We start from the raw sequence: 111,994 nt of genomic DNA, 5'->3' as shown, positions 1-111,994 counted from the left end.
GATCGTGTGGCCCTCATTCGCATCGAGGGCGTGATCCTTGATGCACAAGCGACCATCAGCGAGTTGAAGCAATACAGCGAGAACCCGCTGGTCAAGGCGATCGTGCTGCGCATAGACAGTCCCGGCGGCGGCGTCGTGCCGTCTCAGGAAATTCACGATGCGGTGAAGCGGGTAAAAAACAAGAGCAATAAGGCGGTGATCGCCTCTATGGGGACGGTTGCTGCTTCCGGAGGTTATTACATCGCCGCGGCCACGGACCGTATCATTGCCAATCCCGGCACGTTGACCGGGAGTATCGGCGTGATCATGGAAATGGCCAACTTCGAAGGCCTGATGAAAAAGGTCGGGGTCGAAGGGGTGGTCATCAAGAGCGGGCGATTCAAAGACGTCGGGTCCCCGTTGCGGAAGATGAGCGATGAGGAGCGCAAGCTCCTGCAGTCGGTGATGGACGATGTCCACCACCAGTTCATTCAAGCGGTGGCCGACGGGCGGTCGTTAGAGGTGTCGGATGTGGAGCCGCTGGCGGATGGACGGATTTACACCGGACGCCAGGCCAAAGAGGCGAGGCTGGTCGACGAATTGGGCGATCTGGACGATGCCATCCACATCGCGGCGGACATTGCCGGTATGGAAGGTGAACCGAAAGTGGTCGAGCCTCGCAAGCGGTTTTCATTTCGGGATATCATCGAGTCACGTTGGGCGTCGGTGTTTCCGAAGCTGGAGTTGAATACCGGCGTCAAACTGAAATACCTGATGGCGTTCTGAACGGCCGGAGCGCATCGGTAAGGCAACGCAGCAATTCATCCGTGCGTAAGCCCCACCCACGAGGAGAGGGACGATGACCAAAGCGCAGATTATCGAGCGGGTATCGGAGCAGGTCACGACATTGACGAAGCGGCAGGCGGAGATCGTGGTGAACACGATATTCGATTGTATTCGCGACTCGCTGCGGAACGGGAATAAGACGGAGATCCGAGGGTTCGGGAGTTTTCGTCTCCGCGCCCGGCGGATGAAGGAAGGTCGTAATCCGAAAACCGGTGCGACCGTTGCGGTGCCGGCCAAGCGTGTGCCATTCTTCAAGGCAGGCAAGGAACTGAAGGAATTACTCAATAAGTAACAGGAGTGATACCGTGGCAGAGTCCTCAAATATAACAGCCCCAGAGGTTCGGTGGAGTGACGGCGCGCTCAAGCGAATGGAGCGCGCTCCCATGTTTTTGCGAGGAATGGTCCGCCGCCTGGCTGAGAAAAAGGCGCGAGAGTTGGGCTATCCCGAAATCACCGAAGAAATCCTCGATCAGTTCAAAGGTCAGATGATGGGGACCATGGGCGGTGAGGGCGGCATGGCTGAGGCTGCCGATCAAATGGCCAAGGGACAGCTGCCTTGGACCGCGGCCGCGAAGGAACGACTGGCGGCCGTGCCGGAGTTCATGCGCGGGATGATCAAGCAAATCGCCGACGAGATCGCCCGCAAAGGCGGCCATATGGAGGTCAATGTCGATCTCTTTGAGAAGGTCGAGGCTTTGGGAGAGATTCGAGAGCGGGAGGCGGCTCCACTGGAATGGTCAGAGGGCGCGTTGGCGCTCTTGCAGCAGAAGATCAAGGAGTCTCCGCCGATTGCCATGGATTTTGTGAGCGACATGATCCGGCATGATACCGAAGAGTTGGCGCGAGAGAAGGGCTTCACTAGGATCGATGAGCAGATCGCGGTGCAGTTGTGGGAGGCGCCGCAGGAACGTGTCGCCTGGAGCGACGAAGCGTGGAAGCGGTTGCAAACCTCACCGGATTTTGTGCGCAGCGGGATCCGCAAGGCAGCTGAACGTCGAGCCCGCAAGTTGGGTCTGAAAGAGGTCGACTCCGAGCACCTCACGACATTTCGCAATCAAGCGATGATGAAGGCGGTGAAGCGCATCCGGTCGTTCGGCTATAACGAACTCACGTTCGATGCCTTCGACACCGCGCTTCAGAAAACCAAGCGATTGCAGGGAAATGACCAGGCGGAGAAACGCCTGCAGGAAATCCGTTCGCACTTCAGTGATCCCGAGGTTAAAAAGCCGGAAGGCGGGACCCTGGGTGCCGACCTCATGGGGCGTTTCCGGAAGTTTCTCAAAGGCGAGGGATCTCTGTAGCGCAGAAACGCTACCCCCTGTCCCCCCTGACGACCTGAGCCCGTTCCGTCCCATCGAGCGGCGGAACGGGCCATTGCCTGACTAGAATCAACTCAAGATGCCTGGGGATAGTGTCGATTGGGGCGATGACTCGCCCCGATTCGTCCGGAGGGAAGGCTGCGAACGGGCGTTGAGATGGGTGCGTGCAATCCCAGCACAACCCACAGAACATGAAGATCTGTGGGTTGTCGGAAGATTGTGTTCGATTGCGGAAGTCGGGGCTTAGTGAGCTCCGACGGCGTCAGGCCAGAATTTGTGCCGAATCTGGGGGAGCGGTTCGTTATCGAAGTTCGGGATGTCGTACAAGCAACGGTCGATGGTCGACACCTCTTCTTCCGTGAGTTCCAGCACGACTTGCTTCTTCCAGAATTGGTCCAGCGCTAAATAATCATTCGACGTCGGCTTCTCCGCCAGGAGCGCCTGCATTTTCTTGAATCCATCCGTATCGACACCGCCGACGCGGCCGTTATTGCGATCGATACACCACTTCAACACTTCCGCGACACCATACATCGACAAAGGGATATTGACTTTCTTGCTCATGGGCACCTCCTCCACACTTGGCCCGCATTGTAGCCTAACGCTTTCCAAGTTTTCAAAGGGGCGAAAGGCCTAGATGTCAGAGCCCATTCGGCAAGTCGTCGTGTTCGCCCGGGCGGTATGTGCTCAGAGCCTGCCATTCGTTGCGAAGCCCGAGGGGCCTCTGTATACTCCGCCCAACGGGTCAGAACCGGGAGCGGCGAAGCATGGACTTGGCCGGAATGTCATGCCTTTTTCATCGGGATGGATATGACCGCCGACCGTCGGGGTATCAAGATTCGGTCGTTCTTCGGGGTCGGCCCGGTGTTAGCGGCCGGATTGATCATGGTTTCTGCCTGTTCGAAAGCCGACCCCTACATTCCGCCTGACCCCTTCTACTACTTTGCCAGTTACCCGGTCGGTAAGAATCCGACCACCGTCACTACAGCCGACTTCAATCGCGACCAAATCACGGACCTGATCACCACCAATATATCGAGCAATACGATTTCGCTGCTGTTCGGCAACGGCGACGGCACGTTTCGAGATCAGGTTCAGGTAAAGGTCTGCCAAGAGCCCCGCTCCCTGGCCATCAACGACTTTAATCACGATGACCAACTCGATGTGGTGCTGGCCTGCTCCGGAAGTGATCAAGTCTCGATCCTGTTCGGACGAGGCAACGGAAAATTCGAGGACGGACCGCAGTATCCGGTCCACCGTACCCCGGTCTCTGTGTCCAGCGAAGATGTAAACGGTGACGGTCATCCCGATCTGGCGGTGGCACTCCGTAACGACAAAGTGAAGATTTTTCTCGGGAGTGCCGGTGGAAACTTTCGTCCCGGCGTGCAATATGAATACGGCGATACCCCCACGTCGGTGGCCCTGAAGGATCTCAACCAGGACGGCAAACCGGATTTGGTGGTTACCAACGGCGGCCCGATGTTGAGTGCGGTCTCCGTGTGGATCGGCAATGGTGATGGCACCTTTCGAGATCCCAAAGACTATAAGACCGGGCGACGGCCGCTCGGCGTCAGCTTCGCCGATTTTAACAACGATCGCCTGCCTGATCTGTTAGTCATCAACGGGGAAGGGGACAGTTTCACGACCTTCTTGGGCAATGGGGATGCTACGTTCCAGCCCGGCAAGGATTCCGGAGCGGATGCCAGTCCGAATTTCGGGGCGGCTCACGATTTTGACGGCGATCATATTGCGGATGTGGCCATAGTGAATCTGCAATCGACCGATCTTTCCATTCTCTTCGGGCGAGGCGACGGCACCTTTCACTACCCGCCCCGCAACTACCGTACGAGGAACGGACCCTTTGCCGTGGCGAGTTATCGCGTCTCTGCCGATAACATGGAAGAGCCTGGGCTGGTAACGGCGGATAACGGCGCGGGCAGCGTGTCGGTGTTTTTGCATCACGGACATAAGGGGCAGGCTCCGGCCGGGCGCGCAGGCGAGTAGCAGCGGATTCAGGTTTGCGCCGGATCAACCGAAGAGGAGATAGGCAGTTTGCTTGACACCTCAATAGGGCTCGGATAGAGTTCGAAAAGGTTGCCGGACAAGGATCCGCGCCATGTTCAGCTACTAGACCGCGGGGGCTCGTGCGATCGTTTCTCTGGTGGTTTTGCATGGGCTGCCTGACGACGCTGGCAGTCTTGATGGTTCAAGGCGGGGTGCGCGATCTGGTCTCTGGGACCAACCCGGCGGGAAGTTCGAGCGCGATCCTTTCCTTTAGCACCACGGTCTTCGGGGGCGGGTTGTTGGCCGGCTGCCTTGCCCTGATCCTCAATCGACTCCGCTAAATACAGTGACGACGTCGGTATCGGCCTGAGATGCACTGGGCCGACCATAACACCGATTCGAAGGGGCAAGGGTTGGGCGATGCACTGCTTGAAATGCAAAGGATTCATGATGGTGGAGCGGCATTACACGCTCATGAATCGGCGGCTCTATGCCCGTTGCCTGAATTGCGGATTCTGGATCGACCTCGCCGATTTGCTCCGATTCTTTCATAAGGTGATCTCCAGTAGCCTGCGTGGTACGAAGGTGCGAGAAACCTATACCCTGTGAACGTCAGCCCCTGTCTGGCTGTCACAAGAAAGTGCGACCCACCCCATGAATCGTTCGTGTCGAACCCTTTCGATAGGTGCCTTCGGAATCCTGGGTCTGTTGTTCGGCCTTTGGAGCGGCCAGGCGCTGGCCGTCGACAGCGACGTTGACGATGAAGTCATTACTGTGCCTTTCGATCCGCGGCCGGTCCCGTCCGCCAAGCAAGCGAATCACAGTCTGCGATGGCGGCACGTTCCAGCGCATAGCATCCTGCTCAAGGAGCTCAAGACGGGAACCACTCTCTACCAATTTGAAAGTGAAAAGCGGCTGTCCCCGGCCAGTCTGACCAAGATCATGTCGGCCCTGGTCATCCTGGAGTATGGCCATCTGGATGACGAGGTGACGGTCAGCCCCAAGGCCGCGCGCGCACACAAGACGCATCTGCGTTTGCGAACCGGTCAGATTTTTCGGCTGGAAGATTTATTGAAGGCCATGTTGATCGTGTCTGCGAATGACGCCTGTCTGGCGGCCAGTGAGCATGTCGGCGGGGATGAGGCCCGCTTCGTCGATCTCATGAATGCCAAGGCTGCGGCGCTTGAATTACACAATACCCATTTCAGCAACGCGTGCGGGTTCGATGCGCCGGAACATTATTCGACGGCCGAAGATCTGGCAAAACTGAGCGAGATCGCCCTGCACCACCCCGTCTTCAAGGAGTTGGTGCGTGAAGAGCGGGAGATCATCATGCCGATCAATGAACATCGAGCGTATGTCCTGCGCACGACCAACCGGCTTCTGGGGCGTATTCCGGGAGTGCAAGGGGTGAAGACGGGATTCACGTCCAAGGCAGGCCGATGCCTCATCGCCAAAGTCTCCCAAGACGGCAGCGACCTGCTGCTCGTCATTCTCAATTCCAAGCGTCGCTGGAACACGGCGACGAGCCTCATCAACTACGGCCTGCGGCTTAGTGACAGCCGGGCTGGCCTTGCCCGTTAACTACCTCTAGGTCTTCCCGGATTGGTTCGCAACTGTCGGGCGTGCTGCAGCAAGCGGGGGAAGGTTGTGCCCGTCGCAAGCTGGGCACGGATCTTCACGGTTTCAGGCGGTGAGAGGGGAAGTCACGGTGGAACAGAACCGACGACTGGGCTGTCTTAGCGAGGGAGTGAAAACTCCACGTTCACATCTTTTCCGAGATAATTGACCTGGAAGCCCTGCTTGTCATAGGCGAGCATGGCGCCCATGACGTTTTCATCGCCGTAATCCTCTTTGCCGAGCAGCTTGCGCACATCATCCGGACTTTCGCTGTTGAGGACGTTGCGAAAGATTCCGCGAGTTTTATAGGCAAAGCGGTTGTTGATGAAAATAAGATCGACTTTTCCGTCCTGTACTCTGACCCCGGCCATCGGGCCGGTCGGCTTCCGTTGATCGAGCAGGAAAATAAATGTCGCCTCTTGTTCGGTCTTGATGCCGGGAATCTTTTCGTTCACCAGCCCATCCAGCGCTTTTCCTTCATCGTCCCCCAGCTTGATCCCGAAGAGAGACACGTCCTGGCTCGCAATCCCTTTAGGGTCGGTCAAGTCGTCCTTGCTGAGTTCATAAGGCCCGGCGCTCACCATGGCAGCGAGGTACAGGGATCCTATCATCGCCGTTAAGGCTGTGAACGCCAACTTGCGCTGCATCATGAAGGCCTCCTTAGAACAGATCCTCAGAACTCACACCGTTCTGACAGTTGGTACAGGATGTCGGGGGGATGACTCAGCAAACACGGCATTCTATCCAACGGGCAGTCTGACTTTCAAGGTCGAGGCCGGTCTTTCAGTTGGCGTGGCGGCGGATGAGAGGGATGCTATTTGGGTCGTGCCGTCCGCTTTCTCGGCCGGTTCCGTTGGGACTGTTCGGGGTCGGACTGCAGGTCCCGCATCGTCGTTTGGCAGATCGCGGCAAACTCCTCAGCGGCCGGTCCGCGGTGTCGCAAGGTGAGATATGCCAAACCGACGGCATGACGGGGAGTGGGGTCGTAGAGATCGATCACCTGGAGATCCATTCCGGGAAGTCGCGAGCGGACGTAGAGTTCGGGAAGAATCGTGGCTCCCGTTCCCTCGGCCACAGCCTGAAGGATTCCTTCGGGTGAGGTCATTTCCAACACCACCTGCGGATGCACACCCGCCTTGGCGCATTCGGCTTCAACCATTTTGCGCAGACAATAATCGACCGGCATCAGGACCAGGGGAAGCCGAGCGAGGTCTTGCATGCGTGCACGACGTGTCCCAATGTGCATGCCTGCCGGGGCCACCAGGGCCAATCGTTCTTCGAACAGCGGAACGGTCGTCAGTTGCGGATGTGTCAGCGGCAGTAAACAGATCCCGATGTCGAGGCGATTCGACAGCAGTCCGTTCACGACATCTGCCGAGGCCTGCGCGTGTACTTGCAAGTGGATGTCGGGGAAGCGTTGTTTGAATCGGGAGACCAGCGGGGCGATGAGGTAGGAGTTGACTGTCGAGAGTGCGCCCACCACCAAGCGGCCCCGTTTTGCGCCTAGCAGCTCCTGCACCACCTGCTCAGCCTGCTCCAGCTCCCGCAAGGCCCGCTCCGCATGCACATGAAACAGCTCGCCGGCCTGAGTCAGGACGACTTTCCGACCGAGCCGGTCGAACAGGCGTGTGCCCAGTTCCTTTTCGAGGCCGCCGATTTGGATCGAGAGAGAAGGTTGGGAGACATGGACATGTTCTGCCGCGCGGCTAAAGTTTTGGTGGGCCGCCACGGCCATGAAATACTCAATTTGACGCAATTCCATGATGGTTGTTACTTCTCGCTATATGGAAAAGCTATAGGACATATGAAAACAATATATTAGACGAATAGATCATATCTCCCCTATCGTCTGGGGTCAACCGGTGCCGCTGGTTGAAAACCCCGGCTCATGGTGGGTCGAGGATGGCCAGCAGTCGGTCACCTATTACAAGGGGGGGCGAATGATGATATCGAAGCGTGTTGGAATGGGCGCCATGGTACTCAGTGCACTGGTGGTGCTGGCCGGTTGCGCGAATACCGGGAGTCTGGAAGGAGCCGGGCGCCCGGTGGCCGGCGCGACGGCAACAAAGTCCCTCTATGACCGGTTGGGAGGAAAGCCTGCCATTACGGCGGTGGTGGATCAATTTGTGGCCAATGTGGCGGCGGATGGGCGGATCAATAGCCGCTTTGCGACGACGGACATCCCCAAGTTGAAGGGGCACTTGGTCGATCAAGTGTGCGGCGCGACGGGTGGTCCCTGCAGCTATCGCGGCCGCGACATGAAAAGCACGCACCTGGGGATGCAGATCAGCAGTGCGGATTTTGGAGCCCTGGTTCAGGATCTTGTCGCCGCGCTCGACAAGTTTAACGTGCCGGCCGGTGAGAAAGGTGAATTGCTGGGGCTGCTTGGTCCGATGAAGAAAGATATCGTCGAGGTGCCGTAGGGAACCCACAGCGGGGGCGGGCCTACCGGTCGGTCCCCGCTGCTTCTCGCGGTGCTGCTGGTCAGGTCCCTGGATTCAGCTGGACGAGGGCGGTCGCAAGTCGGCGGAGTCGTTGAAAATAGCCCAAGCTGTCTTCGGCCAGGTCATCGAGCAAGTTATCCAGGTCGGCGATGCAGTCCTGGAGTATCGCGATGCGTTGACTGTCCATTTCATCCTGCCCGTCGAGGTAAAACACGGCACAGCCGCCGATGACGGTATCCAGCGTCATCAATTGTCCTTCGTTCGGGCTGGAAAAACGGGGCCAGCCCTCGCGGCTGTGTTCCTCCCAGAGTGAAGCGATGGTGTGGTGACTCATGACGATGGTCTCGACCGCGGTCGGCTGTAAGCACGAATTACCCGTGGAGCAACCCTACCGCATGCAGTAACAGAACGGCAAGCATGCACAGCCACAGTCCGAAGAACCGGTAGTCGATGGCTTCGCGGGAGAAACACCAATCCAGCAGCGGCGTGCGCCATGCGTCGGGTCCCCATGTGAGGAAACAGCCTTTGACGATCATGGCGCTGCCGGTGATCCACCACAGCGGCTGATAGGGAATCGGCCCCGACCAGAAGATCAGAATGGCTCCAAGACCGATACCGACGGCTTCCCAGCGGAGCAGTTGTGGGCTGTGCAGGAGGGACTCCTGAACTCGTTGGATGACGAGCAGGGGGACCGTCAGCAAGGCGAGGCCGTCGGCCATCCAGATTCCGGCGATCGCCGCGAGTATATACCGTGTCATGGCATGAGCGAGGTCTTCGGTATGCTGCTAGGGGTAGAGCCCGCGTTGGAGATGCGCCTGGGCCACCTTGTCGATGCCCGACATCAAGGCCGCCATACGCATCGTCGTCCGTTTCTCCACGGAGAAACGCAGGGTTCGATGGAAGGCACTGGTGATGATGTCCTGCAGCCGGTCTTGAATATCCTTGGCTTTCCAGAAAAAGCGCTGCACGTCCTGCACCCATTCAAAGTAAGAGACGATCACGCCGCCCGAGTTGGCCAGAATGTCGGGAATGATAAAGACACCCTTGTCGGTCAGGATGCGGTCGGCCTCCAACGTCGTCGGCCCGTTCGCACCCTCCGCGAGAATTCTGCAGCGCAATTGTGACGCATTGGCTTCGGTGATTTGTTCGGAGAGCGCGGCGGGAACCAACACCGTACAATCGAGCTGCAGCAATTCTTCGTTGGTGATGGATTCGCCCAGCTTGATCTCGCGTAACGGTTCGTGTTTGTCGCGATAGCGATGGAGCACCTCGGCGATGTCCAGGCCCTTGGGGTTGTACAATCCGCCGCCGACGTCGCTTACAGCCACGATCCGCGCTCCCGCTTGTTGCAAGATGAGGGCGGTATTCGAGCCGACATTGCCGAACCCCTGAACGGCGACAGTCGCTTGGGAGATATCAATCTTCAGGTGCTGCAAGGCTTCCAGTGTGACGTAGGAGACGCCGCGACCGGTCGCTTCCTCCCGGCCCAGGCTGCCGCCGATCGAAAGCGGCTTGCCTGTGACGACTCCTTGCACCGCATAGCCGACCTGCTGACTGTAGGTATCCATGATCCAGGCCATGACCTGCTGGTCCGTCCCCACATCGGGTGCCGGGACATCTTTGTCCGGGCCGATCAATGGGAAAATTTCCGCCGCGTACCGTCGGGTCAGACGTTGCAGTTCCCCGCGGGACAGCTTTTGGGGATCCACCTTCACGCCGCCTTTCGCGCCGCCATAGGGAAGATCCGCCACGGCACATTTCCAGGTCATCCACATGGCCAGCGCGGCCACCTCGCCAAGATTCACGTCCGGATGATATCGGATGCCGCCCTTGCAGGGGCCTCGCGCGGAATCGTGCTGGACACGGTATCCCGTAAACACTTCCACATGCCCGTCGTCCATCTTCACCGGTATGCTGACCAGCAGGGAGCGTTGCGGCAGTTTTAAGCGCTCACGCAGGTTGGTGTCGAGGCGCATGGATTCTGCCGCTTCATTAAACTGGGCAACGGCAAGCCGAAAGGTGTGGGTATCGAATTCGTTCATCACGTAACTCCTTGCTGGTGAGTAGCGCGCGGAGGGAGAGACCCCTGAGCAATCGTCGGTGAGGCGTCGCTCAGAGCCAAAAACCGATCCGGCCCGATGCGTTCTGTCCAGGCCAGATGAAACCGTTCAGCAAAATTGGCAGCCAGCCTTTCCTGGACTGCGCCCATCTCGGGCGCTTCTCCTAAGAGTGCCGCCATAGACGTCACTCGGCAGTCGGCAATTCCGCAGGGGACGATGTGGGAAAACGGCGCTAGGTCCAAGCAGACATTCAGCGCGAAACCATGCGTCGTGACGCCTTGCGAAATGCGCACGCCGATCGAGGCGATTTTCGACGGGATGTCCCCTCCGACCCATACTCCAGGCAGCCGCTCCCGACGATGTCCGGCAATGCCCCACTCGGCCAGAGTGCTGATGATCACGTCTTCCAATCGATGCACATAGGCCTTCGGTCCGGCACAGAAATCGGAAAGGCGGAGAACGGGATAGCCGATCAACTGGCCCGGTCCGTGGTAGGTGATCGACCCGCCGCGCTCCGTGCGAATCACGGGGATGCCTGATTCCTGCGTCAGGCGGCTCTCTCCGGGCCAATGCTGGTCTTGCGTCGTGCGGCCTACGGTAAACACGGGAGGGTGTTCCAGGAGCAGGAGCAGATCCTCGCAACGGTCGGCCGCACGCTCGGCCCGGCAGGCACGCTGCAGACTCCAGGCTATCTCGTAGGGGAGGGGCTCGCAGCGTATCAGGATGCCCGCTCGGGGCGGCTGAGCCTGTGTAGACACCTTCGAGATCGGCTGCGCGGATTCCGTCTGGCTGGGCTGATCGAGTTTCATGGGTTACGGCCGAGCCGGACCGGGACGTGACACAGTAATGGTGCCCGTGCCGGCCTTCCCTTGCGTGGTGATCTGAAACGACATCTGGTCGCTTGCGCGACTCACGGTGTGCCAGAAATCTCCGATGTTGTAGAGCGGATGGTTATCGATGGCGGTCACCACATCCCCGGATTGCAATCCGGCTCGCCCGGCCGGTTTGGCTGGATCCACCGAGAGCACGAGGATGCCCCGGTCACTCTCCAGATCGAAGCTCGCGGCGACACTCGGGGTGATCGTCAGCGGTATCAAGCCGAGGTCCGGCCGCAGGACGGAGCCGCGATCCATCATGGATTGAAGATGGGGCGTCACCGCCTCCATGGCAATGGCGTAACTGATGGCCTGCGCGGAAGGAGCGATCGCGACATTGATGCCCACGACCTGACCGTATCGATCAACCAACGGGCCACCGCTGTTCCCCGGGTTGATCGCGGCATCCGTTTGGAGCAGATCGTACAGGGTCTCTCCCTCCGGCGTGAGCACCGAGCGATCGAGTGCGCTGATGACGCCGACCGTGACGGTGGAACCTCCCTTCAGGGCGAGGGGGTTCCCGATAGCGATCACAGTTTCACCGATTTCGAAGGACGTGCGCCGGCTGAATTCGGCCGGAACCAGATCCGGAGCGGTGATTCTGACGAGGGCGAGATCGAGCAGAAAATCACGAGCGACGACTCGCCCCGGTGTGAGCCGGCCGGTCGAGAGTCCCACCACGACGCTGGTCACGCCCTGCACCAGATGGTTATTGGTCAAGATGTGCCCGCCGGCATCGAGGATCACGCCGGAGCCGGAGCCCGGCGGGGCCCCGTGTTGGGAGCCTCCCTGGGGAATGCCACGCGTGAGCACGGTGACGACCGACGGACGGACTTTGGCTACGACGGCGGGTACCGACAGTTCCGTGAGCGAGGTCGATTCATTGGGATTGTGGCCTGCGCCGTTCGCCGGCGTGCAGAGGCTGAGGAGGGAGAGTGAGAAAAGGCCCCAGGCGAACCATCGTGTCCGATCAGGCCGGGCGCCGTTGCGACTATAGGGGGCTGTCAGCATAGGGGAGAGCCGTTCCTCCGTTGCCGCATTCTCTCACAATAGGATGCATGGCGAAAGCGCGGCTCAAACAACACGGGCGAGGTGTCACCCTCGCCCGCATCGCGCTGCCGTATGAAACAGGTCGTGGTTATTTGATGGCCGCGAACATCTCCTTGACCATCGGGGTCTTGAGCTTCTTGAGGGCCTTGGCTTCGATCTGCCGAATCCGTTCGCGAGTGACCGACAGATGCTGCCCGACCTGTTCCAGTGTACGCGCCTGGTCTTCCCCGATCCCGAACCGTAACCGGATGACGGTTTGCTCTCTGGGGGTCAAGGTGCCGAGAATGCGATCCATTTCACGGGTGAGCTCCGTGCGGTTCACATGGGCGTCCGGCGGGACCGCCTGCTGGTCCGGTAGCAGTTCGCCCAGCTCCGTGCCGCCATCTCCGACTCGATGCTCGAGTGCCACCGGTTCCTGGAAGGCCTGAATGGTCTCATGCAGCCGATCGGGGCGCATCCGCATGGTGGAGGCCACTTCTTCCAGGCGCGGCTGTCGTCCTAACTGTTGGACGAGACGGCGCGAGGCCCTGAGAATGCGGTTCGAAGCTTCCGTCTGGTGCACAGGAATCCTGATGGTGCGTGACTGATCGGCCAGGGATCTGGTGATGCCCTGCCGGATCCACCACGTCGCATAGGTACTGAACTTGAACCCCTTCCGGTGCTGGTACCGCTCAGCGGCTTTCATTAATCCGATATTACCTTCCTGGACCAGATCCAACAGGGTCAGGCCGCGTCCGGTGTAATGTTTGGCCACATTCACAACCAGGCGAAGGTTGCAGCGCACCAGCTCGTCTTTGGCCGTTTCCAGGGTGATGCGCGAGGCTTTCAATTGCGTCAAGGCCGCATCCAGTTCCCTGCGGACCGAGACGGGAACTCTGCCGCCGGTGGTGGCGTCCAGTTGAAGTTCTTCCAGTGCGCGTTCGGCCTGATTGAGCACGGTGGCCGACAGACCGCTCAGGCGGCGCACTGTTTTGAGTGTTTCGAGACACTCGGCCGTGCGATCGGTTCGTTTCAGGCGGCCGCCGGCTTTGACCGCTTGCTGAAGGGTCTGCCGGATTTGGCGTGTGCCGAGGTCAAGTTGTTTCGCCAGGGCAATCTCTTCATCCCGTTCGAGCAGCGCGCGTTCGCCGAACGAACGGAAGTAGAGGGATTCCAGGAGAAAGGGCGAAGAGGCCGAGCGCGCAGGCTTCTCAGGCGCCGAGTCCTCGGAGTCTGCTTCGGTCTCCGCCTGGTTGCCTTGCACGATGCTGTCCAGCAGCGTGCTGGCTTCCGGGTCATCGGCATCCGGGTCCACCTCAGCCGCAACCGTCGGGTCTGTATCGTCTTGAATCGCGAGCGCATCTTTCATTGTTGTCACCCCTCTTCCCCGTCCTGGGGAGGTTCGCTTATGGTACAGCTTGGAGAGGCTGCCTGTTCCACTACTACATTAGAGACAGGGGGGTAAGAAAAGGATTCGCCGTCGTTCGTCCCTGCTCTCGACTCATTCACTCAGTGGTATTACGAGACAGCGGGCAATCCGGATTGCCCATGGGACGAGATAGGGCCGCTCCTCGCAGTGTCAAGAGGCGCGGCGAAGCGGCCTGCCGGAAGCGCGTCACCGGTGATTCGGTTGAAAACCCGTCGGCAGTCTCCTAGAATGCCGGACTATGTCACAACTACAAAACGGCGAACGTGTTCATCTGGTCGACAAAAAGGGCCGGCAATATGCCCTGACATTGAAAGCCGGGGATATCTATCACTTCAGCGGCGAAACGATTCCGCACGATGAGCTCATCGGCAAGCCGGACGGCACCGTGGTGACCCTCTCGAAGGGCAAACGGTTTCTCGCGCTCCGGCCGACCTTCGGGGAATATGTCCTGAAAATGCCTCGCGGGGCGCAGGTACTCTATCCCAAAGACCTGTCGTTGATCCCGATGTGGGCGGATGTCTATCCCGGCGCGCGGGTCTTCGAGGCCGGAACCGGGTCCGGAGCGCTCACCATGGCGTTGTTGCGCGCCGTGGGGCCGACCGGCCTGGTCGTCACCTACGAAGCCCGTGACGATTTTGCCCGTACGGCATTGACCAACATCGAACGCTATATGGGGCCCGTGTCTACCCTCATGCCCTGTCGCAAGAATGCCTACGAGGGCATCGATGTGCTGGAAGACGGCCGCTTGTTCGATCGTCTGGTGCTGGATTTGCCGGAACCCTGGCAGGTGGTGCCGCATGCGGCGAAAGTCCTGCGCTCGGGCGGCATTTATTTGAGTTTCGTGCCGACCATCCCCCAGGTCATGCAAACCGTGGATGCACTGGAGCGCACGTCGGTATTCGGCATGATCGAAACCTTTGAAACGTTGTTGCGGACCTGGTCGATTCAGGGGCGGAGTGTCCGGCCCGATCATCGTATGGTGGCGCATTCGGGTTTCCTGACCGTCGCAAGAAAGGTCGAAGAGGGCTGGTGGTCTCGTCCGAACAAAACGGTCGAGGCAGAGGCCACCGGCGAGCAGGAGAACGAAGCGCACGAGGGGGAGGACGCACAGGCATGAATCGGTTACAGGGGAAAGTGGCCATTATTACAGGTGGCAATGCAGGGATCGGCGAAGCCATCGCCAAGTTGTTTGCGGACGAAGGTGCGCACGTCGTCGTCACTGGCCGCCGGAAAGAGGAACTCGACCGGGTGGTGAAAGGCATCGGGGTGAACGGCGGGCGAGCGCTGGCAGTCGCCGGGTCCGTTACGGATGAAGCGCATGTGCAGGATGTGGTCGCGCAGACGATACGTACCTTCGGCAAGCTGCATATTCTGGTGAACAACGCCGGAATCGGTGATTTCGGCAAACGGCTCCACGAAATGGACGATGCCACCTGGGCGAAGGTGCTGGACATCAATCTCACGGGGGTCTTTCGGATGACCCGCGCAGTTCTTCCTGAGCTGTTGAAGGGCGGGGGCGGTTCGATCATCAACATTTCCACCGTGGCGAGCCTGGTCGGGATCCGCGGTCTGTCGGCCTATGCCGCGTCCAAAGGCGGCCTGGACTCGTTGACGCGGTCCATCGCGGTCGATTATGCACAGGACAACATCCGCTGCAACGTCATGAATCCCGGTCTGGTGGATACGCCCATGGCAGCGCCCTTAATGGCCGATCCTGCCAGCCTGGAACCGATCATGGCCCAGTACGCCATCCGTCGCCCCGGCAAGCCGGAAGAAGTAGCGAAGATGGCGCTCTACCTTGCATCCGACGAGGCCACCTGGGTGACCGGAGCGACGTTCCCTATCGATGGAGGTATGACCATCAGCAAGGGGTAAGCAAAAGAAGGCGACCGCTCTGCTGCAGCGGAGGGCAACGACTCGGGAAGAGTGCTGTGGCACCTGGTTGCCGGAAGCAAGGAGGCGATCATGAGTGGCATGTCACGTATGAGCGCAGTTGTGGTTCCGGCTCTCTTCTTGGCTGCCGTCTTGTCAGGATTGCTGGAATCAAGCGTGGAGCCAGTGCGAGCGGAAGGTGGGACGGAATTCGTGGGCACGATCGTGTCGGTGGATGCGACATCCGGAAAATTCGCCGTCAAGAAAGACGGCGGAGGAAGCCGGTTTACCTTCGTTGCCAATGAAAAAACCCATTTCGACGGTGGGGCGAAGGCCGTGAAGGATCTGAAGAAAGACGATCATGTGGCGGTGATGTATCAGGTGCAAGGATCTCAGTATGTGGCCCTGAACGTCGCACTCAAGAAGTAGAAGGTTCTTGCGTATGGACATCACGACTCAGACTCAATGGTGCGGCATCATCGGCAATCCGGTCGAACATTCCCTCTCGCCGGCGATTCACAATGCGGCCTTTCAGAAGATGGGGCTGGATCTGGTCTACCTGGCGTTTCGGGTGGAAGCCCTCGGCGATGCGCTGAAAGGGGTGCGGGCCTTGGGGAATGCGCGAGGATTCAGCGTGACGATTCCTCACAAAGTGGCGGCGATTCCGTTCCTCGATGAAGTCGAGCCCACCGCCAAGCATATCGGAGCGATCAATACCATCGTCGTGGAAGAGGGCAAGCTCAAGGGCTACAACACGGACGCGTCCGGGGCGTTGCGCGCGTTGAAAGAAGGCGGGGCGTTGCTCGACGGGCATCGGGTCTTGATCCTGGGCTCCGGGGGCGCAGCCCGAGCGATTGCCTTCGCGCTGGCGACCGGGACGGGCATCGCCGGGTTGACGATCCTGGGAATCGAAGAGGTTGAGCGGCAGAAATTGGTAAAGGATTTGCGAGAGAAGACGAACATCCCTATCGAGGATGGTCCGCTCACGCTCGACACGCTTCGGAACTGGGTGCCGCATGTGCGCACCTTGATCCACTGCACGCCGGTCGGGATGTCGCCTCGGGTGGAGGAGTCCTGTGTGCCGACGAATCTCTTCAGGCCCGAACTGACGGTGATGGACATTGTCTACAATCCGCGCGAAACGAAGCTGCTGCAGGAAGCAAAGGCGGCCGGCTGCCGGACGATTTCCGGTTTGGAGATGTTCCTCAACCAGGCCGTGTTGCAATTCGAACTGTGGACGAAGCAGCCGGCCCCGGCCGATGTCATGCGACGGGTTCTGGAGTCTCGCTTTGGTTAGGACAGCGGTCGGCCTCCCGCAGCAGGAACCCGCACAACATCCTCGTGTCAGGGCATGGATCCTCGCATGAATCTCGTGTTGATCGGATACCGTGGGACCGGCAAGAGCACGGTCGGAAAGGTGCTGGCGCGCAAGCTGGGTCGTACCGTGGTGTCGACCGATGCCGAGATCGTGAAGCGGGCACAACTGTCCGTGCCTGAGATCGTCAAACAGTTCGGGTGGGAGCATTTTCGCGACTTGGAGTCGGCCGTCTGCCGTGATTTTGCTGCGCGGGACCAGCTGATCATCGATACCGGCGGCGGTGCCATTCTGCGGCCGGAAAATGTGGAGGCGTTGCGACGAACCGGGACACTGGTCTGGCTCACCGCGACCGTGGAGACGATCACGCGTCGGATCGGCGGTGATACCCAGCGCCCGTCATTGACGGGCACGAAGTCCTTCACGGAGGAAATACGGGACGTGTTGAACGAGCGCACACCCAAGTATCAGGCGGCCGCCAACCACGTCGTGTCCACCGACGGCGTCTCGACTGCCGAGGTCGCCTCACGCATTCTGCAGCTGATACCCCGTGGGTCAACCGGCTGAAGATCGAGCTTGTTGCCTGTGTCCGTCACCGTTGGGCTCCGCGTTTCTTGACATCCCCTCGGTAACATGGTTCTTATACCGGCGCGCGCCCGTAGCTCAATTGGATAGAGCATCGGACTTCGGATCCGAGGGTTGGGGGTTCAAGTCCCTCCGGGCGCACCATAGAATCAATAGATTGCATCTCCCTCTGCCGTTCTTCCTCTTCACTGGTCACGGTTTTGGTCACGGTTCCAGCCAGACTCCCTCGATTCACTGCGTCTCGAAGATGTGGTAGCCCGCATTATTCATGAGCACTTCTGCTGCAATCGCCGATTCACTGCTGCGACGGGCCTTCGGCCGGCGGGCTCGCCCCTCCGGTCCGGCCGCCTCACCAACTCGGCGGCGCGCACAGACGTGGCGCTCTGTATTCATCGCGCCGTGCGCCCCTCGACGTACTGCACGAGTACGCCTTGGGTCCTCCCGGCTCCGCGCGCCGGTCTCCCAACGTGACTCGGCGATTTCGCGACGAACCGTCATGAATAATGCGGGCTGAGGCAAGGTGGGCATACCGAAGCGTCGTCTCAATGTCGCGGTGCCAGCGGCGGATCTCCCGGCTATCATTATTGACTTGTACGACAAATGGCGTACATTCGGACGCATGAGAAAGGCTGCACACATATCAAAGTCACACCGGATTAATACCCGTATCGATGGAGGCCTCAAAAAGAGAGCCGTGAAGATTTTCGATCGCCTGGGCCTCACTGAAGCCGAAGCTATCCGCCTGTTCTATGCTCAGGTCGAACTCCATCAGGGAATTCCATTCCCTGTCACCGTTCCAAACGCCACGACCATTGCCGCCCTGGACGAAACGAACAAGCCGGAGAAACTCCCTTCCTTTAAGACCTTCCGCGCCCTCAGAAACCATACGGGCGTATAAACCTTGCTCATCCTCAAGCCCACTTCTCGGTTTCTCAAAGACCTGAAGGTAGGAGTCTGTCCGAGTCATGCCATTCTGCTGCGGCAAACGAGCTGCCGGCATCTGCGTCGTTCTCGGCCCGAAACAATCCTCAACGTATTCCCGTGAATACGCCTCCGGTTGTTTCGCGCCTGCAGCCTCGCATCTACCAGCCGCTCCTTCGCCTCGCAACGAAGGATGCCTCGGACAGACTCCTAGCCAAAAAACGAGGGCAGGATATCGACGACCTCGAGGACATCATTGACCTCCTACAATTTCGAAAGGTTTTGCCCGTCAGAAATAGAGACCATGCCCTCTCCGGCAATTGGAAACATCACCGGGAATGCCACGTTGCTCCCGACTGGCTCCTGATTTACAGAACCGATGATGAATTCCTGTACCTGGAGCGTACCGGCTCACATGCCGACCTGTTCGAGTAATTGTGTCAGGTCGTCTCACATGTGTGAGAACGTGTTGGCCTCGGTGTTGGACACCGTTACGTAGAGAGCTCTCTCGCCCGCCACTGAGTGCATCGGTTCATTGTGAAGCTCTGGATTTGTCACGCGAGCATGGCTGCCTCACTCCTACTCATGTTCAGTCTTCAATAGCAGTGTGTTCCCCTTCGAATCCGGGGCTGAGGGTTTAAATCTCTCCGGACTCACCAGCAATCACTTTCTTCGGTGTTCGCCTCTAGCTTTCGCTCTCACGTGAGGGAGTGCGAGCGGTCTCGCCTCACGATAATCGATCAGATCAGTCGCGCCCTCTCACCCGGCCACGTCCGTCACGGGTGAGAGGAAAGAATGGTCCTTCCTTGTACCAGGCGGCGATGCGTCAGCTTGGCGGCCGTCCGGGGTGATTGTTGGTTACACAGACAGAGAAGAGAACAGGGATACTGAAACCATGGTGAGATTGGTCACGCAAAGACTCCGCCCAACGAGGCCGCCCGGCCGTTCCGGACCAATGGACCGGACGGCCGGGGGGATCGGGGGCGCAGCCCCCGCTTCACTTGATCTATATGGTCAAAGTAGGACGACACTTCGCTTAAGTTCGCCGATCGATCAAGAGCGGACTGGTCTTTAAATTAACGAAATTCCGCTGTAAGACGCCTCGAAATTAATGTTTAAGGGCGCTATAGTCTGGCTTCCAGGATCAGCAGGATTCTAGACTAACTTCTCCCTTTTAATTATTGCGTCCCGACCTTAGAAGACGGCGCTCATCATGTCTTGGATACCAGCAGCACAATATGAGGCCTTGATTGGCGGTATCTTGTATCGAAATGTGGCTCAACCTATTGTGTGCAATGGTAAACAGATAATTTTCGTCGCTCGTAATATAGAAACGGGCCATCTTGGCATAAGTCTGGAATTATTCCAGCAGGACCGATCACCTATTGCCTGTGTGACCAACAATGCGGTCACGCTTCACAATGCTGCAGACTATGTGGCGTTGGGAGGTAGAAATAGAACATCAGTGGTTCATAAGGAAAGCGGTAGGATTTGGTTCGATTTGAAGTGCACACCAGGCGGTCGTGAATATGAACTTTCTGTTTCCTGCCTTCTCTTCTCTGAGTCTGGATATCCGATCATACTGCATCCGGACAGAAGCAAGTTTGGCGTGGCGAACGATAATAAGGCGCCAAACATATCAATGCTTACCCTAACTACGCAGCCAGGTAACAGCGCAGGTGCAATTGGCCTCGACAATGGTGCGCTGTATCTACTTGGTATGGCTATAGAAAATTATCGTATAGGCGTTGAAATTATGCACTCGGCAGACAATGCAGCTAACTGAAAATGAACAGAAGCTGTTAGATGACCTAATCCAAAATGTTTTGGGAGCATGGTCGCGGCATCATGAGCAGGTGCCGCATGTGCTCTATCATTACACTTCGGCAGATGGACTAATCGGAATACTTAGTAGCAAAAGTATTTGGCTGACCGATCTGCGGTACATGAACGATCTATCGGAATTGCAATATTCTAAAGCACTCGTAGAGAAGAGGCTGGCCCTGCAGCTGGAGGCTCCAGGGTTGAGCGACATTCAGAAGACTTTTATTCGACGGATTGGGACGAGTTTTGATCCTTTTCACGCTGGGTACTCTGTCTTTTCGGCTTCCTTCTGCGAGGAAGGGAATCTTCTTAGTCAATGGCGAGCATACAGAGGTCGCGGTGGTGGCTATGCTATTGGGTTTGATTTTTTTCATCTATTGCGTCTTCTGAGTAGGCACTGTGTTTTGCGTAGAGTTATGTATGGTGAATCCGAGCAGGTGACGGTGATTGATTCTGTCATAAAAGAGTTTCTGCGCGTTCTCGATAATGATGAAAATAAACTATTGAATCTCAAAGAGACCGAAAGTTCATTCCTTCCAGCTCTGTGCCAAGCCTTCAGTTCAACCATAGGTGAGCTGATGTTCTCTTTCAAACATCCAGATTTTAAAGAGGAGCGTGAATGGCGCTTAGTTCACTTTGCCAGTGCTTCGCCGACATCTCATAGGGGTAATGATCTCCCAAAATTTCGGAGTTACGACGGAAACATAATCCCGTACTATACCGTTCAGCTCGACAAGGCGATCGCGTTATCTCTCGAAGATACGTATGGTTATGCTTTTCCTGTAGTTGAATTAATGATTGGACCAACGATAAATGCGGATCTGAATCAAGAGTCAGTCAAACTGCTTCTCCTTTCTTTAAATCCAGACATTGCTCCAAAAATAAGTCGTTCCGGCATTCCGCTCAGATGGCTCTAGTCGTAGTCGGTTAGGGGTAAGCTGCGAAATGTTAGCTATGTTTTGGAGATTAGTATGGAAGTAGACGACAGAAGAGTCTGGAAAATGCCTTTGAAATCAGGCCGGGAGGATTTCGACAAGGACCATCATAAAGTCGATCGAGCAAGAGAATTTTGTTTCGTCAATGCTTGGGTTGGTATTGGCTGGCACTGCGACTCACTATCTGACAATTTACAGGATCCTAAGGTTTACGGAGAGGCACTTACAACGGATCCCAAAAATGGTCCCGCAGCCCGTTCTGCGCACAGGGCTTTGGCCGTGATAATGCAACCAGGCGATTTTGTTTGGTGCCGTGCTAAGGGAGATATCTACTGGTTGGGCAAAGTAGAAGGCCCATGGAGATATCAGAATTCAGGCTATTTTAAAGAGTTTGACCTTTATCAGGTGAGAAAATGCCGATGGAAAAAGGTTGGGCCTGCGGACACAGTTCCTGGTCCTGTCAAGAATGCCTATGCTGGGCGTGGCTCCGCCATTTCTCAAATTCAGAGGGAACGTGATGCTGTCATTCATATGAGCCTTTCCATTTGGGAGAAGTTGACCGGCGAGGCATTTGAAAATTCTGCTTTCAAATCGGCAAAAGTGTCACTCTCTGCCATAGGGCACGACGACTTAGAGGATTTGGTCGCGTTGTACCTGCAAGCTGAAATGGGATGGTACCTCGTCCCAAGTACAGCCAAACGCTCAACCCCACTTACAGAATTTGTACTTCGGAACTCGGAAGGCAAGCGTGCGTATGTACAGGTAAAGAGCGGGGAAACTCATCTTGCATCAGTCGACGTGCCTACGGAGGTTGACAAATTTTTTTTGTTCGACCTCAACCCTAAAAATTTACATTCAACCAACTACAAGGTTGAGCGTATTGATGCATTGAAACTAATAGATTTTCTTAGAACGCATACATTTCTACTGCCGGACTATATGCAGGGAATTGTTTGGTGAAAGGTGTAGCCTTCGAGTCTCTGATCGCTGTTCTCCAGGATACCCTCTAGGGTCTTTCTCACCTGGAGTCTCAGTATTTTTCGGAGAATACGATCAAATTGTTGCTGAAGCCCAACAATCATTTTATGCTCTGCAGCATGACGATGGTGTTATGCAGGCCCGCACTGATAAGCTGGGAAAATTGGGTACGTCGGAGGTGACGAGATGAAAACCCGCACAATTGAGGAGATCGAGAAAGCCTTCTGTGAGATGGGTATGACAAAAGAGACCTGGGGACGTACAGGAGCATCAGAAATGGGTTTCTCCGCAGACCCGCCGCCCTCTCCGCAGGTTTTTATCCGCATTGAAACGACGACCATTCCCTTGGAGGAGACGACCGATGCCCACCTGGCATAGCCTCCTTCAAGAGATCAAAGCACGTGGATCAACTTTCGACGTTATTCGGCGCGAGAGGCTCAAGACCCTTTCCAAGGTAACCCGTAGAAACGTCATCATTTACTATTCTGGCTGGCTTCAAAAGCCAAAGCTCCTCGGGACCCAGGTTAGTGATGCCGACAAGAATGGCTTCATGACCGTGATTCACGGACTCGACAGAACTAAGGGACTCGATCTCATTCTCCATACGCCGGGCGGCGAGACTGCAGCAACCGAGTCTCTTGTCGTATATCTCCGGTCGATGTTTGCTTCCGATATTCGAGCCATCGTGCCTGAGCTTGCGATGTCCGCAGGTACAATGATCGCCTGTGCGTGCAAGGAAATTGTTATGGGCAAGCACTCGAGTCTGGGACCAATCGATCCTCAATTTGGCGGAATAGCAGCGCATGGAGTTGTCGAGGAATTCAACCGTGCGCACGCCGAAATTAAAGCCGACCAAAGCAGAGCGTTTGTTTGGCAACCTATCATCGCTAAGTACTCGCCGACCCTCATTGGGGAATGCGAGAAGGCTATCCAATGGTCAAACGAGATGGCGAGAGAGTGGCTTGTCACGGGAATGCTTAGTAGTGACAGCGACAGAAACGCGAAATCAGAGCGCATCGTTAAAGAACTAGGGGATCACGCACTCACGAAATCGCATGCGAGGCATCTATCTCCAAACCGTTGTAGAGATATGGGGCTCAAAGTACTCATGCTGGAAGACGACCAGCGTCTTCAGGATGCTGTGCTGTCCGTTCATCATGCCTGCATGTTGACGCTTGCTGGGACGGGGGCATTTAAGATCATCGAGAACCATAAAGGCGTCGCATCGGTGTCTGTTGCGCAACAGGTACTGATGCAGGGGCCGGCGCAGATGCCTCTTGAATAAGTGGCATCTCAACGAAAATCTCCTTGTGGGTGGCTGTTCACTGGCTACCGGTTCCTCTCCTTTTGTTCTCGATCGGGAATCTTGGGCAGTCCCAACAGGGGGGAGCGAACGCAGTCATCCCTGCCCCCTCTGAGGACCTCGGTCGAGCTGTAAATTTGCATTGCTAGCATCTGGCCTACTGTCTGTCTACAGCGTCTCACACGGACAAAGATCAGGGAGCGCGCTCGTACTATAATGGCGGAATCTGGTCACGGTTTTGGTCACGGTTCGGTCCCGGTTTTGGCCACGATCACAGGTATGCCTCAGTCGTCCTTCATCCGCATGGTCTGACACAAAAGCCCTTGTTCTATAAAGAGAACATGTCCATCTGTCCTCCCTGATCGCTGTCTGTCTCTAATGTAGTTTGTCCGCCTTCGGATCCGAGGATTGGGGGTTCAAGTCCCTCCGGGCGCACCAAGCAGCACAGACATCTTCCTCTCACGTCCACATTCATAGCTTCCTACTGTCCTCAGTTCATCCCCTGCTTCTCCTAGCAGGTCATGTTTCCGCGTTGTTGGCCACGCTCCGCACGATTGCCTCTCAGAATGCCTGAAAATAGGCGATTTATTTCAGTTGTCACGGGCGGGTGTCACCCGGAGTTTGCTAGATAACTGCACGAAATGACGATGATTTATGGCTCGCCCATGCGGAATCCTGAGGAATTTTATGCCGGTGCTATATTTGTAACGTCAGGCAGACGTTACACCCCAGCGTGAAGGAGTAAGGTTCATGAAGTACCGTGGCGCATCGCAACTGATGATGGGCGGAATGGCAATGGTTCTGTTAGCGGCACCAGGCTGTAGCAATATGAAGTGGTTTCAGTCGGGCTCCGATGATCAGTCCATGTCTCAGGAGGGCCGTTCCGGGAGCGAGTATGCGAAGCGCGACGGTGCGCGAGATGGACAGTATCCTTCCCTCGGCCGGGAAGAGGGGATGACGGAGTCGGAGGGAGGGAAGCTGCGTGGATTCTCGCCGCTGGTGAACGGCCAGATTTCCGGGGAAGAGCGACTCAGCCGGAGCAATATCGGCAATATGTTGGTGCCGGTCGATCGCGATGAGAAGTGGTATGCCGAGATTCGACGGGAAGAAGCTGCGGCGATGGAAGCCGGGCTCAAAGATGTCTTCTACGGATACGACCGATACAGCGTGTCGGACAACGACGGCGTGGCGTCCCTGACCACCAACGCCGATTGGCTAAAGGAGAATCCCAAGGCGCTCCTCAAGATCTCCGGGCACTGCGACGAGCGTGGGACCCACGATTACAACCTGGTGCTCGGCGAAAAACGAGCCAAGGCGGCGAAGAGTTTCCTGGTCGATCTGGGCGTCAATGCGAAGCAGGTGGCGATTGTCTCGTATGGCAAGGATCGCCCCTTCTGTGCCGACCACGACGAGGCCTGCCATCAACAGAATCGGCGCGGCCACATGTTGCTGCGTAAATAATCGAGCGGTCCCGGCGCCTTCCCGCGAGTGGGCGTCGGGACCAGGTTTCCAGGCGCCGCGTAGCCAGCTCGACTTCCCCTTCCTGCCCCCGATTCCGCATTGTTTTCCCTCCGAGCCGGATCTGCCGCCCACACCTCTAAAACCGTTGCGAGCGTCTTCTTCAACAGCCGTCGGACCAGTTTCCGGGGGGTGGGTCGTCCCGTTCGCCCGGGTTCTGTTTCCTTGGGGTGAGACAGAAGGGTGACAATACGCGGGAGCTTATGGTATTGAGCCACAGCAGGTGACAGACTTTCTGCCCCCTAATTCGCCGAAGGAGTACGATTGTGAACCAGCGCTTTGGAATTACCGTGAAATTCTTGATTTCAGCCGATTCACCCGAAGAGGCTGAAGAGATCATTGAGTCGGCCTGTGAAAAGATGGCGACATCCATTCATGAAGGGGATGTGAGCTACGAAGGCATCGAAGACATTGAAGAGGAAGATGAGTAGTGACGGAGCGCCGGGTGTTATGACGGATCACGTGGAGCCTTCCGGAACAGATTCCCGCCCGCCGGGATTTTTGAACCGGATCCATCAATCCAATAAACAGTATCTCCCGCAGTGGCTCGGTGTTCCGGCCCATATTCACCATGTGGCGTATCGCATGGCCAATCCGCCGGTGGAACGCCCCAATAGCCGCCGGGAGTTCCAGCAGCTCCTGCAGGCCCTGGAGATTTCCGAAGGCGCCATCGAGGACCGGTTCGGCTACGGGTTTAAAGTCGCGACCAACGGTGACCGTCTCGTCGTCGTGTGGGAAGCCCACACGGAGTATTACAGTTACCAGGTGTGGCATGTCGTCCGTGACGCGACCACCCCGCTCGATTTCGGGCCGATCACGTTTCCCGGCTACATGATGCCGCTGAGCCCGCTCGGCATCCGCGTGAATGCGCTCGACCTGTTATTTTTGCCGCAAGAGCTGCCGCTGGAGCAGGAACTTCCGGCGCGGCTGCCCGGCGCCATGGTCTATGGCAGCCGTATCCTGGGCGACGACATCGTGGCGGTCACGAGTTTCACGCCGGACGAGTTCGACCGGGAACGGTATCTGATCTGTTCGACCTCCGAACAAGCGCTTCGGCAACAGGTCGCCAAAATCGTGGATACGATCGTTGCCATCGAGAACTATTACCACCTCGTGATGTTGCCGATGAAGGCGTTTTCACGCGCCGTCGATCAAATCCATGACTATGAGCAGCGACATCTCTATCAACGGGCCGTCTTGATCGAGCAGCTCGGCGGAACGACCCCGCCGACCATGCAGAAATGGCTGACGGTCCTGACCCAAGACCTCTTACAGGTGAGCCGGCTGGCGGAGTCGATGCGGTACAGGCTCTCCGCCTCGGTGCCGTACGACCGCATCGTGCAGAGCAACCTCGCGGCGTTGCAGGAGCGACCTTACCCGCCGCTCCGGCAGATCTCAGAGTATGTGAGCTGGAAAATCACCGGCGTGACCGAGGGCTACCAGCAGTTGCTCCGGCGTATCGATGCCATGGAGAAGGATTTTGAAGCGACGGTGGCCGTGCTTCGGACGCATATCGAACTGCGGCTGCAGGAGCAGAATATCCAATTGCAGGATCAGAACATGAAGCTGCTGATCAGTGTGGACTCCACCACGCGGGCCCAGGCAATCCTGCAGCGCACGGTCGAGAGTCTGTCAGTGATCGTGATTACCTACTACCTGACGGGCTTGGGAAGTTACGTGCTGAAGGCCTGTTACGAGATGGGCTGGCTGAAGAATGCGAATGTGGCGACGGCGATCTTCGTTCCGATCGCGTTTGCGACGTCCTTCACCCTCATGACCGTGGGCCGGAAAATTATCGTCAAGCGGATGGCCGATTCCGCCAAGGATCCGGCAGGGCACTGAGCTCTATCCCCCGCATCTCCCGACTTCTTATCCTATCGCGCTCTTCGCTGAGTTGCCCGATGTCTTCTGATTAGGCAGCGGTCAGTTCGTGCCCGTTCGTGCTGGCTTCCATGGTCGACTCTTCGAGCACCTGGCCGATCAGGCGTTGCAGGCGGCTCTGCTCATCCCGACGCACCCGGATAAATTCAATTCCGGCTTTTTTCTCGGTGGCCCAGCGCACTTTTGCGAGGCCCACCGTGAGCGGTCGCGCCTGATCCGGCGCCATCACATGGAGTTCGAGGTAGTCGCCCGGTTGGACGGGCAGCGTGGTTTCAACCGCGCAGCCGGGTCCGGAGAGGTTGATGAGGGTTCCCTGGCCGATCATCGAGTCGCCCGACAGGCGAACAGGGTAGGTCACTGCGACCCGAGTGGATGAACGAAGATCCATGTCCATAAAGGCCTCCTTGCCTTGGCCCTCGTTCCTGAGGGCGTATGGACCTTTTCGGCAGGGTTTTTCCTGAACTTTAGCGGGACTGCTCCAAACTGAGCCAAATACCCTGTGGAGTCGGGGAAACTCTTAACCCGGACTATTCATGAATCCCTGCTCCGGCGTCCGATCCTGTCGCCCGGCGAGGCGGTTCTCGTTCGGCCTCCTCGACGGACTGCCAGTACGCCTGCGTCGGCCTTACGTGCGAGCAGCCTCGGCGGGCTTCCGTCTCGAACGCCTCGCGACGGCATTCACGAATAGTCCGGGTTAGGATGTCCGGTCGTGGGGAGGGGGTGGCAGGTCAGGACTGTCGGAGAAATGGCGCCGGCCTGTCAGCCACAGCGACAGGGGGATGCTCACAGGGAACGGGATGAGGACAAGGGCGATGACAGCCAGAATGCTACCGGCGGGTCTGTAAGGGGGCGCAATCGGGGTGACGAAGCGCTTGGTCTATCGTCCCGGCCTCTGAGGCCTTGCGCGGTGATGGAAAGCGGTCTCACTGCTCTTCGGGGCTTGTAGGGCGGTTCCTGTTCGGCATGCTGCGGAGGTCTGTCATCCACTGCCCGATCAAAGCTGCGAAGGCTACGACGGTAATCACAATCTCCGATAGGTGCTCCATGAGACGTCTCCCTCTGAGGGGTCAGTTCGGGTCGAGCGAGCTTTGGTACTGTTGTACTGAGCAACCCTCATGCCAGCCGAAGCAGGAACCGGCTTTCAGGGAGCGGGCGGCATGCCGGACTGGATCTCTCGATGGTTCAAGGGTGCCTGGTTGCTTCAGCCATGGGCGGGGTGATTCAGGCTGTCACAAGAGATACGGCCTTGTATCCTAAGCGATACGCCGACCGACTGATCGTCCAGGCCTCGAACGGCAACAGGGCCGGTGCGCAGGCTCGTGATACCCCGGACAGCACGGTTGATTTCGGGAGCGGAACAGCGTATCCATTTCCGGACATTTTTATGGATCGAGTCCAGATCCCTGATCTTTTGAAAGGCACATGTGGAGCGTCGCGATAGTCCCCGCTATGAAATCGAAGTGCCGCTCACGTTTTCGGGTAATGCCATTGCCGGAAGCGGGTTGGTCACAAGTCTGTCCAACGAAGGTTGCCATGTCGTGAGCGAGGAGTCGCTCCCTGCACGGGCCTGTCTCTCCCTCCACGTCGAGTTTCCGGCTCCGTATGAGCCCATGACGGTCGAGGTCGCCGAAGTGCGCTGGACGAATGCCACAGGCTTTGGACTGGTGTTTGTGCACGTGCACGACGAGGAGCAGATGAGGCTCCAGCGCTTTATCGACTGGCTGAAGCGGACGCACAATAATTAGCGCGTCCGGGGTCCGCTGAGACCCGGTGCCGTTCTAACGGGGAAGGCCGGGAATCTCGACATGCACGTCGACGTGGGTGTCGTTGGTTCCGGAGGGAAACGGAGGAAAGGGATGGGCGTTGACGACGGCCAGCACCGCCGCCTGATCGAGTTCCAGATCCCCTGAACTACGTTCGACCTCGATCAACTGAGCCTCGCCGTTGGCATACAGCCGGAACCCGATGCCCGGTATCCGCCCGACATCTCTGCTTCGCTGGGCCGTCGCTCCATCCGTCATTCGTTTGCGGATCAGCTCCTGTAGCATTTTCCAATAGCCGTCCTGCCGTGGCAGTCCTCCGTTCCCGACTAATTCCTCCTCTTCAACTCGCCCGTCCAGCAACGCCAGGTCGGCTGGTTGGTTTCGGGGAGGCCCTGAACCATTGGCCATGTGGTTGGCGAGATCGGCCCGGGTTGGCCGGTGATCGGCGTATCCCGGAATCGCAAGGGTGACGACGACGGTGCGACGCACAAGGGCTTCCACGTGTAACCCCTGCCGGCGGCCGATGACCACCTGAAGGGCGGTCGCTTTCGGGGGAGTGCCCATGGTGCCTGACAATCGACCGAGGTCGACGGTGGCGGAATAGTGATGCCGGGAATGATCGATTTCCAACGGGACTACATAGGGTGCCGAGGACGGAGTTTCAAAGACGGCGACGAGTGGTTCTCCGCGACTGACCGGTGGTTCCGGGACCTGAATGGAAACCGTCAGCCCCCGGTTGACGGGCAGGGAGCCGAACAGACTCTCGGCCGGCACGTCGATGTGCACGTCCCGGGGAGTGAGCTGAGGCGTCGTGCCGCTCACGAATCCGGCGTCAGCCATCATGGCGAGCATGCCGCAGAGTGCGGCGAAGGTCCACCACTGTCTCAATCCGCGAAGCGGGACTTGGATAGCAGGAGCAGATAACAGCGGAGATGGCAGCGGCATGTTGGAGGTGCCTGTCCGGTTGTCGGGTGTGTCGTCCCTTCCATGAGTATCACGGGGCAGGCCGGGCGCCTACTCAAATGGCAGAACCGTCATGAGCCCGCTGAGGAGGTTGCGGTTGTAGCAGGGATCAGGCAGGATGCCCCCATGCTGATTGAACGGCCAGAGCGATGAGCGCGGAACCTCTGATGGACCTCCCCCAGCTGCGCACTCCTTGCGTCATGGTCATCTTCGGGATCGATGGTGACCTGGCGAAGCGGAAACTGATTCCGGCGATCTACAATCTCATGGCCGGCCATTTTTTGCCGGAGGGGTTCGCCATCGTAGGGTTGGACCGTCCCGAGATGACGACGGCGGAGTTTCGCGAGAAGTTGGATCGGGTGATGGGCGACTATCTGCCGGCGACCGTGGATCGATCGGTCTGGCAGGCGTTATCGGAGCGCGTGCATTACCTGGCCGGGGATTTCCAGGAGGGCGCCACGTATCGACGGCTGAACGAGTTGTTACAGCAGGTCGATGCGTCCGCGGGTACCCAGGGCAACTATATTTTTTACATGGCCACCATCCCCGGTCTGTTCGGGCAAATCGTGACGCATCTGGGCGAGTATGGCCTGACGGTCGAACGTGAGGGCACGTGGCGTCGCGTCGTCATCGAAAAACCGTTCGGACATGACCTGGAATCGGCGCGGACGCTGAACCATGAGCTCCAACGAGTCTTGCAGGAACGGCAGATCTACCGGATCGATCACTATCTCGGGAAAGAGACGGTGCAGAATATTCTGGTCTTCCGGTTTGCCAACGGCATCTTCGAGCCGGTCTGGAATCGCCAGTACATCGACCATGTGCAAATCACCGTTGCGGAAAGTCTCGGAGTGGAGCATCGGGGCCGCTATTATGAACAGGCCGGCGCGTTGCGGGATATGGTGCCGAATCACCTGCTGCAACTGCTCTGCTTTCTGGCGATGGAACCGCCCAACTCCTTTGCCGCCGATGCCGTACGCGACGAAAAGGCCAAGGTGTTGCGCGGGGTCGTCCCGTTAAGTTCGCTGGACGTGCTGCGGTTTGTTTCGTTCGGGCAGTATGGCCCGGGCACGTCCGACGGGAAGGCGATAATGGGGTATCGGTCGGAACCGCATGTGGGGTCTGAGTCGATGACCGAGACCTATGTGGCGATGAAGCTCTTCATCGATAACTGGCGCTGGGCCGGGGTCCCGTTTTATCTCCGGACCGGGAAGCGGATGACCAGGCGGTTGACGGAGATTGTGGTGCAGTTTAAGCGAGCGCCGTTCATGTTGTTTAGAAAAACTCAGGTGGATCGATTGGTTCCGAACGTGCTCGTGATCCGAATCCAGCCTGATGAAGGCATTTCCCTGCGTTTCGATGCCAAGGTGCCGGGACCGACGGTCCGGATCGGCACGGTGGACATGGACTTTCAGTATGCCGATTATTTCGGCAACGCTCCCCAGACCGGTTATGAGACCCTCTTGCACGATGCCATGGCCGGGGATGCGACGCTGTTCCAACGTGCGGACAATATCGAACTGGGTTGGGCTGTCGTGCAAACGATTCTCGACGTGTGGAAGTCCCTTCCCGGACCGGCGGCGTTCCCGAATTATCCGAGTGGAACCTGGGGGCCACCGGAGGCAGAGGCGTTGTTGAAGCGTGAAGGGCGGGAGTGGTGGAATGGAGGGCAGGCCTAGCCTGCCGGTGCGAGTCAACGACGAGGTGGAATATGGGGCAGGAAACGACGGACATCGCCACATTGGCAGGGGGCTGTTTCTGGTGTCTTGAAGCCGTATACGACCAGGTGAAAGGGGTGCAGTCGGTCGAGTCGGGATATATCGGCGGGCAGGTGGATGCCCCCACATATGAGCAGGTGTGTAGCGGGCGCACGGGGCATGCGGAGGCTGTGCGGATCACGTTCGATCCGCGGTTGGTGACGTATCGTGATCTCTTGAACGTATTTTTCGTGATTCATGATCCGACGACGCTCAATCGGCAGGGCAACGACATCGGCACGCAGTATCGATCCGGCATCTTTTATCATTCCCCGGAGCAGCAGCAGATTGCTCAGGAGGTGATTGCTGCCGTCACGCGGGAGCGTGTCTATCCCAATCCGATTGTGACCGAAGTCGTGCCGGCGACCCGGTGGTATGAGGCCGAAGCCTATCACCAGGAATATTTTGCACGAAATCCGTTTGAGGGGTACTGTGCCTACGTCGTCGGCCCCAAAGTGGCCAAGTTTCGTCAGCGCTATGCGTCGTTGCTCAAGGCGTAACGCCGGGCAAGTATGGTTCTGTCGCTACGAAGGTTTGAACAGGCGCAGCAGTCCGTCCCGTATGTCCTGAAGGATGCTGGGTTGTTGCGTGATGTGGTGTCGTTTGACGAGTAGCTCCGCTTGCGGCGGGCAAAACGGCCACTCGATCGTGTTTTTGCCTTGGACCTGGGCGATGATCACCTCGCCCGACTCATCTTCTGAGGGAGAATGGGTCACAATGAGCGGGTCTTTCGGATCGAGCATGCAGGTCGCCTCGTAGCCTGCCTGCCGGTAGCGGTCGGGTTCAAAGAGCGATACCTTGTGGGCTCCGCTGGAGAAGACGGTATCACCCTCACGAATCGGCCCTTCCGGCGCAAGGGAATACAACAACATCGGGGTGAGGATGATTACGCCGGCTGCGGCCGCGATCGACCACAGCGGGGGTTCGGCTCCGGGCCGGCGGGATGGTGTGGACCGCTTCATGTCGCCGGCCGGCCTCCTTCGATGGGACTTGCGTCCCCGTAGCAAACTGATTCACACTCACGTCCCCGCGCACCTCGGTCATCTTACCCGATGCGACGGAGAAAGGCGCGCCGCAACAGTCCATGGTCTATTGTCCAATGTGTTCAGGTGAGGCCAAGCGAGTGACCCGTCATGGTTGGCGGGATTTTTTCATGCATCTCATCGGGTTCTACCCATTTCGCTGCACCATTTGCGTCTACCGGTTTCGTCTCCGCCGTCGAACCTAGCCGGGCTGAGTCCGGCACTTTGCCTTGTCTGGCACCACTGCGCACTGATCGAGCAACCGGGATCGTGTCACATTGAGACGAATGCCGTAGCCGAGTAACGACGGGCGCGTCGTGCAAACTAGACTTGCATGGCCCTAGGATGTTTCAGTAGGATATTTCCTTCCAAATACGGGCCATTGGAAACAGTGGACCGGATCTTCACCAAGTGAGAGTGTACGATGTCGTATTGCGGCAAATGTTCAGGGTATACGAAACGTTCCCGCCGCCAGGGCCTGTTGGATTTTTTCTTCTTCCTGATCGGCTACTATCCCTATCGGTGCTTGCGCTGCGGCCGGCGCACCCATCTCCGCCAGCGTGTCTGACTTCCGGTACTGTTCCCGCGATCCCTTCCAGTGATGTTTCGCATCCTGCGGGGTATTCTTCTGCTATGCCACTCGATGTGGATCATCTGAGTGTTCGCCTGCCAAACGGGTTTTTCCACAGCCTGCTCTAGGCAGCAGCGCGTCGGGCTAGAGTAAATCGTCTTCAGAATCACTCGCGGCTGGATCTGTCGGGCAGGCCTCTGCCTTGAGGGATGAGAAGTCGAACAGGCTTCGATCCAGCAGCAGCGACGGTGCGATGTTTCCCAGAGCGGCGAACATGCTGTCGTTGGAACCGGGAAACCGTTGATCCCAGTCCTGCAGGAGAGCCTTGACCTGTTTCCGCTTGAGGTCTTCCTGTGAGCCGCAGAGGTCGCAGGGGATAATCGGAAACCGGAGCAATGCGGCGTACCGCGCCAGATCGGCTTCCTTCACATAGGCCAGGGGGCGGATGACCACATGTCGGCCGCTCTTGGAGCGCAGTTTGGGCGGCATGGCCTTCATCTTGCCGGTGAACAACAGATTCAGCAGCAGCGTTTCCAGAATGTCATCGCGGTGATGGCCGAGGGCGATCTTGGTGGCGCCCAGTTCTGTGGCCAGTCGGTAGAGGTGGCCCCGCCGGAGGCGCGAGCAGAGTGAACAGGTGGTCTGACCTTCGGGGATCAGGCGTTTGACGACGGAGTAGGTATCGCGCGTTTCAATGTGGAAGGGCACGCCGCGCCTGGTCAGGTACTCCGGAAGGACATGCGCGGGGAACCCCGGTTGCTTCTGATCCAGGTTGACGGCAATGATGTCGAAATGAATCGGCGCGCGGCTGCGGATCGACAACAGGATCTCCAGGAGCCCGTAACTGTCTTTCCCGCCGGAAAGACACACCATGACCTTGTCGCCGTCCTCGATCATGCGGTAGTCGGCAATGGCTTGTCCCACCAGGCGGCAGAGGCGGGTTTGCATGCGTTCGATCTCGTCGGAGGGTCTGGTCGGCTGCACGGGGTTTGCGGATGGTGGCATCATTGTAGGCTGCATGGTCGGGCATTGTAGCGCAACCGGGGCCGTGATTGGGATAGCCGTTACCGGAGGCATTCAGGCTGACAGGTTGAGGCGATGACGTCGATTCTGTTCGTGTGCTCGGGCAATATTTTCAGAAGCCTCGTGGCCGAATATGCGTTGAAGGCTTATCTCGGCTCACGGGCCGGGTACTTGATCGGCTCTGCCGGCATCGAGGCGTCACCGCAGGAGATCCATCCCGTGGTCCTGGCCGGCCTTCTTGAGAAGGGGGTCGATCCGTCCCGTCACCGTCAGCGGAAACTGACGCGCGACTTGATCGAGGAGACCGCCGTCGTCATTGCCATGGGCGGGAACCATCAGGCATGGATTCGCGGGGAATTCGGGCGCGAGGTCCCTCTCTTCAATCACGTCTGTTATGGAATCGACCAGCCGATTCTGGACGTACATGAGATCATCCCAGACTGGCGGGATCAGCCGGATCAATCGCGGGATTATCTGCAGTTCGTTATCAACCACATCTGGGCCGGAGTGCCCCAGCTGCTCGATCATCTGTCCGCCCTGTAATCCGTAACCGGCATTCTCTCCAGTCCAAGAATGAGGTGGCTGGTTCGACCGGCTGACCATCCGCGGGTTTTCCCTGAGTGGCGTATCGTTAGTCGAGTGGGACCACCCTGCATAATTTCCATGAGCTGCTATAGTTGAAACAGAACAAAACGGCGCCGATCGGGGCTTTTTGGTGATTGGACGATGGGGCGGACAAAGAATCATAGAGGACAAGGCATCGGTGCGACCGAGCCTGCCCCGGTTTGGGGGGAGTGGAGCGACGAACAGCTGCTCGATCTACGCATGTGCGATCTGGACCTGCGCCTCGAAGGCACGTTCTATCAAGAGCCCATCGCGCAGCTCTCTCGCGAGCTGGAGGCGCGCAGCCTTACCTTCCGGCCACACTTCTGGATCTCCGACGAATGGTTCACGCCGGACGGTGTGCCCGGCATTGCCGTGCCGTTTTATCTTGCGCATCCCCGGCTGGCAAAACTGGAAGCGACTCAGATGTTGGAAGTGGAAGGCGGCACCAGAGACTGGTGCATGCGGATCCTCCGGCACGAGGCTGGTCACGCCATTGAAAACGCCTACCTGCTCCGTCGTCGTCGCCGTCGACAGAAACTCTTCGGACGTTCGTCCCAGCCCTACCCCGAATACTACACGCCGCGTCCCTATAGCCGGAGTTTCGTGCGCCATCTGGATGTCTGGTATGCCCAGAGTCATCCGGATGAAGACTTCGCGGAAACCTTTGCCGTGTGGCTCGATCCGCATTCGCTCTGGAAGGAACGGTATCGAGGCTGGCCGGTCATGAAGAAGCTGGATTTCATGGATCGGCTCATGGGCGAGTTGGCGGGGACGACACCGGTCGTCACTGGACGGCAACTGCTGGATCCGCTCCCGCGCATCTATAAGACCCTCCGGGATCACTACGAGGAGAAGCGGAAGCACTACGGGATCGGCCGCACGCCGTCGTACGATACGGATTTGAAGAAGCTGTTTTCCGACGGGCCGGCCCATGCGAAAAATCCCAGCGCCGCCGAATTTCTTCGTCGCACGAGGAAAGAAATCCGTCGCCGGGTCGCCGAATGGACCGGCGAATATCAGTACACCATCGATCAGGTGTTGGAAGGCATGATCGAACGATGTCAGGCGTCGAAATTACATCTGACCCAGCATAAAGAGCAGGCCAAGCTGGATTTTGCGATTCTCCTGACGGTGCAGACCATGAACTATCTGCACAGCGGCCGGCACAAGGTGGCACTATGAGACGATTGCGCGTGCTTGTGTTGATGCACAAGGATCTTGTGCCCCCCGACCAACTGAACGGGCAGGATCTTGAAGGAGCGGCCTGGAAGACCGAGTACGATGTCGTGTCGACCCTTCGGAAACTCGGCCATGAGGTGCAGCCGCTCGGGGTCAAGAGCGATCTGGAAGTGATTCGTGCGGCCGTCGAGGATTGGAAACCCCATATCGCGTTTAATTTGCTGGAGGAGTTCGACGGGCGGGCGGTCTATGACCAGAACGTGGTGTCCTACCTCGAGTTGATGCGCATCCCCTATACCGGCTGCAATCCACGCGGCCTCATGCTGGCGCGCGACAAGGCGCTGGCGAAGCAGGTGATGTCCTACCATCGTATTCCATACCCGGAGTTCATGGTCGTGCCCTTGCATCGCATGGTGCGGCGACCCAAATACCTGCCCTTCCCGTTGATTGTGAAGTCGATCAGCGAAGAGGCTTCATTGGGAATTTCGCAGGCCTCGATCGTCGATGACGATGAGAAGCTGCGGGAACGGGTGGCCTTCATCCATGACAATGTCGGCACCGGAGCCCTGGTCGAGCGGTACATCGAAGGACGCGAGCTCTACGTCGGGGTGATGGGCAATGCGCACCTGCAAGTGTTCCCGGTCTGGGAGCTGGTGATGGATAAGATGCCGGACGAGGCCCGCCGCATCGCGACGGAGCGGGTGAAGTGGAGCCGCAAATACCAGGATAAGTACGGCATCTGCTCGTGCGAAGCGAGGAATCTTCCGGACGGAGTCGTTGATCATATCCAGCACCTGGCCAAGCGCGTCTATCGTGCATTGGGGCTGAGTGGTTACGCCCGCATCGATATGCGAATGGACAAAGACGGTCACGTCTACGTGCTCGAAGCGAATCCCAATCCTCAGATCGCCAGCGGCGAAGATTTTGCCGACTCGGCTGGAAAAGCCGACCTCGCCTACAAAGACCTGCTGCAGGAATTGTTGCATGTCGGCCTGCGATGGCGACCCGCCCAAGCCGCCTAGCGGATGTTGAAACGGGCTTACGGCTGCGTTCTCGCTTCGCTCAGACCCTCAACGTACTGCGCTCAAGTACGACTCGGGCCTTCACATGCTGCGGCCTTGCCGCAAGACCCGTTTGAACATCCGCGGGATTGCTGAAACGGTTCCCCAGCTTCGTTCTCGTCTCGCTCCTGGGCTCAACGTACCGCAAGGGTACGCCTCGCCTCCTCGCTTCGCTGCGGCCTCGCTGGACACCCGTTTGAGCGGCTGTGGAGTCCGAAACTGAAGTGCTGGATGTGCTTCTGGCGCCGTTCTCGCGGTACTCAAATTTTCGACACGCTCAGTGCAGTTCGCCGGAGCTGTCGTTCACTGTGGCCTCGTTACGGCCCCCAGCGGATACCGAAGAGGAGTGCCACGCTGGTGTTGTCGTTCAGTACGGGTGGTGAGAGGGTGATGTGGTGCAGGTTTACCATGAGGGTGGTCGAGAAGGCGATTTTGGGACCGACCTGATATTCCAGCGACATGCCCAGGGGAATGAAATGACTCGTGTCGTTGCGATCGACTTTGGTCGGGCCGCTGCCTCGATTGAGGTCAGCGTGGAGAATGCCTAGTCCGGCGAACGGCACCAGATTGAATCCGCTATTCAGGCGAAGATGATACTTCGCGACTCCCGCGATGCCGATCTGTGTCAGGTCCCCGACCGGGGTGAAGAGCGCCATCCCGCCGAACGAAAAATTCTGGTCCATGTAGTAATCGAGTCCGAAGCCGAGTGCGAAGGTGGTGTCGTTGGTGGTGCCGCTCCAGAGGCCAAGATCGGTGCTGAAGCCCCAGCGTGGCTCCTGCACCTCTGCGGCTGTGGCCGGTGCAGCCCAGAGAATGCCTAGGAAGGCGAGGCCAATGAACAGTGCTCGAGCGGGTCGCATAGGTGTCATGGTTCTGCGTCTCACGGTGATGAGGCTCTATGTAGCATAGGCCTTTCCGGCGGACAAGCAATCGACGCCGCGTGGCAGTTCACCGTCCAGGGTTGTCAATGCGCGCGGGGCTCCAGTATGCTGAGACCCCTTTCGGGAGGATGAGTATGCCAAAAGGAGCCATGACGCCGGCCGAAGTTGCCGACGCCTTGTACAAACTGATTCCACGCCGGCTTTCCGTTGAGCTGTTGAGCGAATATGGCATCGAGGGCCAGGAAGAACATGAGGAGACGATGACGCGAGAGCTCCTCTCTTTCACGCTCTACTGGGTTCATGCGGCCGTCAATGCCCACATTCCACGGAAGTACCGCGAGGTCCTGTTTCAGCGGGTGCTGGAATTGATTCAGGCGGATTGGGCTGCGACGTTTAAGCTTGAGTCGGTGAAGTGGGAGGACTACCTGGTCGAAATGGAAGAACGGCGCGCACTCTATGCGCCGGTGGGGGATTACGAAGGCGGCGCCATCGCCGCCTCCGAGGAAATCTCAGATCTGCTCGAAAATCAGGGCCTGATTCAGCCGGAGGATCGGCCGAAGTTGCTCGTGCTCCTACCTGATCTGGTGCCTCTGGATAAGTACCAGGAGTTGCTGAGCCAGTGCGTGTAGGCTGCCGGCCGCGCCCTCCTGTTTCCTGTTAGAGATACCGGTGTGACAGCACCTTCCCGTTGTTGTCGAGCTCATAGAGCAGCGGGGCTCCGGTTGGAATGTTGAGCTCCAGGACCTGCTCCCGGGTCAGCTGCTCGAGCTGCATCACCAGCGCGCGCAGGCTGTTTCCATGGGCGGCGATGAGGATCGTTTCTCCTTTGAGCACGTAGGGCTTGATGCGGCTGTCGTAATAGGGCAGCACCCGCTCCGCTGTGTCTTTCAAGCTTTCTCCGCCCGGTGGCCGTACATCGTAACTCCGCCGCCAGATTTTCACCTGTTCATCTCCGAACTTCTTGGCGGTCTCGGCCTTATTCAGCCCCTGAAGCTCTCCGTACATGCGCTCGTTCAGCGCCTTGTCTTTTTCAATGGGAATGCCGGCCTGTCCGATCCCTTCGAGGACGAGGCGCAACGTTTCGTTGGCGCGGGCCAGCACGGACGAAAAGGCGCGATCGAATGTGAACCCCGCCAGTTTTTTTCCTGCCGCCTTCGCCTCTTCGATGCCTTTCGGGGAGAGGGGGACATCCACCCAGCCGGTGAAACGGTTTTCCAGATTCCACTGCGACTCGCCATGACGAATGAGAACCAGTTTGCTCATCGTGCCTCGTCTCCTTGTCCGAAAGGATGGAACGGTTTCCTGACAGGTTATGCGATTTCCCCTTCGCCCTGTCAAGCGGGATGAGCCCATTTATGCCTGCCGTGGCTTCGTGGTGGTGAGTTGCAATCACATCAGGCAGTCAGTACCATGCCGCCGGTTTCTCCTCACGTCGGAGCGCATCGATGACGGAACGTTCCCCCTCAGACTGGACCCCATTGCAGGAGTGGTGGCGCGCCATGGGACGGCGCCTGCAGGTCGAAGACAGGGTCGAAGCCTTTTTTCGGAGGGCGCTCGGGGTCAGTCAGGCGCTGGCTGGTGTGGCGCAGGCCGGTGGCGAGGTTGAATACGTGCTCTTTGTGCTGGTGCGCTACTGGATTCCCGTTGTGTTGCCGCCGCCCGGGCGGGAACGGGCCTCCAAGGGCGATCCGGATTACTGGCTCGAGTCCGAGCAGATTCTCAAAGCCGCCGCCGTTCGGTTGCGTGAGCTCAAGCCGTTGATTGAATTGCTGACGGCGGCCAATCCGTTGAGTACCGGAGACCCTGACCACAGCCCGGCCCGCTCGCCGGTCGTCGAGGTGGAGCTCGCCAACATGCTGCAGGGGATTGCCGAGTCGGCGGGGAGCTACGGAGGTCCGGATTACACGTCGGTCATCAAAACCTTCGACCCGGTTCCACTGCGACAAACGCAGCCTTTCAAACATAACAAGAAGAACAGCGCCGAGCTCTGGGTGGTCTTCCTGCTCCGCGAACATTTCCGGAGCGTCGGTCTTGGCAAGGATCGCTACTGGCCGCTTGTGGCCGGGCTCTGCGCGGCAGCCGGCATCACCAATCCCAACGGGCAGCCCTACGGCCCGGACGAGCTCAAGTCCTGGTGGCAAAAGAATTGGCCGCGCACCTACACGCAACTGGAGCAGACCCAGGCCGCGCCTGATCTCAGCGGGGCCGCCTACCAGCAGGACTTTGACTGGTTCGTGTCCTGGATCGAGTGGCAGCGGCAGCGAATCTCTGACGGGTAAGGAATGTGCGGATCGATCGTCGCGATCGATTTAGACGTGCGTGACGCTGGCGGGGTGGGGTTTGGCGGGAGGATTCTTCGACCCGTCAGGCGGTCCGTCCTTGAACATGGCGACGACCAGGCCGATCTTCAGGACCAGGAGGCCGACGCCGACCCACACGACGTACGGCTGCACGCCGCCTAATTCTCCCAACATCTGCTGTCTGGCTTCTCCACCCGTGGCCCGTTCGCCTTTGATCTTGGCAAGCTGCTCTTTTGCATGCCAGAAATAGATATAGTTGGCGCTGGCGCCTGCAATGACACGCCAGATGATGTCGGCGGAGAGGTCCTGGGTGATATAGAACGCCATCGCCGGGCCGATGGCATAGATCAGCGCGTAGACGTACATCTTCCGGTAAAGAAACCAGAGGAAGGGCTCAAAGACGAAGGCTGGCCAGTGCCAGGTCAAGGCGAATTTGGGCCCGGACGGCCCCGTGAATTTCTTGAAGGTCTCCAGGTAGCGGTCGGCATTGGGGCCGATGAAGGCTTTCCAGAGCTCTGCATCCGTCTGCGGCGAAGGTGCCGAGTCGGCCTCCACCACTGTCTCCCGGCTTTCCACGGCGAAGGCGCCGCCGCATTGGTGGCAAAAGCGGGCATCGTCCCGGTTTTCTTGTCGGCATTGTGAACAGGATTTCATACGATCACCTTATCCCATCCGCCGTCTCTCCCCGTCAAGGGCGGCCCTCCGCACGCGCCAGGGTTCGAAACAGACCGCCGGCCGCGCCAGGAGCCGCTGACGGACGTTCGTTCGGTTGCTTTCACCTGTGCCCTATGGTAGCTTCGCCGACTCACGATGGGAGAGGTGTGCCATGCCGACGGGTGAGTTACGTCTCAACGCCGAACAGTACTTGATGAACACCTATACGCGCCAGCCGATTTCGATCGTGCGGGGACGTGGCTCGAAGGTCTACGACCTGGAAGGCCGGGAGTACATCGACTTCGTGGCCGGCATTGCGGTCAATCTACTCGGTCATGGACATCCGGACCTGGTGCTGGCGGTTCAAAAACAGGTGCAGCACCTGATCCACACATCGAACCTTTATTATACCGAGCCGCAGGTGCGGCTTGCTCAGACCCTGGTCGAACATTCGTTTGCGCAGAAAGTCTTCTTTTGTAACAGCGGCGCGGAAGCGAACGAAGCGGCGATCAAACTGGCCCGAAAGTATTCGTACGATAAGTACGGAGCAGACCGCTACGAGATCGTCACGATGACGAACTCCTTTCACGGGCGCACCATGGCCACCCTGACCGCCACCGGTCAGGAGAAGGTACAGAAGGGATTCGCTCCGCTCGTGCCGGGGTTTTCGCATGTGACCTTCAACGATCTCTCGGAGGTCGAGCGCGCCATCACGCCGAAAACCGCCGCCGTCATGTTGGAGCCCATTCAGGCTGAAGGCGGGGTGCATGTGGCTGATCGGGGCTATATGCAGGGCTTGCGCGACCTCTGCCGGGAGCGCGATGTGTTGCTGATTTTCGATGAAGTGCAAACGGGCATGGGGCGCACGGGCACGCTATTTTGCTATGAGCAGTTCGGGATGCAGCCGGACATCATGACCCTGGCGAAGGGGCTGGGCGGTGGCATTCCGATCGGAGCCTGTCTGGCAACGGACACTGTGGCGAAGGCCTTTTCTCCCGGGACCCACGCCTCGACCTTTGGCGGTAATCCTCTGGCCTGTGCGGCCGCGCTGGCGGTATTGCGAGTGCTGCTGGACGGGAAAATTCTGGACCAGGGACGGCGCATGGGCGAGACCTTGGCCAAAGGGTTGGCCGTGCTGAAGGACCGGCAGCGTTGCGTAAAGGACGTGCGCGGCCTTGGTCTGCTCCAGGGTATGGAATTGGAGATCGACGGGAAAGCGGTTGTTGCCGATTGTCTGGCCCGCGGGTTGTTGATCAACTGCACCGGCGATCGGGTTCTGCGCTTCGTTCCCCCACTCATCATCACGGAGCGTGAGATCGATCGTTTGCTGGTCGCGCTTGCGCAGGTGTTGAGTCAGCGAACTACATCAAGCCATCATTAATCCTGTAGGGGCGCGTATGTCGCGGCGTCCGCATCGGTCATCCTCCCGGGCCGGTCTCGGGAAAGATTTTCTGGAACTGCTCTCGATCCCCGTCGCAGAGCTCACGGGGTTGTTGCGCCTGGCTGCGCAGCTGAAAGTGAAGCAGCGTCGCGGGGTGTCCCATCCTCTGCTGCAGGGCCGCATGTTGGGCCTGCTGTTTCAGAAGCCTTCGACCCGGACGCGGGTGTCGTTTGAGGCGGGAATGAATCAGCTCGGTGGGCAGGCGATGGTGTTGCCCATGGGCGATATCCAGTTGTCGCGCGGCGAGAGTGTCGCCGATACGGCGCATGTCCTGTCACGGTATTTGGACGCGATTGTCCTGCGCACCTTTGATCACGCGATTGCCGAAGAATGGGCTCGCGAGGCGAGCATCCCCGTGATCAACGGGCTGACCGATTTGAATCACCCTTGCCAGGCCCTGTCCGATCTGTTGACCATTCAGGAAAAGAAGCGGCGACTGAAAGGCATCAAGATCGCCTATGTCGGCGACGGCAACAACGTGACGAATTCTCTGATTGAGGCGGCGGCGAAGATGGGGATGACGATCGCCGTCGGTTGCCCGCCCGGCTATCAGCCGGATCGGGGCATTGTGGATCGAGCCCGGGAGGAAGCCCGGCAGACCGGTGCGGTGATTGAAATCGGCGCCGACCCGTTTGTGGCCGTGAAAGATGCGGATGTGGTGTATACCGACGTGTGGATCAGTATGGGGCAAGAGCGGGAGCAAGCCAAGCGTCTCAAGATCCTGGCGCCCTATCAGCTCAACGCGCGACTATTGAAATGCGCGAAGCCCGATGCGCTGGTGATGCATTGTCTGCCGGCTCATCGCGGCGAGGAAATCAGTGCCGAGGTGCTGGATGGACCGCAGTCGGTGGTGTTCGATCAAGCCGAGAACCGATTGCATATGCAGAAGGCCATTCTAGTCAGGCTCCTCGGAAAGAAACCTGCACGGAGCACGTAAGTGAAAGGGAGTCGTATGAGTCGGTCATCGTACAAGAAAGTGGTATTGGCCTATTCGGGGGGCCTGGACACGTCGGTGATTCTGAAGTGGCTGGAAGAGGTCTATGGCTGCGAAGTCATCGCGTTTTGCGCCGACCTGGGGCAGGGCGAAGATCTGAAGGCCATCAAAAAGAAGGCGCAGTCCCTGGGCGTGAAAAAAGTCTACGTGGAGGATCTCCGCGAGGTGTTCGTCAAGGACCATGTGTTCCCCATGTTGCGCGGCAATGCGATCTATGAAGGCAGCTATCTGCTGGGCACGTCGATTGCCCGTCCGCTGATTGCGCGGCGTCAAATTGAAATTGCGGCCGATGAAGGCGCCGAGGCGGTCTGCCACGGCGCGACCGGCAAGGGCAACGATCAGGTCCGCTTCGAGTTGACCTATATGGCGTTGCATCCGCAGATCAAGATCATTGCACCCTGGCGGGAATGGACGATGCGCTCGCGGCGTGAGTTGATCGAGTATGCGGAGAAGCACGGCATTCCGGTCACCGCCACCAAGGCGAAGCCGTACAGCATGGACATGAACCTGTTCCACACGAGTTATGAGGGTGGCATTCTGGAAGATCCATGGAAAGCCCCGCCCGAAGAGATCTTCGTGATGTCGGTCTCGCCGGAGAAGGCGCCGAACAAGGCCCGGGAAGTCGAGATCGAGTATGTGGCGGGTAACCCGGTGGCGGTGGACGGGAAGAAGATGAGCCCGGCCGCCTTGCTGGCCCATCTCAATAAATTGGGTGGCGAGCATGGCGTCGGTCGCGTCGATCTGGTTGAAAACCGCTATGTCGGGATGAAATCCCGCGGCGTATACGAGACGCCCGGCGGCACGATTCTGCATGCGGCCCATCGAGGCCTGGAGTCACTCACGATGGATCGGGAAGTGCTGCATTTACGCGATAGCCTGATCCCACGGTATGCGGAGCTGATCTATTATGGATATTGGTACGCTCCCGAGCGGGAAATGTTGCAGGTCGCGCTCGACGAAGCTCAGAAGGATGTCACGGGCACTGTTCGCGTGAAGCTCTACAAGGGAACCTGTACGGTGGTCGGAAGGAAGTCTCCTCGCTCGCTCTATCGGCTGGACATGGCCACATTCGAAGAAGACGACGTGTACCGGCAGAAGGATGCGGAGGGGTTCATTCGTCTGAACGCGCTTCGGTTGGCGATCCGGGCTCAGCGCAAGAAGAGGTCGATGCGGTAATGGCGAAGTCCCAATCTGCCGGCGCGCGTGCCCGCAAATCTGTCACTGTTCCGCAACGGTCCCGTCGTGCCTTGCCCAAGGGCAAGGCCTGGGGTGGCCGATTTGCCGAACAAACCGACCGGTTGGTGGAGCAGTTCACCTCCTCCCTGGCCTGTGATCGTCGGCTCTACCCCTATGACATTCAAGGCAGCATCGCCCATTGCAGGACGCTCGAACGCGCGGGGGTGCTCACCGCCCGTGAGTCCGCGCAGCTCGTGCGGGGACTGCAATTCGTCAAGGTGGAATTGGACGGCGGGCGGTTTCCCTTCTCGCCGCAGGATGAAGACATTCATATGGCGATCGAGCGCCGGTTGACTGAGTTGATCGGCCCGCTGGGAGGAAAGCTGCACACGGGTCGAAGCCGCAACGATCAGGTGGCTCTGGATCTGCGCCTATTTTTGCGCGATGTGCTTTCGACGCTGATGGGTCAATTGCAGGAATTCCGCCGAGTCCTCGTGGGGCAGGCCCGGGCGCATCTGGATGTCGTCATGCCTGGGTATACACATTTGCAGCGCGCGCAGCCGGTGCTGCTGGCGCATCATTTCCTGGCCTATGTAGAAATGTTCGACCGTGACCGGAGTCGACTTCACGACTGTCGGCAACGGCTCAATTCCATGCCTCTGGGGTCGGGTGCGTTGGCGGGATCGAACTATCCGGTCGACCGTCGATACACCGCGGCACTCCTGGAATTCCCGGCGGTGACCCAGAACAGCCTCGATGCCGTCTCGGATCGTGACGCGGTGGTGGAGACGCTCAGCGCCTTGTCGCTGATCATGATGCATCTCTCACGCTTGAGCGAAGAATTGATTCTCTGGGCGTCGCAGGAATTTCGTTACGTGGATCTGCCCGATACCTTCTGCACCGGCAGCAGTATGATGCCGCAAAAAAAGAATCCGGACGTGCCGGAGTTGGTGCGCGGGAAAACGGGTCGGGTCTATGGACACTTGATGGGTACCCTGACGCTCCTGAAGGGATTGCCGCTGAGTTACAATCGCGATCTCCAGGAAGATAAAGAAGCGTTGTTCGACGCCGTCGATACGACGGGGCAATCGTTGGCGCTTTGCACGGAGTTGATGCGGAGGTTGGTCGTCAATAAGACCGTTTTGGCTGAGGCGGCCGAAGGCGGCGGCATGCTGGCAACGGAGCTGGCTGATTACCTTGTGACGAGAGGTGTCCCGTTCCGGGAGGCCCATTCGATTACGGGGCAGATTGTGCGATTCTCACTCGAACAGCATCGACCCCTTCAGCAGTTGACATTGAAAGACTTGCGAGGTTTCTCCGCCCATTTCGGCGAGGACGCCCTGAATTGCCTCACTGTGCGGGGCGCCATCGACCGGAAGGGTCAGATCGGTGGCACGGCGAGACGGCGTGTGGAGGCGCGGATCAAGGAGCTTGAGAAGGCGTTAAAGGGATGAGGCTCGTCAGGGCATGTCGCCTGGGAGTCAGGGGTGGTGCCGTCGGTGCAATGTGGATTGTTGTGGCGCTGGGCGGATGCGGGGTATTGGGTGCGCCGATCCCCCCTGAAGACGTCGGCGTGGCACCGGTGATTGAGCGGCAGTTGAGACGTGAAGGGCTGTTAGCGCCAGGCGCGAGTGTGTGGGGATCTGCGTCCAGGCCCAGCGCGCCGAGTGCCGTGACCGTTGAAGAAGCTCCGATTCCTCAGGACCCCGACCCGTTGCCGACTCCGCCGCTAAGGACGATGGGGATGCGATAGACGTGAGTCTGGGGCGCGGCCGCGGTTTCAGCCGGTTGACGTTCTGGCTATTGGACGGATTCTCCGAGGCAGGTATAGAATTGTTGATCGAGGATGACCACCATGAATGACTTTCAGTATCGGGAAGGTGAACTCTATTGCGAGGATGTGCCGCTCTCACGCATTGCGAAAGAGGTCGGGACCCCTTGTTATGTGTATAGTCACCACACGCTTGTCCGGCACTTCCGTGTCTACGATAGTGCCTTTCAGAACATTCCTCACATTGTCGCCTTTGCCATGAAGGCCAATTCCAATTTGGCGGTGCTTCGTCTGATGGCCAAGGAAGGGAGCGGTGTCGATATCGTCTCCGGAGGAGAACTCTTTCGTGCGCTGAAGGCAGGGGTGCCTCCCGGCAAGATCGTCTTTGCCGGTGTCGGGAAGAAGCCGGAGGAAATCCGCGATGCCTTGAAGGCGGATATTCTGATGTTCAATGTCGAATCGTCCGCGGAGCTGCAGGCCATCAACGACGTGGCGGCGTCCATGGGCGTCAAGGCGCGCGTGGCCTTGCGCATCAATCCCGATATCGATCCGAAAACGCATCCCTATATTTCCACGGGTTTGAAGAAGAGTAAATTCGGGATCGCGGCGGATCGTGCCATTGAGGAATTCAAGGCAGCCGCAGCGTTCAGCCACATCGAGGTGGTGGGTTTACACGCACATATCGGGTCGCAATTGACGCAAGTGGCTCCCTTCGTCGAGTCGCTGAAGAAAGTGTTGGCGATGGTGCAGACCCTGGCCGAGCAGGGAATTCCTATTCGCTATCTGAATATCGGCGGCGGTCTGGGAATTACATATTCGGACGAGACCCCTCCGGAACCGAAAGATTTGGCGGCGGCGATTTTCCCGCTTGTGCGTGACCTGAAGTGCGTCCTGATCATGGAACCTGGTCGCGTGATTGTCGGAAATGCCGGCGTGTTGCTCACGAAGGTGTTGTACACCAAGGACGGCGAAACCAAACGGTTCCTGATCGTGGATGCGGCCATGAACGATCTGATTCGTCCCAGCCTATATGATGCACATCACGATATCCGTCCGGTGTATGAAACTGTGGCGCGTGGCGCGAAGGAGACCGTCGATGTGGTCGGGCCAGTCTGTGAATCCGGTGATTTCCTGGCCAAAGACCGTGTTATGCCGCAAATGAATGCCGGTGATCTCATGGCCGTGATGAGTGCCGGAGCGTATGGGTTCGTCATGTCGTCGAATTACAATTCACGACCTCGTGTGCCGGAGGTGCTGGTTCATGAAGGGCAGATCCACGTCATTCGCGCGCGGGAGAGTTACGACGACTTGGTGCACGGCGAGCAGATACCGGCGTTTCTTTCCTAGGCCTTAGTAATAACTGTCTTCCTTATGGAGCCTCCCATGTTCACAGGATCTCTGGTCGCCATTGTGACGCCGTTTAAGAACGGTCAGCTCGATGAAAAGTCCCTCGGGGACCTCATCGAATGGCAGATTACCAGCGGTACGCAAGGGATTGTCCCCTGCGGCACGACCGGCGAGTCTGCCACGTTGACACATGCCGAGCACGATCGCGTGGTGGCGTTTACGGTCGAAGTTGCCAGGCGACGAGTCCCCGTGATCGCGGGGACGGGATCAAATAGCACTCAGGAAGCGATTGCTCTGACCAAGCACGCGAAAACGGCGGGGGCTGATGGCGCCCTGCTAATCACGCCCTATTACAATAAGCCTACGCAGGAAGGACTATTTCTGCACTACAAGGCGGTCGCTGAGGCAGTCGATTTACCCCTTGTTCTCTATAACATTCCTGGGCGAACCGGCGTAAATATGATGCCAAGCACCGTCTCACGATTGACGGTGTGCCCAACGATTGTTGCCATTAAAGAAGGAAGCGGCTCGGTTCAGCAGGCATCCGAAATCATACAGCTTTGCGGGGAGCGTCTGACCGTGCTGGCGGGAGATGATGCATTGACCCTGCCGATGATGGCCGTGGGTGGCAAGGGAGTGATCACGGTGACGGCCAATCTGGTACCCGGTGATATGGCCGAGTTGGTCAATGCATTTTTAGCCGGTCGAGTTGATGATGCGCGGGCGATGCATTATCGGCTCTATCCGCTGTTTACGGCCCTCTTTTATGAGACCAACCCCATTCCTGTAAAAGAAGCGTTGCATATGATGGGCAAGATCGACCGCGAGATGCGGTTGCCGCTATGTCAAATGGGAACCGACAATAGAGAAAAACTTCGGCATGTGATGAAAGAGGCCGGACTGGTGTAGTCGGTCTGCTGCTGGTAAAGGTTGTTGCCATGATCAAGGTTGTTATTACTGGTGCGGCGGGACGAATGGGTTCTCGCCTCGTGTCCTTGGTAAAGGATTCTGCATTCTTGACCCTTGCAGGAGCTGTGGAGGGCAAGGGTCATCATGCGGTGGGCGAAGACTCCGGCGAAGTGGCTGGTTGTGGACGAACAGGCGTGCCGATTGTCGACGATCTTTCCAGTGTGATGGAGCGTGGGGAAGTCGTGGTAGATTTCACAACGCCTGCGGCCACACTTGGGCATTTGAAGATTGTGGCTCAACATCGACGTGGCATTGTGGTAGGGACAACCGGGTTTTCATCGTCAGAGTTGGATGAGCTCCGAAGTGTGAGCAAGCAGATCCCTTGCGTGTTTTCCCCCAATATGAGTGTGGGGGTTAATGTGATTTACAAGGTGATCGCCGAAATGGCCAAGACTCTCGGGGAGGACTACGATATTGAAGTAATCGAAGCCCACCACCGCCTGAAGAAGGATGCTCCGAGTGGTACAGCGCTCAAAATGGCGGAGGTTCTGGCTCGCGCAGTCAATCGAGACCTTGGTCAAGTCGGCGTCTACGCGCGAAAAGGACTAATAGGTGAGCGGAAGAGGGGCGAAATCGGAATTCAGACTATTCGAGCCGGAGACATCGTCGGAGACCATACCGTGATGTTTGGAACGATGGGTGAACGAATTGAGCTCACTCATCGTGCGAGTAGCCGGGACACTTTCGCCAGAGGGGCCCTCCGTGCCGCCCGTTGGGTTGTGAAGCAGCCACCCGGTCTCTATGACATGCTGGATGTATTGAGCCTCAAGTAACAAATCCCCCCGAGGCCGCCTTTTTTATTCCAAGACGCCTGGAATGATTTTGTGCTCCTGATTTGAGAATGCGTTCGTCGACGGGATCACTTCCTGACCATGTAAAAATCTAAAAACTGGGGGATTGAATAGAAAAGCTGAGCAGACCTGGCAGTTAGCTCAACACATTGGCTAGTAGGATGAAGAAGAGGATTGCTCGGCGATGAGAGAGGCATCAAGTCCGGAGTGGACAAAAGGCCCGAGGAAGTTGGAGTGAACCACCTTCGGCTCAACGCACGTGAGCGTCCTGTGAAGGATTATTGTTGCGACGGGTTAATGTCGTGACGTGATCGGTCTCGGTTCTGCGTCAGCTGCTTTTCGTCGGCCACAGTTAAGGCACGCAAGGACTGTGATCGCCAAGCCAGCATTCAGGTCAACCGCCCGTTCAGGCAACATTGTTCCGCGGCATTTGTCACATTTATGCATTCCTGGCTTATAACATTGCGCTGTATGATAAACCATCCATCTGAAGTACTGTATAGGCATGGGAAAAGGCCCCTCATAGACACAAAAGCATCTGGGCCATTTGGTCCTAAGATTGCCCCTTACGGGATTGTTCCATGCTAGTAAGATGGCGAGGTAGGGTTCGTCACTGTTTTCACGCCATCAATGATGGCCTAATATTTAGTGGCGTTGGTGGGATGCACTACTATGTATAGATTATTGCTGGTTTCTGGTTTGCTGGTGCTACTCTACTATCTGCTTCGCAGGGCAATTAGAAAAATCAAAGAGAATGGCGGGGCAGTGAGCCTTCAGGAAGGGCAGGTCGCTGGAAATCAAATGATCCAAGACCCGGTGTGCCGCGTGTTCATTCCTCGTGGCAATGCGGTGAGAGAGGAGATTGGAGGGCAGACCTATTATTTCTGCAGTCGTAGTTGCGCCGATACGTTTCAGAAGCAACTTTCTAGTTAGCAGCCGGAATAGCTAGAGTCCGAGACCAATTCGTCCTTACTGAAAAACAAAATCAACTGGCATTCGTTTGCCTTAAAGTTAAATAGCGGTGGCCCTGCCTTCCCTCCCGCAATTCGATTGTAGGTCCACTTCTCTCCACCGAAGAATCGGGACGTCTTGGCATCTGGAGCGCCCAATTCCTTTTCAATCCACGCACGATCTTTCCCCTGATAACGAGTAAGCGAGGCATCGAGGTAAGGATTGTGACTGCAGGCTCCGGTCAGGAGGGCGATCGCTAGAAGCCAGGCTGATTTGCGCATACAGGTTGTCCTCCTGAATCCTGGGTGCAAAGCGCGACATTGGTGCTCATTGCAGGAAAAATCTTAGCGTTCACCATTCTCATCTGTCAAACAAGTCTAGCACGACCGCCCTGACTTATTGCCTTGGTATCGCGTTGCTTCTACAATAACTTGAGGAAAAGTGGGTTCGAATGCTCAGAGCGAGGAAAGGATCTTCAAATGCAAATCTATCTTGATACGGCCAATGTGAAAGAAATCCAAGAGGGTGCCAACCTGGGCCTCATCGACGGTGTGACAACTAATCCATCTCTTGTTGCCAAGGAAGGGCGCAGTTTCAAGGAAATGCTTCTCGAAATCTGTAAGATGGTCGATGGCCCGATCAGCGCAGAGGTGGTTGGTGTCGAATCCGAGGCCATGATCAAGGAAGGGCGAGATCTGGCCAAGGTTCACAAGAATATCGTCGTGAAGGTGCCCCTCATCCCGGAAGGTCTTCGGGCCACAAAGAAGCTTGCGGCAGAGGGGATTCGTGTGAATGTCACCTTGTGCTTCTCACCGACGCAGGCCTTGCTGGCCGCGAAGGCGGGCGCGTGGTGTGTCTCGCCATTCATCGGTCGTCTCGACGACGTGAGTTCGGATGGAATGGCACTGATTCGCCAGATCGTCACGATTTATAAGAATTACGATTATAAAACGCAGGTCCTAGTCGCGAGCGTTCGCCATCCGCAACACGTGGTCGAAGCAGCGTTGGCCGGGGGGCACATTTGCACGATGCCTTACGCCGTGTTTCAGCAGCTTGTGAAGCATCCGCTGACTGACATTGGGCTGAAAAAGTTTCTGGCCGATTGGGATGCGATGGGAAAGAAATAGACTTTCGAAGCGGCTAATCGCTCAATGATGCTCCGGCGAGTTTCTGCTGGGCCTTGAGAAAAACGCGGTGGAACATGGGGCGAGTCAACTTGCCGGTGAACGTGTTTTGCTGGCTGGGGTGGTATGAGCCGATCAAGGTCACGCCCCAAGGCAAATCGTAGACGACCTCGTGCCCGAACAGAGGGAGCGGACTGGGTGGGGCTAGTCCCAATTCACGGCTCGCCTTGAGATAGTGATCGAATGCAATCTTGCCCAAGGTGACGACTACACGCATTTGCTTCAATAGCCGTAGTTCGCTCAGGACAAATGGCCGGCAGGCCGCAAACTCATCAGGCGCCGGCTTGTTTGCCGGAGGCGCGCACCGGACGGTCGCGCCGATATAGCAGTCGGTGAGAGTGAGGCCGTCATTCGCATGGATGGATGTTGCCTGGTTGGCGAACCCGAACCGGTGCAACGCTTCGTACAGCCAATCCCCGCTACGGTCTCCGGTAAATACGCGTCCGGTTCGGTTTCCCCCATGCGCTGCGGGCGCGAGGCCCAAAATGTAGAGCTTGGCGTTGGAATCTCCGAATCCAGGGACCGGCTTCCCCCAATAGGACCAGTCTCGGAACTGTCGTCGTTTATCCCTGGCCACCGCTTCTCGGTAGGCAACCAGCCGGGGGCAGCGCGTGCAGGCGACGATGTCGTTATTGAGGATGGAGAGTGCGGACATAGGCGGGAAGTGTACCAAAACCATGAGTTGCTTGTCCCCCGATGAGCTTGTTGCTAGCATGAGCCATCAGTCGTGACGAAAGGATAACAGGGGCATGTGGAACAAAGCGCGGAGTGTTCAGGCCTTTCTAGGGTGCGGCACAATGCTGTTCGGACTGTCGCTCGCCATGCCGGTTCTATCGGCGGAATCGAATTCTGCCGCATCGGCCGGCGCTAAGCTGGAGGAGAGCCGGAGCACCCAGGAGTCCGATCAGGTACCGGGCGCGCCGCCGGGCGAGTCGGAGTTGGTGCCTGAGCTTGAAGACCGATTGGTCATCCTTCCCGAAATCAAACGGGAGGGAGAGCGCTTTTTCCTCAGCTCCTTCAAGCTGCCCGATAAGCTGACGTTCGCCGGGCAAGCGATTCCGTTGGACAACTGGCAGGTGCGTGAGCGGATCGAGTACGAGTTCTATCAGTTCCTCGAGGATCAAGGTGAAAGCATCATTCTGGCGAAACGGACAGGGCGATGTTTTGCGCCGGCTGAGAAACAGCTGGCTGAGGCCGGATTGCCGGATGACTTGAAATATATGTTGCTGGTCGAGAGCAAGTGTATCGCGGCCGCCTATTCGCGGGCCAAGGCATCAGGTCCCTGGCAGTTCATTAATTCCACAGGGCGCCGGTATAAACTTCATAACGAACGCTGGCTGGATGAACGCCGCAATCTTGAAATGTCCACCGAAGCCGCCATCAAGTATCTACGGTACCTGCGGGATCTGTATCAGGGAGATTGGTTTCTGGCGATGGCGTCCTACAACGCCGGTGAAGACCGCGTGCGGAAATTGATCAAAGAACAGAAGATCAATGACTACTGGCGCATGCACGGTCCACGAGAGACCATGCGATATGTGGCGCGCATCATTGCGGCGAAAGAAATCTATTCCCAGCCGGAGAAGTATCTTGGCCTGACCAAGAAGGATCTGTATCCTCCGCTTGAAACAGAAACGGTGACGGTCACGATCAAGGAGCCGCAACGCCGCCTCACGGCGATCGCCGAGGAATATGGAACCTATTTTCTTGAATTGAAGATGTTGAATCCGGAATTCACGAAGGACTACTTGCCAAAGGGCACCTACCAGGTTAAGGTGCCGCGACAGACCTGTCCGAATCGTTGTTTCAAGCAAGACAAGCTCCCATAGTCCCCATGATACAAGCCGGAGTCTCGCAGCCCAGGGCACGAGCCCTCTTCGAAGCACTGTTTCGTGCGGGACTTCAGGCCGTCGATCCTTACGCGGCGGTGTGCCGTCAGGTCCGCTTCCGGCGCGGGCAACTCACCATCGGTTCGCAGCGCTATCCTCTTTCACAACATCAGCGACTTGTCGTGGTCGGGGCCGGGAAGGCGTCGGGGCGCATGGCTCAGGCGTTGGAGCGGCAGGTGGGAGCGAGGATCGACACCGGACTGGTCGTGGTGAAATACGGGCATGGTGCTCCGACGAAGAAAATTCGCATCCTGGAAGCCGGGCATCCGGTTCCGGATGAGGCGGGGATCCGGGCCAGCCGTGCGATCATGACATTGATCGGGACGCTGAAATCGGACGACCTGCTGATTGTCCTCTTGTCAGGCGGTGCCTCGAGTCTCCTTCCCTCCCCGACTGCAGGGATCACCCTCAAGGACAAGCAGCTGACGACCAAGTTGCTGTTGCGGTCCGGGGCGACCATTCAAGAAATGAATGCGGTTCGCAAGCACTTGTCTTGCGTAAAAGGCGGGCAGCTTGCTGCAGCGACTTCTGCGCGTGTGGCGAGTGTGATCCTCTCGGATGTGATCGGGAACGATCTTGGTACAATCGGGTCTGGTCCCACCGCGCCTGACCCCACAACATTTCGGGACGCCTGGCGGATACTGGAGCAATACGAGGTTGCCAGAAAAGTTCCGGCATCGGTACTTCGACGCCTGGAGGCGGGCATGAAGAAGACCCTGCCCGAAACTCCCAAAGCCGGCGCCGCACTCTTTCGCCGTGTGGACAATCTGCTCATCGGGGATAATCGCGCAGCTGTCGATGCCGTCGTGAAGGCCGCGAAGGGGAAGCGGCTACAGACGCTTGTCCTTTCCACTACCGTGACAGGGGAGGCTCGCGAGCTCGCCAAGTTTTTCGGCGCGATGGCCCGGGAGATTGCGTCGCATGGTCGCCCTATGGCTCGTCCCTGTTGTGTCATCGCCGGAGGGGAGCCCACGGTGACGATTCGAGGGCAGGGAAAGGGCGGGCGAGCTCAGGAGTTCGCCTTGGCATCGGCATTGGAGATTGCCGGGTTGCCTGATGTGTGGGTGGCAGGGTTTGCTACTGACGGCACAGACGGACCGACCTCCGTCGCAGGCGCGGTGGTAAACGGGGAAACGGTTGCGCGGGCTCGGCGCGCTAAGCTGGATCTGCTCAGCGCACTTCAGAACAACGATGCCTATCCGTGCTTCAAGAAACTCCGTGCTCATATTGTGACTGGTCCGACCGGAACCAATGTGAACGATCTTTACCTCCTCCTCGCACTCTAGCTAGTATCCCCCTCTATGGCTGATCCGTTCATTCTCTCTCTGGATGAGAGCAGTGCGCTCTATCTTGTCGGCGGCAAGGCTGCGGGCTTGACGAAGGTACTCACGGCCGGCTTTCCTGTGCCGAAGGGGCTGTGCGTGACGACCGCAGTCTATCAATACGGCCTGGGTCAGGCCGGGGTCGATGCGCCGACGATCTGGACGAAACTGCCCGGCTTGTCAGTGGAGCAACGGGCACAGGAGCTGGCGCGAATTCAGCGGCTCTTGCTGGAGCAGCCCTGGCCGACAGGATTCCCGGCCGATCTGGAAACGCGACTGACAGGGCTGGCCGGCGATTCCTCGACACGCTGGGCCGTCCGGTCCTCCGCCACGAATGAGGATGCTGCGGATATGAGCGCCGCCGGTCTGTACCGCACGACTCTGGGCGTGCCCCCGGCGGCTGTGCTGCAATCCATCCGCGATTGCTGGATTTCGTTGTGGAGCGAACGGGTGATTCAGTATCTGTGTCGCTCAGGCGCCGACCGGCCTTGTCCCGCCATGGCTGTCGTCATTCAACCCATGCTCAGCGCACAGGCGGCAGGCGTGGCATACTCAATTCACCCCGTCACAGGTCGAACGTCTCAGGTATCGATCAATGCCGTGCCAGGACTGGCCCTCTCTCTGGTCACTGGAGAGGTGACGCCGGATCAGTATGTGGTGGAGGTTTACGATGACAATCATCGACCGTTCCGCATACGACGACGCATGCTCGCTCAAAAGCGGAAGAAGCTGGCGGCCTCACCTGGAGGTGTGCAGGAGGCGTCGATTCCAGAATCCGAACAACGGCAGTCTTGTCTGACAGACAAACAGCTGTTCGAGTTGGCGCGGATGTCGAAGGAAATTGAAGGCGCGTTTCGTCAACCCGTCGACCTCGAATGGGTGTGGGAGGTGGAGCGACTCTGGATCGTGCAGGCCCGTCCGATTACCGCCGTTCGATCGTGGCCCTCTCTGACCAATGACGAATGTGAATGGACGCGGGCCAATTTCAAAGAAACCCTGCCGGAATTACCCAGCCCGTTGGGGCTGTCGTTTCTCGAGCGATTCATGAAGGCCTACATCGTCACCCCCTATCGCCGGCTTGGTTGCACGGTTCCCGAGGGGCTCTCGTCGGTTCGTGTGCTTCATGGACGTCCCTATCTCAATGTCACGCTGTTTTACACCTTGGTCATGCAGCTTCACGGAAATCCGGCGTTCTTAACCGAACAGATGGGCGGTGAGCCCGTGATGTTTACCCCGTCGGTTCGGCCGCTGGGGGCGCTCGCGCTTGTTCGTGCCGGAGTCGGCATGATGCGGGAGTGGCGTAAGGCTGCGAAGCAGGGGCCGAAGAACTTTGCCGTCATGAAGGCCATGGCGGAACGCTACCGCTACGATCGCATCCACAATCTGTCGGTGCAGGAACTGGCCGCAACCCTCGATCGCATTGGGCAGTGGCTCGACGATCATGAGGTGACCTTCGCAATCGCGGGCGGAGTGGCGCAGAGTCTTCAGGCCATGGGGACGGTGCTTCCGGGCTGGCTTGGCTCAGACTGGCGAGAGTTGCTCAATGGGGCGTTACAGGGGCAGGGAACCGTCATCAGTGCCTCCCAAATTGTCAGGCTGGCAGAGCTTGTCGTGGTTGCACAGCAAGAAGAGACGGTTCGACGATGGTTTTGCTTGGACGAGTGGACGGCGCGTGGGTATCGGGAGGCGATTCAGGGGACGGAGTTCCTGCGGCTGTTTGATCAGTACTTAGCCGAGTACGGGCATCGTGCAGTCGGAGAGTCAGACATCATGTCCCCGCGGATTGCAGACCAGCCTGATGGCGTGCTGGCCCTGTTGCAGGCACAGGTGCGGGCCGGCGTGACGACACCACCTCAAGAAATGCTTTCCCGTCAGGCTCAGCGACGCGAGCAGGCGCTCGGTGAGATCGCCCGACGATTCGGCTGGCGGCGCCATCGGTGGCTCGTGTTCCGTTGGTGGTATCGGAGGCTCAGTCGCTTCTGTGTCCTGCGAGAGGCGAATCGCCATCACCTGATGTATTACTCCACGGCAGCCCGCCATCTGTTGCTTCGTCTCGGTGAACGAATGGTGGAACGCGGACGCCTCGCCATGCGGGACGATGTGTTTTATCTCACGTTGGATGAACGTATCGCCCTGCTTGATGGCGCATGTCGTGATTGGCAGAGCCTCGTGCGTCGGCGCCGCGAGGAACGGCTGCAGCATGAGACCTTGCAGGTGCCCGACACCATTCGGGACTGGGAAGCGGTCGTCGAGCAGGGGGTCCGGTCAAGCGATCAGGGACGGGAAGGCATGTTGCGGGGTATTGCCATCAGTGCCGGGGTTGCCAAAGGACCGGTCCGGCTTGTTCGGTCGACGGCGGATTGGGCACGGGTGCGGGCGGGAGACATTCTCGTTGTTCCGGTGATCGATCCCGGGATGGCCCCCTTATTCGGAATGGCGGCCGGTCTCATCGCCGAAATGGGAGGAACCCTCTCGCACGGGGCGATCATCGCTCGTGAATACGGCCTTCCGGTCCTGGTCAATGTGCCATATGCCACCAGTCTATTGCGCGAAAATGAACAGGTCGAATTTGCAAGTTCCACAGGCCGCATCAGTCGATTGGTCTCTTGACGTTTCTCCTGGATTCTCGTACCCTCTACGCGATTTCCCTACAACAGTTAGGTGAATGGATTTCCAGTCAGTCGGTGCATTCGTAGGGAAGCGCCATGATCGACCTCACTTCCCCAACGTTTTTGGTCGGCACCGCCGTTGGTCTCGCCGTGGGCGTTCTGGTGGCCGGATGGTGGGTGACCGTTCGTGTCCAATCACGCCACCATGCCCGGTTGCTTGAGAGCGGAGAGCGCGCGCAGCGCGCCGATGCTGTGGCGGCGTCGCTGCAGCAGCGAGTGGATGATCAGCAGTCGGAGATGGGACAGTTGCGCGACGCGCTCGCCGAGTCGCAGCAGGGCCGGACCAAAGCCGAAACCCGCATAGAAGAGGTCGCCCGCAGTTTGGAGGACCAGAAGGCGCTGCTGGCGCAGGCACGGCAAGAACTCCACGACTCATTCGAGGCCCTGTCTGGCCAGGCACTGAAGCAGAACAATGAGGCGTTTTTAGACCTCGCGCGCACGTCGTTTGCCACCTTGCAGGCGGAGGCCAAAGGCGAGTTGTCGCAGCGGCAGCAAGCCATCGGCGAACTGGTCAAGCCCTTGGAGGAATCGCTCCAGCGATATCAAGAACAACTGCAGCAGGCTGAACAGGTTCGGCAGCGAGAATATGGAGGCCTTGACCAGCAGTTGAGATTCATGGCCGAATCGCACCAGCGGCTTCAGCAGGAAACCGGTAATCTGGTGAAAGCCTTGCGGGCCCCGTCCGTGCGCGGACGATGGGGTGAGATGACGTTGCGTCGCATCGCTGAACTTGCGGGGATGGTCGCCCATTGCGATTTTGTGGAGCAGGATACGATCGGATCGTTGGAGGGACTCATTCGTCCGGACATGGTCGTGTACCTGCCGGGGGGCAGGCAGATTGTGGTGGATGCCAAAACGGTCTTAGCCGCCTACCTCGATGCCTATGAGGCGGAGGATGACCGGCAGCGTCAAGCGCATCTGCTCCGCCATGCCGATCAGGTGCGGGCCAGAATGGATGCGCTCAGTCTCAAGGCCTACTGGACGCAGTTCGGGCAAACGCCTGAATTTGTCGTCCTGTTTCTGCCGGGGGAGCAATTTCTCGGGGCGGCATTGGAGCAGGACCCGACGCTGATCGAAGACGGGTTTGCGCAAGGGGTCGTGCTCGCCACGCCGACGACGCTGATGGCGCTCTTGCGCGCCGTGGCCTATGGCTGGAAGCAGGAGCAGTTGAACGAACATGCCGAGCAGGCGGGACGACTGGGAAAAGAATTGTACGAGCGGATGGCCGTCCTTACCGATCACCTCAACGAGATCGGACAAGCGCTCGGGAGAAGCGTGGGGGCCTACAATAAGGCGGTCGGATCTTTGGAGTCTCGCGTGCTACCGGCAGCTAGAAAATTCAAAGACCTCGGGATATCATCTGATAAAGACATTGCGTTGCTGGAAGCCTCCGGCATCGAACCAAGGACTGGAGTTGCCTGTGCGGCAGAGAGTAGAGGGACGTTAGGATGAGGGATCCGCAGGCAATGGTGGAAGAGTTTCACCGCAAGTTCGATATAGCCGTCAGCGACCGGCCTTCTCTTCCGGAGGACCCGACCCGACAGCTGCGGGTGCGGCTCATTCAAGAAGAATTTGAAGAACTGCAGGAGGCCATGGTCGCCCAGGATCTCCCCGGAATAGCGAAGGAGTTGGCGGATCTGTTGTATGTCGTCTATGGCACCGCCGTGTCCTATGGATTGGATATGGATCCGGTGTTTCGTGAGGTGCACCGGTCGAACATGAGCAAAGTCGGAGGGTACAAGCGAGCCGACGGCAAGTGGGTCAAACCACCGACCTACTCTCCGGCCCAGGTGGAACCGCTGCTTGCGGCGCAATCGTCCGGGCGTTCGGCGGGCAGATCGCAAGTAGGCAGAAGAATGCAGGAGTCAGAGTCGTAGCATGAAAGAGCTGTATTGTCCGGCGTGCGGCACGCCCTGTGTCAGAGTGACATCCGGGACGAATCTGATGGAGAAGACGCTGAACCGCTTGTCCATCTTTCATGTTCGTTGTCAGCTCTGCACGGCTCGCTTCCAGGCCCGCCGGCCTGGTAAACGGCAGACCTCCCAGGAGTTTGACCGGCGTGAGTACAGACGATTGCGGGCGAATTTCGCCGCGTCGCTGATCCTGGACCAGCCGGCGGTCGGGGGGGTGATCACCGATATCTCAATGGGCGGCTGTACGTTGCTAGCCTCCTCCTCACTTCCGCGGGGCACGTTCGTGAAGCTGGTCGTGCATGCGCCTGCCGGCCAGCCCGATATCAAAGTCGATGCCGCCATGATTTGCTCCATCCAGCCGCTATCGATCGGGGTGAAGTTTTTGGAGTTTGAGCCTGATGATAAACAGCGCATGGGCCAGCTCGTTCTCGAACTCCTCGCACATCAACAAACGCCTCCCCGCGTCAGCGCGTAATCATCACACGGTTCACTTCAAATTCATGCCATTCGCGTGAGTGCCGCCTCCTTCCGTACGTCGGGCTGCGATTACGCATGAAGCGTCGATGTCAGGGCTTGCGGCGCAATGACGTCAACACATTGTCGAGGAGGCGTACCTTTCCGATGCGGATGGCCCCGAGCAGGACTGCGTGTCGGTTGAGCAGGGAGAGCGGTTCGAGAGTCATGGGATCACAGACTGCAAGGTACTCCACCGTCGCGAGAGGTTCTGTCGCGGTCACGCGTAGCATGTGACGCTGAATGCGGGCTGCATTCCGTTCTCCGGCACGAATTGCCGCTATGCCGGTCTGGAGTGCACGAGAAAGCACAGGCGCCGCCTGCCGCTCTGAACTCGACAGATAGACATTGCGCGAACTGAGGGCCAGCCCGTCGGCCTCCCGCACGGTCGGATGGACAATGGGACGCCCGGGCAAGTTGAGATCCTTCACGAGTTGTTGCACCAGGGCGGCTTGCTGATAGTCTTTTTGACCGAACCACGTCTTGTCGGGCTGGACCAGGGACAGCAATTTGGTGACGACCGTGGCCACGCCTTGAAAATGGTGCGGTCGCGCTTCCCCTTCCCAGCGCCGGGCTATCCCCGGGACGGTCACAACCGTTTGAGCGCCGGCCGGATACATCGTCTGGGCAGTGGGGGCGAAGATGGCATCCACACCTTCCTTTCGGCACAGCGCTTGATCGAGTCGAAGCTGGCGTGGATATTTCGAAAGGTCTTCCGTCGGCCCGAATTGTGTCGGGTTTACAAAGATGCTTACTACAACAGCGTCGCAGGCCAGTCGGGCGGCACGGATCAAGGCGCGGTGCCCTTCGTGTAAGGCTCCCATCGTCGGCACGAATCCGATCGTGACGCCTTCTCGATGGAGTCGGCGGCTCCAGTCGGCCATGGCCGGCGTCGTGCGAATGATCTTCACGTCTGTGGCCCTGCGGTCGGGGGTGGGCTGCAGGCAGGGCGTGATCCATAACGGGAATTCGGCTGAGGGACGAGCAGTCGAACGATCGATGGATCAGTGAGTTGCGATAGCAGATCACGCAAGCTTTGTTCGAGCACCGGATGTCGTCGTTCGGGATCGAGTTCGACCAGCGGGGTCAGCACAAATCGTCGTTGATGCAGGCGGGGATGAGGGACGGTCAGGGTCGGCTCCGCGAGAATGCAGTCATCATACAATAGCACGTCGAGATCCAGGGTGCGAGGCCCCTTGCGGTTGTCTTGATCGCGCCCCAGCGCCCGTTCGATCTCACGGCAGATCTCCAACAGGCTCTTCGGGGCGATGTTCGTCTCGATCTGCGCCACACCGTTGAGGAACCAGGAGGGACCGGGGGTGGCTCCGTCCTCGAGCGGTTCGGTTTCGTAGAGCGATGACACCGCCTCCAGCCGCGAATGCGGGAGCAGGCCGAGCAACGTCACAGCCCGGTCACAAAAGTCGACTCGGTTTCCCAGGTTAGAGCCGAAACCGATGAATGCAGTGGCCATCGTGGTCCTGACAGGGCTCAATGGCACATGAGGATGTTTGTATCGGGCCCCTCTTCTCAGAATGGAAGAGGGGCCGTCATGCTTGCCTTAGAATCCCGCTTTCCTGATTCGCTCGACTGCTTCCGCCAGTCGTTCCTTCGTCGTGCAGACCGTCATGCGAATGTAGCCTTCGCCCGGGGCACCGAACCCGTTCCCCGGTGTCGTGACGATACCGGCCTTCTCCAGGAGGTGGGCCGTGAAGGAGGCGGAGGTATAACCTTTGGGAACCGTCACCCAGATGTAGAAGGCGGCAGGAGGTGGATCAACTTCCAGGCCGAGTTTCTTCAATCCGGGCACGAGGGTGTCGCGCCGCTCCTGATAAATTTTTCGCAGGCCATCGGTGACCGAATCGTCCAGCCCGAGCGCGGTGATTCCCGCTGCTTGGACCGCTTCGAATACACCTGAGTCCAACTGGCTTTTCACGCGGCCGAGTCCGGCCAAGACGTTCTTGTTCCCGACGGCGAATCCGATCCGCCAGCCGGTCATGTTGTAGGTCTTGGAAAGCGAGTGGAATTCCACACCGACGTCCTTTGCCCCGTCCACTTCGAGAAAACTCGCCGGACGTTTGCCGTCGTAGTAAATCTCCGAGTAGGCGGCATCGTGACAGACGATCACCTGATTCTCCTGGGCAAATTCCACCACGCGCTTGAAGTAGTCCTTGTTCATGATGACCGAGGTGGGATTATTCGGCGAATTCAGCCACATCAGCTTCGCTTTCTTCGCCACCTCTTTCGGGATGGCATTGAGGTCGGGCAGAAAGCCGTTGGCCTTTGTCAGCGGCATGATGTGGGAGACGCCGCCGCAAAAGCTCGTTCCCACCGGATAGACCGGATACCCAGGGCTCGGCACGAGGACGATGTCTCCCGGATCGATAAACGCCAGATGGACGTGGCCGATGCCTTCCTTTGATCCGATCAGGGTCAGCACCTCATCCGCAGGATCGAGCGCCACATTGAAGCGTCGCTTGTACCAATCTGCGACGGCCTTACGAAACGACAACATGCCTTCATAAGAGGGATATTGGTGATGCCTTGGGTTTTTGGCGGCTTGAGCCAGGCTGTCGATGATCGGCGTGGGCGTAGGGAGGTCGGGATCACCGATCCCGAGGTTGATGATATCGACCCCCCGCGCGAGTGCCTCCTGTTTCATCTTGTCGATGGCGGCGAACAAGTAAGGCGGCAGCGTCTTTATGCGGGTTGCGACTTCGATCGGGAAACCGGCCATGCGTAAGGACTCCTTTGTTGACCTGAGCGTCAGCGCTCAGCTGTGTGCAATCGGTGAGCGGCTGTTTGCCCTCAACCCGGGATTAATAAGGAACTAGGGTACCGCAGGATCACTCCGGCAATCAACGGAGTGCTGTGGGGAAGAGGCGTGATGTTCGGGTGGTGGGTGGGCGAGGGGCTGGGAGCCGGACGTCCGTATTCGTCAGCCATACACCGGTCAGGTTGCGGGAAAGGTTAGACAAATGTGAGCTCCTATGGTGTCATCCAATAATGGATGCTACCAGCCTGTGGCCTGCTGTTGCGGCGCTCTTGCTTGCAGTGGGCACTGCTACACTTCTTCCGGACATCGGCCATCTTCGAACCGCATCGGCAGCTCGATATTCGTGTATCGATGGACTCCGGGGATATCTGGCCTTCGCGGTGTTTCTCAGCCATTCTTCCATCTGGTATTTCTATCTGCGTTCCGGCACGTGGGACGTCCCTCCGTCTAATTTTTACACGCACTTGGGACAGAGCAGCGTGACCCTCTTTTTCATGATTACCGCCTTTCTCTTTTGGTCCAAGCTACTTGACGGGCGAGTGCAACCGGTCGATTGGTCGCGACTGTACCTTTCCCGGGTATTTCGGCTGGTGCCGTTGTATCTATTGGTGGTGATCGGTGTGGTGAGTATCGCGCTCTACCGTGCCGGATTTCGATTGCAGGAATCGATGACCTCCTTTGCGCTGCACATCGCGAGCTGGCTCACGTTTACGATTCCTGGGATTGCCCCTGTCAATGGCTTTGCCGAAACGATTCCCTTGGCCGGGGCCGTGTGGTCTTTGCCGTATGAATGGTTGTTCTACGCATGCCTTCCCCTCGCCTCATGGTGCCTTCGTGCGGCGACGCCGACCTCATGGCTGCTGTTCAGTGCCGCGGCAGTCGTGACACTTACGGTAGTGATGCCGGACGTTCGCGGTCCCGTGTTGTATGCGTTCGGTGGAGGGATCGCGGCTGCGAGCCTGGCGCGTGTTGATGCCCTACGGACGAGGCTCGCCCATCGAGTCTGGGGTGTGGTCGTGGTCGCTTGTCTCGGGATAACGATGTGGCTGTTCCCGACGGCCTACACGTTTCCCGCGTTGCTGCTACTGACCGGCGCGTTTACGATTATCGCCTGTGGGAACTCGATCTACGGCATTCTTGAATGGCCGACGTCCGTCCTGCTGAGCGAAATGGGCTATAGCCTGTACCTGCTGCATAGCCTGCTGTTGTTTGCCGCCTATCGGTTGGTACTTGGCGAATGGGCGTCAACTCTCTCGGCCACTGAACATTGGTCCGTTGTGCTAGGCCTCGTGCCCATTCTCATTCTCCTGTGTTTTGCCACGTTTCGCCTGATTGAACAGCCGGCAATGGCTGCCGTACCCCGGTGTCATGCCTGGTTGGTTGCTCACCTCGACTAAAGCCCATAGGCAGGAGCCTGTAAGACCTCTGGCAGGGCGGTTGACAGGGGAGGGGCCTCTCATTACAGTTCGAGAATGAGGTGTTCAGCCTCGCCGGGATCTTGGGGGGGGAATCCGGTCAGCGCTCTCCGGCTTGGAGCCCATGCCCTCAGGATGTATATACTGCTGATAACGCAATGATCAGATCACTTCAGCCCTGCCCATCCAGTCCGAACTGTGTGTCGACCCAGGCATCCGGTCAAGCCCATGGCATCCTGCCGTATCGATATCAGAAAACTCTGGCGGAGGCCAAAGAGACGCTCAAAACCATGGTGGCCAATCTGCCCCGTGTGAAACTCGTTGAGGAGGACGAGGCCTACCTCCATTACGAATTTACGAGTCTGCTGCTTCGATTCGTGGATGATGTCGAATTCGTGTTTGATGATGCGGCGAAGACGATCCATTTTCGGTCGGCTTCCCGGACGGGCTATAGCGATCTGGGTGTGAATCGACGGCGTATGGAAGAGATTCGAGTGGTCGTCGAAGGCAGGTTGTAGTGCAAAGCATGACGCTGAAGAATAAGATACAAGAGTTTCCGGATTGACCGCACGGTCGGCGATGGGTACCATCAAATCTTGGAGCAATTTGGGGTTGAATTGGTCGATCCAAGCCGTCACTATAGAACTCGATGAAGCTAAAGTAGATTTGACCCTGGACTGTTGGACATGAACATTCGAAATCGAGCTATGATGAAGCAGGCCTCCCGCCTTGCGTTGGTCCTTGTTCTCGGGCTCTCGAGTGCGTGTGTCTCCGTGCAGGTGGATCCCTTGACCAGCAAGGCGTTTGAGCCTCGACCTGGAAGCGAGGACGTGACGACGCTGCAGCGCGAGCCCCATCACGGCCACGTGCAGATCGCCCGCATCATTGCGACCAGTGAATATGCCAGTGAAGATACGTTGCGTGATCGAATCCTGGCACGGGCGAAAGAGCTGGGAGCCGATGCCGTTGTCCTTGGGGAGGCGGACGTGCGGCGCCTCGCAGACCGGGGGCCCACATTCCAATCGACCATGGGCACGGCGGTACCGGGAGCGACGTCGGGCAATTCTTATCGCAGCGGCTACTGGAATCCGTTTCGAATGGATGCGTGGAGTTTTACGCAGGGCGCCGGCGGCGGGCAGGGGTGGATGCTCCACATGTCCGGGTTGGCGATTCGGTACGTCTCTGCCGACGAATTGCGTGCTGCACCGAAACCTGTCCCTCCTGCGCCGTAGTCGATCGTTACCTATTACACGTGACTGCTCCCAACCCTGTATCCTTCCTCATCCAGAGTCATTTGGTATAGTTGATTCTTCAGGGTACTGCCCGGCAATTGAGGTGATGGAGTTGTCCAGGTGGATGTCCTGCAACTCCCGCCTGCTCGACGTTGGCGCGGGGATTCGGCAATCCATGCAGGGCTGGGGCCAAAGCAGTGCATAACAGTTCGAATTTCTTGACCAACGCGGAAAATTTTGACATAAACGATCACAGTCGGTTCGAGTTAGGACAAAGTGTAAACTGGCGGTTAGGCCCTCCTGCTTTTGAGACTCAGGGGGCTGGCCTTCGGTACGATTGCCGTCGGTGTGAGGATCATGAGGAGTGACGAAATTGCCATGTCCGCATTGACTGCCGGTCAGAGGCCATTGTCGACCTTACCGCACGTGCGTATCCAGCCAGCCCGCGGTCTACTGGATTTGGATTTAGCCGCGCTCTGGCAGTATCGCGAGCTGATTTATATTCTCGTCTGGCGTGATGTGACCGTGCGGTACAAGCAAACCCTGCTGGGAGTCGCCTGGGCGATGTTTCAGCCGGTCGCGACCATGCTCATTTTTACGGTTGTATTCAGTGTCATGGGAAAAATTCCATCCGACGGATTTCCCTACCCGGTGTTTCTCTACGCCGGCTTGCTGCCGTGGTTCTATGTGTCTCAGGCGTTGAGCAGGGGAGGAACCAGTTTAGTGGGGGAGGCGCCGCTCATCAGCAAGGTGTATTTCCCGCGTCTGATTCTGCCCCTTTCGGCCACCATCGCGCCTCTGGTCGATCTGGCATTGGCATTCGTCGCGTTTCTGGGCCTCATGGCCTGGTTTGGAATCCTCCCGACCTGGCGGATTCTATCCCTGCCGCTGTTCGCTGCGCTGGCCGCCACGATTACGCTGGCCGCCGGGCTCTGGATTTCCGCGCTGTACGTGAAGTACCGGGATGTCGGGCATATCCTCCCGATGTTGATCCAGTTGTGGATGTTCGTGTCGCCCATCCTCTACCCCGTGAGCAAGGTGCCGGAGTCCTGGCGAGCACTCTATGCGATGAATCCGGTGGTGAGTGTGGTCGAGGGCTTTCGCTGGGCACTGATTCCCGGGTTTCAGGTCGATTTTACGATGTTCTTGCCAAGTCTAGGTGTGGTGTTCGTCGTCTTTGTCGGGGGCCTCATCTATTTCCGTTCGATGGAACGAACGTTTGCGGACGTGATCTGAATGAGCGATATTGCCATCAAAGCGGACTGCCTGTCGAAGCACTACCGGCTCGGAGCCGTAAGCGGTCAGCACAATACCCTTCGGGATCATCTGATGCATCGCCTCCGCGGCCTGACGCGATGGGGTGGTGGTCGGCAGGAGTCGAAACCTTCGTTCTGGGCTCTGAAGGATATCTCGTTTGAGGTCAAACGAGGTGAAGTGCTGGGAATCGTCGGGCACAACGGCGCGGGGAAGAGCACCTTGCTCAAGATCCTTTCCAGGATCACTCAGCCGACGACGGGAACGGCAGATATTTACGGGCGCGTCAGTTCGTTACTTGAAGTCGGGACGGGGTTTCATTCCGAGTTGAGCGGCCGAGAAAACATCTATCTGAACGCGGCGATGTTGGGCATGCGACGAGAGGAAGTGCGGCGAAAGTTCGATGAGATTGTGGCGTTCTCGGGTGTGGAAGCGTTCATCGATACACCGGTCAAACGGTATTCGAGCGGGATGTACGTGCGGCTGGCGTTCGCAGTCGCCGCACACCTCGAGCCTGAGATTCTGATCGTGGACGAGGTGCTGGCCGTCGGCGACGCCAGTTTCCAGCAAAAGTGTTTGGGGAAAATGGAAGAAGTGAGCCGAAGCGGGCGGACGGTGCTGATCGTCAGCCACAACATGACCGTGATCGAAGGGTTGTGTGAACGCGCCATTCTGCTCGAGAAGGGGCGTGTCGCAAAGATCGGCAACACGCACGAGGTGGTCGAGGGTTATGCCGATGCCATTCGGGGTTTGGCGGGGACGGCCATCGAAGCGCGTCATGACCGGGAAGGACTCGGCGAGATCCTGCTCACCAGGATCGAAGTGATGGATACTCAGAGGCATCCGGTCGCAGCGGCGATCACCGGTCGGGATGTGGTAATTCGGATGTACTACCGTTGTGCCGCCGGAAAAGAATTTAAGAATTGTCGCGTCAGCATTTCCGTGAATGGACGGAAGGCGCAAGATCTGTTCGTCTTATCCACCGATATCGTCGATCCGAAACCCCTGACCCTGCGCGGTGAAGGGTATGTCGATTTTATTTTGCCTGAATTGCCGCTCACCGGTGGCGCGTATTTCTTCCAATCCTATATCGAGTCGAACGGTCATGCCCAGGATTGGATCAAGAATGTAGCGCCCTTTTCCGTGCTGGATGCCGACTACTATGGCACGGGCAAGCTGTGCCCGCCGGGATGGGAGGCCAACGGCGTGCTTGTTCGCTATCGCTGGGAGGCCGGAGAGACTGGTTCGACCGGCGCATTGCCGATCCGTGCCCGCGCGAGTTGATCGTCTCACGCTCCGGGTGTATTCATCCCATTCGGTTGATCCCCCTCCGCTCACCGTCTCTGTCGACAAATCAGTAATCACTCCGCAATGGACCGAGAGTGCGTTACGATTTGCCATCTACTGCCGGATGGCGATCGACTGAGGCGCACGCATGGGTTCCGGGTTTGAGGATGGACAGCAGGCTCAGTTAGAGCTGGCTGGATTGAGGCGGTCGCTGAAATGGACGAATATCCAACGGGAACAATTGTTGGATCGTCTCGATCTGCTGCGCCTCGACAATCAGCGTCTCCAGGAACGTGTGGATGAGTTGGAGCGTCAGTTGGCCGAGTTCAAGCAACAACAGGCTCTCTTCTAGCGACCGTACGTCGTCGTCTCCCCTCCCTGTGTCCTCTTCTTCACGCGCTCATCGACGGTCCCGCATGATAAGGTGGAAAGAGTGCGACTCTCGGATAACGCCACCTTGGGGAAAGACCGTGGGATATTCATGACCCATTCGATCAAGACGGTAGATGATCTGCGTTGGTTTCTGGCGCGCACGGCGGGGTTTCGCGGTGGACACATTACCGATGTGCATCTCTCGAAACGCCGGATCTTCGATGAAGCCTCAGGCCGCGAGGTGATGGCCGGGAGTATGGCGACGGTGGTCGTGCGGTATCACGTGCAGAGTATTCTACGGGTCGCCAAACTGACTATGCTGGGCGTCACCGATCTTTCTCTTATTGAGCAGGACGGCAGCGACTGTTCGTCTCTGGGGGCGATTCAGGTGGAGATGAGCGAGGGGAAATTACGCTTCTGGTTCGATCCCGACGGGAATCTCTATGTGGTCTGCGACGAAGCGACGCTGGAAGAAGTCTCGCTGCCGGCTAGTGAATCGGACATGGGTGGCGAGATTGCGCAGTGGACGTTTCAGGCCGATTCCGGCGAGGCCCCTACGGTGGAATGGCTGCTTGCCCGGCTGGATCAGGCTGGTGTGCCCTGTATCTGGAAGGCAGCAACGCGTCGGCAAGGTCGGCACAATCCGATGTGTTGGGAAGGTGAGTTAGCCATGGCTGCCGGCACGGCGGCCGGTGCTACAGCGGCGCTTCGCGTGGAGGCGTATGGACCCATCGATGGAGCCGGATTCGGACTCCGCTTGCAGACACGTGACGCTGCTGGTCGCTTGGGTGGCCGACTGCTGAGCCTGGTGACCGACCTGGTCACGCAACAGTATCGTGGGACGTGCCTTGTAGGGTAGGCCTGTTCTCACAAGAGGAATGAGCGAAGTGGAACTCATTCAGACCCACACATCAGGCCAGCCGATGAAGTGAAAACTACACCAGCCTATCAGCTGTGATGTCCGTGCCTTCCGTTTCCGTTCCCATTCACACTCCCGTGTCCATTCACGCTGCCGTTCTTGGCACCCTTCTGATTGACACATTCCACCAAGTGCCAGAACTTCATCGGGTTGACCTTTTCTTTACGGGCGACGTGGAGGTTGGTCCCTTCGAGCACAGTGTTCAACGAGAGGTCGGTTCGGAAGCCGATATGCTTGCAGAGGGGAGAAATCACTTTTTCCACGGCGGCGATCAGTTTGTTGCCGTTGCTGAAGTGGTTCAGCATGATGATGCGTCCGCCTGGCTTGCAAACGCGAATCATTTCGTTCACGACTTTGCGATAATCCGGTACGGCAGTCACGACATAGGCGGCCATCACAGTATCGAAACTATCGTCGGCAAAGTCCATTTTCCCGGCGTCCATCAACATCAGCCGCACATGATCGAGATGATAGTGGGATTGGCGCTGCCTGGCCTTCGCCAGCATCCCTGATGAGAGGTCGATGCCGATGATTTCGCAATTCTTCGGGTAGTACTCCAGGGCGATTCCGGTTCCCACGCCGACTTCCAAAATTTTCTCTTCCGGTCGGATTCTGAGATTGCGTACGCACGCTTCCCGCGACTCGTGGAAGATTTTTCCGAAAATATGATCGTAGACGCCGGAATAACTGGTGTACACTCGCTCGACTTTGGCGATATCCATCGTCCCTCCGCAAAATCACGCCTCTCTGCCCGCACACTCTGCAGTGCAGAAGCGACGGCGATAAGAAGTGTGGCGTGGAAAAATCTATGAAGGCGGGACTGCAATCCGGATGACTCGTCCTTACCCGCCGGACAAGAACGGGCTTAATGTAGCCAAAGCACTCATGGGGAGTCAACTGGTTCCTCGGGTTTTTGAGCGCTCCTGCCTACCGTCCGGGCTTGATTCTCCGTGAAGCCCTATGGGAAGTTTCCGCTATGATCTTGGCCGGTGCGTTTGCCATCGTGTTGTTTGTCGGGTTGATCGTCGGTGACTGGATGTACTTTGCCCGTCTCTCGTCCGACGCCAGCCGTTACGGGTATGGGATCGGGCGGGTGCAGGATCAGTTTGCTGCGCTGACCGTTCCTCAACTGCTGCGCACGTTCGACCAGAACGGCTTTTTGAGTCTGCCCCACGGCGTTGCGCGGGTCTTTCCGGAGGCAAACCGGATGGTCATCAGGCCGACCCATCGCCTCTTTTCCCTGCGGTTCCGAACAGCCTGGCCGTTGAAGGGTTCCATCGAATGGGCACCGGAATCGGAGGGCCTGAAGCTCGTGTGCACGAAGCGGGCGCCCTGGTCGTCCTCGATTCTCACGTTTCTGTGGTTCAGCCTCGTGGGGTTCGGGACGCTCGGGTTCGTGATTACCTATCTGTTCGAAGGCGGGCTCGACTCACTGGGGAGCGTCCTACTGGGCATCGGCGTCACCGGGGTGGGAATGATCGTGGTCGCGTTCGGCCTGCTGACGATTACGGTGGCCTATCGCATCGAAAATACGAGGCTGATGCAGGTCTACACGGAGCTGCGTGACGTGGCGTTGAAGAGTGAAGAGGCTAGCTTGTCGGACGATAGAGGCTGAGGAGGTGGTCGAATTCCGGCGGCAGGTCCTGTGCGGCTCCGGATCGTGCCAGGCCGGCGATGATCCCGCGATGTTTTGCGCTCAGGCCGGAGTCGACGAAGGCCTGCCGGAAGTGTGTCCATCGCAACGACGAGTCCGCGGTTACCTGTTGGAGTTCTTCGGGCGGCAACGTTTTGAGTCTCGCGGTCAGGGCCCCCAGGGCTTTCTCGACTGTGTCGTAGGGAGCGGCCAGCTTGAGCGTGCTGTAGAATGTGTGGAGATGCTCCCGGAATTCGTCCCGGAGCGATTCAACCGGGCCTGTTCCCTGCCGGTGGTCCTTCTGTGTGCCCATGTCGGTCTCCTGTGCGGTGCCCTGTTTGAAGGCAGCTTACGGGAGGACCCACGTGCGGCGCAACGCGTTTTCGTGCGAGGCATTCATTTTTCTTATGTAGGGAGGCTGTAATGCGTTATCGATCCTTGGTTGTCCTCATCGGCGTGCTTGTGACCGGATTGACCGGTTGTTCATCTCATCACCACGGGAGTTATGGACATGGGAAGGGCGACTATTATTGGAGCAAGGCGTCTCAGGATGTGAGCGGTCTGGTTGAAAAGCATGTGAAAAATCCGGAGACCGCGAAGCAGGTCAATGCGGTGATGGGGGAGATGATTACTGAGATCAAATCGGCACGGGAGCAGCATCGCCAGAGTCATCGGGCGCTCTATGAGCTGAACGCCAACTATACCGCGACGCCGGAAGAGTTTACGAAAATTCTCGACGAGTTGAATAATAACCGGATGCGTTCGTCCGCACGGATGCTCAGCCTTCGCTTCAAAATGAAGTCGTTGCTGACAGCCGAGGAATGGTCGGCATTGTCGGAGGAATTGAAACGGTATGGCAGCCGGTACTACGGCAAGGGCGCAGAAGCTGCGGCTCCTGCTGCCGCCCAACCCTAGAAGGCAGGGTGGTCGACTACAGAAGCGTTTCTAAGTCCGGGCGATGATTGAGGAACAGCAGCTGGGCTGCGGCCCCCGTCAGGTCCAGCCCGCTGACCGCCACGTGATCGATGCGAGCCTGGCGGATGATCGCCAGGTCGAGCTGCAGGTAGTGCGCAAGAATCGCCCGAATGACATCCCCGTGTGACACGATCACGACGGGGGTGTCGTGGGCGGGGGCGAGGGCTTGTTCCACTGCCGCGACCGCCCGTTCTTGCACCTCGCGCAGCGTTTCTCCGCCGGAAGGTCGGGCCCGGTCCGGGTGGGTGTACCACTCCCGCTTGGCCGGGTCGTCGGCGAACTCATGCCAGTAGCGATTGATCCAATTCCCCACGCCGATCTCACTCAGCCCCGGAACCTGATGCATCGGGACCTGCTGTGGCCCACGTAGAATCTCGGCGGTCTGCGCGGCCCGCAGGACCGGGCTGGTGTAGATGGCCGCGATCGGGGTGCGAGACAGGATGCCGGCGCAGGTGCGGGCCTGTTCTTCGCCGGTCCGGTTGAGGGGAATCGGTTGATCGCCCATCACCCGGCCGGATCGATTCCACTCCGTTTCTCCATGTCTGATGAGCAGGACGATCGGCATCTCAAGATCTCCCCAATCCTACGGCGCCGGCGCCGCCGGCGCGTGACTGGTCAGAGGGATCGGCGTCCACTGTGCGCCGCCGTTGGTCGACCGATACAATCCGCTGCCATTGGTCCCCAGATAGAGCAGTTGAGGATCGCTGGGGCTGAGGCTGATCGTCCGCACATTCATGGTCGTCAGTCCCTGGTTGTGGGCCTGCCAGGTTTTCCCGCCATCAACAGTCTTGAGAATACCCTCCGGGCCACCGATGTACACAATGTCGGGATCGGTCGGATGCAGCGCCATGGTGCTGATGAATTGATTGGCCAGGTTCTGTCCGATTTGTTCCCAATAGTCGCCCCGGTTGGTGGATCGAAACAGCCCCTTGGTGGTGGCGGCGTAGACGATGTCGGAATTGTGCGGATCGACCGCCAACATGTTTACCCCAAGCGCCATGGCGGCGTTCAACACATCGTCGGGAATGAGTCCGTTGTTTTTCTTTTGCCAGCTCGTGCCGCCGTCTTCACTGCGATAGGTCCCGCCCGTTGTCCCGGCGTACAACACGCGAGGGTGCTGATGATCCATGGTGATGCAGGTGACGATATGCACTTCCTTCATGCCCGCCATCCGCTCTTCCCATTCCCGACCTCCGTTTTTGCTGACAAAGGCGCCGACCGTCGTGGCGAGGTAGATGAGCTCGGTGTTGTCGGGATGGAAGATGATTTCGTTGACGAAGGACACATGTTCTTTGAGCCCGACATTGTGCGGGAGCCAATGCTGTCCGCCGTCGGGGCTCTTGTAGATGGCATCGCCCATTGTGCCCGCGTAGACTGTGGCCGGGAGCTTCGGGTCGATCGCCAGCGTCGTCACGCGGCGGGCCGTGAAGGCCTGAAACTGCTCCCAGGTCGCGCCACCGTCGCGGGTCTTGTGCACGGCTTCGTTCGTCGCGACATAGACAATGTTGGGGTTCGACGGATGGAGCGCGATCGAGACCACCGCGGCTTCACGTGACCCGCAGGCGAGAAGGAACAGGCCGACCAGGAAGACGGATGTCCGGAGCAGGGCGGCCATGCGAGTTCGTCGTGTCATCACAATGGGCGCAGACCTAACCATAGCGTGACGATTGAGTCAAGGTGCGACATCAGATGAGTGGTTACAGTCGCTGGGTGAAACGCTCGGCGTATCCCGTGAGTTCGACATACCCGCGTCCCGTGACGGCGGCGCCTCGGGCCTGTCCCGTGGCGGACACGGCTCCTTCCCAGTAGGTCACGCGGGTGCTGCGTGCGGTATTCAGTTCCTGGTCCGCGAGCAGCGCTCGCACATCCAGATTGATTCCCATGGAGGGCGCCGTGATTCGCCACTGTTGCGGATACTTCGCCTTCGATCGCGGGCTTGTCCAATAAGAAAGCGGTTCAATGGTGAGATCCTGCGCGTTCAGCGGTTGGGTTCGTCCATCGGCAGAGATCAAGGTGCCGCTGGAGACGGGGTCTGCCGATCCATCGGCCCGCCGCAGGGAATACCACATCAGTTCGGTCGAGTCGCTCAGCTGGAGGCTGAACCAGTCCCATCCCACCACATCCCGCCCCAAGTCGGCTGAGCCGAATTCGTGATCCATCCAGCTGAGACCGGTGACGGAAAAGGTGTCCGTGCCGATGCGAATGTCCCCCTCGGTTGACAGGTGGGTGTACGAATAATAGTGAGAGGCCTGCTCGGGTCGCGTGCCCTTGCGGCTGATGCCCTCCCGGCCGTGGAGCACGGGCGGCTTGCGCGGGATCACCTGAAGATCGATCGCAAATGCATCGGTGGCGGCCTGGAGCCTCTGTCGGGACGACGCGGGATCATCCATAGCGGCGGACCAACGATCGAGCCAGACATGCAGCCGGTCGGTCTCCGCGCCGGCCTTGCCGAGACCTTCGCGACTGAGTTTGTCGGCAAACAGGAAACGATTGCCTTCGAGGTCGGTGAGGGCGAAGTGGGCCAGATAGAGTTGTTGAATCGACCACTGCGAGGGGTGAGTCCGGACTTGTTCCGGTGGAATGCCTCGCCTGAAAAAGGTGAGCTCAAATCCAAACTGCCGGCCTCCGGCGGCCGTGAGATGGCCGGTGTAATACCACCATTCGGTACGAAACCGTTCGTGGGCGCCATGGTCTTTAGGAAATGCATACCGGTAGCCAGGCTTGGCGGTGTCAAATGACGGTGCCTGGTTGCCCGTTGCCACAGAATGAACGGTGCCGGTCAGAAGCACGATCATAACCGCCAGGGCGGCGAATGCAGAATGGCGCACTGTGATCACCCGACTCACCGGCTGTCGCCTGTGCGCGGTGAGGAGTGGCGGCCTATGATGCGGTGCCATATTTTGATGAGAGATCGACGGAACGCCAGTATCCATGAGGGTTTTGCGGTGGTCGTTTCTGGAGTTGCCTTGCCTGCCAGCGTTGACAATTTTGCAAAGCATCAGCTATCGTGAGCCATGTTTCTTGAGCCCGAACGTGACCAATCGAGCCGGGAGGTATCGGGAAAGGCGCAGCCGTTTCCGGTGCCGGAGCGTATTCCGTTGTTTCCCCTTCCCAACGTCGTCTTCTTTCCCAAAACCTATCTGCCGCTCCATGTTTTTGAACCGCGCTACCGTCAGATGGTAGCGGATGCGGCCGCGGGAGGGCAATGCATCGGGATGGCCTTGCTCAAAGAAGGATGGGAAGAACAGTACGACGGAAATCCTCCGATTTTTTCGATCGGATGCGTCGGACGGTTGGCCAGCGTCCAGGCCTTGCCCGACGGCCGCTCGAACATCCTTCTTCAGGGCCTTGAGCGTTATGAAATACACGAAGAGTTTTATGAGAAGAGCTATCGCGAAGCCCGGGTCTCGCTGAAGCCGCGGGACGGCGCCGTCTCGATGGAACCGGCGCTGCGCCGTTATTTGACGGAGGTACTCGGCGAATATCTCAAGGCCGATGAAGAAGCCTCGCCGCTGCACAGCCTGGTGCGGCCTGATGTGACGGACGAGGTGTTCGTGAATTCCCTTTCGACGTATCTCGACTGCACCCCGCTGGAGAAGCAGTTTTTGCTGGAAGCGGACCATGTGCCGCAGCAGGCCCGTCGCCTGAGCGACCTCATCCAGTTCAAACTGGCGGAGCGGCGCGGTGCCGGAGGGTGGGGCTGATGTCGCGGGCGGTCGCCATCGAGGTGTCGCATCTCGGAAAAACGTACGAGAAGGTACGAGCCGTCGATGATCTCTCCTTTCAAGTTTATGCGGGAGAGATATTCGGTCTGCTCGGCCCGAACGGCGCCGGTAAGAGCACCACGCTCCGTATCCTGATCACGCTGCTCCATCCCACATCCGGATCGGCGACAATTCTCGGCCTGGATTCGGTAAAGGATGCCGACCGTGTCAGGAAGACGATCGGGTATGTGCCTCAGGAGCGGGCGATCGATCGGTTTCTGACGGGGAGGGAACATCTCGAGCTGCTCGCCGATCTCTATCACCTGTCGCCAGAAGACGCGTCCACGCGTATCCCCCAATTACTGAAGCTGGTGGAATTAGAACAGCAGGCCGATCGTCCCGCCAAGACCTATTCCGGCGGCATGAAACGGAAGTTGGATATTGCCTGCGGTCTCCTGCCTGACCCGAAGATCCTCTTTCTCGACGAGCCGACGCTCGGGTTGGATGTGCAGAGTCGTCTCCGCATCTGGGACCATGTCCGGGCCATGCGCGAGCGGGGCATTACCGTCGTCATGACGACGAATTACCTGGATGAAGCTGATCAGCTCTGTGACCGGATCGCCATCATCGACGGCGGGCGGATCAAGGCCCTGGGCGTTCCCAACGAGTTGAAAGCCGGTTTGGGCGGAGATCTGGTGTCGCTGACGGTGCGTGAACACAATCGCGTCGAGTTGCTTGCGGCGGCAGTGAAAAGTCTACCGGCCATTCGAGCCGTCGCGACCACGCCGACCGGGCTGGATATTCGGGTCGATTCACCGGAGAAGGCGTTGCCGGCCATTCTTGACGCGGCGAACCGTCTGACCTGCCAGCTGGAGTTCATCGATTATCACCGGCCGCGATTGGATGATGTGTTTATCGCCCATACGGGACGGTCTATTAAGGACGACCAGCCGAAGGCAGAAGATCAGTAAGGATCGATCAAGAGCGCTGTGAAGGGTCTATGAAAGAATATTGGCAGGAGATTCGGGCGTTGACGATGCGCTGGGTGCGGCGGCTGAGCCGGGAAAAGTTCAGCATGCTCTTTACCCTGGTTCAGCCCATGTTGTTCTGGCTGATCTTCTTCGGCAATCTGTTCCAGCGCGCCGCGGACATGCAGGTGACGCAGGCGTCGAGCTACATCAGCTTTCTGACCGCCGGTGTGGTGGTCATGACGGTGTTGAACAACGGATTGGCCGGAGGCGTGGATCTGCTTTTCGATAAGGAGAACGGGTTTCTCGAACGGCTGATGTCCACACCGATTCACCGCACGTCGGTGATCCTGAGCCGGTTCATTTTTGTGACGACGATCACGTCGCTGCAAGTGCTGGTCATTCTTGGTGTGGCCTGGTTGTTCGGTGTGCAGCCGGTCACCGGGTTGTTAGGGGTCGCAACGATCCTGTTCATCGGCATGATGTTCGGCGTCGGATTGACGGCGATTTCCATGGCCATGGCCTTTTCAGTGAAAAGTCACGGCGATTTTTTCTCCGTCCTCGGATTTCTCTCCCTGCCCATGATTTTCCTGAGCTCGGCTCTGGTGCCGCTCGCGGCGATGCCGGGCTGGATGGGTTTTCTCGCGCAGTTTAATCCCATGACCTGGGCCATTGATGCCGTGCGGCCGCTCATTTTGCACGGATGGGCTGAAGCCCTGCCCCATGTCTTCATGGTCATCGGGGTGATGGTGCTGTTCGATGCGCTGTGCCTCTATGGCGGCGCGCGCGCCTTCCGGCGTGCGATCGGGTAAATGCGATTGCGCACAGCGGAGACCTTCCATGATCGTGAATGAAAGCCAAATCCGCGCTTTGATTCGACTCCTCGGCGATGAGGACGAACGGATCGTCAAGACGATCAGCGGCAAGCTCATCGATTTCGGCGCCTCCGCCGTGCCGCTCTTGCAGGAAGCGGAAATCGAGCAGCCGGAGATGGCCGATCGTATCGTCACGGTGCTGGAGGAAATCCGCGGGAGCAGGCTGGAAGAGGAGCTCCGAGATCTCATCGCTCTTCCGGAAGATCATATCGATCTTGAAACGGGGGCCTTCCTGTTGGCGCGGTATGCCTATCCGACCCTTGACGTCCAAAGGTATCAGCGGCAGTTGGATCGCATGGCCCAGGAGGTGCGGGAGCAGATCGGATCCCGGGTCTCGGGGGAGGAGACGGTCAAGGCGCTCAACCGCTACCTGTTTACCGAAGCGGGTTTTCGAGGTAACACCAAGAACTACTATGAGGTCGAAAACAGCTATCTCAACTGTGTGATGGACCGGCGAACGGGAATCCCGATCAGCCTGTCAACCGTGTATCTGCTCATTGGAAAGCGGTTGCACCTGCCGGTGCAGGGGATCGGTATGCCGGGCCACTTCCTCGTCAAGTTCGACTCCGATCGCTACAAGATCTTCATCGATTGTTTCAACGGGGGCGCGCTGCTGACGGAAAAAAACTGTGCCCGTTTTCTGACGGAAGCCGGCTACGGCTTCGAAGACCGGTTTCTCCAGAAGAGTCCGACTCGCGCGATTCTCGCCCGCATGATCAAGAACCTACTCGCCATCTACAACAAACTCGATGAGCCGCTGAAGAAGACCCGTCTGCCGCGCTTCATTGAAATACTGGGATGTGAACAACGAGAAGAAGGGCTGTAGCAGGATGCTCAAAAAGGCCTCCAGCTGCGTTCTCGCTTCGTTCAGATCCTCAACGTACCGCAGGGGTACGCCTCGAATCTTCATTCGCTGCGGCCTTGCTGGACGGGCATTTTGAGCATCCTGCTCGTCTGTTCCCGCCAGCGAGCCTCTTGCATGTTCTAGAACGAACCACCGACGGTTCCTAGCTAAGCTTTGAGCTTGAGCAGGTCCCGCGCCATCCGGATGCGTCCCGAGAAGTAGTTACCCGCCTGTGCGCAGACGTCATACCGTTCCGCAATCGGATAAAAATGGGACAGCACGAGTTGGTTGATGCCGGCTTCCTGCGCTACGCGGCCGCAGAGCCCGGCGTGGAGATGTCCTGCGCCCGGGCGGTTTTCCGGAAAGGAACAGTCCAGGATGGCGAGATCTGCCTCGTGGCAGAGACGGACCAGGTTGTCGCAATAGAGGGAATCTCCCGAGTAGGTGACGGCATGGCCCTGGTATTCGATGCGGTAGCCTACGCAATGCAGTCGGGGCGCATGGGTCACGGTCCCGGGTTTGATTCGGGTCTCCCCGAGGCGGAAGCTGCGATCGGAGACCTCTCGAATCGTGACGCGAAACGGAGCGCGGTTGAAGCTCGGGAATGTCGTCATCATCGCGCGCATCAACTTGGCGGTGCCATGCGGACCGATCAGGGTCAACGGAGGTCTGGTGCCTCCCTGGTACTTGCAGAAGATGACGGCATCGAAGAAGAAGGGAATGAAGTCGGCGAAGTGGTCGGCGTGGAAATGAGAAAACAAAATGTGTGTAATCCGGTGCCGATCGACACCGCTGGTGATCAAGTTGCTGAGCGTGCGCGGTCCGAAATCGAGGAGAAGCGTCTGGTCGGTCTGAACCAGGTACCCGGCCGCAGCGCGTGTCGGGTGAACGTTTGTGCCTGAGCCCAGCACCGTGACCCGGATCATGCCGTCGGCTTCTCCTGAAAGCTCCGGTGGAGGCGGAGGAGCAGCATGCGCAATTGTTCGGCTTCTGTCGTCGTGAGCGCCCGTTCGAAGAACGGGCGTATAAATGCGATGTGGGCCGCAAATGTTTTCTTGAACAGGCGGTCGCCTTTCTCGGTCAGGCAGATGCGCGTGCTTCGCCGGTCATCGGCGACCGGCGTACGCCGGATCAACCCCTTATCCTCCAAGCGATCCAGCACGCCGGTCAGCGTCCCCTTCGTCACCAGGGTGGCCGTAGACAGTTCGGCGCAGGTCAATCCTTTGGTATCGCCCAATGTGGCAATCACGTCGAATTGCGACGGGGTGAGTTTCAACGAACGCACGTGACGGCTATCCGTGCGCCAAAAGGCGAGGTAGGTCTCGACCAACGGGCGCAGGACTTTGAGGTGCGGGTCGTCCTTGAGGTCGGGTAATTCCATTGCGCGCGCAGCCTAATCACCCCATCGTCGGCTGTCAAGAGTCAGCCGACGAAGGTTGCGTTGACGCCGCACAGATTGTCCCCCTATCATGTCGCCTGCCATGCCTCGTCACGCGCAATCCGGCCAAGCCAATCTGACCACGATTCTCCTCCTGCTGGGGCTTGTGGTGTCCGGTGTCTGGGTGTGGAAGCGGTTGTCCCCGGACATGCAGGACCTCATCATCGACCAGGCGCTACCCCTGGCAGCCTTCTCGCTTGCGGTACTGGCGGCGGTGTGGATCCTCATAGGAAAGATCATCAAACGCCGGCGCCGGAACCAGCAGCGGGCACGGCTGATCAAGCTGTTCGAGAGCCAGACCTCCTCCGAGAAACGACTGAAGCTGGCATTCGCGGTGATCGAGGTGAACCAATACCGGCGAGTCGGGCTCGAGTCGATTGCGTCCCAGCTCCAGGAATTATTTGTGACGACCCTCAAGCGGGCGTTGGGAGACAAACAACATCAGGTACGGGGAATGGCGGCAAGCCACCTGGGAGTGATCGGCGACGACGCGGCGGTGGCCCATCTCCTGGCGGCCTTGGAAGATGACCATGCCTATGTGCGATCCAGCGCGGCATTGGGACTCGGTCGGTTGCGGGCCACTGCGGCCAAGGACAAGTTGGCCTATGTCAGCAAGGAAGACTGGGATCAAACGGTGCGGAGTCGGGCACGCGAGGCGTTGGAGCGTATTCGATGAGAAGCCGCAGAGCTGGCGGGGCAGATGATCGAACGATTACGCGGCCCATTCGAGCAGCACGATTTCAGGCGGGCAATTCAAGCGCATGGGGATGACCGACCATCCGATCCCACGGTTCACGTAGAGCCGGTGGGTGCCTTTGGTATACATGCCGTTTGTCCGTCCATGGCAGCCCGGCGGCAACCAGAACGTGGGAATGGAGGGGATTCGCCACTGCCCGGCATGGCTGTGTCCGCAGAGGGTCAAGTCCACGTGGTGTTCAGGTGCGAGCTGGTCCAGGATATTCGGCGCATGCGCCAGCACGAGAGTGAATCGTCCCGGCCGCGGTGAGGGAATGCAACGGAGATCCGCACGGTGCAGTGACGGATCGTCAAGCCCGACGATGGCCAGTTCCCCTGTGTCCATCGGCAGGAACGTGACTTGGTTGAGCAGGAGCGTGACCTTGCGTCGGTCGAATTGCTCGGTAAATTCGTCCACCCGGATGCCACTGTAGTGGTCGTGATTCCCGAGCGTGACGAAAACCGGGGCAAGGCGACGGAGTTCCGTCAGGAAGCGAAGCATATGCGGCAGACCGTCGCGGACATTCAGGAGGTCGCCGGTGATAAAGATCCAATCCGGCTTGAGGTCGGCCACAGCGCGGACGAGCGCACGATGTCGAGGGCGGTAACGGTCAAGATGCAGGTCGCTGAGATGCACGGCTCGCCGTCCCGCCAGCGGAGCATGGACGAGGGGGAGGCGGGTGATGGCCGGTGCAGACAGCCCGATTTCAACCCCCGGCATCACATTGAACAGATGATGAAAGGGGCGGCTCAGCCAGTGGCCGATCCAGACGCGCGTCAGCTCCTGCCACCGCATGAGGGTCGAGATCATTCCATCACTCGACTCAGGTGAGCTTTGTCTGCGGTGGTGACGCGGTAGCCCTGGTCGTACAGTTTGCCCATGCCGGTCATGAGCGCTTCCATACCCCGGGCTTCGTGCAGGGAGTCGAAGCTCGAGGTGAGGGAACGCAGATGGGCATCCGTTCCGAGCGACGGCTCAGAGGCCAGGTTCAGCGCCGTGAGCATGTCGTGGAGTTCCCGGGCGCTGTAGGTCGCATTATCGTCGCCGTCGCCCACCAGGGCGAACTCGTAAAAGGTCAGGCTCAGTGAGAGAAACGCCTGCGTGCGCTGGAAGTCGCTGCGAACGGCATCGATCCCATCCGGGTAGCGTGTACGGCAGTCGGAGCCTTCCTGCTCTGAAGAATCGGCAAAGATCCATGGTGACGTTGTCTGTCGGCTCCAGGCAATGTTCTGCACGGCGGGCGGAGCCGGCTTGTGCCGCTGCTGCTTGTAAAACCAGGTCATGCATTGACTGGCTACGGCAAAGGCCTGCTTGTCGGTGTCGGCCTGACGGTGGATGTGCTCGGTGAATCGGGCGAAGATATCGATGCCGTTCATCCGGGTCGCGGCCATGGATGAGGAGGCGAAGCCGGCCGTCAGCGCGCAGCACAGCAGCCAGACGGCGCAGTAGATATGACTAAATCGCATCGACATCGGAATCGTCTACAGATCATTGCAGGAGTCGTGGACGGCCTCACTCGAGTATAACACGGGTCGTCCCTGTGCCTACCCAAATGTCAGCAATGGTGCCCGATGAGGCACGAGAAGGAAACCTATGCCGCCTCCGTCCTGGCTCGATGACACGGTGCCCTATTTGACGGCCTCGATTCCCGCACTCGGCGGCCGGATCCGCAGTACTCCGGATGATTTTTGCGTGGAGGAACGCCCCCTTTATCTACCTTGCGGGGAGGGTGAGCATCTGTATATCCGGGTGAAAAAGCGTGGGCTGTCCACGCCGGATCTCGTCTTGCGGCTGGCCTCCCAACTCCACGTCAAAGCCCAAACTGTCGGGGTGGCGGGGTTGAAGGATGCGCAGGCCGTGACGACGCAACTGCTGTCGTTGCAAGGAGTCAAGGCGGAAACCGTTGCGGCACTCCCCATCGACGACCGGTTGCTGACGCTGGAAATCCTGGGGCGCCACCGCAACCGGCTTCGTAAGGGGCATCATGCGGGCAATCAGTTCCGTCTGGTGATCCGGGATGTGCGGGAACGCAGCGAAGATGATCTGCAAGAGTTGTTTGATGAATTGGTGAGGCGGGGCGTCCCGAACTATTTCGGTCCACAACGGCAAGGGCGATCGGGGACGAATTTTCAGTTGGGTGCCGAGTTGCTGCAGGACGCGGCGCGTCGGAACAAGATGCCTCGCAACAAACGTATCTGGTTCATGAATGCCTATCAGTCCCATGTGTTCAATCGCATCGTCGCCAAACGGATTGAGAGCATCGACCGGGTGTTTCTAGGCGACTGGGCGATGAAGTCGGAGAACGGCGCCTGTTTTCCTGTGGAGCAGCCGGAGGTCGAGCAGCCGCGTGCCGACCGGTTTGAGATCAGTCCGACCGGACCACTCTTCGGCTCCCGCGCACCCTGGGCGACGGGAGTCCCAGGCGACATTGAACAGGCCGTGGCGGCTGAGCTGGGCACCACGCCGGAACTCCTGTCGAAGGCCGGCGCCGAATGTGGATTCCGTGGCGAGCGGCGAGCACTGCGCGTCCGCCTCAACGACCTGTCCTGGTCCCTGGAGGGTACGGTGTTGACCCTTGGCTTCTGGCTCCCTCCCGGTTCCTACGCCACGAGCGTCTTGCGTGAAGTGGTCAAGAAAAACGACTGACCCTCGCGCCTCATTCCTCCCGGCAGATGGTAGAATTCATAGAGTCAGGCATGTTCCCGTCGGGCGCCTTGCGCTCCACGCGGGCATGAGTCGTGAGAGGTCCGTCATGACCGCATCGCAAGAGACCGTGTTCCTGCAGGGGCACATCATCGATTCATTGATTCTGGCCAAAGTTCTGGACACGATCCTGATGATGGGCGGCACCTTCGATCTGCAGGACGTGAAGATCGGCGCGACCAGGGATGCCTCCTCCCAGGCGCGGATTGTCGTGCGAGCCCCCTCCGGCCGCCTGTTGGCCGAGATTCTCAGGGCCATTCAACCTCACGGCGCCGCCATTGAGCGTGAAGCGGACTGTCGCTTTGAGCCGGCACCGGCTCCGGGAGTGTTTCCCGAACAGTTCTATGCGACGACCCATCTGCCGACCCAGATTCGTCTCGACGGCGAGTGGGTAGAGGTGGAGGGCATGGAAATGGACCTTGGCATTTGTGTGGATCCGGCCAAGGCCCGCGCCAGGACCGTTCCCATGGGGGCGGTGACAGCCGGCGACCTCATCGTGACCGGGCGGGAGGGAATCAGGGTCACACCCCTCGCTCGTCCTGTCGAGCGTGACGTGTTCGGATTTATGGAATCGCTGGTCTCATCGGAGCGGCCCCATCACCCCGTCATCGCCGATATTGCGCAGCGCATGCAGAAGTTGCGCGAATGGCATCGCGAAGGTCGTCCCGGGGCCAAGGTGCTCTTTGCGGGTGGCCCGGCGATCGTGCATGCCGGGGGGCGGGAGGCCCTGGCCTGGTTGATCGAGTCCGGGTACGTACAGGTGTTGTTCTGCGGCAATGCCTTGGCTGCGCACGATATGGAAGCCGCGCTTTACGGCACGTCGCTCGGGTATGGGCTGACGGCCGGCCGCTCTGTCCCGCACGGGCATGAGCATCACCTGCGCACCATCAATCGCATTCGTACCATCGGCAGCATCGAGCAGGCGGTGCGGTCGGGCGTCATCACCGGCGGAATCATGGCGGCCTCTGTGCGGTGCGATGTGAAGCTGGTCATGGCGGGCACCATTCGAGACGACGGCCCCTTGCCCGGTGTACTCACGGACTCCATGGCGGCGCAGCAGGCCATGCGCGCGGAAATTCCAGGGGTCGGACTTGCCCTGCTGGTTGCATCCACGCTGCATGCGGTCGCGACCGGCAATTTATTGCCCGCCACGGTGCCCACGGTCTGCGTCGATGTGAACCCGGCGGTGCCGACAAAATTGGCCGACCGTGGCAGTTTTCAAGCCGTCGGCCTCGTCATGGATGCCGCCTCCTTTCTCACCGAACTCGCACGTGAACTCGGGTGGCGTCCATGAGTCGCCTGCTCGTGTGCCCTCCAGATTATTTTCAGATCGACTACGAGATCAATCCCTGGATGCGGCGGGAAAACGGTGTGGATCCGGCGCGTGCCGTCCGGCAATGGCAGGCGCTGATGACCGTGCTGGAGCAGGAGGTCGGTGTCGGGGTGGAGCGCATGCAGCCTGTTCAGGGGCTGCCGGATCTGGTGTTTACAGCCAATGCGGGAGTGGTCGTCGGTCGTCGCGCACTGGTGAGCCGCTTTCGCTACCCGGAGCGACAGCAGGAGGAAGCGCACTTTGCGCGATGGTTCCGTGAGCGCGGCTATGAAGTATTGACGCTCGACCCGTCCCTGTATTTCGAAGGCGCCGGCGATCTGCTGGGATTTCCGGATACCTGGTTCGGCGGTTATCGCCAACGGTCTGATATCCGCGCGTTTCCGAAGTTAAGCGAGATATTCGAGCGGGAAATCATTCCGCTTGAGTTGATCGACAGCCGGTTCTACCATCTGGATACCTGCTTTTGTCCGCTCAGCGGCGGCGATCTCCTCTATCTTCCCTCGGCTTTCGATGCGTACGGCCGGGCCGCCATTGCGGAACGGGTCACGGAAGATCGTCGGCTCGCAGTGCCTGAAGAGGAAGCGCTCAGATTTGCCTGCAATGCGGTCTGCGTCGGTAAACAGGTTGTGATCCCGGCCGGTTGCCCTTTCACGACGAAGCTCTTGGAAGATCGAGGCTATCGCACCCATCCTGTCCAACTGGACGAATTCATGAAGTCGGGCGGCGCAGCCAAATGCCTGACTCTCGCCCTGGACTAGCCCGGATTATTCATGAATCCCTGCTCCGTCGGCCGATCCTTTCGTCCGGCGAGCGGTTCTCGTTCTCCCTCCTCGACGGACCGGCTACCGTTTTTCGCGAAAGAGAAACGACAGGTATAGTCCTGCGATGGCGGTCGTGGTGAGCTCAATTGTGAGCAACAGCCGGCTGACGATGGCATCCGGTTGCGGCGGGGAGAGAATGAAATGAAATCCGAGGAAGGCAGCCGGTTGCGAGGGCGGCGTTTCCCAGGGGGGCATCACGAGCGAGACGATCAGGACCGTGACCATGCCATAAAGAATGTTCAGATTCAGTTGTTCTCTGGCGGAGTCGGGAGCGGGTGACGCGCCGGGTCGGTCGGCGCTGCCCGCAACACTCGCACCGCACTGAGTGCAGTAGCGGTTGATTTCCGGCAAGGCACGTCCGCAGGCAGGACAGGGTTTCATGACCGTCGTTCCAGATGGAGCCTGCAGCCTAACGCGGCAGCGGCAGAATTTCCAGTGGCGAGAGAGGGGATCGTTTCGTTGACAGCTTTCAAAGCCCCTTCCTATAATCCGCCTCCATGAAGTCCGCGTACTACATTCCGACTATCGGCGCGCTCGACCAGGTCATGCTGGTGGGGCAGTGATGGAGCAGCCGGCCATCAAGCATGTGGCAGTGATCGGCGCCGGGGCCTGGGGGACGGCGTTGGCCCGGCATCTGGCTGAAAAACAGATTCCTGTCTGCCTCTGGGCCCATGAACCGGAGGTCGTCCAGGCGATCCAGCTCAGGCGTGAAAATACCGTGTACCTTCCGGGCGTGTTGCTTCCGCCGACCCTCTCCGTCACGAATGTCTTAGCCGACGCCATCGCGGGCGCTGATTGCCTGATTTTTGCGGTGCCCTCGCATGTGGCGAGAACGGTGCTGAGCCGGATTGCCGTCTTGCTGCCGCAGCCCATTCCGCTGGTCAGTGCGACCAAGGGGATCGAGGAAGAGACGCTAGCGCTCGTGACGCAGGTCATGCAGGCGGTGCTGCCTGCGCATATGCAGGGTTCGTTGTTGGTCCTGTCAGGACCGAGTTTTGCCAGTGAGGTCAGCCGAGGGAAACCGACGGCGCTCTGTCTTGCCGGGCAGGATGCCGGTGTCGTCAAGGCGATCCAGGCGCTGTTCATGACGCCGAACTTTCGCGTCTATGCGGACGATGACTTGATCGGCGTGCAACTCGGCGGTGCCCTGAAAAACGTGATGGCCCTGGCTGCCGGTGTCGTCGATGGGCTCGAACTCGGGCATAACGCCCGCGCGGCGCTTATCACCCGCGGCCTGGCCGAAATGATCCGGCTGGGTGTCGCGATGGGCGCCGATCCACGGACCTTCTATGGTCTCTCAGGGGTCGGAGATCTCATTCTGACCTGCACCGGGCCCTTGAGCCGCAATCATTCGGTCGGGGTGCGGTTGGGAAAAGGCGAACGGTTGGAGGGCATTCTCGCGAGCATGCAGGCCGTGGCGGAAGGCGTGCGCACGGCGAAGGCGGCGCTGGATCTCGCCCTGCGCTGTGGTGTGGATATGCCGATCGTGCAGGAAGTAAATGCCGTGCTCTTTGCCGACAAGTCCTGTCGCCAGGCGGTCGGTGATCTCATGGAGCGCGAAGCCAAGGGGGAGAAGAGCCTGTCATGAATCAGGACCAGCTGCAGGCGTTGCTCACGAAGGTTCAGCAGGGCGCTCTTGCGGTGCCGGACGCGCTTCACCGGCTACGAACCCTGCCGTATGAAAACTTAGGATTTGCCTCGCTCGATCACCATCGCGCGCTGCGCCAGGGGTTTCCGGAAGTCATTTTTTGCGAAGGCAAGACGGTATCACAAGTGGTGGCCATCGCGAAGACGCTCTTGCGGAAGAACAACGCGTTGCTGGCGACGCGGGTGGAACCCTCGGTTGCGCGGGCGCTCCTGCGCGTGAGCAAACGGGCGGTCTACCATGAAGCGGCGCGGGTCGTCGCCATTGCGCCGCCCAAGTTGAAGCGCCGGGGATCCGTGTTGATCGTCACCGCCGGCACCGCCGATATTCCCGTGGCGGAGGAAGCGCGGGTGACGGCCGATATCATGGGGAGCAAGACCGACACGTTGTACGATGTGGGAGTGGCCGGCTTGCATCGGCTGCTGGGGCAACAGGAGCGCTTGCATGATGCGCGGGCGCTCGTCGTGGTGGCCGGCATGGACGGCGTGCTTCCAAGCGTGGTCGGCGGACTGGTGCGGCAACCGGTGATTGCGGTGCCGACAAGCCGGGGCTATGGCGCGCACTTCGGCGGGTTGGCCGCCTTGTTGACCATGTTGAATTCCTGCGCAGCCGGAGTCGGAGTGATGAACATCGACAACGGCTTCGGCGCCGGTTGTCTCGCACATCGAATCAACATGGTGGGGGAGACAGATGGTGAGTGATCTGCAGCTTCACGGCTAAAGGCTTATGCCGGAGCTGTTTTGCGGCTAGTAGCCCATGCTACAGGCCTGGCGGCATCGGCTCAATCTCTTCTTCCCTTGGGGCAACATAGTGCAGAGGCCATATTTCGGTAATTTGATCCGGATGTCTCCCAACCGAAAGACGTGCTTTCACGGTGGTCAACACACCCCCCGCAGGCAGGAAAACGGCATGAATCCTCGTTGAGGGATCGATCTTTACAAAGAGGGTTTGATTGCCCTGCACGTCAAGCCGTATGTTTTCTGAGGAAATACCCAATTCAGGTGACCAGGTAACGGATAGCCAATATCCTCCTGGTTCCAGGCTCGTCCATGTGAACTCTTCTGAAGCGAGATTACACACCTCTTTGTTGTTGATCAGCACCGTGCCTTTACGCAGTCTCGGGGGCGAGTCGGTTCGATAGATGTAAATAGCTGTCCTTTGAGGATCCGGTTTCGGTGCATCTTTGAAGGGGATTTTTGAAAAACAGCCGGATAGGGTCAAGGCAGACAAGCAGAAGGCCAACCAAGTCTTGCCTGACACCTCGAGATGTGTATTGATCATTCAGCCGGTTTCCTCAAAGCGACTTTTGAAGACAGCTTGCGATGGCTGCGGATGATGGCGGAAAGTTGATGAGGGTATGGTTTGCTGTAGTGATGACGTGTAGCCACAGGACACGCTAGTTTTTCACCACAAACTTGCCGCGTTTGGGCCACGACAACATCTGCGTGCGTTGGCCTTTCTCACCGTTGCTCAGTAATTTGACCCGCACTTCATATTCATAGAACCCGACCGGCACCTGCTGCTTGTTGTGGTCCAGCCCGTCCCACTCCAGATCCACCTGCACATGTTTCTGTGGCGTGTCTCCGGCGGCGCTGGTCGCTGTCTGCGCATGTTCATTCACCGGCTGCCGGATCGAGAGGAAGCGGAGTGAGGTCATGGATGAGGAGGTGACCAGGGCGGACACCTCCAGCATCAATTGTTCATCGACTTCCTTGGGCAGCTGCACGGTCGCGATGAAATGAAAAGGCCCGTCCTGCGGGCGATAGGGCATCGGCGCGGCATGCAGCGAGAGAATTTTCAGGTCCGGCTCCGGTCGCGGGACGCTGCTTTTGCCCTTGGTTTTGGCCGACGCCTCCAGGGGATGTCCTCCGAGCAGAAACGCTGCGCTGAGGAGAAGCAGCAGGCTGAGTCGTACGGCACGCCATGCGCGAAGGGCAATCGTAGAGCTGAATGGTGTGGCAGTGGTCATGGTGTTGAAGTCGCAGCGTGTGGGCCGGTGGTTCGATGGAATGCGTCTCTTGATTGGGGATAACACAGCATCGAAGGGCTGTCAATGAACGAGCGGAATGATTGCTGTCTGGATGCGGCTCCGGTAAGATGCCGCTCGCTCGCATTGGATGATGAATCGTAGGAGTGACGTGGCCACACATCTTCATTTCGACTGTTTCTCCGGCATCAGCGGCGACATGACCTTGGGCGCGCTGGTCGATGCGGGATTGCCGTTTAAAGATCTCGTGCGCGGGCTGGCCTTGTTGCGGATCGAGGGGTTTCGCCTGACGCGGAAACGGGTCGAGCGCGGGGCCCTCACGGCCACCAAAGTCGATGTGCTCGTCGAGAAGGGCTTTCGCGCGCCGTTAACCCTGGCGCAGATCAAGCGGATTCTACTGAAGAGTGGCCTGCCCCCGGCGGTGAAAGAACGGAGTCAGGCCGTATTCGATGTGCTGGCTCACGCCGAGGGGAAAGCCCATGGTGTCGAACCCTCACATGTGCATTTCCACGAAGTCGGCGTGATGGATTCGTTTGTCGATGTGGTGGGCGGGGTCCTGGGGCTCCATCTCCTGGGGGTGCAGCGTGTGACGGCCTCTGCGATCAATGTGGGATCGGGCACCCTCATGTCGGCACACGGATCGTTGCCGGTGCCCGGACCGGCCGTGGCCGCGCTCGCGGTCGGCCTGCCCATCTATGCCGGAGGGCCGCAGCGGGAACTGGCGACTCCGACCGGAGTGGCGCTGGTGCGAACTCTGGCGACAGAATTCCGTTGCTTGCCTCCTATGCAGGTGCGCCGGGTGGGGTATGGGGCGGGAACCGCCGATCCGGCGCATTGGCCGAATGTGTTACGTGTGTTCGTCGGTGAAGAACCGGCTGCTGCAGGTTCGGTGGAAACCATCGTTGAACTTCAGACGAACATCGACGACTTGAATCCGCAGGTCTACGAGACCGTGTTCGATCGGGTGTTTGCTGCGGGAGCCGTGGATGCGACCTTGGCACCGGTCACGATGAAAAAGGGCCGGCCCGGGAATGTCCTCTCCGTGCTCGCTCCCCAGGAGAAGGTGGAGGCTGTGCTGGCCGTGTTGTTCGCCGACACGACGGCGCTCGGGGTCAGGACCCATGAGGTGCAGCGACGGGTGTTGCCACGACGATTTGTCCCGGTACAGGTCCACGGCCACGAGGTGTCTATCAAGGTGGCGGACTCCCAGCCGGGTCGGAGCAAAGCCGCTCCTGAGTATGAGGATTGTAAACGGATTGCCGAACAGAGCGGCCGTCCGGTGAAAGACATTTTAGAAGAGGCCATGCAGGTCTATCGGCGTACGGGAGGACATGTGAAAAGGGGAAAAAAGAGCAGGTGACCACAAAAACTGCCGCGGTTGTCTTCTTGTGTGACGTGTCTTCCTCGCGAGGCCTCCAGTGACGATCCTGCTCTATGTGGGATTGTTTGTGGCCTCGGTCGTCATCACCCTCGCCGGGTGCCACCTGTTTACGAACGGCATTGAATGGCTCGGCAAGCGTCTCAACATTTCTGAAGGCGCGGTCGGGAGCGTCTTCGCGGCGGTCGGGACGACCCTTCCGGAGACGTCGATTCCGATCATTGCGATTTTTTTCGGGGCCGGGCGAGAGCAGATGGAGGTCGGCCTGGGCGCCATTCTCGGGGCGCCGTTCATGCTCAGCACGCTGGTGCTGCCGATTCTGGCGTTGTTGTTGTTGCTCTACGCGAAGCTCGGTAAGCGGACGGCGACCTTTAAGCTGAACTACGGCGAAGTCCGCGTGGATATCAGCTTCTTTCTCATCAGTTATGCGCTCGCCTTGACCTGCGCGGTCATCCCATCCAAGCTCTTTCACGTGGTAGTTGCGGTCGTGCTGTTGGGCATGTACGTCTATTACATGAAGCTCAAGTTCTCGGCCGAAGACGAAGAAGGTGAGGGGGGTGGTGAACTGGAGCCACTGTTGTTCGCCCGCCGGTCCTCCCGTCCGTCGTATCTGGTGATCGGCGCACAGGGAATCGTGGGTCTGTTGGGTCTGGTCGGTGGAGCCCATCTGTTCGTGACGGCCGCGAATTCCATTTCAGCGGAAATGCAGGTCTCTCCGCTCATCCTCGCGTTGCTGATCGCTCCGCTGGCGACTGAGTTGCCGGAGATGTCGAACAGCTTTCTCTGGTTGTACCGGAAGAAGGATCGGCTGGCGGTCGGAAATGTCACCGGGGCGATGGTGTTTCAGGGCTCGATTCCCGTCTCTGTCGGGTTGCTGGGCACTGAATGGACGTTAGGCACGACGGCGCTGGCGACCATGGTGCTCGCTGTAGTCGCCATGGGCTTGAGTTTGCTGCAAGCAATCTTATCCGGGCATTGGCGGCCCTGGTTGCTCAGCGGTAGTGCGCTGCTGTACCTTGGGTACACACTGTTCTTGTATGCACATGGCTCTTAAACGTACGACGAAATCAGCGCGTCCTGTTCTGGGTCTCACGATGGGAGATCCGGCCGGGATTGGACCGGAAGTCATCGCCAAAGCCTTGGCCGATAAGGCGCTGACCCGACTCTGCACTCCCGTTGTCATCGGCTCCCGTCCGGTCATGGAGCGGACGATCGCCTGGTTGAAATTGCCCTTGCAGGTGGTGGACTTCAATCCGGCGAATGGCCAGCGGTTGAAGGCCGGGCAGGTGGCCGTGGCGGACCCGCTGGAAAGTCCGTTGCCGAAATTTCGCATGGGCGCCGCCACCGCGATGACCGGTGCGGCCTCCATCGCATTCATTAAGGAAGCGGTGACGCTGGCGCAGGCGGGGAGCCTGGGCGGGATCGTCACGGCCCCGATCAACAAAGAAGCCATGAACATGGCGGGTTTTCACTACCCGGGGCATACGGAATTGCTCGCAGATCTTACGAAGACCACAGAGTTCGGCATGATGATTGTCGGCGGGCCGCTCAAAATCATGTTCACGACCACCCATGTGGCGATCAATGCCTTGTCTCCGCTGCTGACGACGGAGCGGATCAGCAAGGCTATCCGCCTCGCGCATCTCGGGTTGACGAAATATTTCGGTATTGCGCGTCCCAGGATCGGCGTGGCGGCGTTGAATCCGCACGCAGGAGAGCATGGTCTGTTCGGCAACGAGGAATCGACCAGCATCGCACCGGCCGTCAAGCTGGCCAGGGCGGCGGGTATCAAGGCCAGTGATCCGCTTCCGGCGGATACCCTGTTCGGGAAGGCCGCCCGGGGCGACTACGACGGGGTAGTGGCGATGTATCATGATCAGGGGCTCATTCCTCTGAAGCTGGTCGCATTCGGAACCTGCGTGAACCTGACCGTCGGGCTGCCGATTATCCGGACCTCGGTGGATCATGGAACGGCCTACGACATTGCCGGCAAAGGGGTGGCCGAGCATGGGAGTCTGTTGGAGGCCGTGAAGGTGGCGGCCCGCCTGGCTAAATCCTGGTCACCGGCGACCAAAACGTCCCGATAGGAAAGAAGGGGAATACGTCCATGGCAGAGATAGGCCTTTCCGCGGCGACGATGATTGATCAGCAGGTGAAGGAATTGGATGCGATCGCGACAAGGACCATTCAAGATTTCAACACCACCTTGGGTACTGAACGCATGGGGCAGTGGAAGCTCCGCACGGTGGCTCTGCTCCAGCAGCATGCCGGACAGAGCGCGGCCGATGAGCTGGCGCGAAAAAAGCCCGGTATGTCGTTCACCAACGATTTGATCGAAGAGTTCACCGACGAGGTGGAAAGTTATCGCTCCTACCTCGTGACGCTTGCCAAACGCATTCGGGCTGCGGCCCCTCCGGCCGCCGGCTAGGCGGTCGCGCGGTATTATGGCGTCCACTCTTCCCCCAGCCCTGAAACGGCTCGGTCAGAATTTCCTCATCGATCCGAACATAATCCGCAAGATCGTGTCCCTGGCGAAGCTGGGCCCGGAGGATCCTGTCTTGGAGATCGGACCGGGGCGGGGCGCCCTGACCGCTGGTTTGTGCGCCGAAGCGGGACGCGTCATTGCCGTTGAGATCGATCCACAGTTGCAGCCTCATCTGCAGGAGACTCTCGGGCATTGCCGAAACCTGGACCTTCGGATCGGGGACGCGCTCGCCTTTCCCTTCGAAACCTTGCCGCCGCGCACGGTGGTGGTGGCGAACCTTCCCTATTATGTCTCGACACCGATTCTCTTCGCGTTGCTCGATGCACGGGCCCGTCTCGATCGTCTGGTGCTCATGCTGCAGACGGAAGTGGCGCTCAGATTGGCGGCCAAGCCGAACAGCGAGGACTATGGAGTGCTGTCGGTGTTGACCCAGGAGGCGGCAGAGGTGGAGGTAGCCTTTCGCGTGTCTGCGAATTGTTTCCGTCCCCGTCCGACCGTCGGATCGGCGGTGGTGCACCTTCGGATCAAGACGCAGGAAGGGTTTGAGCCGGTCCGGTACGAACGGTTCCGTCGGTTGGTGCGCGCGTCGTTCGCCCATCGCCGCAAGACCCTGGTGAATTCCTTGCGTGATGAAGGCTACCTTCCCGAACAGATTGCGCGGGCGACTGCGGAAGCCGGCGTGCCGCCGCAAGCCCGGGCCGAGATGCTCACGCTCGACGACTACCGCACACTGGCGCGCGCATTCGATCGCGAGTCGATCTGACTCCAGTCTCTGCGAGCGTGAACGGACGCGGCGTCATCGGCTTGCGCAACATTCCCCGTTTGTTTGAAAAGGCGTTTTCCCTGTGCTACGATCCGCCGCATGGGTGTATCCACCACGGCAAAGCGCGGTGACGCCCGCTCAGCCCCTTCCCGTTCCTCTCATGTGAAGCGCGAAGTGATCGGGGTTCTCCTGATCGCCGCCGGTCTCCTGATCCTGCTCAGTCTGGTGTCGTTCGTTCCCGGCGACGCCAAATCGATGGCGGCATCCGGAGCAGCCGGCAATCAGCCCAAAAACATGATCGGGTCGGTGGGCGCGCTGACGGCGGCCGCTTGTTTTTTCATGGTCGGCGGAGCCGCCTACCTCTTTCCCATTCTTCTCGGACTGCTCGGCGCGCGGTGCTTTACGCCGATCCCTCTCACCATGCGACTCAGAAACGCCGGCAGCGGTCTGGCGGCCATGGTGTTCCTGAGTGCCCTGTTGCATTTGGAAGTGACGGCGGTGCCCACGATTTCCAGCGGCTGGGTGAATCGCGGTCTGGCCGGCGGGATCATCGGGCAGGTGTTGGCCGACGGAGTTCGAAGTTATTTTGCCACGACCGGCGCGCATATCGTGATCCTCACCGGCTTGATGGTGGCGCTCCTGTTTACGGTGCCGCTGTCGCTGACGGCGCTGCTGCAGCGAGTGCCGGACTGGTGGGCGGCCGCGCGCGAGCGAATGGACGGGCTGGTGCCGGAGTGGCCGACGAAGCAGGAGGAGGCGCAGCCCAAGCGAGTCCGTGAGAAGAAGGCGCGTGCTCCGCGCGAGGTTGAGGAGCAGGACTTCGATCGCGAAGTGCAGGTGGTTGCCGAGGCAGTGGAGCAGATTCCAGTTCCTGTCATTCCGCCTAAGATTCAGCCTCCGATGAAAGTGGAAAAACGTGCGGTCTCGGCGGACGAACCGGCGGCGACCGTCGCGACGAGTCCCTCCGTGTCCGACGGGTACGTGCTGCCTGATCCGCAGGAATTGTTGAGCGATCCCTCCGGTCCGCTTGCCCGTCTGAGCGATGATGAGTTGAAACTGCAGTCCGAAATTCTGACCAAGGCGCTGAAAAGTTTTGCGATCGAAGGGCGAGTGACGGAGGTGCGACCGGGTCCGGTCGTGACGATGTACGAGTTCGAGCCCGCGCCGGGGACGAAGGTCGCACGGATCGTGAATCTTGCCGATGACCTGGCCCTGGCGCTCAAAGCCATCAGCTTGCGGATCGTGGCGCCGTTGCCCGGGAAGTCGGTCGTCGGGATTGAAGTGCCGAATCCCCATCGCGAAATGGTGTCCATGAAGGAAGTCGTCACCAGCGACGCCTTCTCGCGCTCACGCTCCAAATTGGGTCTCGCGCTCGGGAAAGACATTTTCGGCGGTGCGGTCTGTGCAGATCTGAGAACGATGCCGCACTTGCTGGTTGCCGGCGCGACCGGAGCCGGCAAGAGTGTGGGATTAAATACGATGTTGTTGAGCATTCTGTTCAACGCCCGCCCCGACGAAGTAAAACTGCTGCTCATCGATCCGAAAATGCTGGAGTTCCAAAGTTACGACGGCATTCCGCATTTGCTCCGTCCCGTGATTACCGATCCCAAATCGGCGGCGCGCGGATTGGGGTGGGTGGTTCAGGAAATGGAGCGGCGCTACAAGCTGCTGGCTGATGCGGGGGTGCGCAGTATCGATGCGTACAACCGGCGTATCTCAGAAGTGCAAGGGGCCGTGTCGGATGTCTGGCAATCCGGCAAGCCTGAGCAGGTCGAACTGACGTTTCTGTCCGAAGAAGAACGTCTCTCCAAGGGAGAGGATGCGGAGCCTGCCGGCGACAATGGGCCGACCGATTCGGTGAAGCCAAGCCCGCCGGAGCCCCTGCCCTACATCATGGTCATGATCGACGAGCTGGCGGATTTGATGATGGTGGCCCCGAAAGATGTGGAAGATAAGATTGCGCGTCTGGCCCAAATGGCGCGCGCTTCCGGGATTCATCTCGTGTTGGCGACTCAAAGGCCGTCGGTCGATGTGTTGACCGGTCTGATCAAAGCCAACTTTCCGGCGCGTATCGCGTTTCAAGTCTCGTCCAAGACCGACTCGCGCACGATTCTGGATGCCAACGGCGCCGAGGCGCTGCTCGGTCGCGGCGATATGTTGTACCTTGCGTCGGGGACCGGGAAGCTGATGCGGATTCACGGGTCCTATGTGTCGGACGATGATGTGCGGCGGGTGGTCGAATTCGTCAAGAAGCAGGCGTTGCCCTCCTACTGCCGGGAACTCCAATCCCTCAAGATCGAAGAGGCGGAAGAGGAGCAAGCCAAGGACGAAGTCTACGAACAGGCCAAGGATCTGGTATTGTCCACCGGCCAGGCTTCTGCCTCCTTGATTCAACGGCGTCTCCGCGTCGGGTATCCACGGGCGGCACGCATGATCGAACAGATGGAAGCGGAAGGTGTGGTCGGAGCAGCGGGCCGGGACGGGCGTCGAGAGGTACTGGGACGCCGTGGGCCGGTCGGTGGAGATGAGGCATGATGCGGATATTCTTAATCGTTGCGGTGCTGCTCATGAGCGGAATTCAGGCCGTGGCTCAACCGTTGAAGCCCGATGAGCCGGCGGTAGACCTCCAGATTCTGAAGGAAGTCCAGGAAGTGGTAAAGAACATTCAGGCGCGGTACGAGAAAACCAAGGACTTGCAGGCCTCGTTCACGCAAAAAACCAGGATCGAAGGATTTTCGACGCCCGTAATTTCGACCGGACATTTCTATATCAAAAAGCCCGGGCGTCTGCGATGGGACTATATCGAACCAGCCACGGAAGAAATTTACGTCAACAAAGACGATGTCAAAATGTACGTGCCGGAGCACAAGCAGGTGCTGGTGGGCAAGCTCACTTATATGGCCGCTTCCCAGGCGCCGCTGCAATTGCTGCAAGGGGTGGCCAAGCTGGATGAAGAGTTCGACATCGAACCGACGGCATACAAGGAACGGGGGGCAGGGGGCATTCTGTTGGTCTCCCTGACTCCGAAGCAGGGGCGGGCCGAACCGGAGCGGGCGATTCAAAAAATCGTGATCGAAGTGCAGCCCAAGACCTACTTCCTCAAGACGATCGCCCTGCATGAGGTCAGCGGCAATATCGCGACCTTTGAGTTTTCAGAGTTGAAGCCGAACAGCGGACTGAAGGACGACCTATTTGATTTCAAGGCCCCGGCCGATGTAGAAATCGTACGGGCGCCGGTGCTGAGCCGACCCTAGCAGGATGGTGAAAAAGTCCACCAGCTTCGTTCTCACATCGCAGAGAACCTCAACGTACCACAACGGTACGCCTCGATTCTCTGCTCGCTGCGGCCTTGCTGGACGGCCTGTTTGACCATCCTGCGAACGAAGGGTTTTTCAGTAGGCCAAGAAACAAACAAGACACAGTGATGACTGGTGAAGCGTCAACCCGGATTTGGCGAGGAAAGCATGAAAGAGGCCTGTGCAAGCAGCGTCACCGAAGCGGTTGAGCGGGCGATTTCGGCCTTGGATCTCGATCGGTTGGAGCGGGAGTATTGGGAGCAGAACGAGTTCCTCTACATTCCCCAGTTTTTGCCGCGCGAGTTTGTCGAAGCCGAGCTCACGTCGCAGGCGCAGGAGCTTAAATCAGGGCTGAACCGCAACTATATTCCCGGGCATAAGAAGGGCGGCAGTGTGAGCTACTATGCCGTGATGGAGAAAGCGCCGCAGTTCATCGACCTGTATCGATCAGACGCCTTCCGGGCCATGCTCAACCGGTTGACCAGGGTGAATCTGCTGCTGTGTCCCGACAACGATCCCCACTCGTGTGCCCTCTATTACTACACGGAAGCCGGCGATCACATCGGGTATCACTACGATACGTCCTATTACAAAGGCGCCCGGTACACCATTCTGATGGGGTTGCTCGATCAGTCCAAGCAGTGCCGCTTAGTCTGCGATCTTTTCAAAGACGTACCGGGGAAGCAGCCGATTCACCGTGAATTGGCGACTGCGCCTGGCGATCTGGTGATCTTTAATGGCGACAAGCTCTGGCACGCCGTGACGCCGCTCGGAGAGCAGGAAGAGCGAATCGTGTTAACCATGGAGTATGTGACGAATCCCGACATGGGCGCGTTCAAGCGCCTGTATTCCAATCTGAAAGATTCCTTCGCTTATTTCGGATTGCGCTCGGTGTTTAAGCGGGCCTACGCTCCTCGCTCACAGTCCTGACATCCTTCGCTGCTGCAAACCTGCCGACCGACTCCTCGCGTGTGTCTTCTCGCAAAGCCGCAATGGAATCACGACATCATCGTGGCGGTTCCTCTTACTGAACGAGTGCCGGAAACCGTAACCGGAAGGTGGTGCCTCCGCCTTCGGTGCTCTCCACCGTGATGGTTCCGGCATATTTGGTCACGATTTTGTGTACGATGCTGAGTCCGAGCCCCGTCCCTTTGCCGGCGGTCTTGGTGGTGAAGAACGGATCGAAAATCCTCGGCCGGATGGAAGCCGGGATGCCCGGACCGGTATCGGCAACGGTCACCTGAATCCATCTGCCGTCCTGACCGGTCGTTAACGTCAAGCAGCCGATTCCTTCCATGGCCTGGGTAGCGTTGCTGATCAAGTTGACCAGCACCTGATCGATTTCTCCCTTTCGCGCGCGAAGAAATACAGGGGCATCGAACCGGGTGGCGATCTCCACTTGGCCGAAATGAGGCCCTCGTCGGACCATCTTGACCGCTTCGAGCAACCGTTCTGCCACATCGATTTCCGTCTCTCCATCCCTGCCGGCCGCACGGGCATAACCGGCGAAGTCTCGCACGACGGTGGAGACGTGCCGCGCGTAGCCCACAATATCGGCGGCAAACTGTTTTACCGTGTCCGGATCATTCTCCTCCTGGATCAACTCGGCCATGCTGAGGATAGCCTGGGCCGGGTTATTGATTTCGTGCGCCATGCCGGACACCATGGTGCCGAGGCTGGAGAGTTTTTCTGCCTGGATCAGTTCATCCTGGAGTCGTTTGTCGTCGGTGATATCCCACAACAGGATGCCCACTTGATACTGCGGGGATTCCGGGGTCGAGACCGGAAAAAACCGATAGCGATACAGGTGTGCGGCGACTTCGCATTCACGTTCAGAGAGCCCATGAGGCGAGTCTGCCCTGTGCGTGTTCCATTCCACCACCAGTCGTTGAAGCGCGGGCTCGCTGAGGGAAAGACATTCGCACAGCGGACGGTCGATCAGCGATTCGCCGGGAGGCGCAAAATACTGATGGGCCAGCGCATTCGCATACTGAACGTGCCAGTCGCTCCTGCACAGGAGAATGGCGCCGGGCAGACTGGCCAGCAGGCTCTGAGTCATGCGATGCGCCGCCCGTAATGCCTGCGCGGCCTGCGTGCGATCGATGAACTGTCCGATCTTCATGCCCGTGTCGGCGAGGATTTGAATCAGGTGGCTGTCGGAGGACCGCCGCTGCTCGGTATACAACTCAAGCACTCCGTGGATGATGCTGCCGGTCCGGATGGGGACGATGCAGGCCCCGTGAATACCCAGGCGAGAGGCGGTCGGTGCGCGGGTGAATCGGGAATCCGTCAGGACGTCCGGTATCCAGAGCGGGAGTTTTGAGGCCCAGGCGATGCCAGGGAAATCCATCCCCGGCGGAAACTCACTGTTGCGACAGACCGAGAGAAACTCATCCCATCGATGTGAGGGGCGGATCCAGCTTCCCTGACACGTCAGTTGGTCTCCCGTCGGCCCGCATTGCCACAAGAGCGCCATATCCCACGCACCCATGGTGCCTGCGACATGGAGCAGTTGCGGGATGACTTCTTCGACGGTGCCGGCTTGCGCGAGGATGTGGCTGACGGAGAGTTGTGCCTGCTGCAGAGTTTCTTGCTGTTTGCGAGCGCTGATGTCCTGAAACACCACGACGGCGCCGACCGGCCGGTCTCGCTCACGGATGGGACTGGTGACGTATTGGACGGGAAACAGCGAGCCGTCCTTTCTGGCGAAGGTCTCATTTTGGATTCGATGGACGGCCCCGTCGTGAAGCGCCGCGCAGAGGCAGAACGGGTCCGGGGCGTGCATCGTATTCCCGTTGGCGATCCGATAGAGGAGCGGTGCCAAGGGTTTGCCGATCAGCTCGGCTGCGCTCCACCCCAGCATCCGCGCCGCGGTTGCGTTGGCGAAGGTGACGCATCCTTGCGGGTCCAGTCCGAAGATGCCTTCCCCGACGCTGTCGAGAATCAGCGCGTTCTGATGGCTCAATCTGACGACGGACTCTTCGGCGCGTTTGCGACGCGCAATATTGCGAATGATGCCGCTGAAGAACATCCCTTCATTCGCGCGCCAGGATGCCAGCGAGAGCTCAATCGGGAATTCGTCGCCGGTTTTGGTCAGACCCACGAGCTCGATGGTGTGTCCGATGATCGTGGCTGTTCCACCCTGGGCGAGGCGTGTGACGCCGGCCGCGTGCCCGGCGCGAAACCGTTCCGGCATCAGGATGGTCAGTGGGCGCCCGAGGGCGTCTTCTTTGGTATACCCGAACATTCGCTCGGCTGCGCCGTTCCACCAGATGATGAGGCCGCTCTGGTCGGCGAGCACCATGGCGTCGGTCGCCGATTCCACCAGCGCCCGAAAGCGTTCTTCGCTGGCCTGCAGCGCCTCCTCCACATGCTCGGCCCGGGCGGTCAACCCTTTCACCGAGACGGCCCGGCGCAGGATGGCCTTGAGCTCTTGGGAGTTATACGGTTTGGTCAGGTACGCGAAGGCTCCTTTGGCCAGAGAGCCGATCGTGTTTTCGGGCGTGACGTTTCCGGTCAGGATGATGACGGGGAGACTCGCGTCCAATTCCATGAGCACTTTCAAGACCGAGAGACCGTTGAGGTCGGGCAATTGGATGTCGAGGAGCGCTGCGTCGTAGCGCGTCTGTTTGGCTTGCTGAAGGGCCTCGGTTCCGGAGGCGGCGCTGTGTACCAGGTATCCCTCGTGACCCAACATGTCCGTGAGCGATTCCCGGATATCCGGATCGTCATCGACAATGAGAACGGGAGGACGCATGGTGCGACTGCTCCGGATTGTGAGTCGTCTTCACGGTGTGCTGTGAGCGCAATACTTATGCCGCCGGTGGGTCGACGGCGCGTGAGACCACAGATCGGGAACCCGTTGATTCTGTGAGGAAGAGTGACGGAGGAAAGGTGTGCGCGCTGTGTGGCATTGCCTGCGATTGTTCAAATAAATGCGGGGTTTATCGGATCGGATACAGCCGAGGGGGCGCTGTCGCACTGCTGGATGGCCGTTGTCTACGGCGCTGATGCGGGTGCGTTGTCGAGCGGCAAGGTGAAGTAGAACTGAGTTCCGACACCGAGCCGGCTTTCTACACACATCTGTCCGCCGTGCAGGGCCACCAGACTCTTCGTGATGAAGAGCCCGAGTTGCGCCCCTTGTGAAGAGGGCATGGCTGATTCAACCTTGGAGAACTCGTTAAAGACATGGGGTAACTCGTCGGGGGCAATTCCACAGCCGGTGTCGGCCACCGTAATCTGGGCGTACCTCGCGTCGCAGAGGCTGCAGCTGACGGAGACATGTCCTGAAGGGGGGGTGAATTTAATGGCGTTGCCGACCAGATTCCAAAGAATTTGCTCCAGCTTGTCGCGATCGGCACGCACGGTGATCGGTTGTTCGCAGGACAGCACGTCGAGGACGATCGATTTTTCGGCGGCGAGCGTCTGAAAGCTTTCCACCACATCCCGGACAAATTCGTCGATGTGCAGCGATTCGGGCTTGATCTCGATCCGGCCGACATCCAGGCGGGACCAGTCCAGCAGTTGATTGATGATTCGCGTGAGTCGATCCACGTTGTGTTTGACCCGCTGGAGGTAGTGCTCCTGTCGTTCTGAGAGTTGACCGGTGAGCCCGTCCAGCATGTTCTCGACAAAACCTTTGATGGAGGTCATCGGCGTGCGCAATTCGTGCGACGCAACCGACACAAATTTGGAGCGCCGTTGGTCGTGCTCCTGCAGGCGCTCGTTCACCGTTTGCAGTTCGTGCGTTCGTTCCTGCACGCGCCGTTCGAGGTGGTCCGTCAGCGTGGCCAGTTCGGTGTAGGCGCGCGCATTGTCCACGGCGACTGCCACATGGCTGGCAATGGTGACCAGAAGATCGAGATCTTCCTGGCTGCAGGGATGGGTGCCCCGGTCGGCTCCCAGGTAACCGAGAATCCGCTGCTGACTTCGAAGCGGCGCGGCGACGAAGGACGAGATTCCCACCTGACGAAGCCAGGGAAGCACTGCAGGGGAGATGCGATCGGCGACCGGCTCAATGCTCGGAACGAACAGGGGCTTGCCATGGATCAGCAGTTCGGCGGCAAACCCGCCGTCTTCGCACACGGGAATCTCAAGTCGTCGAGCGGCTTCTTCCGCTTCCGGGGGCATGCCCAGCATTTGTCCCACCGTCGCGACGCCCCGCTCGCTATCCCATAAAAACAACACCATCCGGGCGAACCCCAAATTTTCACTGAGGAGCTGCAAGACAATAGAGAGGAGCCGGTCAAGGTCGAGCGTGGAGGTGATGGCCGTGCTGGACTGATTCAAGGTGGTCAGTTGCGTGACATGACGCCGGATGGTTTCAAGGTTGGCGGAGATGGCATGGTTGCGCTCTTGAAGGGATTTGGTCATCAAATTGAAGAGTGCCGTCAGTTGGCCGACTTCATCCTGAGTTGTCGGAACGACAAAGGTGGAGAGATCACCCTCGCTGACTTTGCGCGCGCCTGCGGCGAGATGGCGCAAGGGCGTGATGATGCGGCGGGCCAGCAGGTTGGTGCAGAGAATACCGGCCGTGATGATGCCGAGTGTCAGAAGGAGAAAGTTTCGCAGAATCTTCGCCAGTTCTCGTTGCATCGGCACCTCGGTCAAGCCGATTTGGACGACGCCGAATGCCTGAGGAGTGACCGGTGCAATCGCTGCTTTGCGCGTTTCTTCCTCCTGGAGTGCCAGCGCTTCCAGGCGGGATTCCGATCGCTTCATCACCGGGACGGCAAAATCGTAGAACGTCTCTTCGTGAATGCCCGAGGTCGAAATGGGAAGGGTCGAGTCCCTCTCCTGCAGAGGGATCGTATCTGCGCCGCTGAGCCTGAGGCGCGTGATGGTCGGCTCCGTGCCTGAACGCTTGATCACCGCCTCTGCAATGTCGGGCCGGGGATAAAAAGGCCGTTCTGCCGATCGAACGGTCCCGAGCGGGCTGTCGAGTTTGCCTTTGCTCTTGGCGGCGAGGATCTGACCGTCTGTGCCGGTGATGAGCGCATAGACCACCTCGTCGACCCCCATGACACCGTCGATGAACTGCTCCAGGATGACTCGTTCCTCGATGATGATGCCGTATCGCACGTTGTGGGCGAGATTTTTGACCAGAATCGTTCCGAGATCCTGGACTCGTTCGGTCATGGCGATACGTTTGCTGTGAATGAAGTACCAACTCATTCCCGAGCAGGTCAGAATAATGATCAAACTGAAAAATACGACGAACTTGGTCCGGAGACTGACAAATCGTCCCGGGCCGCTCGGGTATAACGAGGGTGACGTGAGGTAGTGGGCGGGGCCTTTCACGGTGAGTCCTTTCATCAATAGAGCTCGTCGGCCTTTTCCTCGAGATCTCTGGGGATCTCGATGTCGAGGAACTTGGCGGTTTTACGATTCAGACTCATTTCGATACGATCCGGGGGTAACGGTTTTGCGGGGAGTGAAACGTGCCCGTCCAGGATCTTGCGGGTGAGTTGCCCGGCTTGCCGTCCGATATCGCCGTAGTTGACCGACAGGCACAGCAGGGCTCCGCTTCGCGCGAACTCGCGCGAAAATCCGACCACCGGCACGCGCTCCTCCAATGCGGTATTCAAGATAAACCGCAGCGATTCATCGGTGAGCACGGTCGAGTCGGGGACGAGCCACAATGCATCGATCGACGGCAGCAAGGTGCGCAGAGCGCCGGGTACATCCCGCTCGCTGTTGAGTTGGATCGGGACAAGGTCTGTCCCGTTGGATTTGAGCAGTCTCCGCGCGTCTTCGATCAGCGTGGCGGTTTTGGATGGATCGTACAAGGTGCCGACGTGTTTGAGCCGAGGCAGCAAAGATTTGATCAGGGTGAGCTGCCGCTCCATGGGAATTTCCATGAGCACGCCCGTCATGTTGGGGGCGTTGAGTCCATACTTGGACGGGTCCAGCACCATGGCGTACACCACTGGAATGTCGACGATTTCGAGTTGTGCCGCCCTCGCCGCTTTCAATCCGACGGCGAACACCAATGCCGGGTCGGCTGCACGGACCTTGCGGGCCAGTTTCCGCCCCTTCTCCAAATCACCTTGTAAGTCATATTCGGCGAGCACGACGTCGTTCGGAAGGGCGGCCTTGAAGCCGCTGATGGCTTGGTTATACGCGGCGATGTCCGACGATTTGAGAATGACCACGTCCGTGGCCGAGGCCAGCCCGGTATTGACGAGGAAGCAGATGAGGGCGGTGACGATCCCACTCAGGCTTTGCCGAAACCGATCGGCATGCCTGATGGTGAACGGTGATTGTACGAATGGGAAGGTTACAGTCTGCATCCTCGTCGATCCAGCCGGCCCCGTGAGCGATTGCCGAGTGCCCCCTGTCTACGTGTCGGTGTATCCCTTTGTCGCGTGAACGATACCGAGAACGCGTGTGGCGACCCCATCGGTGTTGCGATGAATACGGCCGGTCCAGGCCAGCCAATGGATGGAGTGATCGGCCCACACGACGCGATGTCGGATGTTGAGTGTGGACTGGTCGCGCAAACTGTGTTCGATCTGCATCAGGACCGGGCCGCGATCGAGCGCATAAATCAGGCCGATATACGCGGCATAGGTGCCGGGGAAAGACCCTGGGTTCAGACCGAACAGAGCCTCGACGTCGGGTGACCAGTAGAGGCGATCGGACTGCAGATCCCAATCCCAGATGCCGACTTCCGATTCAGTCAAGGCCGTGCGCAACCGCTCCTCGCTGAGGCGCAGGTGCGCTTCCGCCTGCTTGCGCTCCGTGATGCATTGCAGCGAGCCGGCCATGCGGAGCGCATACCCGTGCGCGTCCCGCTCCAGCACTTCGGCCCGGGCGTGAAACCAGCAATACTCGCCCTGCTTGGTCAGTAACCGGTAATCGACGTCGTAGTGAGACTTGCCTTGTTCGAGGCAGGCCGCCAGTCGATCGAAGACGATCTCGCGATCATCCGGGTGCAGCCGGGAGGCCCAGCTGTCGAGGATATCGGGAAACTCCTGCTCGTTGTACCCCAGCATCTCCCGCACGCGCGGCGACCACCAGACCGGAGTCATCGGTGAGTGCCAGGGCTGGTCGGGAAGCACATGGCCGTCCCAGAATCCGTCGTTCGATCCCCGGATGACCGATTCGAGCCGCTCCTCGCTTGCTCGAAGCGAATCCTGGACCCGTCTGTAATCTGTGATATCTCGAGAGATCGCTAAGAGACGTCGTGAATACCCCCGCGTGTCGAGCATGGGAGTGACCTGCACGTCCCACCACTTCGGGACTCCGTCGGTGGTGGGGCAGAAGCCGACAAATTTGCCGATCTCGCCGGCCTTCGCGGCTTCGAGCGCAGCCAGAGCGGCATTCCGATCGTCTCCCTCCCACAGGTCCGCCCAGGGTTTGTTCAGGTAGCCGGTGAGGTCGCCGATGTGTAACAGTGTTTTCCCTGCGTCATTCATGTATTGCAGCCGACCTTCCAGATCCAGCACTTTGATGCAGTCTGCACTGCTGCGTAGGATTTGGTTCTTGAACTCTTCGCTGTCGTGGAGGGCGATCTCGGCCTCCTTCATGGCGGTGATGTCTTCGCACACGATCAGTACCACCGGCGTCTGTCGGTCATTGAGCACGGCCTGAGCGGTTTCTCGCACCCAGATGACGCTGCCGTCCTTCCGAACCTTGCGAAACTCCCAACCTCTGGGCCGGCCCATTTCTGAGAGGCAGGCGGCAAGGTTCGTGCGCACGTCGTCCTGATCGCTCGGGTGGAAGATATTCAGTACGGGTAATCCGAGCAGTTCCTGGACGTCGTACCCGAGGCGCTCGGCCCCGAAGCGATTGACCGACAGGACGGTGCCTGCCGCATCGACCATGAAATACATGGACGGGTTGTCGTCGAACAGGACCCGATACCGGCGTTCGCTTTCGATCAATGCCGATTCAACCCGTTTGCGCTCCGTTACGTCCTCCGCGAAACCCGCAATGCGGTAGACCGTCCCGGATGCGTCGCGAATCGGGAATGCGCGATCCCAGATCCATCGCATCGATCCATCTGGGCGGAGAATGCGATATTCCTCATTGTACGATCCGGAAATTTGCCGGCGCATGGCCGCGTCCCGGACCCGTAACCGGTCGTCGGGATGGATAGCGTCCATCCATGAGCCCGGCATCGCATAGAGACTTTCGCAGGATCGCCCCCACACTTCTTCATACCCCGGGCTGATATAGAGCACCCGGCTCTTGGCCGGGTCGGTGATCCAGAACACTTCCCGGATGTGTTCCGCCAGCTGACGGAATCGCTCCTGGCTTTCTTCGACGGCCCGTTCGGCTTCCAGGCGTTCGGTGATGTCGCGGAAGACGACCACGGCCCCTGCGACCGCGCCTTTCTCAATGATCGGGGTGCTCACATATTCCACCGGGAGACCGGTGCCGTCTTTCCTCCAGAAGACATCGCGCGACACTCGATGGACCACGCCGTCGTGAAGGGCCGCGTAGATGGGACATTCATCGGCCGGGTAGGCGCTGCCGTCGAGTCGCGAGTGGTGGAGCCGTGTATGCATCGGTTGCTCGACGAGTTCGGATGGGTCATATCCGAGCAATTGAGCGGCGGTCGGATTCACGAAGGTGGTCACACCGTCACGATCCAGTCCGTAGATGCCTTCCCCTGCTTGCGTGAGGATGACCTCGTGCAGACGGCGGAGGCGGTCGAGAATTTCCTCCGCCCGGCGACGCTGGGTGATGTCGCGAATGATGCCGCTGAAGAACACCGAGACATCGGTGCTCCACATGGCCAACGACAGCTCGATCGGGAACTCGCTGCCGTCCTTGCGTAGTCCCTCCAGTTCGACCAGGCGACCGATGAGTCGGGACTGGCCGGTCTCCTTCACGCGGGCGAGCCCTCGCTCATGAGCGGCGCGATACCGTTGCGGCATCAATATGGTCAGGGGGTGCCCCCGGACTTCCTCATCCGCATATCCGAACAGCCGGGAGGCGGCCTGATTCCAGGAGAGGATATGACCGTTGTGGTCCGCCAGCACGATGGAGTCGGTGGCGGCCTCGACCAGGGATCGAAATCGTGCTTCGCTTTCGCTCAGCGCATGTTCGGCGTGCTCGGCCTTGGCGGCGAGGGCCTGGATGCCGATGGCCCGGCGCAGGACGGCCCGCAGTTCGTCCCGGTTATAGGGTTTGGTGAGGTACGCGAATGCGCCCTGTGTCAGTGAACCGACGGTACGGTCGGCGCTCGTGTAGGCCGTGAGGATGATGACCGGAAGCTGCGGCTGTTGTTCTTGCAATGTCCGGAGAACCGAGGAGCCGTCTCCGTCCGGAAGGCCCAGGTCCAATAGGACGGCATTGTAGTGATGGTCGTGTGTCTGCGTAAGCGCCTCCGCGCAGGTGCCGGCGACGCTCACGTCGTAGCCGTCGTGGTCGAGTAAGTCCTGTAGCCCGAGAGCGATATCTGGATCGTCGTCCACGACGAGGATCGAATGACCGGGTGTAGTGGCTGTCATAGCGGCCTCGCTGTCACTCCGGAGTTCTCATGGCCTGAAACCTTGCTCCGAGCATGCCGATGATTCCGTCAAAATCTCACAGTGACCCATCCCATCACCCGTCTGCCGATGAGGTCGCCCAACGGATGTTCTTTGTGTTCGTCGTTCAAGGCATTGAAGACGGAGACAGCGACTTCCGCGTCGCGCATGTACCCCGCGGCGGCCTTTTGTTGCCAGAATCGATACCCGGCGCGAAGATTGAGCAGGTTGTAACTGTCGACGACAGACGTCGGTGGCAGAAATCCTCCGATGGGTGCCAGCGAGGAGAAGGCGGCTCCGATCGGGTAGGAAGCGGATCCCACGTGATGAAACGTAGTTTCTGCGTTGAGCCCATTTTCCCATTCCATCCGGATACCGAGGTTGAATTTTGAGCGAGGTGCGCCGCGCGTAGTGGTTCCCGAAAAGGTTTGGCCGATGTGTTCATAGGCATAGTTGGCGAAGCCCGACAACCATCGAGTAGCCAAATACTCGATCCCCACCTCGCCACCATAAATGTCGGCCACTCCTCCGTTGGCGGCACGTACCGGATCTGACGGGGACGGGCCGGCGGAGAGGAAACTGATCAGATTCGAGATGTGGTTGAAGAACAGGTCAGCTCTGGCCCTGAGCCGATGCCGAAGAAACCAACCCTGGTAGCTGATATCGTACGAGACGATCTGTTCAGGATTCAGAGTGGTGGATCCCAGCGACGGCGAGGTGACGGTTGCAGGTCCCAGTGGTGGTGGAATGGTGACGGCGTTGACCAAGTCGAGATAGGTTTCGAGGAGCGTTGGAGGTCGATAGGCAATGGATAGGCCGGCACGGATGGTATGGTTGGGAACCGGCCGGTAGACGACGGCAAAGCGTGGGCTCAGTTGCGCATGGATGAAGCTGTCCAAGTCGAGGCGGGTCCCGGCCGTCAGGCTAAGACTGTCGGTAAGACGCCAATCGTCGTTGAGATATAGCCCCAGCCTGTTCTGGTGCTGACCGTTGGCGATAAAATCGCTAGAAACGGTATTCTGGCGATAATTGATGCCGTAGGTGAGATGATTCCTTTCGGCCAGTTGGAGTGTGTGCTGTGCTTCGATGTTGTACGTGTTCGTCGTCGTTGTGAACAGCGATGAGTTGTTTCGATTTGTAATCCGAAGTAGGTTGGCAAGCTGCGGGTCGAGATGAACGAAGCTATCAGTATTGTTCCCCTGCCACCACGCACGCACAAAGCCAGTGGGGCGTTCGTAAGCAACATTCGCATAGCCTTGTGTGGGTCTTGTGGAACTGATTCCCACATCGCCCAAATCACCGTCGTAACGGTTGCTGTCGACAAGGCCTCCTGAGAACAGCAATTTGGCGTCTCCTCCCAATGCATACTCGGTGTGGGCGTTCACCTTATTGTTGCGGAAGGCCAGGCTGTCCCGACTGCGCCATTGCTGGTTCTGATCGTGTCCTACAGAGAGCCGGTACCCTACTTTGCCGGATGATCCGGCGTGAACTGCGGCACTGGAGATCGTGCCCACCTCGCCTCCACCAAACTGGAGGGTCGTGCCTTTCATCTCCTCCGGTGACTTGGTGATGATGTTGATGACACCGTCGAACGCGTTGAATCCATAAATCGCGGAGGCAGGCCCTTTCAGCACCTCGATCCGTTTGATTTCTGGGAGGGTGACCGGGAGATTCTTCCAAAACACATTGCCCTGCGCGTCGAGATAGATCGATCGCCCGTCTACCATCACCAACAGTTTATTGGCCCGGAATTGATTGTCGCCACGGACGCTAACATTGAAATCAGCCCCAGTGGTTTGCATGACCTCGAGTCCCGGGACGCGCCGCAAGATGGTTGGGATGTCGGTGGCCCCGGAATGGCGAATGTCTTCGTCCGTGATCACATAGACATTCGACGGCGCCTGTGAGATCGGTTGCTCATAACGCGACGCAATGCTCACGGTTTCTTCTTCCTTCAGCAATTCGAGTTCCTCACTCATCGGGATCGGGGAAGTATCGGGCCGTTCGGACGCTGGCAACTCATCCCATGCGACACTGCTCAAGCCGATTGTTAGGATGGCTACCAGCATCGGATGCCACGATCGTCGAAGCGCATCCTGCATCACATCACCCTCAGAACCTTAATGTGACCCATCCCATCACGCGGCTTCCGAGCGTATCGCCCAAAGGATGTTCCTTGTGTTTGTCGTTGAGCGCGTTGTAGACGGCCACGGCCACCTCGGCCTTGTCGTGCCAGAATCGGTATCCGCCCCGCAGATTCAGCAACGTGTAACTATCGACCGTCGGACTGGTCGATACGGGCAGCACCGGGGCGAGCGCGCTGAAAAATTCGATCAACGGATAGGTGGCGCTGGCCACGTAATGGACGGCGATTTCCCCGTTGAGGCCGTTGTCCCAGTCACCGCGCAGGCCCACGTTCGCTTTCCAGTCCGGGCCGCCGCGCCGTGAGACGCCGGTGAAGGTTTGTCCGATTTTCTGGTAGGACACATTCGCAAAGCCGCTGAGCCAGCGAGTGGCGAGGAACTCCAAGCCTGCTTCGGTTCCGTAGATATCCGCCTCGCCGCCGTTGACGAGCGTGCGCGCGGTGCCGACGGTTTGGAAGTTGATCAAGTCGGAGAGGTGATTGAAGAAGAGGTCGAGCCTGGTCCGGAGCCGATGTTTCAGCCACCAGCCCTGGTATCCGGCTTCGTAGGAAATGGTTTGCTCAGGATTGAGTGTCTGTGAGCCAAGCAGCGGGATGGGTGCGAACAGCGGTGGAACGGTCGGCAGGATTCGAAGGTCAAGATTCGATTCGAACAGGGTCGGGGGGCGATAGGCGACAGATCCGCTGACGCGAAACGTATGCTCCGGCGTCAGGTTGTAGACGAGGGCGACACGCGGACTCCAGGTACCGTTGATTCTGGTGTGCAGGTCGTAGCGGACCCCCGCCACGAGGGTGAGCGAGGGACGTATCGTCCACTCGTCCTGGAGATGAACCCCGAGACGATCTTCTCGTCCTAATTCTGAGACGGCGCTGCCGTCGACCGTGTTGTAACGATAATTGACGCCATAACTCAGCCGGTTGGACGAGCCGAATTCGAGGCTGTGTTGTGCCTCGATGTTATAGGTGTTCGTGGTGAAAGACACATTGGGCCCGCCCGTGGCGTTCGTCTGCCGGACAAATTGCGAGAGGAGCGGATGTGTGGCGGAGTCGACGGGGATGTCGTTGCCCTGCCACCAGCCGCGCACGGAGAAATTGCGGTACTGGTAATGCACGTCCGTATACCCTTGATTGAATTGGGAACGAGGAATCTGGACGTTTGAAACGGGACCGTCGAAGCGATTGGTATCGATGAACCCTCCGGCCACGCGCAAGGTGGCGTCGCCGGAGAAGTTGTACTGTGTCTGCACGTTGAATTTGTTCGACCGGAAGGCGAGGGCGTCGTTGTTGCGCCATTGTTGATTCTGGTCGTGGCCGATGGAGAGACGGTAGTCAAGTTTCCCTGCCGATCCGGCCTGGACGGCGGCACTGGAGATGGTGCCGAGCTCCCCGCCGCCGAATTGCAACGTCGTGCCCTTCATGTCCTGCGCAGACTTCGTGATGATGTTGATCACTCCGTCGAAGGCATTGAAGCCGTAGACGACAGAGGCGGGCCCTTTCAGCACCTCGATGCGTTTAATCTCCGGGAGGGTGACCGGAAGCGATTTCCAGAACACCAGGCCTTGGCCGTCGATGTAGATCGAGCGACCGTCCACCATCACGAGAATTTTGTTGGCGAAGAGTTGATTGTCGCCGCGTGCGCTGACATTGAAGTCCGCCCCGGTGACTTGCATGACATCCAGCCCGGGTACGCGGCGAAGAATGGTGGGAATGTCGGTCGCGCCCGAGTGCCGGATGTCCTCGTCGGTGATGACGTAGACGTTGGAGGGTGCTTGTGAGATGGGTTGCTCATGGCGAGTGGCGATGCTGACGGTTTCTTCCTCTTTGAGCAGTTCGAGCTCTTCGCTGACCGGTGCCGCTGCTGTTTGAGTCGTCGCGGGAGGCGATGCGTCCTGAGCCTGAGCGCCGATGGCACCGCAGCAGATCAAGAGTCCTCCACAGAGGGGAAGGGCAGAGTGTCGCAATCGTTTGCTGATCGGTCCTGTCGCCACGGGGCGTCGCGTGGCCGGCGGAGAGGAGGATGGGGAGTGGTAGACGGTGCCGGGAGGGTGCATCAGAAGGCGCATGGCATACCGTGGATCCCGGCCCGGCGGTGTCGGGCATGGTTGGACAGAAGACAAACACGAGGGCTATGTGGTTAGAGGTACTCTCTCGCAAAATGCATGCTTATGGGATTCTCGGTATGCGGAAAGCAGACGCGTGAATTATGGGGGGATTCACGCGATTTCGGCTGTCTTCGCAAGGAGCGAGGTCGAGAGAGGAGCTCTAGGATCGAAGCACGTATCTAGTTGGATACAGTCTGTATGTCTTCAGATACAGGCGCCCGATTGGTTTTATTTGCGCGTGGACGACCTGGCTTCAAATCTTGAAGCCGTGGCGAAAAAGGGCGGCCGTTTTGCGACTCCAGATTATTGAGGAGATCTTCAATCGCTGATGAAATCAGACCGGCCATAGTGGTGCCCGACGTCCAATAGGCGGCGTCGCGCATACGTTCCAAGAGCTCGGTCGGCAGGCTGACGGTCATACGTTGGCGTTTCTGGGATCGCAGATAGATAAATCGATTCATGGTGCCACTCCTTTGCACGAGACCACTGATGGTGAGCGCCTACCTCGCTTGCGTCATATCGATGCGCGAGTCCGTTGCGCAGGGATATGGTCAGTGTCATGAAGTTCACCGCTGCGGCGGATGGGTTTCAGGCTGCTGCGGGGCGGTGTCTTTCCATACGGCAACAATCAAGAGAGCTAGCATGCCACTGACTCCGATCAGGAGACCACCCATGACGAGTTCCATGTCAGGCTCCTTTCTGTACTGAATGGGTCTTCCCGGTTACCTCAGGGATGGAAAAGTCCCTGTACACTCCTGGGAATAGCAACAGCCGTGCCGTACGTGCCTGAGAAAAAAGTGTTCGCCGATTCTCCCAGACCTTTTGAGAAATTCTGCATTAGGAGAGCGATCTGACAAGAACCGTTGCCTTTATTCGGGGACGCATCGCGAACAGTGCCTGTATCGGATCTCATTCACCGCGTATCAGATTGGATAACGTACTATATGCGGAAAGCAAGCACGCCGTGCGGACAGATCTCCTCTGT

The 111,994-nt window shown here is 58.8% G+C and carries 114 protein-coding genes and 1 tRNA gene (1 of these 115 cut by a window edge); 74 read left to right on the top strand and 41 right to left on the bottom strand.

Features of this window, described 5'->3' with window-relative positions; translation table 11 throughout:
- From sppA to H8K11_00565, 3 genes are all read left to right on the top strand, one after another.
- Positions 1–765, top strand: partial view of a signal peptide peptidase SppA gene (gene sppA, locus H8K11_00575; protein MCS6262226.1) — the 3' portion only. It extends 135 nt beyond the left edge of the window; 765 of the gene's 900 nt are visible here — the last part of the coding sequence; the start codon falls outside the window, past its left edge; it ends in the stop codon at positions 763–765.
- Between the two features lie 73 nt (positions 766–838).
- The gene (locus H8K11_00570; protein MCS6262225.1) at positions 839–1,117 is read left to right on the top strand and encodes an integration host factor subunit beta; all 279 of its coding nucleotides are present in this window, start codon (positions 839–841) and stop codon (positions 1,115–1,117) included.
- 91 nt (positions 1,118–1,208) lie between these two features.
- The gene (locus H8K11_00565; protein MCS6262224.1) at positions 1,209–2,126 is read left to right on the top strand and encodes a hypothetical protein; all 918 of its coding nucleotides are present in this window, start codon (positions 1,209–1,211) and stop codon (positions 2,124–2,126) included.
- Between the two features lie 261 nt (positions 2,127–2,387).
- On the opposite strand, the gene H8K11_00560 is transcribed toward H8K11_00565, so the two are convergent.
- The gene (locus tag H8K11_00560) at positions 2,388–2,708 is read right to left on the bottom strand and encodes a hypothetical protein (GenBank protein ID MCS6262223.1); all 321 of its coding nucleotides are present in this window, start codon (positions 2,706–2,708) and stop codon (positions 2,388–2,390) included.
- A gap of 246 nt (positions 2,709–2,954) precedes the next feature.
- Here H8K11_00560 and H8K11_00555 point away from each other — a divergent pair, with 246 nt between their 5' ends.
- The 4 genes from H8K11_00555 to H8K11_00540 all read left to right on the top strand — a co-directional run bounded on the left by H8K11_00555 (position 2,955) and on the right by H8K11_00540 (position 5,732).
- A complete protein-coding gene (locus H8K11_00555) occupies positions 2,955–4,148 on the top strand; it encodes a VCBS repeat-containing protein (protein MCS6262222.1) in 1,194 nt (397 codons plus the stop codon).
- Positions 4,149–4,315: 167 nt separating this feature from the next.
- Complete coding sequence (locus H8K11_00550; GenBank protein MCS6262221.1) at positions 4,316–4,489, top strand: hypothetical protein; 174 nt, start codon at positions 4,316–4,318, stop codon at positions 4,487–4,489.
- 79 nt (positions 4,490–4,568) lie between these two features.
- Positions 4,569–4,757 (top strand): hypothetical protein, encoded by a 189-nt coding sequence (locus tag H8K11_00545; protein ID MCS6262220.1) that lies wholly within the window; start codon positions 4,569–4,571, stop codon positions 4,755–4,757.
- A 45-nt stretch (positions 4,758–4,802) separates the two neighbouring features.
- A complete protein-coding gene (locus tag H8K11_00540; protein ID MCS6262219.1) occupies positions 4,803–5,732 on the top strand; it encodes a D-alanyl-D-alanine carboxypeptidase in 930 nt (309 codons plus the stop codon).
- Positions 5,733–5,887: 155 nt separating this feature from the next.
- Here the strand turns inward: H8K11_00540 and H8K11_00535 are convergent, their stop codons facing one another.
- Together H8K11_00535 and H8K11_00530 are read right to left on the bottom strand one after the other, a co-directional pair.
- Positions 5,888–6,418, bottom strand: coding sequence for a hypothetical protein (locus H8K11_00535; protein ID MCS6262218.1), 531 nt, complete (start codon positions 6,416–6,418; stop codon positions 5,888–5,890).
- A 164-nt stretch (positions 6,419–6,582) separates the two neighbouring features.
- A complete protein-coding gene (locus H8K11_00530; protein MCS6262217.1) occupies positions 6,583–7,530 on the bottom strand; it encodes a LysR family transcriptional regulator in 948 nt (315 codons plus the stop codon).
- A 181-nt stretch (positions 7,531–7,711) separates the two neighbouring features.
- On the opposite strand from H8K11_00530, the gene H8K11_00525 reads away from it, so the two are divergent.
- The gene (locus tag H8K11_00525; protein MCS6262216.1) at positions 7,712–8,191 is read left to right on the top strand and encodes a group 1 truncated hemoglobin; all 480 of its coding nucleotides are present in this window, start codon (positions 7,712–7,714) and stop codon (positions 8,189–8,191) included.
- Between the two features lie 61 nt (positions 8,192–8,252).
- Here the strand turns inward: H8K11_00525 and H8K11_00520 are convergent, their stop codons facing one another.
- From H8K11_00520 to H8K11_00495, 6 genes are all read right to left on the bottom strand, one after another.
- Positions 8,253–8,546: a hypothetical protein gene (locus H8K11_00520; protein MCS6262215.1), complete on the bottom strand. Its 294-nt coding sequence runs from the start codon at positions 8,544–8,546 to the stop codon at positions 8,253–8,255.
- A 37-nt stretch (positions 8,547–8,583) separates the two neighbouring features.
- Positions 8,584–8,970 carry a hypothetical protein gene (locus H8K11_00515; protein MCS6262214.1) on the bottom strand — a complete coding sequence of 129 codons (387 nt, stop codon included), beginning with the start codon at positions 8,968–8,970 and terminating at the stop codon, positions 8,584–8,586.
- Between the two features lie 27 nt (positions 8,971–8,997).
- Positions 8,998–10,254, bottom strand: a complete 1,257-nt coding sequence (locus tag H8K11_00510; protein MCS6262213.1) for a Glu/Leu/Phe/Val dehydrogenase — start codon at positions 10,252–10,254, stop codon at positions 8,998–9,000.
- Positions 10,254–11,081 carry a lipoyl(octanoyl) transferase LipB gene (gene lipB, locus H8K11_00505; protein MCS6262212.1) on the bottom strand — a complete coding sequence of 276 codons (828 nt, stop codon included), beginning with the start codon at positions 11,079–11,081 and terminating at the stop codon, positions 10,254–10,256. The genes H8K11_00510 and lipB overlap by 1 nt, the downstream gene beginning before the upstream one ends.
- 3 nt (positions 11,082–11,084) lie before the next feature.
- Positions 11,085–12,158 carry a trypsin-like peptidase domain-containing protein gene (locus H8K11_00500; GenBank protein MCS6262211.1) on the bottom strand — a complete coding sequence of 358 codons (1,074 nt, stop codon included), beginning with the start codon at positions 12,156–12,158 and terminating at the stop codon, positions 11,085–11,087.
- A 127-nt stretch (positions 12,159–12,285) separates the two neighbouring features.
- Positions 12,286–13,545 (bottom strand): sigma-70 family RNA polymerase sigma factor, encoded by a 1,260-nt coding sequence (locus H8K11_00495; GenBank protein MCS6262210.1) that lies wholly within the window; start codon positions 13,543–13,545, stop codon positions 12,286–12,288.
- A gap of 298 nt (positions 13,546–13,843) precedes the next feature.
- Between H8K11_00495 and H8K11_00490 the strand changes: the two genes are divergently transcribed.
- From H8K11_00490 to H8K11_00465, 6 genes are all read left to right on the top strand, one after another.
- Positions 13,844–14,722 (top strand): tRNA (adenine-N1)-methyltransferase, encoded by an 879-nt coding sequence (locus H8K11_00490; GenBank protein MCS6262209.1) that lies wholly within the window; start codon positions 13,844–13,846, stop codon positions 14,720–14,722.
- Positions 14,719–15,480, top strand: a complete 762-nt coding sequence (locus H8K11_00485) for an SDR family oxidoreductase (GenBank protein MCS6262208.1) — start codon at positions 14,719–14,721, stop codon at positions 15,478–15,480. The genes H8K11_00490 and H8K11_00485 overlap by 4 nt, the downstream gene beginning before the upstream one ends.
- A gap of 90 nt (positions 15,481–15,570) precedes the next feature.
- Entirely contained in the window at positions 15,571–15,906 is a 336-nt protein-coding gene (locus tag H8K11_00480) for a hypothetical protein (protein ID MCS6262207.1), read from the top strand.
- Between the two features lie 13 nt (positions 15,907–15,919).
- Positions 15,920–16,774: a shikimate dehydrogenase gene (locus tag H8K11_00475; GenBank protein MCS6262206.1), complete on the top strand. Its 855-nt coding sequence runs from the start codon at positions 15,920–15,922 to the stop codon at positions 16,772–16,774.
- Positions 16,775–16,828: 54 nt separating this feature from the next.
- The gene (locus tag H8K11_00470; protein MCS6262205.1) at positions 16,829–17,359 is read left to right on the top strand and encodes a shikimate kinase; all 531 of its coding nucleotides are present in this window, start codon (positions 16,829–16,831) and stop codon (positions 17,357–17,359) included.
- 85 nt (positions 17,360–17,444) lie between these two features.
- Positions 17,445–17,521 (top strand) — tRNA-Arg (locus tag H8K11_00465).
- 87 nt (positions 17,522–17,608) lie between these two features.
- Here H8K11_00465 and H8K11_00460 read toward each other — a convergent pair.
- Entirely contained in the window at positions 17,609–17,770 is a 162-nt protein-coding gene (locus H8K11_00460) for a hypothetical protein (GenBank protein ID MCS6262204.1), read from the bottom strand.
- Positions 17,771–18,014: 244 nt separating this feature from the next.
- Here H8K11_00460 and H8K11_00455 point away from each other — a divergent pair, with 244 nt between their 5' ends.
- From H8K11_00455 to H8K11_00410, 10 genes are all read left to right on the top strand, one after another.
- Positions 18,015–18,275: a type II toxin-antitoxin system RelB/DinJ family antitoxin gene (locus H8K11_00455; GenBank protein MCS6262203.1), complete on the top strand. Its 261-nt coding sequence runs from the start codon at positions 18,015–18,017 to the stop codon at positions 18,273–18,275.
- Between the two features lie 182 nt (positions 18,276–18,457).
- Entirely contained in the window at positions 18,458–18,733 is a 276-nt protein-coding gene (locus tag H8K11_00450) for a type II toxin-antitoxin system YafQ family toxin (protein ID MCS6262202.1), read from the top strand.
- A gap of 778 nt (positions 18,734–19,511) precedes the next feature.
- Complete coding sequence (locus tag H8K11_00445; protein MCS6262201.1) at positions 19,512–20,084, top strand: hypothetical protein; 573 nt, start codon at positions 19,512–19,514, stop codon at positions 20,082–20,084.
- Positions 20,071–21,039 (top strand): DUF2971 domain-containing protein, encoded by a 969-nt coding sequence (locus H8K11_00440; protein ID MCS6262200.1) that lies wholly within the window; start codon positions 20,071–20,073, stop codon positions 21,037–21,039. Before H8K11_00445 ends, H8K11_00440 begins: the two co-directional genes overlap by 14 nt.
- 54 nt (positions 21,040–21,093) lie before the next feature.
- Positions 21,094–22,017: a hypothetical protein gene (locus H8K11_00435; GenBank protein ID MCS6262199.1), complete on the top strand. Its 924-nt coding sequence runs from the start codon at positions 21,094–21,096 to the stop codon at positions 22,015–22,017.
- A 204-nt stretch (positions 22,018–22,221) separates the two neighbouring features.
- On the top strand, positions 22,222–22,413 hold the full coding sequence (locus H8K11_00430) for a hypothetical protein (protein MCS6262198.1): 192 nt from the start codon (positions 22,222–22,224) through the stop codon (positions 22,411–22,413).
- Positions 22,397–23,320: a S49 family peptidase gene (locus H8K11_00425; protein ID MCS6262197.1), complete on the top strand. Its 924-nt coding sequence runs from the start codon at positions 22,397–22,399 to the stop codon at positions 23,318–23,320. Before H8K11_00430 ends, H8K11_00425 begins: the two co-directional genes overlap by 17 nt.
- A gap of 768 nt (positions 23,321–24,088) precedes the next feature.
- Positions 24,089–24,799 (top strand): OmpA family protein, encoded by a 711-nt coding sequence (locus tag H8K11_00420; protein MCS6262196.1) that lies wholly within the window; start codon positions 24,089–24,091, stop codon positions 24,797–24,799.
- Positions 24,800–25,122: 323 nt separating this feature from the next.
- Positions 25,123–25,287 carry a hypothetical protein gene (locus H8K11_00415; GenBank protein ID MCS6262195.1) on the top strand — a complete coding sequence of 55 codons (165 nt, stop codon included), beginning with the start codon at positions 25,123–25,125 and terminating at the stop codon, positions 25,285–25,287.
- A gap of 19 nt (positions 25,288–25,306) precedes the next feature.
- A complete protein-coding gene (locus H8K11_00410) occupies positions 25,307–26,698 on the top strand; it encodes a DUF3422 family protein (GenBank protein ID MCS6262194.1) in 1,392 nt (463 codons plus the stop codon).
- A gap of 70 nt (positions 26,699–26,768) precedes the next feature.
- On the opposite strand, the gene H8K11_00405 is transcribed toward H8K11_00410, so the two are convergent.
- Positions 26,769–27,131, bottom strand: a complete 363-nt coding sequence (locus H8K11_00405; protein MCS6262193.1) for a PilZ domain-containing protein — start codon at positions 27,129–27,131, stop codon at positions 26,769–26,771.
- A gap of 1,030 nt (positions 27,132–28,161) precedes the next feature.
- Here H8K11_00405 and H8K11_00400 point away from each other — a divergent pair.
- Positions 28,162–28,482, top strand: coding sequence for a PilZ domain-containing protein (locus tag H8K11_00400; GenBank protein ID MCS6262192.1), 321 nt, complete (start codon positions 28,162–28,164; stop codon positions 28,480–28,482).
- 33 nt (positions 28,483–28,515) lie between these two features.
- Here H8K11_00400 and H8K11_00395 read toward each other — a convergent pair whose 3' ends face one another.
- Positions 28,516–29,445, bottom strand: a complete 930-nt coding sequence (locus tag H8K11_00395) for a cell envelope integrity protein TolA (GenBank protein ID MCS6262191.1) — start codon at positions 29,443–29,445, stop codon at positions 28,516–28,518.
- 167 nt (positions 29,446–29,612) lie between these two features.
- Here H8K11_00395 and H8K11_00390 point away from each other — a divergent pair, with 167 nt between their 5' ends.
- Positions 29,613–31,142 (top strand): glucose-6-phosphate dehydrogenase, encoded by a 1,530-nt coding sequence (locus H8K11_00390; GenBank protein MCS6262190.1) that lies wholly within the window; start codon positions 29,613–29,615, stop codon positions 31,140–31,142.
- A gap of 32 nt (positions 31,143–31,174) precedes the next feature.
- Complete coding sequence (gene msrA, locus H8K11_00385) at positions 31,175–31,720, top strand: peptide-methionine (S)-S-oxide reductase MsrA (GenBank protein ID MCS6262189.1); 546 nt, start codon at positions 31,175–31,177, stop codon at positions 31,718–31,720.
- Between the two features lie 24 nt (positions 31,721–31,744).
- Here msrA and H8K11_00380 read toward each other — a convergent pair whose 3' ends face one another.
- A complete protein-coding gene (locus tag H8K11_00380) occupies positions 31,745–32,182 on the bottom strand; it encodes a hypothetical protein (GenBank protein ID MCS6262188.1) in 438 nt (145 codons plus the stop codon).
- A gap of 775 nt (positions 32,183–32,957) precedes the next feature.
- Positions 32,958–33,821: a tRNA 2-thiocytidine(32) synthetase TtcA gene (gene ttcA, locus H8K11_00375; protein ID MCS6262187.1), complete on the bottom strand. Its 864-nt coding sequence runs from the start codon at positions 33,819–33,821 to the stop codon at positions 32,958–32,960.
- A 90-nt stretch (positions 33,822–33,911) separates the two neighbouring features.
- Between ttcA and H8K11_00370 the strand changes: the two genes are divergently transcribed.
- From H8K11_00370 to H8K11_00360, 3 genes are all read left to right on the top strand, one after another.
- Positions 33,912–34,379, top strand: a complete 468-nt coding sequence (locus H8K11_00370) for a low molecular weight phosphatase family protein (protein MCS6262186.1) — start codon at positions 33,912–33,914, stop codon at positions 34,377–34,379.
- 183 nt (positions 34,380–34,562) lie between these two features.
- The gene (locus H8K11_00365; GenBank protein MCS6262185.1) at positions 34,563–35,624 is read left to right on the top strand and encodes a putative zinc-binding metallopeptidase; all 1,062 of its coding nucleotides are present in this window, start codon (positions 34,563–34,565) and stop codon (positions 35,622–35,624) included.
- Entirely contained in the window at positions 35,621–36,643 is a 1,023-nt protein-coding gene (locus tag H8K11_00360) for an ATP-grasp domain-containing protein (GenBank protein MCS6262184.1), read from the top strand. The genes H8K11_00365 and H8K11_00360 overlap by 4 nt, the downstream gene beginning before the upstream one ends.
- A gap of 356 nt (positions 36,644–36,999) precedes the next feature.
- On the opposite strand, the gene H8K11_00355 is transcribed toward H8K11_00360, so the two are convergent.
- Complete coding sequence (locus H8K11_00355; protein MCS6262183.1) at positions 37,000–37,542, bottom strand: outer membrane beta-barrel protein; 543 nt, start codon at positions 37,540–37,542, stop codon at positions 37,000–37,002.
- 155 nt (positions 37,543–37,697) lie between these two features.
- Between H8K11_00355 and H8K11_00350 the strand changes: the two genes are divergently transcribed.
- Positions 37,698–38,192 carry a hypothetical protein gene (locus tag H8K11_00350; protein ID MCS6262182.1) on the top strand — a complete coding sequence of 165 codons (495 nt, stop codon included), beginning with the start codon at positions 37,698–37,700 and terminating at the stop codon, positions 38,190–38,192.
- Between the two features lie 28 nt (positions 38,193–38,220).
- Here the strand turns inward: H8K11_00350 and H8K11_00345 are convergent, their stop codons facing one another.
- Positions 38,221–38,826: a 2,3-bisphosphoglycerate-dependent phosphoglycerate mutase gene (locus tag H8K11_00345; protein ID MCS6262181.1), complete on the bottom strand. Its 606-nt coding sequence runs from the start codon at positions 38,824–38,826 to the stop codon at positions 38,221–38,223.
- A gap of 182 nt (positions 38,827–39,008) precedes the next feature.
- Between H8K11_00345 and H8K11_00340 the strand changes: the two genes are divergently transcribed.
- Complete coding sequence (locus tag H8K11_00340) at positions 39,009–39,842, top strand: hypothetical protein (protein MCS6262180.1); 834 nt, start codon at positions 39,009–39,011, stop codon at positions 39,840–39,842.
- Between the two features lie 30 nt (positions 39,843–39,872).
- On the opposite strand, the gene H8K11_00335 is transcribed toward H8K11_00340, so the two are convergent.
- Complete coding sequence (locus H8K11_00335; protein MCS6262179.1) at positions 39,873–40,517, bottom strand: DUF2628 domain-containing protein; 645 nt, start codon at positions 40,515–40,517, stop codon at positions 39,873–39,875.
- Positions 40,518–40,689: 172 nt separating this feature from the next.
- On the opposite strand from H8K11_00335, the gene H8K11_00330 reads away from it, so the two are divergent.
- The 8 genes from H8K11_00330 to H8K11_00295 all read left to right on the top strand — a co-directional run bounded on the left by H8K11_00330 (position 40,690) and on the right by H8K11_00295 (position 49,939).
- Complete coding sequence (locus H8K11_00330; protein ID MCS6262178.1) at positions 40,690–41,898, top strand: acetylornithine transaminase; 1,209 nt, start codon at positions 40,690–40,692, stop codon at positions 41,896–41,898.
- Between the two features lie 16 nt (positions 41,899–41,914).
- A complete protein-coding gene (gene argF, locus H8K11_00325; protein ID MCS6262177.1) occupies positions 41,915–42,895 on the top strand; it encodes an ornithine carbamoyltransferase in 981 nt (326 codons plus the stop codon).
- Between the two features lie 15 nt (positions 42,896–42,910).
- The gene (locus tag H8K11_00320) at positions 42,911–44,128 is read left to right on the top strand and encodes an argininosuccinate synthase (protein MCS6262176.1); all 1,218 of its coding nucleotides are present in this window, start codon (positions 42,911–42,913) and stop codon (positions 44,126–44,128) included.
- A 71-nt stretch (positions 44,129–44,199) separates the two neighbouring features.
- Entirely contained in the window at positions 44,200–45,582 is a 1,383-nt protein-coding gene (gene argH, locus H8K11_00315; GenBank protein ID MCS6262175.1) for an argininosuccinate lyase, read from the top strand.
- A 401-nt stretch (positions 45,583–45,983) separates the two neighbouring features.
- Positions 45,984–47,246 (top strand): diaminopimelate decarboxylase, encoded by a 1,263-nt coding sequence (gene lysA / locus H8K11_00310; protein MCS6262174.1) that lies wholly within the window; start codon positions 45,984–45,986, stop codon positions 47,244–47,246.
- 36 nt (positions 47,247–47,282) lie between these two features.
- A complete protein-coding gene (locus H8K11_00305; GenBank protein ID MCS6262173.1) occupies positions 47,283–48,155 on the top strand; it encodes a 4-hydroxy-tetrahydrodipicolinate synthase in 873 nt (290 codons plus the stop codon).
- Positions 48,156–48,184: 29 nt separating this feature from the next.
- Positions 48,185–48,988, top strand: a complete 804-nt coding sequence (gene dapB / locus H8K11_00300; GenBank protein MCS6262172.1) for a 4-hydroxy-tetrahydrodipicolinate reductase — start codon at positions 48,185–48,187, stop codon at positions 48,986–48,988.
- A gap of 690 nt (positions 48,989–49,678) precedes the next feature.
- The gene (locus H8K11_00295) at positions 49,679–49,939 is read left to right on the top strand and encodes a YHS domain-containing protein (GenBank protein ID MCS6262171.1); all 261 of its coding nucleotides are present in this window, start codon (positions 49,679–49,681) and stop codon (positions 49,937–49,939) included.
- On the opposite strand, the gene H8K11_00290 is transcribed toward H8K11_00295, so the two are convergent.
- Positions 49,936–50,238, bottom strand: a complete 303-nt coding sequence (locus H8K11_00290; protein MCS6262170.1) for a hypothetical protein — start codon at positions 50,236–50,238, stop codon at positions 49,936–49,938. The genes H8K11_00295 and H8K11_00290 overlap by 4 nt on opposite strands.
- A gap of 198 nt (positions 50,239–50,436) precedes the next feature.
- Here H8K11_00290 and fsa point away from each other — a divergent pair, with 198 nt between their 5' ends.
- Positions 50,437–51,084, top strand: a complete 648-nt coding sequence (gene fsa, locus H8K11_00285; GenBank protein ID MCS6262169.1) for a fructose-6-phosphate aldolase — start codon at positions 50,437–50,439, stop codon at positions 51,082–51,084.
- Positions 51,085–51,097: 13 nt separating this feature from the next.
- Here the strand turns inward: fsa and H8K11_00280 are convergent, their stop codons facing one another.
- The gene (locus tag H8K11_00280) at positions 51,098–51,796 is read right to left on the bottom strand and encodes a uracil-DNA glycosylase (protein ID MCS6262168.1); all 699 of its coding nucleotides are present in this window, start codon (positions 51,794–51,796) and stop codon (positions 51,098–51,100) included.
- 94 nt (positions 51,797–51,890) lie between these two features.
- On the opposite strand from H8K11_00280, the gene H8K11_00275 reads away from it, so the two are divergent.
- The 6 genes from H8K11_00275 to H8K11_00250 all read left to right on the top strand — a co-directional run bounded on the left by H8K11_00275 (position 51,891) and on the right by H8K11_00250 (position 59,409).
- The gene (locus H8K11_00275) at positions 51,891–52,970 is read left to right on the top strand and encodes a lytic transglycosylase domain-containing protein (GenBank protein MCS6262167.1); all 1,080 of its coding nucleotides are present in this window, start codon (positions 51,891–51,893) and stop codon (positions 52,968–52,970) included.
- A gap of 5 nt (positions 52,971–52,975) precedes the next feature.
- Complete coding sequence (locus H8K11_00270; GenBank protein MCS6262166.1) at positions 52,976–54,316, top strand: glycerate kinase; 1,341 nt, start codon at positions 52,976–52,978, stop codon at positions 54,314–54,316.
- Between the two features lie 15 nt (positions 54,317–54,331).
- Complete coding sequence (locus H8K11_00265; GenBank protein MCS6262165.1) at positions 54,332–56,962, top strand: hypothetical protein; 2,631 nt, start codon at positions 54,332–54,334, stop codon at positions 56,960–56,962.
- Positions 56,963–57,057: 95 nt separating this feature from the next.
- Positions 57,058–58,473, top strand: a complete 1,416-nt coding sequence (rmuC, locus tag H8K11_00260) for a DNA recombination protein RmuC (protein ID MCS6262164.1) — start codon at positions 57,058–57,060, stop codon at positions 58,471–58,473.
- Positions 58,470–58,898 (top strand): hypothetical protein, encoded by a 429-nt coding sequence (locus H8K11_00255; GenBank protein ID MCS6262163.1) that lies wholly within the window; start codon positions 58,470–58,472, stop codon positions 58,896–58,898. The genes rmuC and H8K11_00255 overlap by 4 nt, the downstream gene beginning before the upstream one ends.
- 1 nt (position 58,899) lies before the next feature.
- The gene (locus H8K11_00250) at positions 58,900–59,409 is read left to right on the top strand and encodes a PilZ domain-containing protein (protein MCS6262162.1); all 510 of its coding nucleotides are present in this window, start codon (positions 58,900–58,902) and stop codon (positions 59,407–59,409) included.
- A gap of 91 nt (positions 59,410–59,500) precedes the next feature.
- Here the strand turns inward: H8K11_00250 and H8K11_00245 are convergent, their stop codons facing one another.
- The 3 genes from H8K11_00245 to H8K11_00235 form a co-directional block, all read right to left on the bottom strand.
- A complete protein-coding gene (locus tag H8K11_00245) occupies positions 59,501–60,358 on the bottom strand; it encodes a pantoate--beta-alanine ligase (protein MCS6262161.1) in 858 nt (285 codons plus the stop codon).
- Positions 60,355–60,918 (bottom strand): 2-amino-4-hydroxy-6-hydroxymethyldihydropteridine diphosphokinase, encoded by a 564-nt coding sequence (gene folK / locus H8K11_00240; protein ID MCS6262160.1) that lies wholly within the window; start codon positions 60,916–60,918, stop codon positions 60,355–60,357. Before folK ends, H8K11_00245 begins: the two co-directional genes overlap by 4 nt.
- Before the next feature lie 87 nt (positions 60,919–61,005).
- Positions 61,006–62,181 carry an LL-diaminopimelate aminotransferase gene (locus H8K11_00235; GenBank protein MCS6262159.1) on the bottom strand — a complete coding sequence of 392 codons (1,176 nt, stop codon included), beginning with the start codon at positions 62,179–62,181 and terminating at the stop codon, positions 61,006–61,008.
- Between the two features lie 269 nt (positions 62,182–62,450).
- Here H8K11_00235 and H8K11_00230 point away from each other — a divergent pair, with 269 nt between their 5' ends.
- The 7 genes from H8K11_00230 to H8K11_00200 all read left to right on the top strand — a co-directional run bounded on the left by H8K11_00230 (position 62,451) and on the right by H8K11_00200 (position 68,639).
- Positions 62,451–63,617 carry an acyltransferase gene (locus tag H8K11_00230; protein ID MCS6262158.1) on the top strand — a complete coding sequence of 389 codons (1,167 nt, stop codon included), beginning with the start codon at positions 62,451–62,453 and terminating at the stop codon, positions 63,615–63,617.
- Between the two features lie 176 nt (positions 63,618–63,793).
- On the top strand, positions 63,794–64,153 hold the full coding sequence (locus H8K11_00225; protein ID MCS6262157.1) for a DUF1499 domain-containing protein: 360 nt from the start codon (positions 63,794–63,796) through the stop codon (positions 64,151–64,153).
- Between the two features lie 168 nt (positions 64,154–64,321).
- Positions 64,322–64,867, top strand: a complete 546-nt coding sequence (locus H8K11_00220; GenBank protein MCS6262156.1) for a hypothetical protein — start codon at positions 64,322–64,324, stop codon at positions 64,865–64,867.
- 378 nt (positions 64,868–65,245) lie between these two features.
- The gene (locus tag H8K11_00215) at positions 65,246–66,103 is read left to right on the top strand and encodes an ABC transporter permease (GenBank protein MCS6262155.1); all 858 of its coding nucleotides are present in this window, start codon (positions 65,246–65,248) and stop codon (positions 66,101–66,103) included.
- Positions 66,104–67,405, top strand: coding sequence for an ABC transporter ATP-binding protein (locus H8K11_00210; GenBank protein MCS6262154.1), 1,302 nt, complete (start codon positions 66,104–66,106; stop codon positions 67,403–67,405).
- A gap of 151 nt (positions 67,406–67,556) precedes the next feature.
- Positions 67,557–67,760, top strand: coding sequence for a hypothetical protein (locus tag H8K11_00205; GenBank protein ID MCS6262153.1), 204 nt, complete (start codon positions 67,557–67,559; stop codon positions 67,758–67,760).
- 81 nt (positions 67,761–67,841) lie between these two features.
- Positions 67,842–68,639 carry a hypothetical protein gene (locus H8K11_00200; protein ID MCS6262152.1) on the top strand — a complete coding sequence of 266 codons (798 nt, stop codon included), beginning with the start codon at positions 67,842–67,844 and terminating at the stop codon, positions 68,637–68,639.
- An 89-nt stretch (positions 68,640–68,728) separates the two neighbouring features.
- Here H8K11_00200 and H8K11_00195 read toward each other — a convergent pair whose 3' ends face one another.
- Positions 68,729–69,421, bottom strand: a complete 693-nt coding sequence (locus H8K11_00195) for a methyltransferase domain-containing protein (GenBank protein MCS6262151.1) — start codon at positions 69,419–69,421, stop codon at positions 68,729–68,731.
- A 254-nt stretch (positions 69,422–69,675) separates the two neighbouring features.
- Between H8K11_00195 and H8K11_00190 the strand changes: the two genes are divergently transcribed.
- On the top strand, positions 69,676–70,314 hold the full coding sequence (locus tag H8K11_00190; protein ID MCS6262150.1) for a hypothetical protein: 639 nt from the start codon (positions 69,676–69,678) through the stop codon (positions 70,312–70,314).
- Here H8K11_00190 and H8K11_00185 read toward each other — a convergent pair.
- On the bottom strand, positions 70,289–70,645 hold the full coding sequence (locus tag H8K11_00185; GenBank protein MCS6262149.1) for a hypothetical protein: 357 nt from the start codon (positions 70,643–70,645) through the stop codon (positions 70,289–70,291). The two genes, H8K11_00190 and H8K11_00185, sit on opposite strands and share 26 nt — an antisense overlap.
- 110 nt (positions 70,646–70,755) lie before the next feature.
- Between H8K11_00185 and H8K11_00180 the strand changes: the two genes are divergently transcribed.
- A complete protein-coding gene (locus tag H8K11_00180) occupies positions 70,756–71,247 on the top strand; it encodes a hypothetical protein (protein MCS6262148.1) in 492 nt (163 codons plus the stop codon).
- 16 nt (positions 71,248–71,263) lie between these two features.
- On the opposite strand, the gene H8K11_00175 is transcribed toward H8K11_00180, so the two are convergent.
- The 3 genes from H8K11_00175 to H8K11_00165 form a co-directional block, all read right to left on the bottom strand.
- Positions 71,264–71,872, bottom strand: a complete 609-nt coding sequence (locus H8K11_00175) for a histidine phosphatase family protein (protein ID MCS6262147.1) — start codon at positions 71,870–71,872, stop codon at positions 71,264–71,266.
- Between the two features lie 18 nt (positions 71,873–71,890).
- Positions 71,891–72,922: a hypothetical protein gene (locus H8K11_00170; protein MCS6262146.1), complete on the bottom strand. Its 1,032-nt coding sequence runs from the start codon at positions 72,920–72,922 to the stop codon at positions 71,891–71,893.
- Between the two features lie 82 nt (positions 72,923–73,004).
- A complete protein-coding gene (locus tag H8K11_00165; protein MCS6262145.1) occupies positions 73,005–74,141 on the bottom strand; it encodes a carotenoid 1,2-hydratase in 1,137 nt (378 codons plus the stop codon).
- A gap of 180 nt (positions 74,142–74,321) precedes the next feature.
- On the opposite strand from H8K11_00165, the gene H8K11_00160 reads away from it, so the two are divergent.
- The 4 genes from H8K11_00160 to H8K11_00145 are packed head-to-tail and all read left to right on the top strand — an operon-like array spanning position 74,322 to position 77,680.
- Positions 74,322–75,011: an LON peptidase substrate-binding domain-containing protein gene (locus tag H8K11_00160; GenBank protein ID MCS6262144.1), complete on the top strand. Its 690-nt coding sequence runs from the start codon at positions 74,322–74,324 to the stop codon at positions 75,009–75,011.
- Positions 75,011–75,982, top strand: a complete 972-nt coding sequence (locus H8K11_00155; protein ID MCS6262143.1) for an ATP-binding cassette domain-containing protein — start codon at positions 75,011–75,013, stop codon at positions 75,980–75,982. The genes H8K11_00160 and H8K11_00155 overlap by 1 nt, the downstream gene beginning before the upstream one ends.
- 29 nt (positions 75,983–76,011) lie before the next feature.
- Positions 76,012–76,791 (top strand): ABC transporter permease, encoded by a 780-nt coding sequence (locus tag H8K11_00150; protein MCS6262142.1) that lies wholly within the window; start codon positions 76,012–76,014, stop codon positions 76,789–76,791.
- Between the two features lie 28 nt (positions 76,792–76,819).
- Complete coding sequence (locus H8K11_00145) at positions 76,820–77,680, top strand: hypothetical protein (GenBank protein ID MCS6262141.1); 861 nt, start codon at positions 76,820–76,822, stop codon at positions 77,678–77,680.
- Positions 77,681–77,865: 185 nt separating this feature from the next.
- On the opposite strand, the gene H8K11_00140 is transcribed toward H8K11_00145, so the two are convergent.
- Positions 77,866–78,624: an MBL fold metallo-hydrolase gene (locus H8K11_00140; protein ID MCS6262140.1), complete on the bottom strand. Its 759-nt coding sequence runs from the start codon at positions 78,622–78,624 to the stop codon at positions 77,866–77,868.
- Positions 78,621–79,079 carry a MarR family transcriptional regulator gene (locus H8K11_00135; protein MCS6262139.1) on the bottom strand — a complete coding sequence of 153 codons (459 nt, stop codon included), beginning with the start codon at positions 79,077–79,079 and terminating at the stop codon, positions 78,621–78,623. The genes H8K11_00140 and H8K11_00135 overlap by 4 nt, the downstream gene beginning before the upstream one ends.
- Before the next feature lie 100 nt (positions 79,080–79,179).
- Here H8K11_00135 and H8K11_00130 point away from each other — a divergent pair, with 100 nt between their 5' ends.
- Entirely contained in the window at positions 79,180–79,812 is a 633-nt protein-coding gene (locus H8K11_00130; protein ID MCS6262138.1) for a HEAT repeat domain-containing protein, read from the top strand.
- 36 nt (positions 79,813–79,848) lie between these two features.
- On the opposite strand, the gene H8K11_00125 is transcribed toward H8K11_00130, so the two are convergent.
- Together H8K11_00125 and H8K11_00120 are read right to left on the bottom strand one after the other, a co-directional pair.
- The gene (locus H8K11_00125) at positions 79,849–80,682 is read right to left on the bottom strand and encodes a metallophosphoesterase (GenBank protein MCS6262137.1); all 834 of its coding nucleotides are present in this window, start codon (positions 80,680–80,682) and stop codon (positions 79,849–79,851) included.
- The gene (locus H8K11_00120; protein ID MCS6262136.1) at positions 80,679–81,344 is read right to left on the bottom strand and encodes a hypothetical protein; all 666 of its coding nucleotides are present in this window, start codon (positions 81,342–81,344) and stop codon (positions 80,679–80,681) included. Before H8K11_00120 ends, H8K11_00125 begins: the two co-directional genes overlap by 4 nt.
- A gap of 121 nt (positions 81,345–81,465) precedes the next feature.
- Between H8K11_00120 and H8K11_00115 the strand changes: the two genes are divergently transcribed.
- The 3 genes from H8K11_00115 (at position 81,466) to H8K11_00105 (ending at position 84,666) form a co-directional block, all read left to right on the top strand.
- Positions 81,466–82,518: a tRNA pseudouridine(13) synthase TruD gene (locus tag H8K11_00115; GenBank protein ID MCS6262135.1), complete on the top strand. Its 1,053-nt coding sequence runs from the start codon at positions 81,466–81,468 to the stop codon at positions 82,516–82,518.
- A 106-nt stretch (positions 82,519–82,624) separates the two neighbouring features.
- Entirely contained in the window at positions 82,625–83,869 is a 1,245-nt protein-coding gene (locus H8K11_00110) for a TIGR00300 family protein (GenBank protein MCS6262134.1), read from the top strand.
- Positions 83,866–84,666, top strand: coding sequence for a hypothetical protein (locus H8K11_00105; protein MCS6262133.1), 801 nt, complete (start codon positions 83,866–83,868; stop codon positions 84,664–84,666). The genes H8K11_00110 and H8K11_00105 overlap by 4 nt, the downstream gene beginning before the upstream one ends.
- 84 nt (positions 84,667–84,750) lie before the next feature.
- Here H8K11_00105 and H8K11_00100 read toward each other — a convergent pair whose 3' ends face one another.
- Positions 84,751–85,110, bottom strand: coding sequence for a zinc ribbon domain-containing protein (locus tag H8K11_00100; GenBank protein ID MCS6262132.1), 360 nt, complete (start codon positions 85,108–85,110; stop codon positions 84,751–84,753).
- A gap of 181 nt (positions 85,111–85,291) precedes the next feature.
- On the opposite strand from H8K11_00100, the gene H8K11_00095 reads away from it, so the two are divergent.
- Both H8K11_00095 and larB read left to right on the top strand, forming a co-directional pair.
- Positions 85,292–86,317, top strand: coding sequence for an NAD(P)-dependent glycerol-3-phosphate dehydrogenase (locus tag H8K11_00095; GenBank protein MCS6262131.1), 1,026 nt, complete (start codon positions 85,292–85,294; stop codon positions 86,315–86,317).
- A complete protein-coding gene (larB, locus tag H8K11_00090) occupies positions 86,314–87,075 on the top strand; it encodes a nickel pincer cofactor biosynthesis protein LarB (GenBank protein MCS6262130.1) in 762 nt (253 codons plus the stop codon). Before H8K11_00095 ends, larB begins: the two co-directional genes overlap by 4 nt.
- Positions 87,076–87,133: 58 nt before the next feature.
- Here larB and H8K11_00085 read toward each other — a convergent pair whose 3' ends face one another.
- A complete protein-coding gene (locus H8K11_00085; GenBank protein ID MCS6262129.1) occupies positions 87,134–87,655 on the bottom strand; it encodes a DUF2846 domain-containing protein in 522 nt (173 codons plus the stop codon).
- Between the two features lie 115 nt (positions 87,656–87,770).
- Positions 87,771–88,343 carry a hypothetical protein gene (locus H8K11_00080; protein MCS6262128.1) on the bottom strand — a complete coding sequence of 191 codons (573 nt, stop codon included), beginning with the start codon at positions 88,341–88,343 and terminating at the stop codon, positions 87,771–87,773.
- A 169-nt stretch (positions 88,344–88,512) separates the two neighbouring features.
- On the opposite strand from H8K11_00080, the gene larC reads away from it, so the two are divergent.
- The 8 genes from larC to H8K11_00040 all read left to right on the top strand — a co-directional run bounded on the left by larC (position 88,513) and on the right by H8K11_00040 (position 97,213).
- Complete coding sequence (gene larC / locus H8K11_00075) at positions 88,513–89,721, top strand: nickel pincer cofactor biosynthesis protein LarC (GenBank protein ID MCS6262127.1); 1,209 nt, start codon at positions 88,513–88,515, stop codon at positions 89,719–89,721.
- Between the two features lie 58 nt (positions 89,722–89,779).
- Entirely contained in the window at positions 89,780–90,793 is a 1,014-nt protein-coding gene (locus tag H8K11_00070; GenBank protein ID MCS6262126.1) for a sodium:calcium antiporter, read from the top strand.
- Positions 90,777–91,826: a 4-hydroxythreonine-4-phosphate dehydrogenase PdxA gene (gene pdxA, locus H8K11_00065; GenBank protein MCS6262125.1), complete on the top strand. Its 1,050-nt coding sequence runs from the start codon at positions 90,777–90,779 to the stop codon at positions 91,824–91,826. The genes H8K11_00070 and pdxA overlap by 17 nt, the downstream gene beginning before the upstream one ends.
- 20 nt (positions 91,827–91,846) lie before the next feature.
- A complete protein-coding gene (locus H8K11_00060) occupies positions 91,847–92,167 on the top strand; it encodes a hypothetical protein (protein ID MCS6262124.1) in 321 nt (106 codons plus the stop codon).
- Positions 92,142–92,987: a ribosomal RNA small subunit methyltransferase A gene (gene rsmA, locus H8K11_00055; GenBank protein MCS6262123.1), complete on the top strand. Its 846-nt coding sequence runs from the start codon at positions 92,142–92,144 to the stop codon at positions 92,985–92,987. The genes H8K11_00060 and rsmA overlap by 26 nt, the downstream gene beginning before the upstream one ends.
- 99 nt (positions 92,988–93,086) lie before the next feature.
- Positions 93,087–95,522, top strand: a complete 2,436-nt coding sequence (locus tag H8K11_00050; protein ID MCS6262122.1) for a DNA translocase FtsK — start codon at positions 93,087–93,089, stop codon at positions 95,520–95,522.
- Complete coding sequence (locus H8K11_00045; GenBank protein MCS6262121.1) at positions 95,519–96,241, top strand: outer membrane lipoprotein carrier protein LolA; 723 nt, start codon at positions 95,519–95,521, stop codon at positions 96,239–96,241. Before H8K11_00050 ends, H8K11_00045 begins: the two co-directional genes overlap by 4 nt.
- Positions 96,242–96,451: 210 nt before the next feature.
- Positions 96,452–97,213, top strand: coding sequence for a 2OG-Fe(II) oxygenase (locus H8K11_00040; protein MCS6262120.1), 762 nt, complete (start codon positions 96,452–96,454; stop codon positions 97,211–97,213).
- A gap of 94 nt (positions 97,214–97,307) precedes the next feature.
- Here the strand turns inward: H8K11_00040 and H8K11_00035 are convergent, their stop codons facing one another.
- The 7 genes from H8K11_00035 to H8K11_00005 all read right to left on the bottom strand — a co-directional run bounded on the left by H8K11_00035 (position 97,308) and on the right by H8K11_00005 (position 111,470).
- On the bottom strand, positions 97,308–100,040 hold the full coding sequence (locus H8K11_00035; GenBank protein ID MCS6262119.1) for a PAS domain S-box protein: 2,733 nt from the start codon (positions 100,038–100,040) through the stop codon (positions 97,308–97,310).
- Between the two features lie 242 nt (positions 100,041–100,282).
- The gene (locus H8K11_00030; protein MCS6262118.1) at positions 100,283–102,598 is read right to left on the bottom strand and encodes a GAF domain-containing protein; all 2,316 of its coding nucleotides are present in this window, start codon (positions 102,596–102,598) and stop codon (positions 100,283–100,285) included.
- Positions 102,598–103,575, bottom strand: a complete 978-nt coding sequence (locus H8K11_00025) for an ABC transporter substrate-binding protein (protein ID MCS6262117.1) — start codon at positions 103,573–103,575, stop codon at positions 102,598–102,600. The genes H8K11_00030 and H8K11_00025 overlap by 1 nt, the downstream gene beginning before the upstream one ends.
- A gap of 48 nt (positions 103,576–103,623) precedes the next feature.
- Positions 103,624–106,746: a PAS domain S-box protein gene (locus H8K11_00020; GenBank protein ID MCS6262116.1), complete on the bottom strand. Its 3,123-nt coding sequence runs from the start codon at positions 106,744–106,746 to the stop codon at positions 103,624–103,626.
- Positions 106,747–106,814: 68 nt separating this feature from the next.
- Positions 106,815–108,833, bottom strand: coding sequence for a TonB-dependent receptor (locus H8K11_00015; GenBank protein ID MCS6262115.1), 2,019 nt, complete (start codon positions 108,831–108,833; stop codon positions 106,815–106,817).
- A 43-nt stretch (positions 108,834–108,876) separates the two neighbouring features.
- Positions 108,877–110,832, bottom strand: coding sequence for a TonB-dependent receptor (locus tag H8K11_00010; GenBank protein ID MCS6262114.1), 1,956 nt, complete (start codon positions 110,830–110,832; stop codon positions 108,877–108,879).
- Between the two features lie 356 nt (positions 110,833–111,188).
- A complete protein-coding gene (locus H8K11_00005) occupies positions 111,189–111,470 on the bottom strand; it encodes a hypothetical protein (GenBank protein ID MCS6262113.1) in 282 nt (93 codons plus the stop codon).
- Positions 111,471–111,994: the final 524 nt, after the last annotated feature.

Source organism: Nitrospira sp. (assembly GCA_024998565.1).
In the GTDB taxonomy this organism is placed as follows: Bacteria; Nitrospirota; Nitrospiria; order Nitrospirales; family Nitrospiraceae; genus Nitrospira_A.
Note: the sequence above shows the minus strand (reverse complement) of the source record. Positions and strands in the feature narration are given on the sequence as shown.

What these genes read in the sequence shown, in the direction of transcription:
- H8K11_00335 (MCS6262179.1), bottom strand. Translation starts at nt 40,517, where the DNA reads ATGAAATCCTGTTCACAATGCCGACAAGAAAACCGGGACGATGCCCGC.
- H8K11_00035 (MCS6262119.1), bottom strand. Translation starts at nt 100,040, where the DNA reads ATGCGTCCTCCCGTTCTCATTGTCGATGACGATCCGGATATCCGGGAA.
- H8K11_00515 (MCS6262214.1), bottom strand. Translation starts at nt 8,970, where the DNA reads ATGACACGGTATATACTCGCGGCGATCGCCGGAATCTGGATGGCCGAC.
- H8K11_00530 (MCS6262217.1), bottom strand. Translation starts at nt 7,530, where the DNA reads ATGGAATTGCGTCAAATTGAGTATTTCATGGCCGTGGCGGCCCACCAA.
- H8K11_00155 (MCS6262143.1), top strand. Translation starts at nt 75,011, where the DNA reads ATGTCGCGGGCGGTCGCCATCGAGGTGTCGCATCTCGGAAAAACGTAC.
- H8K11_00425 (MCS6262197.1), top strand. Translation starts at nt 22,397, where the DNA reads ATGCCCACCTGGCATAGCCTCCTTCAAGAGATCAAAGCACGTGGATCA.
- H8K11_00170 (MCS6262146.1), bottom strand. Translation starts at nt 72,922, where the DNA reads ATGGCCGCCCTGCTCCGGACATCCGTCTTCCTGGTCGGCCTGTTCCTT.
- H8K11_00410 (MCS6262194.1), top strand. Translation starts at nt 25,307, where the DNA reads ATGACGGATCACGTGGAGCCTTCCGGAACAGATTCCCGCCCGCCGGGA.
- H8K11_00540 (MCS6262219.1), top strand. Translation starts at nt 4,803, where the DNA reads ATGAATCGTTCGTGTCGAACCCTTTCGATAGGTGCCTTCGGAATCCTG.
- H8K11_00555 (MCS6262222.1), top strand. Translation starts at nt 2,955, where the DNA reads ATGACCGCCGACCGTCGGGGTATCAAGATTCGGTCGTTCTTCGGGGTC.
- H8K11_00525 (MCS6262216.1), top strand. Translation starts at nt 7,712, where the DNA reads ATGATATCGAAGCGTGTTGGAATGGGCGCCATGGTACTCAGTGCACTG.
- H8K11_00130 (MCS6262138.1), top strand. Translation starts at nt 79,180, where the DNA reads ATGCCTCGTCACGCGCAATCCGGCCAAGCCAATCTGACCACGATTCTC.
- H8K11_00250 (MCS6262162.1), top strand. Translation starts at nt 58,900, where the DNA reads ATGAAAGAGCTGTATTGTCCGGCGTGCGGCACGCCCTGTGTCAGAGTG.
- H8K11_00030 (MCS6262118.1), bottom strand. Translation starts at nt 102,598, where the DNA reads ATGAAAGGACTCACCGTGAAAGGCCCCGCCCACTACCTCACGTCACCC.
- H8K11_00460 (MCS6262204.1), bottom strand. Translation starts at nt 17,770, where the DNA reads ATGAATACAGAGCGCCACGTCTGTGCGCGCCGCCGAGTTGGTGAGGCG.
- H8K11_00275 (MCS6262167.1), top strand. Translation starts at nt 51,891, where the DNA reads ATGTGGAACAAAGCGCGGAGTGTTCAGGCCTTTCTAGGGTGCGGCACA.
- H8K11_00095 (MCS6262131.1), top strand. Translation starts at nt 85,292, where the DNA reads ATGGAGCAGCCGGCCATCAAGCATGTGGCAGTGATCGGCGCCGGGGCC.
- H8K11_00510 (MCS6262213.1), bottom strand. Translation starts at nt 10,254, where the DNA reads ATGAACGAATTCGATACCCACACCTTTCGGCTTGCCGTTGCCCAGTTT.
- H8K11_00390 (MCS6262190.1), top strand. Translation starts at nt 29,613, where the DNA reads ATGAGCGCGGAACCTCTGATGGACCTCCCCCAGCTGCGCACTCCTTGC.
- H8K11_00270 (MCS6262166.1), top strand. Translation starts at nt 52,976, where the DNA reads ATGATACAAGCCGGAGTCTCGCAGCCCAGGGCACGAGCCCTCTTCGAA.
- H8K11_00120 (MCS6262136.1), bottom strand. Translation starts at nt 81,344, where the DNA reads ATGTCGATGCGATTTAGTCATATCTACTGCGCCGTCTGGCTGCTGTGC.
- H8K11_00140 (MCS6262140.1), bottom strand. Translation starts at nt 78,624, where the DNA reads ATGATCCGGGTCACGGTGCTGGGCTCAGGCACAAACGTTCACCCGACA.
- H8K11_00015 (MCS6262115.1), bottom strand. Translation starts at nt 108,833, where the DNA reads ATGCTGGTAGCCATCCTAACAATCGGCTTGAGCAGTGTCGCATGGGAT.
- H8K11_00570 (MCS6262225.1), top strand. Translation starts at nt 839, where the DNA reads ATGACCAAAGCGCAGATTATCGAGCGGGTATCGGAGCAGGTCACGACA.
- H8K11_00435 (MCS6262199.1), top strand. Translation starts at nt 21,094, where the DNA reads ATGGAAGTAGACGACAGAAGAGTCTGGAAAATGCCTTTGAAATCAGGC.
- H8K11_00100 (MCS6262132.1), bottom strand. Translation starts at nt 85,110, where the DNA reads ATGAAACCCTGTCCTGCCTGCGGACGTGCCTTGCCGGAAATCAACCGC.
- H8K11_00185 (MCS6262149.1), bottom strand. Translation starts at nt 70,645, where the DNA reads ATGGGCACACAGAAGGACCACCGGCAGGGAACAGGCCCGGTTGAATCG.
- H8K11_00235 (MCS6262159.1), bottom strand. Translation starts at nt 62,181, where the DNA reads ATGGCCGGTTTCCCGATCGAAGTCGCAACCCGCATAAAGACGCTGCCG.
- H8K11_00020 (MCS6262116.1), bottom strand. Translation starts at nt 106,746, where the DNA reads ATGACAGCCACTACACCCGGTCATTCGATCCTCGTCGTGGACGACGAT.
- H8K11_00180 (MCS6262148.1), top strand. Translation starts at nt 70,756, where the DNA reads ATGCGTTATCGATCCTTGGTTGTCCTCATCGGCGTGCTTGTGACCGGA.
- folK (MCS6262160.1), bottom strand. Translation starts at nt 60,918, where the DNA reads ATGGCCACTGCATTCATCGGTTTCGGCTCTAACCTGGGAAACCGAGTC.
- H8K11_00485 (MCS6262208.1), top strand. Translation starts at nt 14,719, where the DNA reads ATGAATCGGTTACAGGGGAAAGTGGCCATTATTACAGGTGGCAATGCA.
- argF (MCS6262177.1), top strand. Translation starts at nt 41,915, where the DNA reads ATGTCGCGGCGTCCGCATCGGTCATCCTCCCGGGCCGGTCTCGGGAAA.
- H8K11_00005 (MCS6262113.1), bottom strand. Translation starts at nt 111,470, where the DNA reads ATGAATCGATTTATCTATCTGCGATCCCAGAAACGCCAACGTATGACC.
- H8K11_00470 (MCS6262205.1), top strand. Translation starts at nt 16,829, where the DNA reads ATGGATCCTCGCATGAATCTCGTGTTGATCGGATACCGTGGGACCGGC.
- H8K11_00210 (MCS6262154.1), top strand. Translation starts at nt 66,104, where the DNA reads ATGAGCGATATTGCCATCAAAGCGGACTGCCTGTCGAAGCACTACCGG.
- H8K11_00110 (MCS6262134.1), top strand. Translation starts at nt 82,625, where the DNA reads ATGACCGCATCGCAAGAGACCGTGTTCCTGCAGGGGCACATCATCGAT.
- H8K11_00545 (MCS6262220.1), top strand. Translation starts at nt 4,569, where the DNA reads ATGCACTGCTTGAAATGCAAAGGATTCATGATGGTGGAGCGGCATTAC.
- H8K11_00360 (MCS6262184.1), top strand. Translation starts at nt 35,621, where the DNA reads ATGAGACGATTGCGCGTGCTTGTGTTGATGCACAAGGATCTTGTGCCC.
- H8K11_00305 (MCS6262173.1), top strand. Translation starts at nt 47,283, where the DNA reads ATGTTCACAGGATCTCTGGTCGCCATTGTGACGCCGTTTAAGAACGGT.
- H8K11_00150 (MCS6262142.1), top strand. Translation starts at nt 76,012, where the DNA reads ATGAAAGAATATTGGCAGGAGATTCGGGCGTTGACGATGCGCTGGGTG.
- larB (MCS6262130.1), top strand. Translation starts at nt 86,314, where the DNA reads ATGAATCAGGACCAGCTGCAGGCGTTGCTCACGAAGGTTCAGCAGGGC.
- H8K11_00160 (MCS6262144.1), top strand. Translation starts at nt 74,322, where the DNA reads ATGTTTCTTGAGCCCGAACGTGACCAATCGAGCCGGGAGGTATCGGGA.
- H8K11_00115 (MCS6262135.1), top strand. Translation starts at nt 81,466, where the DNA reads ATGCCGCCTCCGTCCTGGCTCGATGACACGGTGCCCTATTTGACGGCC.
- H8K11_00135 (MCS6262139.1), bottom strand. Translation starts at nt 79,079, where the DNA reads ATGGAATTACCCGACCTCAAGGACGACCCGCACCTCAAAGTCCTGCGC.
- H8K11_00370 (MCS6262186.1), top strand. Translation starts at nt 33,912, where the DNA reads ATGACGTCGATTCTGTTCGTGTGCTCGGGCAATATTTTCAGAAGCCTC.
- pdxA (MCS6262125.1), top strand. Translation starts at nt 90,777, where the DNA reads ATGCACATGGCTCTTAAACGTACGACGAAATCAGCGCGTCCTGTTCTG.
- H8K11_00420 (MCS6262196.1), top strand. Translation starts at nt 24,089, where the DNA reads ATGAAGTACCGTGGCGCATCGCAACTGATGATGGGCGGAATGGCAATG.
- H8K11_00500 (MCS6262211.1), bottom strand. Translation starts at nt 12,158, where the DNA reads ATGCTGACAGCCCCCTATAGTCGCAACGGCGCCCGGCCTGATCGGACA.
- H8K11_00380 (MCS6262188.1), bottom strand. Translation starts at nt 32,182, where the DNA reads ATGAAGCGGTCCACACCATCCCGCCGGCCCGGAGCCGAACCCCCGCTG.
- H8K11_00430 (MCS6262198.1), top strand. Translation starts at nt 22,222, where the DNA reads ATGAAAACCCGCACAATTGAGGAGATCGAGAAAGCCTTCTGTGAGATG.
- H8K11_00080 (MCS6262128.1), bottom strand. Translation starts at nt 88,343, where the DNA reads ATGACCACTGCCACACCATTCAGCTCTACGATTGCCCTTCGCGCATGG.
- H8K11_00085 (MCS6262129.1), bottom strand. Translation starts at nt 87,655, where the DNA reads ATGATCAATACACATCTCGAGGTGTCAGGCAAGACTTGGTTGGCCTTC.
- H8K11_00565 (MCS6262224.1), top strand. Translation starts at nt 1,209, where the DNA reads ATGTTTTTGCGAGGAATGGTCCGCCGCCTGGCTGAGAAAAAGGCGCGA.
- H8K11_00195 (MCS6262151.1), bottom strand. Translation starts at nt 69,421, where the DNA reads ATGGATATCGCCAAAGTCGAGCGAGTGTACACCAGTTATTCCGGCGTC.
- H8K11_00480 (MCS6262207.1), top strand. Translation starts at nt 15,571, where the DNA reads ATGAGTGGCATGTCACGTATGAGCGCAGTTGTGGTTCCGGCTCTCTTC.
- H8K11_00345 (MCS6262181.1), bottom strand. Translation starts at nt 38,826, where the DNA reads ATGAGCAAACTGGTTCTCATTCGTCATGGCGAGTCGCAGTGGAATCTG.
- H8K11_00190 (MCS6262150.1), top strand. Translation starts at nt 69,676, where the DNA reads ATGATCTTGGCCGGTGCGTTTGCCATCGTGTTGTTTGTCGGGTTGATC.
- H8K11_00025 (MCS6262117.1), bottom strand. Translation starts at nt 103,575, where the DNA reads ATGCAGACTGTAACCTTCCCATTCGTACAATCACCGTTCACCATCAGG.
- H8K11_00060 (MCS6262124.1), top strand. Translation starts at nt 91,847, where the DNA reads ATGGCAGAGATAGGCCTTTCCGCGGCGACGATGATTGATCAGCAGGTG.
- H8K11_00405 (MCS6262193.1), bottom strand. Translation starts at nt 27,131, where the DNA reads ATGGACATGGATCTTCGTTCATCCACTCGGGTCGCAGTGACCTACCCT.
- ttcA (MCS6262187.1), bottom strand. Translation starts at nt 33,821, where the DNA reads ATGATGCCACCATCCGCAAACCCCGTGCAGCCGACCAGACCCTCCGAC.
- H8K11_00215 (MCS6262155.1), top strand. Translation starts at nt 65,246, where the DNA reads ATGTCCGCATTGACTGCCGGTCAGAGGCCATTGTCGACCTTACCGCAC.
- H8K11_00445 (MCS6262201.1), top strand. Translation starts at nt 19,512, where the DNA reads ATGTCTTGGATACCAGCAGCACAATATGAGGCCTTGATTGGCGGTATC.
- H8K11_00265 (MCS6262165.1), top strand. Translation starts at nt 54,332, where the DNA reads ATGGCTGATCCGTTCATTCTCTCTCTGGATGAGAGCAGTGCGCTCTAT.
- H8K11_00520 (MCS6262215.1), bottom strand. Translation starts at nt 8,546, where the DNA reads ATGAGTCACCACACCATCGCTTCACTCTGGGAGGAACACAGCCGCGAG.
- H8K11_00255 (MCS6262163.1), top strand. Translation starts at nt 58,470, where the DNA reads ATGAGGGATCCGCAGGCAATGGTGGAAGAGTTTCACCGCAAGTTCGAT.
- H8K11_00395 (MCS6262191.1), bottom strand. Translation starts at nt 29,445, where the DNA reads ATGCCGCTGCCATCTCCGCTGTTATCTGCTCCTGCTATCCAAGTCCCG.
- H8K11_00475 (MCS6262206.1), top strand. Translation starts at nt 15,920, where the DNA reads ATGGACATCACGACTCAGACTCAATGGTGCGGCATCATCGGCAATCCG.
- msrA (MCS6262189.1), top strand. Translation starts at nt 31,175, where the DNA reads ATGGGGCAGGAAACGACGGACATCGCCACATTGGCAGGGGGCTGTTTC.
- H8K11_00045 (MCS6262121.1), top strand. Translation starts at nt 95,519, where the DNA reads ATGATGCGGATATTCTTAATCGTTGCGGTGCTGCTCATGAGCGGAATT.
- H8K11_00340 (MCS6262180.1), top strand. Translation starts at nt 39,009, where the DNA reads ATGACGGAACGTTCCCCCTCAGACTGGACCCCATTGCAGGAGTGGTGG.
- H8K11_00220 (MCS6262156.1), top strand. Translation starts at nt 64,322, where the DNA reads ATGAACATTCGAAATCGAGCTATGATGAAGCAGGCCTCCCGCCTTGCG.
- H8K11_00125 (MCS6262137.1), bottom strand. Translation starts at nt 80,682, where the DNA reads ATGATCTCGACCCTCATGCGGTGGCAGGAGCTGACGCGCGTCTGGATC.
- H8K11_00040 (MCS6262120.1), top strand. Translation starts at nt 96,452, where the DNA reads ATGAAAGAGGCCTGTGCAAGCAGCGTCACCGAAGCGGTTGAGCGGGCG.
- H8K11_00225 (MCS6262157.1), top strand. Translation starts at nt 63,794, where the DNA reads ATGATCAGATCACTTCAGCCCTGCCCATCCAGTCCGAACTGTGTGTCG.
- H8K11_00440 (MCS6262200.1), top strand. Translation starts at nt 20,071, where the DNA reads ATGCAGCTAACTGAAAATGAACAGAAGCTGTTAGATGACCTAATCCAA.
- H8K11_00230 (MCS6262158.1), top strand. Translation starts at nt 62,451, where the DNA reads ATGGATGCTACCAGCCTGTGGCCTGCTGTTGCGGCGCTCTTGCTTGCA.
- lysA (MCS6262174.1), top strand. Translation starts at nt 45,984, where the DNA reads ATGAATGACTTTCAGTATCGGGAAGGTGAACTCTATTGCGAGGATGTG.
- H8K11_00320 (MCS6262176.1), top strand. Translation starts at nt 42,911, where the DNA reads ATGAGTCGGTCATCGTACAAGAAAGTGGTATTGGCCTATTCGGGGGGC.
- H8K11_00105 (MCS6262133.1), top strand. Translation starts at nt 83,866, where the DNA reads ATGAGTCGCCTGCTCGTGTGCCCTCCAGATTATTTTCAGATCGACTAC.
- lipB (MCS6262212.1), bottom strand. Translation starts at nt 11,081, where the DNA reads ATGAAACTCGATCAGCCCAGCCAGACGGAATCCGCGCAGCCGATCTCG.
- H8K11_00490 (MCS6262209.1), top strand. Translation starts at nt 13,844, where the DNA reads ATGTCACAACTACAAAACGGCGAACGTGTTCATCTGGTCGACAAAAAG.
- dapB (MCS6262172.1), top strand. Translation starts at nt 48,185, where the DNA reads ATGATCAAGGTTGTTATTACTGGTGCGGCGGGACGAATGGGTTCTCGC.
- rmuC (MCS6262164.1), top strand. Translation starts at nt 57,058, where the DNA reads ATGATCGACCTCACTTCCCCAACGTTTTTGGTCGGCACCGCCGTTGGT.
- H8K11_00145 (MCS6262141.1), top strand. Translation starts at nt 76,820, where the DNA reads ATGATCGTGAATGAAAGCCAAATCCGCGCTTTGATTCGACTCCTCGGC.
- fsa (MCS6262169.1), top strand. Translation starts at nt 50,437, where the DNA reads ATGCAAATCTATCTTGATACGGCCAATGTGAAAGAAATCCAAGAGGGT.
- H8K11_00175 (MCS6262147.1), bottom strand. Translation starts at nt 71,872, where the DNA reads ATGCCGATCGTCCTGCTCATCAGACATGGAGAAACGGAGTGGAATCGA.
- H8K11_00050 (MCS6262122.1), top strand. Translation starts at nt 93,087, where the DNA reads ATGGGTGTATCCACCACGGCAAAGCGCGGTGACGCCCGCTCAGCCCCT.
- H8K11_00280 (MCS6262168.1), bottom strand. Translation starts at nt 51,796, where the DNA reads ATGTCCGCACTCTCCATCCTCAATAACGACATCGTCGCCTGCACGCGC.
- H8K11_00365 (MCS6262185.1), top strand. Translation starts at nt 34,563, where the DNA reads ATGGGGCGGACAAAGAATCATAGAGGACAAGGCATCGGTGCGACCGAG.
- H8K11_00330 (MCS6262178.1), top strand. Translation starts at nt 40,690, where the DNA reads ATGCCGACGGGTGAGTTACGTCTCAACGCCGAACAGTACTTGATGAAC.
- H8K11_00535 (MCS6262218.1), bottom strand. Translation starts at nt 6,418, where the DNA reads ATGATGCAGCGCAAGTTGGCGTTCACAGCCTTAACGGCGATGATAGGA.
- H8K11_00560 (MCS6262223.1), bottom strand. Translation starts at nt 2,708, where the DNA reads ATGAGCAAGAAAGTCAATATCCCTTTGTCGATGTATGGTGTCGCGGAA.
- H8K11_00295 (MCS6262171.1), top strand. Translation starts at nt 49,679, where the DNA reads ATGTATAGATTATTGCTGGTTTCTGGTTTGCTGGTGCTACTCTACTAT.
- H8K11_00355 (MCS6262183.1), bottom strand. Translation starts at nt 37,542, where the DNA reads ATGCGACCCGCTCGAGCACTGTTCATTGGCCTCGCCTTCCTAGGCATT.
- H8K11_00550 (MCS6262221.1), top strand. Translation starts at nt 4,316, where the DNA reads ATGGGCTGCCTGACGACGCTGGCAGTCTTGATGGTTCAAGGCGGGGTG.
- H8K11_00350 (MCS6262182.1), top strand. Translation starts at nt 37,698, where the DNA reads ATGCCAAAAGGAGCCATGACGCCGGCCGAAGTTGCCGACGCCTTGTAC.
- H8K11_00205 (MCS6262153.1), top strand. Translation starts at nt 67,557, where the DNA reads ATGGGTTCCGGGTTTGAGGATGGACAGCAGGCTCAGTTAGAGCTGGCT.
- H8K11_00495 (MCS6262210.1), bottom strand. Translation starts at nt 13,545, where the DNA reads ATGAAAGATGCGCTCGCGATTCAAGACGATACAGACCCGACGGTTGCG.
- H8K11_00290 (MCS6262170.1), bottom strand. Translation starts at nt 50,238, where the DNA reads ATGCGCAAATCAGCCTGGCTTCTAGCGATCGCCCTCCTGACCGGAGCC.